We start from the raw sequence: 95632 nt of genomic DNA, 5'->3' as shown, positions 1-95632 counted from the left end.
AACGTCTGGGGCGACGCCGCGATCGGCTTCACCGGCATGGACTTCGAGACGGCGGTGCGCGAGCGACTCCCGATCCTTTCCATCCTCCTGAACAACTTCTCGATGGCGATCGAACGGCCGATCATGCCCGTGGCGACGGAGCGATACCGGGCCACCGACATCTCCGGAAACTATGCCGACTTCGCCAAGGCGATGGGCGGCTATGGCGAACGGATCGAGCGCGTCGAGGACATCGTGCCGGCGATCCGGCGCGGCATCGAACAGACTCGCAAGGGCGTGCCGGCCCTGCTCGAGTTCATCACCGCCAAGGAGACCAGAGCCTCTCGGCTCTAGCCCAACGAGCATGAAAGGCGCCTCACGTTGAAGCCCACCGAAGCAGCTTCCGGGGCGACCGGCCATCCGCAGCCGCGCGACTGGACCTGGTCCAGCATTTACGGTCTCGGCTTTCTCACCCTCATCTCCACATTCAACTATCTCGATCGGGCGATCCTCGGCCTGGCGCTGCCGGCGATCAAGCTGGAGATGGCGGTCTCCGACACCGTGCTCGGCCTCGTGTCCGGCCTCGCCTTCGTCCTCTTCTACTCGATACTGGGCATTCCCATCGCCTGGGCCGCCGATCGCTGGAACCGGCGCAACATCATCGCGCTCGGTTTCGGCTTCTGGAGCCTGATGACCGCGCTGACCGGCTTCATCTCCAGCATCTGGCAACTCGCCGCCGCGCGCTTCCTGATGGGTGCCGGCGAGGCCTGCGGGCTGGCGCCGTCCAACTCCATGCTGTCGGACATGTTTCGCCCGGAGCGCCGGGCACTGGTCCTCTCCATCTTCGGCACCGCCAGCTCCATCGCCTTCATCTTCTTCTTTCCGCTGGCAGGGTGGATCGCGGAGCATTGGGGCTGGAGGAGCATGTTCATGGCCGCCGGAGTGCCAGGCATCTTCCTTGCCCTTCTGTTCGCCTTCACGGTCAGGGAACCCGTTCGTGGCGCCCGCGAAAGCCAACCCCGCAGCCTGCTTCCGATCGGTTTCAGCGAGACGATCCGTTTCCTCGCCGGCTCGCGGGCCTATCTCGCCATGATTGCCGGCGCCATGCTGATGGGTGCCAACCTGTTCGCCGCCAGCACCTGGACGCCGACCTTCCTGGCCCGCGTCCACGACATGTCGATGGGGGAGGTCGCGAGCAGCATCGGCCCGATCCGGGGCCTGCTGGGCGCCGCGGGCATCGTCGCGGGCGGCCTGCTGCTCGACCGGTTCGGCCGCCACAATGACAAGCTGCGGGTGCGACTGCCCGCCGTGGCCTGCCTGTTGGCGGCCCCGGCCGAAATCCTGTTCCTGCTCGCAGACGGCTATGCCTGGTGGATGCTGGGCTTCGCGCTCAGCAGCTTCTTCACGCTCATCCATCAAGGGCCGATCTTTTCGGCCGCGATCCATGTTGCGAAGCTGCGCATGCGGGCCGTGGCGATCGCGATTCTTGTCTTTGCCGCGAGCCTGCTGGGGCAGGCCGTCGGCCCTCTGTTCGTCGGCGTCCTCACCGACCTGCTCGAGCCGCGCTTCGGCGATTTGGCCATCCGCTATTCGATGCTGATCATCGTCTTCACGGCCGTCGCCGCGGCCGCCATGTTCTGGATCGCCGGCAATTGGGTCGACCAGGACCATCGACGCGCCGCCGAGGAGTGACCCTGGCGCGAACGGACCGATCCGGCGGCAAGGGTCCCGCGGCTGACCAATCCGGACGAGCGCTATTTGTTGGTTCGGCCCAAAGGCTGCTCTTGGCACTGGAACCGAAAACCAAGGTTGCAACAGCCAACAAGGAAATCGCCCGGTCGCACCCGCTGCAATCCAAAGGGCGCTGTTCGGGCGAGCCGAAGCCGGGCGTTAGCGGCAGAACGGATTCAGAGCCCGATTTGCCGACTAATCGCCCTGACGCTGTCCCTCGCAGCGATTTCGGCCTCGTTCCTTTGAGCTCGATATGGCCATGATCATGAAGATGCCGATGCCGATGCCGGCAATGAGGCTGTTGATGACGATGCCAATCACGGCGCCAAGCACCACACCAATCGCGATGGCTTTGCCAGAAAGTCCGAACTTGCCTTCCATGACATCCTCCTGACGGGCGAGGGGAAGGCTCGTCAACATTTGGGCGTTGCGCCCAGGACTGTCCGGGGCGTGCCCGGGACAGGCGGCGGGAATCGGCGGCGTACCGGCAAGTGGAAAGTGGCCGGAAGCCGACGTTCCGCTTCCGGCTAGTGCGCAAGTGACGGACAGCCGCTTTCCACCGGAGCGCACCCTTGCTGCGCCACAATTTGACCAGCTTGGCTGACGTGCGCAGTTTGGCGGTTGTGGCAACATCCGATTTGTCAGCAAGGCTCGTCCGCCGTTTGCGCCGTTACTGGAAGGTGGAGGCGGCTAACGTAGCTTTGTTGCCGGCGGCGGCATTGTGGATCGCGTCGACCCGCAACGAGGCGCTCGGCCCGGCCTTTGTGATAGCCGCGGTGCCGATGGGGCTGCTGCTGGGTGTGGGGGCCGCCTACTGGCGGCGCAAGGCCGTCCAACTGGAGGGTAAGCCCATATCGGCTAGAACAATCATGCTTCTGGCGCGTGCGGAGCCGATGCTGCTCATGGCCGTTCTGGCGGGGCTAGCGGCTGCTCTTGCGGTATGGCTCGTGCCTGGTCTCGCGGTGAGCAGGTGGGATCGCTGGGCGACGACGCTCACAGCCGGACTGGCAGCGGCCGAATATGTCAACTATTTCCGGGTGCAGCTCCAGCATTTCGATCGCATGGCGGACCTGCGCCGACTGCTGCGAGGTCGCGGGTTCAGACGGGCGCACCTGCGCAGGGAGATTGATGCTCTTCCGCCGGGCTGGCGAACTGCGGACCGATAGGCCCTCGCGCATTCGCTGCAGCGCCTGAAAGTCCGTCGAAGCGGTCATTTGCCCCCCGGCGACGCGACCGAGTTGACGATTGGGACATATTCTTCACGTGCGCCTCGGGCTTCAGAAGCTGACGGACTGTCGTGCCGGCCCGTTAGCTGCCTTCCGCTAGCTCGGAGTGGCAACCATGATGGGAAAATGCGTCCAACCGACAGGCAAGCTGCGCCCTCTGCAACGCGAGCGCACCACGCCGGAGAGTAGCTGTCTAGCGGGCAGAAGGACACCGAAGGAAGTTCTGCCCAACGGCGTTATCCCAATGGTCCGGCGGACGCGCGAGCCTCAGTGCAGGTCCGTCTCAAGGGGCGGTCAGTGGCCGAGAGCCGACGCTCTGCTCCGGGGTTGGCCAAGTCTAAAGCGGACAGTCCGCTGGAGAAGTATGATCCCCCTCCTCCCGAACGCTAGGTGGAAAGGGAAGGTTAATCACTCGGTTGGTCCTTCGATATCTAACGCGCCTCGTTGAGGGACATACCCACGACTTCGCTCATGCGCATCCGCTCGTCCCGCGCCCGCCCGAAACGCCCGGCTGTGCGGGGAGTCCGAGTCCGGTCACATGGACTGCAATAGTGAACTGGCTCTCGTCACCCGCAGGCAGAATGGCAGATTTCGGGGTTTATGCCGATGGTGGGATCTGGCGACTAGCCTATCCTTGATCCATGGTGAGGCGCCTGTTCCTTGCGACTGCGCTCGGGCTCGCGAGCGGCTGCACGGCACTCCCCGCAGAGTCAAACGTCGCCTGCGTCGACGCAAGCCGGCCTGCGATCCGGTACTCCGTGGACGGTGCCACCGCTTTCACCGAGGTCGACGTGCTGACCTACAACATTGAGGGTTTACCGTTCCCCGCGCGAAACAACCGTGGGCCCGAACTACGCGAGATTTCCCGCCGCCTCGCCGAACTCCGCTCTTCGGGTGAAGGGCCTGATATTATCGTGTTTCAGGAAGTCTTCAGCAAGGATGCCGCGAAGGCAGTGACTGGCACGGGTTACCGAAGCGTCGTCACCGGCCCGCGCCGCCGATCGGAGCAGGCCCCCAACATCCAAGGTGCGCTGCCCGGCAGGCGGAACATCTTCCGCGGCGAAATCGGGCCCAACTTCACCTCCGCCGGGCTCGCAATAGCCACCGACTACCCGATCATGGGAGCCCGTTACGTTCCTTTCGCCCGCCGGAGCTGCGCGGGGTTCGATTGCCTGTCGAACAAAGGCGTCCTTTTCGCCGAGATCGCGATCCCCGGCGTTCCCGGCGTGGTGGACGTCTTCACCACGCACATGCAATCGCAACGCGCCTCGCGCGTAAGCGAGGACCGGCACGCCGAAGCGCACAGGCGACAAATGGTCGAACTCGCCGAGTTCATCCGCACGAGCAGCCCGCTAACCGACCCGGTCCTGATCGCCGGCGACTTCAACATGCGCAATTCCGACGTCCGCCACGACACGTTCGCCCGGGTGTCGCCCGACTCCGCCCGCGCCTCCGACCAGGCGTCGCCAGTCGGCAACGTGCACCGCTATTGCAGCGCGCACCGAGACACGTGCGACGTGCGCCAGGACTGGGAGCATGAGGACCAGTGGTTTCGCGTGCAGAACCTCCAACTGTTCCAGTCGGGCAACGTGGTGAAGGTCCGTCCGATCCGCGTCGAGGGGATGTTCGATGGTGGTCCGAGCGGACCGGTACTGTCCGACCACGACGGGTTCCGGGTGGTCTACGAATTCTTATGGCCCGCTGCGGATGCGGCCGTGCCGCCGACCTGCCCTTATACGCCGGGGAGCGTGTTGACGGGCTAACTCGAAGGGAAACCGCCATGATCCATTTCGAGACGCCGTCGCCCGTCAGCATGCCCGGTTCGGTCTCCGCTCTTGATCGGGCTGCGGCCGCCGCTCATCGGATCGCACTGCAAGAATTGCCGGGGCAGGACTGGCTGGCGAAAATCGGCGGCATGCTCGTCCTGCTGGCGGTCGCCGTTCTCCCGATTGGCTTCGCGCGTCCCGGCATCGCGCAAGAAACACTCGCGCCGGCGCCCGTAAAGACCCTGTTTCAGAATGTCCGCATCTTCGACGGTAAGAACGCCACGCTTTCATCGCCCTCCCATGTCCTGGTCAGCGGCAACACGATCGAGCGGGTTTCGTCGGATGCGATCGCGCCAGACGCGAGCACGCGCGTGATCGACGGCGGCGGACGCACGCTGATGCCCGGCCTGATCGATGCCCATTGGCATGCCATGCTAATCCGCGGAACTCCGGCCCAGATGATGGGCGACCACGTGGGTTACAGCAATCTGGTGGCTGCCGATGAAGCGACCGACACGCTGATGCGAGGGTTCACGACCGTGCGCGACGTCGGCGGGCCCACGTTTGCGCTTAAGCGCGCCATCGACGAAGGTGTCGTGGCCGGCCCGCGCATCTATCCCTCTGGGGCCATGATCACAGTCACCAGCGGCCATGGCGATTTTCGCCAGCTCTCCGATCTGCCGCGAGTGCCCGGGCAGCTTACGCGCATCGAGGAGATTGGCGGTGCGGCGATCGCCGACAGCCCCGATGAAATGCGCATGCGTGTGCGCGAGCAATTGATGCAGGGCGCGTCGCAGATCAAGCTTACGGCGGGCGGCGGCGTGTCGTCCCCGTTCAGTCCGGTTGACGTTTCGACCTTCAGCGAAGCGGAGCTTCGTGCCGCCACTGAGGCGGCCGACAACTGGGGCACTTACGTTACCGCTCACGCGTTCACCGACGCGGCGATCCGGCGCTCCATCGATGCGGGGGTCAAGGTTATCGAGCACGGCTTCCTGATGACCGATGCCACGGCGCGCCTGATTGCCGAGCAGGGCATTTGGCTGAGCCTGCAGCCACTCCCTGAAGCGCTTCGGGAGGGATTCCCGATAGGATCGGTCCAGCGGGAAGGGGCCGATGCGGTGTGGCCCGGTATCAGCAGAACGTACCAACTAGCCAGGAAGTACAACATCAAGACAGCGTGGGGGACCGATGTCCTCTTCTCGCAGGCTCTGGCGCAACAGCAAGGCGCAATCCTGGCTTCGCTGGTCCGCTGGTACACTCCCGCCGAGGCGCTCGTCATGGCGACGGGGACCAACGCCGAGCTGTTGGCCTTGTCGGGCAACCGCAATCCCTATCCCGGAAAGCTTGGCGTTATCGAGGAAGGTGCCCTTGCCGATCTGTTGCTGGTCGACGGCAATCCATTGCAGGACATCAACCTTGTCGCAGATCCGGGCCGCAACTTTCTGGTCATCATGAAGGACGGAAAGATTTACAAGGACATGCTGGACCCCTGACTCTCCGTATCGGCGCCTGCTCGCACGTCTCCGCGCCTCCATTGGCCGGACCCGACTGGCCGCTCTTGGTCCGAGGATCGCCATACCTGTCTTCACCGGAGCTGACGAAGGTGTTTTTCGGCCACCGCGTCCCTTGGGAGCCGTCCGATGTCGCGCATTGCTCGATCACGCCTTGCGCTAGGGCGCGCCACAGCTTGCGATCGGACGACGGCCCATCGCTTCGCTGCCGATGACGACGGTGCCGCGCCAGTGCGGCTGGGCGCGCAGCCAGTCCCAGGTGCGGACCCGCCCGCGAGTGTCGATGACAGCGTGGATAGAACCTTCGCCAGCGGATTGGCCGTCCCAGGGACGGTCCGGATCTTCATCTCCTCCGGTCGCGAGGATGGTGTCGGATCCCGACAAGGTCACGTCTTCAGGCGAGGCCATCACGAGATTGTAGAAGACTTCCTGGTCGGCCTCGAAGCCTTCCGTGAATCCGCGGCAAAGGCGACGAGGCGAGGGCGCGATGGGTGGGTCATGGCTGCTCCTTGCTCCGGCAAATGATGTCCAAGCCTCGGGCCGCGCTGCGATCCTCTTGTGCGGCTCACCTCGAATCGGACGTCTTGCGCGACATTCGTTCGTTCTCGGATAGGGCCGTCTGCGCAGCGCGGCGATATTCGGACGGGAGGATTCCGGTCAACCGCGTGAAGATACGGGTGAAATGCCCCAGGTTGGAGTATCCGACGCGAAGCGCCCCTTCCGTGACGGACATGGCTTGATCGCGTGAACGCGTCAGGGGAGACCGAGCCCGACGACCTCTCGATCTTCCTGTCGCGGCCACGCGGCGAAAGCTGAAGCTGCTGCGCGAATGTCTCGCTACTCGGCGTCCACGTCAGTCCCACTCGCCAGAGGTCCATCGCGCGGGACGTTCGGGTTCGGAAATGACGAGGTTGCGCGCCGTCCCGTCGCGCTGGACGTCAAGAAAAGGTACGATGGAGGATCGGTAGCGTGTCGCGTCTCGAAAGCGCCAGCGCGCAGCTGCCAATCACTTGTCAGATCCACCTGACCGATCAAGCCATAGTGGTGGGTGCACTGGAGCCGATCCACCCAGCTTTGCCCTTCGAATCGCTCGGCCTCACCATCACTCATCGGACCTTCGTGGTGTCGCTCCTAGCTTCACGGCCTAGCCATGGATCGGCCCGCCTTGATGCGCATGTCGATAGACCGGAGCGCGCCTATGTCACCCAATGGGTTTTCGCTCAGCACCAGGAAATCGGCTTCGCAGTCCCTCTCGAAGCAGCCAATCCGGCGCTCGGGGAACAGATGTGCCCCAGTACCCAATACAATGTTCAGAACTTCTACCGGCGTGAGCACATCGAGCGAAGCGAGATGCTCGGCTTCGGCGAATATCGCGATGCTATGATCGGTCCCGGTAAGAAGGGTGCCTCCGGCATTTGCCAGCAGCCACAGGTTGCGCGCCTGCACGCCCCGGGTCAGAGCACTAACTCCGTCTTCTCCAGCAGGTGTGTTGACCGCGGCAAAGCTATAGGTCGGCACCAGCAGCATCGATGTCGCGGCAATGCGGCACGCCTCGTCGACCGTCAATGAGCGGCGCGGACTGTCCTCGGCCAAGTCCCCCATCCAATATCCTGGCAGATGCGCCGCCATGGCGGCGCCGCTTTCGGCGGCTGTCACGAGATCGGCGGCCGTTTCGACATGGAAAGCGGCCTTGAAGCCGCGCCGCGCCGCCGCTTCGACCAGATAGCGAGCGTTGGCAGGATTGATCCCGGAGCCCGCATTGGCCGGGCTCCTCCCGAGATAGGGGTTCATCCCGCGCCGCGACTCATAATCTTCCGAGAAGAGCAGGTACGCCTTCACGAAATCCGCGCGCTGCGACACCAGCTCGTCGAGCGCTACGTCGATCTCATTGTGCGTGCGCCCATAGTGGAAGGCGTTGCCGAGAAAGTCCTCAAGCGTCCAATCCGGATGGGCGCGAGGGCCAACGACATTCAGGTACAGCCATTCGGGATGACCCCGCGGCTCCGTGATTCCGCCCTGCGCCACCGCGACATCATACGTATCGGGTCGCGCAAAGAACGCTTTCGTCGTCTCGCTCGTCACAACTGTATTGGGATTCCAGGCGTAGAATACGCCGCTCCCAAGGGCTCGTTCGCTTGCCTCTTCCGTGGCGGGCGTCTGATGCACATGCGCATTGGCATAGGCCGGAACGACATACCGCCCTCGCAAATCCACGATGTGGGCGCCCACCGTGGCCGAGCCCGGCTCGATGAATCGGCCGTCACGCACCGCCAGGTCACGAGACTCGAACCCCGACCCCGTCCAGACGAGACCGTCGCGATACAGGGTCATCTCACCGCGCGATCGTGCCTGGGGCCGCCCGGCGCAGAGGAGGCACACAAGCAACGCGACGATCACCACCGCGCGGCGCCGCAAAATCAGAAGCAACATTCCGGACTCCCGTTTCGAACGGGATTTCGCCTATCCGACGCCCCTCGGTCGGGAAAAAGAATCGGTCAATCGACATGTCGCGCCGGTCAACCGACACAGGCGGTGGGATTCAGATCACCCGTTCGCGCAGCAACCGCGTTCCGGAACGGCTCGCCGTAACCATTTCGCCATTCTCCATGTGGAGCAGCATGCGGCCGCCACCAGCGGGCTCAGCCCGTCCTATCCGATCGATATTGACAAGCAGGGAGCGGTGAACGCGGATGAAGCGCGCGCCCAGGCGTTCGCCAAGCGTTGCCAGGGTCATGCGCACCAGATGCGTACCCGAAGCGGTGACCAGCTCCGCATAGTCGTCGGCTCCGCGGATCAGGATGATTCGGCTTGGATCGAGCGGGCGAATATCCTCGCCCAGTCTCACGAAGAGACGCGCAGGGGCTACATCTGATTCGTCTGAGGCAATGTCGCGGGAGGTGGCGCGCATCTTCTCGGCAAGCGCTTCGGCATGGACCAGGACCGCGATCAGCGCGTATATGATCAGCCCTTGAAACAACTGCCAAACGGCGGCTGGACTTCGAAAGGGCGTGACGTTGAATTCCACCACGCTCCGGCCGCTCATGACGCCCAGCAACACCATCACCAGCCAATAGAGCAGCATCGTGAAGGATGTGGCGAACGCCGCATGTGCCACCGCCTGGATGATCACCGGCCGCGCGAGGACCAAACCGCGCAGGATCGGGCGCACGGCAGCTCCTAGAAGTGCGATCGGCATGATATTGGCCGCCGCGCTCCCCATCAGTTCCGCAAGGCCAAAGCCGAAGGTGATGGCGAGTATGCCGGCATAGGCCACGAAAAGTGCCAGCAGCGTGGCCGCATAGAATGCGCGGCCACCGAGCCGCATTTCGCGACTGATGATGGCGATGGGGACGGCAGGCATCTCCCTCGACTATGCGCTGTGGTGCGCAAACATCAAGCGCGGCGTTGCTCGATGGTCCTGTCATATCGGTGCGTGATGCAGGACGCCCTGGATCTCAGCGAAAGTCACCCGACCGTGAGCCTCGTCGTCAGCGATGCCGACGCGGTCGCTGCCTGTCTGAAGTTCGCGGACTTCACGCATGTGCTGGTCGAGCCAGTGCCTCTAGCCGGAAGCGGTCTGGACATGCACGGCGGCCGCCGGGCCGGCCTCGCTTGTGAAATCATCCTGAAGAGGGAACCCGAGGCCGGCGGCCGAGCTCATTGACGCACCAAGAAGTCTGGCGCTGCTCCCGTCGAGACGCCGGCCGGCCGTCGCGACGAGCGTCAGACACGCTCTTTCCGGCGGTGGCGACTAGGTTAGCGGCCGACCAGCCCTCGATCGGATATCCGGTCACTGCCTCCCAGCGCGAGATGCTCCTTCGAGATCGGTCCGCCCGACATCGCCCTTCTTGCGCAAGGGCCCCGCCATGGCTTCACTTCGTTCCGGTAGAGCCAGTGGGCGTGACGCCGAGCGACCGCAGCGCTTCCTGCAGCATTCCGCTCTTATAGGGTCGGCCAAGCACGGCGATGCAGCGATCGCCCGCAAACCGCTCGGCCAGGGATGCCGCGCGGGAACGCGACGTGATCAGGATCGGCAGGTCGCTATTCAGTGCGCGCAGCTCTCTCGCGAGTGCTTCCCCCGTCCGGTCGGGCAGCTCGTCGTCCATGATGATGACGTCATACCTCACATTCGCCGAGCGGACCTTGCCGAGGGCCTCGGCCGCAGTTCCGGCTTCCTCTGCCCCATAGCCCAGTGTCGTCAGGGCGTCGGCGGTCAGCGTGCGCACTGTGGGCTCCGCCACGACGACCAACACCCTGTCAGTCTGCCCCTCGTCCAGCATATCGCGAACCTTCTGGGCCAGCGCCTCGTAGGTGAAGGGTTTGATGATCATCTCAACGCCGGAATCCAGGCGTCCGGCATGGACGATCGCGTTGCGGGTGTAGCCTGACGTATAGAGCACCCTGAGGTCAGGCTGCAGCTTGCGCGCTTCGTCGGCGAGCTCTCGACCACTCATCCCCGGCATGACCACGTCGGTGAACAGCAGGTCGACCGGCCCGTCCTGCCTCTCGAGCAGGCGAAGTGCCGAAGCGCCGTCATGGGCCTCGATGACGCGGTAGCCCAATTCGCGAAGGCATTCGACGCTATAGGCCCTCACGTCGTCATCATCCTCGACCACGAGGATCGATTCCTGTCGCTGACTGGTCTCGAACCCGGCGGTGATCCGCGGCTCCTCCTGGTCTGGCGAGGGCTCGCTGAGCAGGCGCGGCAGATAGATCTTGACCGTGGTCCCTGAACCTTCCTCCGAGTAGATCTTCACGTGTCCGCCCGATTGCTTCACGAAGCCATAGATCATCGACAGGCCCAGCCCCGACCCCTTGCCCACCGGCTTGGTCGTGAAAAATGGTTCGAATGCGCGATCGATGACTTCCTTGGGCATTCCTGAGCCGGTGTCGGTCACGGCGATCATCACATATTGGCCGGGCGGCACCTCCGCGTGGTTGGCGGCATAGCTTTCGTCCAGTCGTGCATTGACCGTCTCAATCGTCAGCTCGCCACCAGACGGCATCGCGTCGCGGGCATTGAGCGCCAGGTTGAGAATGGCGCTCTCCAGTTGATTTGGGTCCGCCTCGATCCGCCATAGCCCGGGCGACGTCACGATCTCGAATCGCACCAGCTCACCGAGGGAGCGCTGCAGCAAGTCCGACATGCCCATGACCAGCTTGTCCAGGTCGAGCGGCTTGGGGGCCAGCGGCTGGCGCCGCGAGAAGGCGAGAAGGCGCTGAGTGAGAGCGGCTGCGCGCTCGGCGCCCTTGAGCGCGCTCTCGAGTGCGCGGCGAGCACGCACGTCCGTGACTTGGGCCGCATCGAGCGCCCGCTTGGCCATTCCCAGATTTCCGGTCACGACGGTCAGCAGATTATTGAAATCGTGGGCGATGCCGCCGGTGAGCTGCCCGACGGCCTCCATCTTCTGCGCCTGCCGCAGCTCTTCCTCGACCTTCGAGCGCTGAGCGACCTCCTCGGCAACTCGTTCCTCCAGCCGCTCGTTGAGCTCGCGCAACTCGGCTTCGGTGGCCTTGCGAGCCGTCATGTTGATGACGGTGCCGATGAACCGCACGGCCTTTCCGTCCTGGAACACCGCACGGCCCGTTGCCGCCACCCAGCGTTCTACCCCGTCGCCAAGGCCTATCGTTCGGTATTCGACGTCGTAGCTGCCCGGTCCTCCGGGAGCCAGTGCCGCCTCGACGGCCGCGTGCGTGCGTTCTCGGTCGTCCGGATGGAGCCCAGCCAGAAACGTGCCTTCATAGGTGACATCGGAATCTTCAGGCAGTCCGAACAGCGCCTTGCACCGGGCATCCCACCGAAGCACCCCGCTGACCGGATCATAGTCCCAGGTGCCGATGTCCGCCGCCTCGTTGGCGAGACGCAGCCGGTCTTCGCTCGCCGCGAGGTTCGCCTCGGCCGCACGTCGCTGCGCCAGCTCGCGCTCCAGTGCCTGGAACAACCGAACATTGTCGATGGCCACGGCGGCTTCGGCTGCAAGGCCGGAGAGGCCTCGCTCAGACTCCGCGCCGAACACGCCGGGGTCTGCGTGACCGAAGAACAGACCTCCAAGGACGGCGCCCGAGCGGGACATGACCGGAACGGCAAGATAGCTGCGCACCGGGAGATGTCCCTCCGGCATGCCGTGATAGGGTGAATTGTGGCCGTAGCGCGGATCGCGGGTGATATCGTCGGAACGAACGATCCCTTGGCCGTTGAAGGTAGGGGCGAACACTTCCGTGTTGCGGGGCATCGGATATCTGGAAAAGGCTTCCGCCGGCGCACCCGAAAGGGTGTAGAGCATGTAGCTCTCGCCGGCATCATTCTCGACATTGTAGAAGAAGGCGCCGAACTCCGCACCTGTGAGCTCGACACCGGCATCGGTCACGATCTGGACGAGTTTCTGAAGGTCGTTCTCCGCGGCGAGAGCAGAGCCGGCGCGATTGAGAATCTCGAGGGCCCGGCGTTCCTCTTGAGCCACTTCCTCGGCGTGGCGTTGGCGCGATCGGTCACGCAGGACCTTGGTATAGCCGACGACCGCCTGCTCCTGATCGCGGATCGGGCTCATCTCGCCCGTCGCCCAGAAGACACTGCCGTCCTTGCGGACACGCCACCCTTCTTCGCCTCCGCCGCGGCCGCGCGTTCGAGCATCGGCCATCTCGGTCTTGAGCGCACGGACGCCAGTCCCGTCCGGGAACAGACGCTCCAGCGTCTGGCCGAGCATCTCCTCCTCGGTCCACCCCAGAATATGGCGGGCGCCTTCGCTCCAGCTGGTTACCTGCCCGTCCAGATCAGTCGTGATTATGCCGGTGTCGATGGCGCTGTCGACGATCTGGCGCCATTCGTCTGCGGTGATGGAATGCCGTCCCGGCTTCCGATCCTTGCCAGGACCCATGCATCCTCCCGATCAAGTGCATCCGATCAGAAAACGAGATTGACCAGAGTTGGTTTCGCTCCCGCACCAAATAACCGTGAACGATCGCGCCCGATAGGCCAGTCTTCGCGCCTGGGATCGAGCGCCAGCACCTTGGTGCTCCGCCGATGATTCCGACGTCGTGGGCCGCGTCCGTCACCGCCGCTACGGCCAATGAAAACGGCAGTGCCGACAGTGCAAATCACGGATGGCAGCAGCGACAGACAGGCACCCGTCGGATTTTCCCGCCTCCGGCGTTCAATGCGCTGAAGCCACGAAAATGAGGTAGTCTCGTCACGGCGCTTCCCTGCTTTTAGGGCCCGCCCGCCTGCTTCAAACGGTGGTCCGAAGCGCGGGCTATCGGAAATTGAGGCCAAAGTGCCGGGTCAGCTCGCTCAACCCGAGTTTCCAAGGTTTACAGAAGATAGGGGATCATCATCTTGGTTAGCGCTTGGTAATGAGCATAACGCTCGCCAAACGTAGCGGCCAGCAGCTTTTCCTCCGCCCTTGCACGCCAAAGGAAGGTCGGCAAAATCGCGCAAAATACAGTTGCGACGGTGGCCCAGTTGCTGAAGGCGACGGCTACGCCCATCGCCCATAGCGACAGGCCGAGATAGATGGGGTGACGTACGAGGCGATACGGGCCTGTCGTGATGGGGCCTGTTCTTCGATCTGCCACGGGCACGAAGCTCCATGCCGCGCCGAGCGCCGCCCGGGACCTGAGAACGAAAGCCGCCCCTACTAATGCGAAAAGGCATCCGCACAGCGCCAGCGGCAAGGCCGCCGGATCCTCAGGGTCGCCGGTGAAGGTAGCCAGGAGAGCGAGGAACAGTCCGAAAGCCGCGAAGTTCGCGGTGACCGGAACTCGGTCGCCGCGACGCTGGTCACCGTCCCTGCTACGTTTACGATCACGCCCGCCGTCAGTCAGCAACATGGTTGCCGCAAAGGCTAACAGGGAGACGACGCGGAGAACGATGACCAGTGTCGACATTTCTACCTGGACCCCTGCCTGAGAACATAAAGCACCATGGGCAGCATCAGGACGGGGAGCACGTAGCTTACAACCAGCGCCACGATCGGCTGGGCCGCCCAACCATCGCCAATCGCCGCAAAAACGAATGCCGTGGGCACGCTGCCGATGGTCAGCGCTGCGACAAACTTCTTCATCGGCATGCGCGCAAGTCCGGCGAGAAAGACCATGATCTCGGCGCTGCTGTAGGGAAAACTGCGGGTGAGGATGATTGCCCAAGCACCGCTCCGATCGAACAGTCCCTCGGCCTTTTGCAGAGAGTGAGGCCCAGCAAGGCGAAGCACGACACGCCGCGCAGAAGTGAGCATCAGGCCATAGCCGAGAAGGCCGCCGGTGATTAGGGCGATGCTGCCCAACAATCCGCCGAGCAGCGTCCCATAGATGATGCCAAGTGCGGCGATCACAGCAGTCTGCGGCACCGGCAGCACCACATCAGCCCAGATGAGCACAATACCCGCGGCCCACGCCCAGCTTCTATATTGTCGGAGGGTCAGAACGGCGTCGTTGGCCTCTTCGGGAGTCGGGATCGTTGCGCAGGAGGCAAGCACAAGCGACAAAACGCCGATAACAACCAGGCGAGATATCACCCCGGGCGTCGAAACACGCATAGGATCTGCGTTCTTACACACGGGCAGGCTGGTTCGTGGGTAACGGAGTCGCAGCGCGGGAAAGGCTGCGGACGCCTGCGGCAAAGACCGAAATACCAATGAGTATCAGGAAACCGGCGATTGCGGCGCTTATCCAATGGGACATGCCGGTTCTCGAAACAGGGAACGGCAAGCGCAGCAGGTGATCCCAAGCGAAGCCGAGCAGAAGTGCTGCCGGAAACAGAAGGATGGGTCGCGCGGTGCCGCCAGCGACTCCAAGGCGGCTCTCGCTCTCCCCAGCCGTGTCCGCACCCATTCATTCTCCCACAAATGCTGGAGGTCTACAGAATCCAAAGCCGGCTCGGTATGACAACTAAGGTGTCATGCTGCAACTTGACAACCACGTTGTCAATTGGAACGACAGGTGCAGCAGAAGAGAACGGCGGGGATGGCGTCGGCAAAAGACAAGACCAGTGCGGCTCCAGCAAAGGGCGCGGCTTCAATCGTCGATAGCGAAGCCGAGTCGATCGCGGAGTTGATGCTCCAAGTGGCCCAGTGTTTCTTCAGGATACGGGCGCTCGGCCAGAAGACGGGGCTTATCACGAGCTGGGGCGGCGGCGCCTTCGGCTTCATGCGAAGCCTCGCGCTGCTTGGACCGCTCACTGTGCCGCAAATTGCCCAGATGCGGCCCACCAGTCGTCAGCGCATGCAGCGGCTGGCCGATGAGCTTGCGGCCGAGGGACTTGTGGAATTCATCGATAATCCGAAGCATCGGCGTTCGAAGCTCGTGCGGCTTACATGCAAAGGCGACGCGCGCTACCGCGAACTCAACGCCGAGTTCCTTCTGATCGCATCGGCTATGGGCCTTAATCTCAGCGAAGCTGAGATCCGCAAAGCCACAAATATCGTGCGGCAACTGAGCGATGGTGTGAAATCACAGTCGGAGCGACTGTCGTAGACGTGTCATTCGATATTCGCCGGCTTCGATACGCCGTTGCGGCGGCGGATCATGGCAGTTTCTACCGAGCCGCGCGCGCACTCGAAATTGAACAAGCAACGCTAAGTTGCGCCATCCTAAAATTGGGGCGTTCGATAGGAATGCCCATCTTGGAGCGATCGCGGGCGGGGTCAAAACGACGCTGGCCGGGAACGGGTTCATTCGCGGTGCGAGCCGGACGCGGCGGTGATCGCCTGGATGGGCGAGCAGCCGATTGCGGGGGTGTTCACGACTACGCTGACGCAGGCGGAAATCTTCTACGGTCTGGCGCTGCTGCCCGAAGGACGCCGCCGCGATGCGCTAATGGCAGCCGCGCAGCCGATGTTCGATGTCGATCTCGCCGGGCGCGAGCTGCCGTTCGATTCCGATGCAGCCAACGCCTATCCCGAGATCGCGGCCGAGCGGCGGAAGGGCGGTCAGCCGATCAGCCAGATCGACGCGCTGATCGCGGCCATCGTCCGTTCGCGAGGGGCGCGGCTGGCGACTCGCACGTCGCCGACTTCGCTGACTGCGGCATCACGGTGGTCAATCCGTGGGCGAGCCATGAACCGCGCCGCCGTCCGCCCCTATCTGCGCTACGCTGTGTCGGAGCCTTTGCGCGAGAGGAAGGCGGGCGCACGCTGTATGCATGGTCACGTCGATCTTTCGACCTGGACCGTCACCGACGATTGGCTCGACCGCGTGCCGGTCACGAGCGTCGAAGTGGGCGTGTTCGCTCGCAAGCCTCGTCGCCGAACGCCGCGCCGCCCTGCATACTGCCCGGACGACTTGCTCGATTATGCCCGATTTCCGATCGGCTCGGCTCGGCCCTGTGTGGGTCGGCCGCCCAGCGATCGATGAAGGCGCGGCAGGGCGTGACGGCGTGTGAAGGCAGGACCGTGGCGATGGAGTGGTTGGACGATCTTGTCGCCAATCATCTGGCGGAACGGCTGCTCGATCCAGACAGGCTTGAAGTCGTGTTGTCCGAGGTTCTGGATCGCGGAGCTGAACCGGCGCGCTGCGGGGACCGGGCTGCGTTTGAAGCGACTCTATGATGCAATCGAAAGCGGAGTCGCCGAACTCGGTCACCCGGCGCTCAAGGATCGCATGGACGGGTTGAAGGCGACCCGCGACCAGGCGGGGTCGATGCCGAGCGCGGGTCGGCGTTCCTGATAAGCTCGGCCCAGCAGGCGATTACGCCGACGATGCTGCGCGACTTCGCCACTACCGCGCGGCGACGTATCCGGCCGGAGGACGGCGGCTACCGGCGCGATCATCTGCGTGCGCCCGCGCAGCGGGTGGAAGTCGAATCGCGAGGAAGTCCGCATCATGGGCTCGAAGGGCACCCTGTTGCGCGTCCTCGCCGCGAACGGCGTAGCCCCGGCGGCGGGCGGAGTGCCCCTTGTTCCGAAGTGGCGGAGCGGGAGGGATTCGAACCCTCGATACGGTTTTGCCGTATACTCACTTTCCAGGCGAGCGCCTTCGACCACTCGGCCACCGCTCCGCATGCCCAGGAAGATCGTCCATCTAGTGAGGGCGCCGGCTTTGGGCAAGCCGCTGGGCGACGGGCGGGCCGACGGCTAGTTTCCGCCGCCGATCGCCTCGATCTTCCGCGCCAGCGCCATGTCCTTGTCGGTGAGCCCGCCGGCGCTGTGGGTGGTGAGGCGGATGTCGACCCGGTTCCAGACATTGGTCCATTCCGGGTGATGATCGGCCTTCTCCGCCTCCAGCGCGACCCGGGTCATGAAGGCGAAGGCTTCGCTGAAATCGGCGAAGCGGAAGCTTTTGGCGATCGCGTCCGGCCCGGCTTCATGGGTCCAGCCTGCCAGCGCCTCCAGCGCTTCCGCCCTGCGTGCATCGTCAAGCTTCGGCACCGCCTCTTCCTCCCTTGGCCTCGCCGCCCTATGTCGCTCTTCGATGGGGCAACGTCAAACCTACGCGCCGGATGCGGCCGAGATAGAGCGGCTCGCCGACGAGGCGATCGCGCGGCTTCCCGATCTGTTCCGCTCCCACCTGAAAGGCGTGGTGCTGCGCGTCGAGGAATTTCCCGACGAGGAGGTGCTGAAGGCCTTCGGCATCGACGACCCGTTCGAGATTTCGGGCCTCTATAGCGGCCGCTCGCTCGACAAGCAGAGCAGCTGGGCATCGGGCGAGCTGCCGCCGATGATCCACCTTTATCGCCGCCCCCTGCTCGACGAATGGGCGGAGACCGGAGTCAGCCTCGAGGCGCTCATCACCCATGTCATCGTGCACGAGGCCGGCCACCATTTCGGATTCTCCGACGCCGACATGCACGCCATCGAAGCGCAGGCTGGAGGCGAACCCTGAGCGCGCTTCTGCGGCTGGAAGGCGTCACCGGGCGGCGCGGCGGCCGGCTGCTGTTCGAAGGGCTTGGCCTGACCCTCGGCCCCGGCGAAGCGATGATGATCACCGGCCCCAACGGCGCCGGCAAGTCGAGCCTCCTGCGGATCTGCGCCGGGCTGTTGCGGCCGACGGCCGGGACGGTCGAGGCGGGTCGCTGCGCGCTCGCCGACGAGCATCCCGCGCTCGACGAGCGCCAGCGGCTCGGCGACGCGCTGGCCTTCTGGGCGCGCCTCGACGGCGCGGACCTGGCACCGGCCATCGGGGCGATGGGCCTCGCCTATCTGGCCGAGGTGCCGGTTCGAATGCTCTCCACCGGTCAGCGCAAGCGGGCCGTGCTGGCGCGGGTCGCGGCAAGCGGCGCGCCGCTCTGGCTGCTCGACGAGCCCGCCAACGGGCTCGACTCCGAAGGGCGCGATCGGCTCGCCGCCGCCGCGGCGGCGCACCGGGCGGCGGGCGGCGCGGTACTCGCCGCCTCGCACCAGCCGATCGGCCTCGACGGCGCGCAGAAGCTGGAGCTCGGGTGATCGGGCTCGTCCTTCGCGAGCTCAGGCAGAGCGCCGCCGGCGGCGCGTTCCTGCTGCCGCTCGTCTTCTTCCTGCTGGTCGCCACCCTCTTTCCGTTCGCCGTCGGGCCGGACGGGCCCTTGCTCGCGCGGACCGGCGGCGGCGCCTTGTGGATGGCCGCCTTGCTCGCCGCTTTGCTTCCGGTCGACCGGCTCGTCGAACCGGACCGCGCCGCCGGTATGCTCGATCAGCTCGCGATACGCGGAGTCTCCGAAGAAGCGGTGGCGCTCGCCAAGCTCGCCGGTCACTGGCTGAGCTTCGGCCCCCCGCTGATGGTCGCTGCTCTGCCCGCTGCCGCGCTGATGAAGCTGCCGCAGGATGTCCTCGTCCGGCTCGAGCTCGGCCTGCTGGTGGGAACGCCCGGCCTCGCCGCCTTGACCCTGGGGGTGGCCGCCCTCACGGCCGGCCTGCGCCGTGGCGGTGCCCTTGCCGGTCTCCTGATGCTGCCCCTTGCCGTGCCTCTTCTCATCTTCGGCGCCGGCCTCGTCGAGCGCGGCAATCAGGGTGGAGCGCTGCAATTGCTTGGCGCCGTCTCGCTGCTGCTGGTGGCCGGGGCGCCGTTCGTGGCCGGGGCAGCGATCCGGGCCGGGAGGGACTAGCCGGACGTACCTCGCCATCCCGAAGCTCGGGAAGGGCTTGATCGTCTCGGGGCGCCGCTCGGCGCGAAGGTCGCGCCATTCACGACGTCAACCGGTGACCGTGAAGGCCTCTCGAAACGTCAGCTTGAACAACGCCTCTCCGCGCTCGTCCGTCACCTCGATATAATGGTCGAGATTGACGTTGCCCTGTTCCTTGATGCTCACGCATGCCATGACGCGGGCATTCTCCAGCGCCTGCTCCCGCGCCGCCTCCAGGTCGGGAAGGCCCATACCTTCCTCGTCGCTCACATCCATGTCGTTGTGCAGGTGGAAATAGTAGCGCGGCATGGCGGCCAAACCGTGCGCGAAGGGAATCGGTTCCTTGCCCGCTATCCGGCGGAGCTGAGACGATCCCCCCTTGTCCTCCGACGCCCGGGAAAGGAACTAGAGGCTCCACCGTGCGAAGATCGCCGTCGGGAGCAGGAGCCCCCTCTTTTCCTCGCGCACGGCCATCTCGCCATAGTCTATCCGTCCGCCCAGGTTGCCGAGGGCCTGGCCCAGCAGCTCGCCGATCGCCAATGCCGACATGCGCACCGCATAGACGGTGAGAACGAGGAAGCGGCTGTCCGTGTCGAGCAGCCGCCGACAGTCGGCGATCAGGCCCGGAAGGTCTTCCTCCAGCCGCCACACCTCGCCTTCGGGGCCCCGGCCATATTTGGGCGGATCGAGAATGATCCCGTCATAGCGGCGGCCGCGGCGCACCTCGCGCGCGGTGAACTTGGCGGCATCGTCGACCAGCCAGCGGATCGGCCGGTCCGCCATGCCCGACAAGGCGGCATTGGCCTTGCCCGCCTCGACCGACTTCTTCGACGCATCGACATGGACCAGCCGCGCGCCGGCGGCCGCCATGGCCAGCGTCCCCACGCCGGTATAGCCGAACAGGTTCAGCGCCTCGGCCTGCCCCGACGGGCCTGCGCCGAGCCGCTCGCGCATCCATGCCCATTGCGGCGCCATGTCGGGAAAGAATGCGAGATGACGGAAAGGCGTGCACTGGGCCCGGAAGCGAACCTCCTCCCAGCCCAGATTCCAGCCTTCGCGAGGCACCGGGCGGGCGAACTGCCAGCGGCCGCCGCCTTCCTCGTCCGATCCCGGCACGAACTCGCCGTCGGCATCCCAGTCGTCCGCGGCGGGCGCCCACATCGCCTGCGGCTCGGGCCGGATGAATCGATAGGATCCGTAGCGCTCGAGCTTCCGGCCATGGCCGGAATCGACCAGGGCGTAGTCGGCCCAGGGCTCGGCGACCAATAAAGAGAAGGTCACGCGGCCCGGACCGCGGGCAGGCCGATCGTGGCGCTCGCACGCGGACCGGCGAGCATCCGCGCGCCCGCCGCCCGCACCTGGTCCAGCGTCACCCGCTCGAGGTCGCGAACCACCTCGGCGGGCTCGACCAGGCGACCGTGGACCGAGAGCTGCCGGGCGACATAGGCGGCCTGCCCCCAGCTGCTTTCCAGCGACATGAGCAGCCCTGCCTTGGCCTGCATGCGGGCGCGTTCGAGCTCGCGCGGCGTTGCGCCTTCGACCGCTTCGGCGACCACCTCCTCGATCAGGGCCGCGGCCGCGGCCGCCTCGCGCCGGGCCGTCGCGGCGTAGACATGGAAGATTCCGGTATCGCGATAGGGATGGAGCGACGCCCATACCGAATAAGCCATCCCGCGATCCTCACGGACCGCCTGGAACAGGCGCGACGAGGCTCCGCCGCCGACCAGGTCGGCAAACAGGCGCGCGGCATAATAATCCGGGTCGGTCTGCGCCGGACCCGCATAAGCCGATGCGAGGTGAGCCTGATCGGCACGCGTCCGGCCGGTGCGGCGGCCGCCGGCGAACCGCGCAGGTTCGGCCGCATCGATCACGCCTTCGGGAAGACCGGCGAAATGCTTTTCCGCAAGCCGGACCAGCGTATCATGATCGACCTTGCCCGCAGCCACGAGATAGAGGCTGCCGCTGCGATACAGGCCGCCGCGCCATTGGTGGAGGTCGTCGGCCGTGATCGCGGCGATGCTCGCTTCGTCGCCCAGAACCGACCGGCCGATCGGCTGATCGGGAAAGGCGGCGGCCCAGAGTTCGTCGAAGATGATGTCCGAGGGCGTGTCGCGGGCCTCGGCGAGCTCCTGCAGCACCACCTCCTTCTCGCGTTCCAGCTCCGTGGAATCGAAATGCGGGTGCAGCACCATGTCGGAAAGGAGCTCTATCCCCAGTGGGAGATGCTCGGCCAGCAGCGACGCGGTAAAGCTCGTTCCCTCACGGTCGGTCGCGGCGTTGAGGTCGCCGCCGACATCCTCGATCGCTTCGCTGATCTCCCGCGCCGATCGGCCGCCCGCGCCCTTGAACAGCATATGCTCGAAAAGATGGGCGACGCCATTGACCCGCGCCGGCTCGTGGCGCGATCCGGCATCGGCATAGAGGCCCACCGCGACGGTCTCCACGCTGGGCATGCGGCGGGACGCGACGCAAAGGCCGTTCGCCAGGACGGTAAGGTGCATCATGAGCGCTCCCACCTAGGATGCGGGAGGGAGGGCTGCAAGGATGCTAGCGTCTGCTTCGGCCGGAACCGCAGGGGACCGAGGACGGTCAGCCCCCCCGCCGCCGGAGCGCGAGCCAGTAGATCGCCGCCGCCGCCGCCGCGAAGAAGAACCATTGAGAGGCGTAGGCGAGGTGATTGTTGGGGATCTGCTCGATCGTGGGCGAAGCGCTCGGCACGAGCGGCGGCACGGCGGAGGCGCTGGTGAGCACGATCGGCCCCTCCGCCTCGGCCGAGCCCAGAGTCCCGGCCACGATTCCGTCCAGCGTGATCCTCCGGCGATCGTCGGGAAGCGGCGACCAGCCGGCGTTGACCACCAGGCGCCCGGCGAGACCCTGCGCTCCGGGGCGGCACGGCACGAAATAGCTGTAGCCGCCGGCACCCTGATCGTTTCGGCTGCGACCGCCGCGAAGGTCCGGCGCCGCATCCCGCGCCCGGCAGGTGACCAGAACCCGCCGGAAAGCGAGCGTCGGCAGGTCCGCGCTACCCCGCGCCAGCAACGGATCGAGGTCGAGGGCCGGAAGGGCCGCGGCGGCGGCATAATCGGCGAGCATTCGGTCCTTCCATTCGGCGCGCTGGAGCTGCCAGAAGCCAAGGCCGATCATGGTCGCCACCGCGGCGGCGACCAGGAGCGTCGCGACGATCGGGATTCGCTTCACGATTCCTCCCGCTTGATTCGTCCCTCGCGCGCGCGATGGCGATATTCGAGCGCGAGCAGGGCCGCCTTGGAAAGCCGCAGCAGACTCAGCGTCAGCACGATTGTGAGCGGCAGCCAGAGCAGGACATGGATCCACCAGGGCGGCGATGCGGAGAGCTCGGTCAGGATGGCGAGCGCGACGACTATGCCGCCGACGATGAAGATCAGGAAAGCAGCCGGGCCGTCGCCGACGTTGAAGGACTGGAAGTCCAGCCCGCAGGCACGGCATCGGGGCGCGAAGGTGACGAGGCCGGCGAACAGGCCGCTATTGCCGCAGCGCGGGCAGCCGCCCCGCAGCGCCGTTGCGAGCGGCCGGATGTCAGTATCCATGGGCTTGCATATGGGAAAAGGGGCCCCTGCTTCCCAGCAGGAGCCCCGGAATTTTCACCGGCCGAAGCCCGCGGCGAAGCTTAGTGATATTCGGCGCCCCAGCCGCCCCAGATATAGATGCACAGGAACAGGAACAGCCAGACGACGTCGACGAAATGCCAATACCAGGCGGCCGCCTCGAAGCCGAAATGCTGGGTCGGGGTGAAGTGTCCCTTGTAGGCGCGCGCCAGGCAGACGATCAGGAAGATCGTGCCGATGATGACATGGGCGCCGTGGAAGCCCGTCGCCATGTAGAAGGCCGACGTGTAGATGTTGTCGGTGAAGCCGAACGGCGCGTGCAGATACTCGTAGGCCTGAACGCCGGTGAAGATGACGCCGAGCCCGATCGTCGCCCACAGACCGTTGATGAGGCCGCGCCGGTCGCCGTGGATCAGCGAATGGTGCGCCCAGGTGACGGTCGTCCCCGAGCAGAGCAGGATCAGGGTGTTGAGCAGCGGCCAGCCGAACGGGTCCATGACATGCATGCCCTCGGGCGGCCAGACCCCGCCGACGGCATCGACCTCCGGCGGAAAGAGCGCTGCGTTGAAATAGGCCCAGAACCAGGCGACGAAGAACATCACTTCGGAAGCGATGAACAGGATCATGCCGTAGCGCAGGTGGAGCTGGACGATCGGCGTGTGATCGCCCGAATGCGCCTCCCGGATCACGTCGGCCCACCAGCTGAACATCGTGAAGATCACGCCGAGGACGCCGGCGAAGAACAGGTAGGTGCCGAACGGATTGTCGTGCATCCACATGACGAGCCCGCCGAACAACACCAGCGCCGACACGGAGCCGACCAGCGGCCACACGCTGGGCGGTAGGATGTGGTAGGGATGGTTCTTCGCTCCGGCCATTCTTACGTCCCTATTCTCTCTTTCAGCGGGTCGGCGGCCGCCGCCCGGCGGTGAAGGTCTCTAGCTGCCAGCCTCGGGCTGGTCCACGGGGTAAAAGGTGTAGGAAAGGGTGATCTCGCTGATGTCGCGCGCGTCCGGATCGTCCAGGATCGCCGGGTCGACGAAGAAGATCACCGGCATGCGCACTTCCTGGCCCGGCGACAGGGTCTGCTCGGTGAAGCAGAAGCACTGGATCTTCGAGAAATATTGCCCCGCCTGGGTCGGGGTCACGTTGAACGTCGCCGTGCCGGTGACCGGCCGGTCCGATTCGTTGCGCGCCGTGTAGAGCGCGATGTTGCGCGCCCCGATGGCGACGCGGCGGTGCGTGTCGACCGGTTCGAACGTCCAGGGCAAAGCCGACGAGGTATTGGCGTCGAAGCGCACGCTGATCATCCGCCCGACCGCGCCGGGCACGGCATCGGCCTCGGCGCGCTGGGTCGTCCCGGCGAAGCCGGTGACTTGGCAGAAGATCCGGTAGAGCGGCACGCTCGCGAAGGCGAGGCCGACCATGGCTATGGCGATGAGCGCCGCGATCGCGGCGGTCCGGCCGTTCCGATGCGCGACATCCGCCCTCATTGTGCGCCCATCCTCGCAATGGTGATGAAATAGAGCAGGATGACGAAGCCGCCCAGCGCCAGCCCCATCACGATCGCTCGGGCGCGCTGACGTCGGCGGATCTCGTCGGTGTCGGGGTCGGGCGCGCTCATGGCATCAGCAGCTTGTCGGCGACGAGCGCGCCGAACAGCACGAAGAGATACAGGATCGAGAAAGCGAAGAGCTGCTTCTCCGGCTTCATCTCCGCCGGCTCGGCGGAACGGTTGACGAGCACCCTGAACGCGAGCGCGAGGAAGATCAGGCTGAACGCCACGGCGGCGAGACCGTAGACCGCGCCGGCAAGGCCGAGCGGCCAGGGCGCCACCGCGGCCGCCGCCATCGGCAGGCTGTAGAGCACGATCTGCACGCGCGTCGCCCCCACGCCGGCGACCACCGGCAGCATCGGCACGCCCGCTTTCGCATAGTCAGAGCGGACGAACATCGACAGCGCCCAGAAATGCGGCGGCGTCCACAGGAAGACGATGGCGAACAGGAGCAAGGGGAGCAGGTCCGCCTGGCCGGTCGCCGCGGCCCAGCCCACCAGGGGTGGAAAGGCGCCGGCGGCGCCGCCGATGACGATGTTCTGCGGCGTGCGGCGCTTCAGCCACACCGTATAGACCAGGACATAGAACAGGATGGAGACGGCGAGCACGCCGGCGGCGAACCAGTTGGTCGCCAATCCCATCAGCAGGACCGAGAAGATCCCCAGCCCGACTCCGAAATGCAGAGCGGATTCGCGGTCCATTCGTCCTGCCGGCAACGGCCGCGACCGGGTGCGCTTCATCACCGCGTCGATGTCGGACTCGTACCATTGATTGAGCGCCCCCGCCGCGCCGGCGCCCAGGGCGATGCACAAGACGGCGGTGAAGGCGAGGACGGGGTGCATCGTCACCGGCGCGGCGAGCAGACCGCACAGGCCGGTGAACACCACCAGGCGCATCACCTTCGGCTTGGTCAATTCGACGAAGTCCCGCCATTCGGCAGGAAGCGTCCGGGGGGTTGCGGTCGTCGTCGTCATTCTTTGCTCTTTTCCTCCCCGCCCGCGAGCGGGAGGGGATGCAGGGGTGGGCATGCGTGCCGCCATGCCTTCTCAGCCCCCTTTCCCCTCCCGCGGACGGGAGGGCACACGCGATCAGTCGATCTTCGGCAGCGTCTCGAACTGGTGGAACGGCGGCGGGCTGGACAGGGTCCATTCCAGCGTCGTCGCCCCCTCGCCCCACGGATTGTCCGGCATCTTCTTGCCCGCGAACAGCGACCAGAAGATGTTGATGAAGAACACCGCCATGCCGGCGATCACCAGCAGGAAGCCGTAGAAGACGATCTCGTTCCAGGACGCGAACGCGTCGGTATAATCGGGCACGCGCCGCTGCATGCCGTCCATTCCGAGGAAGTGCATCGGGAAGAAGACGATGTTCACGCCGACGAAGAACAGCCAGAAATGGAGCTGACCGAGAAACTCGTTATACTGCCGGCCCCACATCTTGCCGAACCAGTAGTACCAGCCCGCGAACAGCGAGAAGACGGCTCCGAGCGACAGCACATAGTGGAAGTGGGCCACCACATAATAGGTGTCGTGCATGTAGGTGTCGATGCCGCCATTGGCGAGCACGACGCCGGTGACGCCGCCCACGGTGAACATGAAGATAAAGCCCAGCGCCCACAGCATCGGCGTCTGGAAGGTCAGCGAGCCGCCCCACATGGTGGCGATCCAGCTGAAGATCTTGATGCCGGTCGGCACCGCGATCACCATCGTGGCCGCCGTGAAGTACATCTTGGTGTTCACGTCCATGCCGACCGTGAACATGTGGTGCGCCCACACGACGAAGCCGATCACGCCGATCGCGACCATCGCATAGGCCATGCCGAGATAGCCGAACACCGGCTTGCGGCTGAACGTGGCGACGATGTGGCTGATCATGCCGAAGCCCGGCAGGATCATGATGTAGACCTCGGGATGGCCGAAGAACCAGAACAGGTGCTGGTAGAGGACCGGGTCGCCTCCGCCCGCCGCGTCGAAGAAGTGGGTGCCGAAGTTGCGGTCGGTCAGCAGCATGGTGATCGCGCCGGCCAGCACCGGCAGCGCCAGCAGCAGCAGGAAGGCGGTGACCAGCACCGACCAGACGAACAGCGGCATCTTGTGCAGGGTCATGCCCGGCGCCCGCATGTTGAAGATGGTGGTGATGAAGTTGATAGCGCCGAGGATCGACGAGGCGCCCGCAAGGTGGAGCGCGAAGATCGCCATGTCGACCGCGGGTCCGCTCGATCCGCTGGTCGACAGCGGCGCATAGACCGTCCAGCCGACGCCCGCGCCGAGGCCGTTGCCGCCGGGAACGAAGGCCGAGCCCAGGAGCATGATGAAGGCCGGCGGCAGCAGCCAGAAGGAGATGTTGTTCATCCGCGGGAAGGCCATGTCGGGCGCGCCGATCATGAGCGGGACGAACCAGTTGCCGAATCCGCCGATCATCGCCGGCATCACCATGAAGAACACCATGATGAGGCCATGCGCCGTGATCAGCACGTTCCACAGATGGAGGCCTTCGTCGAAGGTCGCGCCGGGACTCATGACACCCGCCCAGGCTTCGAGATACTGGATGCCGGGTTCGGCCAGCTCCCAGCGCATCAGGCCGGAAATGGTGCCGCCGATGATCCCCGCGATGATCGCGAAGATCAGGTAGAGCGTCCCGATATCCTTGTGGTTGGTCGACATGAACCAGCGAGCGAAGAAGCCCGGCTTGTGGTCCGCATCGTGATGCGCGTGGCTTGCGCTGGCCTCGAAATGGGCGGCGTTAGCGGTGGTGTCGGTCATATCTGTCTGGCCGCCTTATTCGGTCTGGGTGCTTTCGCGCGAGAGCACCGGCGCCTGCTGCGCCGGAGCTTCGACGGTATTGGAGGGAGCGGGCGTCGCCTCGGTGGCCTCACCGGCCGCGACCGCCGGCTGCGCCGCGGCTGCCGGTTGGGCGGGAGCCGCGCCGGGCATGGTACCGCCCTTGGAGGCGACCCAGGCCGCGAACTGCTCGGGCGGGACGACCTCGACGGCGATAGGCATATAGCCGTGACGCACGCCGCAAAGCTCGTAGCAGACGCCGTAATAGATGCCGGGCCGGTCCGTCTTGAACCAGGTCTCGTTCAGCCTTCCGGGAACCGCGTCGATCTTGGTCCAGAAGGCCGGGACTCCCCAGGCGTGGATGACGTCGTTCGACGTGACGATCACCTTCACCGTCGCTCCGGCCGGAACCACCATCCGCTCGTCGACCGCGAGCTGGCGCGGCTCGCCGCGGGCCTGGGCCTGCTCGTCCTCGAGCATGTTGGAGACGAGCTGGACGCCAAGATCGGGATATTCATACTCCCAATACCATTGGTTGCCGATCGCCTTGACCGTGATGTCCGCCTGGGGCGGCGAATACTGGTGGGCGAGCAGCCGGATCGAAGGCACCGCGATCACCACCAGGATGAGCACCGGCACCAGCGTCCACGCCACTTCGAGAAGCGTGTTGTGGGTGGTGCGCGACGGCGTCGGATTGGCGGCGCGGCGATAGCGGATGATCACCCAGGCGAGCAGGACCAGGACCAGCAGCGTGATGGCCGTGATGGCCGGCATCAGGATGACGTTGTGGAACCAGGCCGCTTCCTCGCCGATCGGCGTGAACTGGTCCTGGAGCGCCGCCCGGCCGTCGGGCTGGCCCACGCCGATCTCGGACCGGGCAGAGCTGGCGAAGGTGACCGACTCGGCCACCTGGGCGTCGCTCGGTTCCTCGGTCGAGATGGTCGGGGCCAAAGCGGGATCGCTCGACTGCTCCGGCTGCGCCGGCTGGGCCTGCGACTGGGCGCTGATCGAGTCGGTCGGCGTTGCGGCCGGCTGGAGGGCCGGCGGCGCCTGAGTCGGCGCGGCAGCCTGGCCTAGCGCCGCAGCCGGGGCGAGCCCCAGGGCAGCGGCAATGGCGAAGAGCTTGAAAAGCGTTCTCATCTAAACCCCTGTGAGCCGCAGGCGAATACGGCAGGTGGATTCGAGCGCCGGGCCGGCGCGACGGGGCGCCTTATAGGCAGGCTCCTCCCGTCCCTCAAGCATGTTGCGCCGCCTTATGCGGCAAGGGGGAAAAGCGCCCGGTTTCTAGCGGGATTCCCACTGCACATCCATGAAATCTTGGGGATTTTTTCGCGCAACGCCGATTCGCGCGGGCCGGGTCGGGCACGGATCCTGGACGCTTGATGCGCGGCGGTGGCTTCCCTATCAGGCGGTCGGCGGGCCATGATCCGGGAAGCGCAATGAACGAAGAGGAAGTCCTCGCGGAATTCCGCGCCGCCGGCGCGCTGCTCGAAGGGCATTTCATCCTGTCCTCGGGGCTGCACAGCAGCCGCTACCTGCAATGCGCTCGGGTCCTGATGGATCCGATGCGGGCTTCGCGGCTGGCGACGGCGCTGGCCGCTTCGATCCCGCGCGATCTGCGCAGCCAGATCGAGCTGGTCGTCTCTCCGGCGATGGGCGGCGTGATCATCGGTCACGAAATGGGACGGGCGCTCGGCGTGGAGGCGATCTTCGTCGAACGTCCCACCGGCCGCTTCGAGCTTCGGCGCGGCTTCGAGGTCCGGCCGGGCCAGAAGGTCCTGCTCGTCGAGGACGTCGTCACCACCGGCCTCTCGTCCCGCGAAGCGATCGAGGCGGTGGAGGCCGCGGGCGGCGAGGTCGTCGCGGCAGCGGCCCTGGTCGATCGGTCGGCCGGCGCGGCCGACCTCGGCCGTCCCTTCTTCACCCTGGCGACGGTCACGGTCCCGACCTATCCCGCAGACGCCCTGCCGCCGGAGCTGGCGGACATCCCGGCGGTGAAGCCGGGAAGCCGCAAGGCGGCCTGATCGAGAATGTCGGCCCACCTCCGCCTGGGGGTCAATATCGACCATGTCGCGACCATAAGGAACGCGCGCGGCGGCGATCATCCCGATCCGGTCCGCGCCGCCTTCGCCGCCGCGGCGGCCGGCGCCGACGGAATCACCGCTCATCTGCGCGAGGACCGGCGCCACATCACGGACGCGGATATCGACCGGCTGATGGCGAAGCTGCAAATACCGCTCAACCTCGAAATGGCGGCGACCGGGGAGATGCTCGACATCGCGCTGCGCCACCGCCCGCACGCCGCCTGCATCGTGCCCGAGAAGAGGGAAGAGCGGACCACGGAAGGCGGTCTCGACGCGGCGGGGCAGCACGACCAGCTCGCTTATTACGTGGATCGGCTCGGTGCCGCAGGCGTCCGCGTCAGCCTGTTCATAGAACCCGATCCGGCGCAGGTGGAGGCGGCGATGCGCCTCGGTGCGCCGGTCGTGGAATTCCACACCGGCCGCTATGCTCATGTCGACGGCGAAGCGCGCGCGGCGGAGCTGCGTCGTATCGCCGACGCCGCCGCGCTTGCGGTGAGGAACGGCATCGAGCCCCATGCCGGACACGGCCTCACCTTCGAGAATGTCGCGCCGGTCGCCGCCATCCCGCAGATCGCCGAGCTCAATATCGGACATTTCCTGATCGGCGAGGCGATCTTTACCGGCCTCGAGGCGAGCGTCGCGCAGATGCGTGCGCTGATGGACGAGGCACGGGGTTGAGGCGCCTCCTTTTCCGTCGTCCCAGCGAAAGCCGGGATCCATGCGCCCGCATCATCCCACACGGACTCAGCTTGGGCCCCAGCTTTCGCTGGGGTGACGGCCTGTCGGAGCCGTCATGATCATCGGCCTCGGCTCGGACCTGTGCAATATCGAGCGGATCCAGAAGTCGCTCGTACGGTTCGGAGATCGCTTCATCGCCCGCGTCTTCACCGACGCGGAACGCGCAAGGGCGGAGCGGCGGCCGTTCACCCGGGCGGGCACCTACGCCAAGCGCTTCGCGGCCAAGGAAGCATTCTCGAAGGCGGTCGGCACCGGCTTCAAGCGCGGCGTCTTCATGCGCGACATAGGGGTGGTCAACCTGCCTTCGGGCCAGCCGACGCTGGAGCTGACCGGCGGCGCGCGCGAGAGGCTTGACGCCATCACCCCGGCGGGCCACGTCGCTCGCATCCATCTCACGATGACCGACGACCACCCGTTCGCGCTGGCCGTCGTCGTCATCACCGCCGAGTCCGAGGAGCGTTTAACTTGACCGATCGCGACCGCATCGACGCGGCCGACACCGCCCCCGGGGATCCGCGCGAACCGAGCGAATCGCCGCCCGCCGACACGACAAGACCGGCGAGGAAGGGCACCGACTGGTGGGCGGAGATCAAGGCGATCTTCTGGCTCATCCTGGCCGTGCTCGCCTTCCACAGCTTCATCGCGAAGCCCTTCTACATCCCGTCGGAATCGATGATGCCGGTGCTGCTGAAGGGGGACCGGCTGGTGGTGAGCAAATATCCCTATGGCTGGTCCTGGGTTTCGCCTTCCTTCCACATCTTCCCGCCTACGGAGGGCCGGCTGTGGGGCCGGATGCCCGAGCGCGGCGACATCGTCATCGCCACGCCGCCGGGTCAGAATTCCGACTATATCAAGCGGGTGATCGGCCTGCCGGGCGACACGATCGAGCTGATCGAGGGCGACGTCTATCTGAACGGGCAGCAGCTGCGCCACGAGCCGCGGCCGCCCGCCATGTTCCCGGTCGACGCCAACCTGCCCTGCACACCGGACGGCTTCAGCAACCATCTCGTGCGCGGCGAGGACGGGCGCATGTATTGCCGGCTGCCGATCGTTCGCGAACATCTCCCCAATGGCCGCTTCTACGACACGATCGACGTCGGCTACTCCCCCGGGGACGATTTTCCCCGCACCACCATCCCGCCGGGTCACGTCTTCCTGATGGGCGACAATCGGGACCATAGCGCGGACAGCCGCTTTCCGACCCGCGAGCAGGGCCTGGGCGGGCCGGTTCCCTGGGAGAATGTCGGCGGCCGCGCCGAGTTCATCACCTTCTCGCTGGACGGCAGTTCGAGCTATTTCAATCCGATCAGCTGGTTCACGGCGCTCCGCGGCGGCCGCGCCGGCAGCTCGCTCCATCCCGATCGGATCGAGCCCGCAGCCGAGGCGCGGTGAAGGACGAGGCGTCTCCGGCCGGCTCGCAGCCGCTGGGGCCGTCGGAACTGCGCGATCCGCTGATCCGTCACGAGCTCAAGCGAGCTAGTGTCTGGTTCGCCATGGGCTTGGCGATCCTCGCCATCATCTTCCTCGCCCAGCCCCTGCTCCTCATCTTCGGCGGGATCGTTTTCGCGGCGATCCTCGACGGCGGTACGCGGCTGCTCGGGCGGGTGTTGCCGATCGCCCGCGGCTGGCGGCTGCTGATCGTCGCTCTGGCGGCGCTCGCCTTCCTCGCCGGCACGGTATGGCTGGCGGGCGTGCAGCTCGCCGCGCAGGCGGCCACCCTTCGCGACATCATCGCCGACCAGATCAGTCGCCTGCTGGAAATCGGCGCCACCTACGGTCTCGGCGTCCGGTCGATCGAGCCGCAGCAGCTGATGCAGCAGGCCCTGAGTTCGCTCGGACGGCTCACGTCGGCGGTCAGCACCGCCCTGGGCGGACTGACCAATCTGGTCATGATCGTCGTCATCGGCCTCTTCATCGCCGCCGAGCCCAACCTCTACGAACGGGGCATCGCGTGGATGCTGCCGAGCGAAACGCGCGAGCGCTTCTACCGCACGTCGGACCGGGTCGGCAGTACGCTGCGGCGGCTGATGGCGGGACGGCTGCTCGGCATGGCGGTCGAGGGAATCGGCACATGGGTCCTGCTGACCGTCGGCGGCGTACCGATGGCGGCGCTGCTCGGCCTGCTGACCGGGCTGCTCGCCTTCCTGCCCAATATCGGCGCGATCATCTCGGGCGTGCTGATCGTGCTGGTCGGCTTCAGCGCGGGCTTCCAGACCGGAATCTGGGCCATTGCCGTCTACGCCATCGTCCAGGTCGTCGATGGCTATCTGATCGTCCCCTACGTCGCCCGCAAGACGGTCGACCTCGCGCCCGCCCTCGTGCTCGGCGCCCAGCTCATCTTCGGCGCCCTGTTCGGCCTGCTCGGCCTCGCGCTCGCCGATCCCCTGGTCGCCATGCTCAAGGCGGCCCTCGAGCAGAAATCCGTCGACGATCATGAGGAAGCGGAGGGGCCGGAAGGGCCGAACGAACCGGCGGCCGCTATCTGAGCCATCCCTCCGGAGGGAAGGTCATTGGACGAGGGCGTGCGACGCACTTCGCATCGAGCCTTGCGGCGCGTTGAAGCGAGGCTTTCCGTTACCGCCGATCGGCCGTCCGCGCCTGGCGGGTTCCAGACTCAGGGAAAATGCAGGGTCGGCTCGCGCCTTTACGGGTTTGTCCCCGCCGGCCCTTCCGGGGTCCCGCCGGCACCGCCCGGCGGCGGCCCGGCGCCATCCGGCGCTCCGCCTTCCGGACCTGCGCCCGGCGGGCCCATCATCTGCTGCATCGCCGCCATGCCGGGGGCGATCTGGAGGACCTCGATCTCGAAAACCAACGTATCCTCGGGCGTGAAGGGCGCGCCCGGCGGCATCGCCTGCTGCACATGCTGCCCCGGCGGGAGCCACAATATGTAGCGGCCGCCCGCCTGCATCAGCTGCAGGCCTTCGGCGAAGCCGGGGAAGACGCCCTCCGTCCCGGTGACGAAGGGCTGGCCGGTGTCGTCGCTGTCCTGGATGAGCGTGCCGTCCTCCTTGCGCAGCTGATAGCGAAGGGCGACCAAGTCTGCCGGGGTGACGGTCGGGCCGGTTCCTTCCTCGACGACTCGATAGCGCAGGCCGGATTCGGTGGTGATCACCTGCTGGCCGCTGGTGCCGATCCACGCCATGGCCCCCGCGGCCAGCGCTAGGACCAGGAGCCCGATCCAGAGCTTGAGCACGGAGCCGCGGGCAAGCGGGCGAATCGGCACGGCGGTGACGGACATCGGGACCCCCAGAAAAAGAACGGGCGGCGATGATCTATCGCCGCCCGTACATTAAGCCAAGCAATGAAGCCGGGCGTCGCCTCAGCGGACGCCGTCGCGCTCCGCCCGCTTGCGCTCGAGCTTGCGGGCGCGCCGGATCGCAGCGGCGCGCTCGCGGGCGCGCTTCTCCGACGGCTTCTCGTAATGGCGCCTCAGCTTCATCTCGCGGTACACGCCCTCGCGCTGCAGCTTTTTCTTCAAGGCGCGCAGCGCCTGGTCGACATTGTTATCGCGAACGATGATCTGCATAAAGGGTGGCCACTCTTCCTTATCCAAATGAGTTGTCGCTGGGCACCAGCGTCCGGCGCCCGTGAAGATATAGTCTATCGTACAAAATATGGCTTCGCCGCGAAGCAGTTCCCCGCAGCGTAGGCGCGCCCGTTAGCAGGGAAGCGCCTGTCTGACAAGGGGAAGCGCCCCGCTGCGCGGTCAGCCGCGCGAGGCGCGCCTCCGGCCGCCGCCCGTCGGCTTCACCGCCGACGCATAGCGGCCGCGCTGTCCGTGCGGACGACGGGGACGTCGCTCGTCCTGTCGCGGCGACCGCTCCTCGCGCAGCGGCACGGCCGGCCGGATCGCCTTGATGCGGGCCGCCTCGGCAGCGAAATTCGCCGGCAGCGGAACCACCTCGATCTTCTGGCGCGTAAGCTTCTCGATGTCGCGCAGATAGGCGCGCTCATCCTCGGCGCAGAAGGCGACGGCGGCTCCGGTCGCGCCCGCCCGGGCGGTGCGACCGATCCGGTGGACATATTGCTCGGCGACGTTGGGCAGCTCGAAATTGATCACATGGCTGACCCCCGACACGTCGATGCCGCGCGCGGCGATGTCGGTCGCCACCAGGATCCGGATCTCGCCGGACTTGAATGCGGCCAGGGCACGCTCGCGCTGCGGCTGGCTCTTATTGCCGTGGATCGCGTTTGCGGCGATTCCGCTGGCGGCGAGCAGCTTCACGACGCGGTCGGCGCCATGCTTGGTGCGGGTGAAGACGAGCACGCGCTCCATCGACCCCTTCTCCGAAAAGCCGAGGCGGATCATCATCGTCAGCAGCGCCTGCTTCTCGGCCTGGGAGACGAAGCTCACATATTGGTTGACCCGCTCGGCGGTGGTGGCGGCGGGCGCCACCCGCACTTCGGCGGGATCGGTAAGAAAGCGGGATGCGAGCTCGCTGATCGCCTTCGGCATGGTAGCCGAGAAGAACAGCGTCTGGCGCTTGGCCGGAACCATTTTGACGATCTGCTTGAGCGCGTGGATGAAACCCAGGTCGAGCATCTGGTCGGCCTCGTCGAGGACGAGGATCTCCACCTCGCGGAGCGTCAGATAGCCCTGCTCCACCAGGTCGATCAGCCGGCCCGGCGTGGCGACGAGGACATCGACGCCGCGCGCGACGTCCTGGCGGTTCTTGCCGATCGAGGTGCCGCCGAAGACGGTCGCCACGCGCATCTGCGAGAACTGGCCGTAGGCCCTGGCGCTCTCGGCGATCTGGCTGGCGAGCTCACGGGTCGGGGCGAGGACGAGCATCCGGCAGGCCCGCGGTCCGGCGCGCTGGTTGGTGGCCCGCAGCCGGTCGATCGAAGGCAGCATGAAGGCCGCCGTCTTGCCGGTGCCGGTCTGGGCGATGCCGAGCAGGTCACGGCCCTTCAGGAGGGTCGGGATTGCCTGGATCTGGATCGGCGTCGCCTGCGAATAATTCTTCGCGGCAAGCGCCTGGAGGACGGGCTGCGACAGCCCGAGAGTCTGGAATGACATGGTCTGGTAACTCACTCATGTGCGGCATCCACGCAGCCGGAATGGCGCGCGGAACGCAGCGGGTTCTGCTGACCCGCGTGAAAAGGGAAAGCCGTTGGAATACGAAGCGGAGCCGGGGCGGTTGACCCCCGGAACGGATCCGGGGCAGGCCGCCTGTTCACGCTGCATGACGCCTCGCTGGAGGCCATGTGGGGGCGAAACGGTTAAAAGTCAATCAACGTGACGAGGCCTGGGCCGGGCTGGGCATATCGGTCCGGCCGGGCACCGGCTCTCCGCGGCCGCCGCCTTCGGCCGTCTCCTGTCCCAGCAGATGCTTCTGGATCTTGCCGGCGGATGTGCGCGGGAAATCCTCGACGAAGTCGAACCGGCGCGGGACCTTGTAGGGCGCCAGCCGCTCGCGGCAGAAGGCGGCGAGCTCGACCGCATCGGTCCGCCCGCCGCGCGCGAGCTGGACGAACGCGCGGCCGACCTCGCCCCATTTCGGGTCGGCCGCGGCGATCACGGCGGCGTCGGCCACCGCTGGATGGGCGGCGAGCACATTCTCCACCTCGATCGGATAGACGTTCTCGCCGCCGGAGATGAACATCTCCTTGCGGCGGCCGGCGACATGATAGAAGCCGTCGGCGTCGCGCCGGGCGAGATCGCCCGAGCGCAGCCAGCCGTCCGGGGTGAAGGCGGCGCGGGTCGCCGCTTCGTTGCGCCAATAGCCCGGGGTGACGCCGGGCCCCGAGAACAGGAGGTCGCCGACCTCGCCGTCCGGCACGTCATCTCCCTGCGCGTCGACGATGCGGACGCTGCACAGGAGTTGCGGCTTGCCCACTGACCCGATCCGGTCCCAGGCGTCGGCGGGGTCGAGCAGGAAGGCGGTGGGGCCTGTCTCGGTCATCCCCATGCCGTTGCATACCCTGATCCCCAGGTCGCGATAGCGCTCGACCAGGGCGTTCGGAAGCGGTGCGCCGCCGCAGCCCCAGTGCCGAACCGAGTCGAGCGGCGCAGCAGGGAAGCGGGGATGGTCGAGCAGCGCCGAATAGACGGTGGGCACGGCGAACAGGGCGTCGACCTCGCGCGCCTCGATCAGCGCCACCAGCGCTTCCGCGTCGAAGGTCTCGAGCAGGCGCACCTTCCCGCCGGCAATGAGCACCGGAAGCGCGTGCAGGTTGATTCCGGCGGTATGGAAGAGCGGCAGGAAGCAGACGGTGCGGTCCGTCGATCTGAGGTCGATGCACGATCCGATATTGACGTAATTGGCGAGAGCCATGCGGTAGGTGTAGATCACCCCCTTCGGCTTTCCGGTCGTTCCCGACGTGTAGATGAGATACCAGGTGGACCGCGCCGGCCAGCGCGTCCGGTGCCCGCCCGGCGATGCCGCCGCGATGAGCCGTTCGTAGTCCTCGTCCAGCCCGATCCGCGGCAGCGGATCGGAGAGCCGGGCCGCCGTCTGCGCGTCGCTCGCGCCATGGACCAGAATCCGGGGCTCGGCGTCGGCGATCAGGCCGTCGAGCTCCGCCGGGGGCATGCGCCAGTTCAGCGGAACCAGCACCGCTCCCAGCCGGGCACAGCCGAACAGCAGCTCGAAAAACTCGATCCGGTTTCGGCAGAGCAAAGCGACCCGGTCGCCCTTGCCGACGCCGCGGGCGGCCATCAGCGTTGCCACGCGCCCGGCCCGCTCGTCGAGCTCGGCATAGGTGCGCGACCGCCCCGACCCCAACTCCTCGAGCGCCACCTTGCCCGGGCTCAGTTCCGCCCGCTTGGCGAGCAGATCGGGAAGATCGTCGGTCATCCCGAGACGCCCGAGGCGACGGCGCGATCGGCCGCGAAGACGAGCGCCGCCCTCATCTCTTCCTCAGGCCCTCGGAAACGAGATCGATCGCCATGTCGGCGACCTGCTCGGGCGTATGGTCGGGCTTCCAGATTCCGTAGCGCATGCCCAGAAACACGCTCATGCCGATCAGCGCCCAGGCGCGAAGCTCGTCCGGGCCATCTGAAATCTCGCCTCGTTCGCGCGCAGCGGCCAGGTTGCGGCCATAGCCGTCGACGAAGGTCAGATAATGCTCGCGGTAGACGTCCTCGGCGACGAACTGCGCCTCCTCGATGATCCGGTACAGCTCGGGATGCCGCCGCACGAAGGAAATGAAGGCGGCGAGGCCGATCCGCTCCGCCGCCAGGCGGTCGGGCGCTCCGGCCACGGCTTCGGCGACATGGGCACGCACCGCGTCGCTCATGTCGCGGACCAAGGCCCGGAACAGTTCCTCCTTGCTCCCGAAATAGGTGTAGAAGGTGCCGAGCGCGACACCGGCGCGGGCGGTTATCCCGGTGATCGCCGCTTCGTGGAAACCCCGCTCGCCAAACTCCTGCGCAGCCGCCTCGAGCAGCTTGCGCACGGTCCGGCGCCCTCGCTCGGTGCGCGGCGCCTTTTCGGCCGAGACGGCCGCCTGGCCGAGATCGTTCATGCATTTCCTCCCGGCATAGAAACTGAACCGGCTTTCAGCTTTGCGCAAGCGTGCGCCGGTTCGGCTTGCGCAAGGCGAAGGCCAAGCGCCCGCCTGGCCATCCCCCTAGCTGCTGCAGGGCCGCAACACCGGCCGATCAATGTCGTCGGGCAATCAACATGAACATTGACTCAACTTTCATGTTAGGCAAGGGACGGCGGGTCGGCGCCCGAACCGAAAGGCGCGGCGGGGGAGAGGGTTTGAGGTCGTTCATCGCATCGGACGGGGCGCGTATCTGCTATCGCGACGAAGGCCGCGGCATCCCGCTCGTGCTGCTGCACGGGCTCATGGCCCATGGCGGCTTCTTTCGTGAACAGACCGCGCTCGCGGACCATTTCCGCCTGATCCGCATCGACCTTCGCGGCCATGGCGCCTCGGCGCGTCCCGGCGAGCGGCCAACCATCGAGCGGATCGCCGCCGATGTCTCCGGCCTGGTCGAGGCGCTCGATCTCCACGGAACGATCGGCCTCGGCTGGTCGCTCGGCGCCACCATACTCTGGCACGTCCTCGCCGGCGCCGCCGCCGGCCGCTTCGCCGGTGCGGTGGTGGTCGACATGACCGCGCGCGTGCTCAACGACGAGGAATGGGACCTCGGCCTCTCCGCCGAGGCGTGCGCCGCGCGCACGGCCGCGATCCGCGCCGACTTCGCCAGCTTCGCCGCCGCCGCGGGGCAGGCCATCTTCGCCGATCCGAGCGCCGAGGGAACCCGGGAGCTGGCCGCCTATGCGAGCGCCGAATTCGCGCGAAACGATCCGGCTACCATTGCCGCGCTCTGGGAGTCGCTGGTCGGTCAGGACGTCCGCGCGCTGCTGCGCGGGATCCGCCATCCCACACTGATCGCCCACGGTGCCCGCTCCAGCCTCTATGGAGAGGACACCGCGGACCATCTCGTCGCGGCTCTTCCGGAGGCCCGGGCCGTCCGCTTCGATCGCTCCGGCCATGCTCCGCATCTGGAGGAGCCGGACCTGTTCAACCGCACGCTGCGAGCCTTTGCGGAGAACCTCCGCACCACGCAAGCCACGAACATCTGAGGGAGGAAGCCATGTCCACATCGTCACGTCTGCTGAACGGCCTGAAGGTCGGGGGCGCTGTCGTCGCCTTCGCTGCCGCCGCTGCGCCGCTCCACGCCCAGGTGAGCGACGAGGAACAGGTCGCGGCCGCCAATGCCGCCGGAATCGAGGAGGGCGGCGGGGAGGAGATCCTCGTCACCGCCCGGCGTCGCGCAGAAAGCCTCCAGGACGTCCCGATCTCCGTCACTTCGCTGGACGGCGAGACGCTCGAGGATCAGGGCGCGGTCGACCTCACCGCGGTGATGCAGAGCACGCCAAACACCACGCTCCAGATCGCCCGCGGCTCCAACTCCACCCTGATCGGCTTCATCCGCGGCGTCGGCCAGCAGGACCCCCTCTGGGGCTTCGAGCCCGGCGTCGGCCTCTATCTCGACGACGTCTACGTTGCCCGTCCCCAGGCTGCCGTTCTCGACATTTTCGACGTCGAGCGGATCGAGGTGCTGCGCGGCCCGCAGGGTACGCTCTACGGCCGCAACACGATCGGCGGAGCGGTCAAATATGTCACCCGCCGCCTCGGCAACGAGTTCGGCGGACGCGTGCGCGCCGCTTACGGCACCTACGACCAGATCGACCTGGTAGGCTCGATCACCGCGCCGGTCAGCGATACGCTCAGCGTCGGCGGCGCCGTCGCCTGGCTGCAGCGCGACGGTTTCGGCGAAAACCTCAACACCGGCAACGAGCATTACGACAAGAACGTGCTTGCCGCCCGCGCTTCCATCGAGTTCGCGCCGACCTCCAACCTGTTCTTCCGGCTCGCCGGCGACTGGATCCGCGACAGGTCCAACGCCCGCCACGGCCATCGGGTCGTCGGCAATGCCGGGCTCCCCGATTTCGAGCCGCCGGCGGACGAATATGACACGCGCGCCGGCGCGGGCGATCCCAACGAGGTCGAGACCCGCGGCATCTCGCTCACGGCGGAATGGAACGTGACCGACCAGGTCACCTTGAAATCGATCAGCGCCTATCGCGACGGCGAGACGGAAGGGAATATCGATTTCGACGGCACGCCGCAGCCGATCCTCGACATTCCGGCCTTCTACGAGGACGACCAGGTCAGCCAGGAATTCCAGATCGTCTACGAAGGCGATCGGCTCCAGGGGGTCGCCGGCGTCTATTATCTGGACGGCCATGCCGCCGGCGCCTTCGATACGGTGCTCGGCAATGCCGGACTCACCATCTTCACGGCCGGCAGCGTCGATACCCGCAGCCTCGCCGCTTTCGCCGATTTCAGCTACAACCTTTCCGACCAGTGGCGGGTCTCTCTCGGCGGCCGCTACACCGACGATCGCCGTCGCGGGACCGTCCTGCGTCAGACCTTTGCCGGTCTGCGCAGCCCCTTCTTCGGAAACGAGGCAGCGGTGCCGGTGGTGCTCAACACCGACTATACCAACACCCGCAACGATGCCGAGTTCACGCCCCGCGCGAGCATCTCCTACCTGCCGACGCCCGACGTGACCGTCTACGCTTCTTACTCGCGCGGCTATAAATCCGGCGGATTCGACATGCGCGGCGACGCATCGCTCACACCCGAAACGGTGAACGGCTACGATCCGGAGACGGTCGACGCCTACGAAATCGGCCTGAAGGCCTATGCCCTGGACCGAGCCCTCTATTTCAGCCTGGCCGGCTTCTACTCCGACTATCGCGACCAGCAGGTCACCGTTCAGGTGCCGGTCGGCGCGAACGTGGCGAGCTTCGTCAACAATGCTGCCGATTCGCGGATCTTCGGCTTTGAGGCGGAGGCGCGGGCGAACGTCACCGACAATTTCTCGGTCTCGGCGATGCTGGGCTACATCAATGCGGACTTCAAGCGCGTGATCACCTTCGATCCGGTGACGCAGCAGGAGGTCGACGTCTCGGACATCTGGGACTTCCAGAACACGCCTGAATTCTCCTTCGCCGTCTCGCCGACCTGGCGCCACGACCTGGGCGGAGCGGGAACGATCAGCTTCACGCCGTCGGTCTCCTACCGGTCCGAATATCAGCAGTTCGAGGTCCCCAACGCCCTCCTCGACGAGGACGGCTACACGCTGGTCGACGCGGCCCTGGTTTGGACCTCGGCGAACGAGCGCTACCAGGTCTCGCTGGTCGGCCGGAACCTCGCCGACGAGCGCTATCGCATCGGCGGCTACAACTTTCCGGGCGCCCTGTTTGGCAACTCGATCGTCGCCTTCTATGGCCCGCCGCGAACGGTCACCCTGACCGGCGAAGTGAGGTTCTAGGGCGTGACGAACCAGGGGAGCGGGAACGTGACGGCGAACCCGGGCGGCGGGCGCGTCCTCCTCATCCTGCTCCTCGCCTACATCTTCAACTTCATCGACCGCCAGATCATCGGTGTCCTGGCGGTGCCGATCCAGGCCGAGCTGGGCCTCACCGACCGGCAGCTCGGCCTGATGGGCGGGATCGCCTTCGCGCTCTTCTACAGCGGCCTCGCCATCCCGATCGCCTGGCTGGCCGACCGCAGGAGCCGGGTCAAGATCATCGCTTTCTCGGTAGCGCTGTGGAGCCTGTTCACCGCGGCGTGCGGGCTCGCGCAGAATTTCTGGCAGCTTTTCCTCGCCCGAATGGGCGTCGGCGTCGGCGAGGCGGGGGGCGTGGCCCCCTCTTACGCCCTCATCTCGGACTATTTTCCGAAGGCGAAGCGGGGTCGGGCGCTGGCATTCTTCTCCCTTGGAATTCCGCTGGGTTCGGCGATGGGCGTCTTCTTCGGCGGCTGGATCGGCGATTATCTCGACTGGCGCTGGGCCTTCATCATCGTCGGACTGGCCGGCCTTCCGGCGGCGCTGCTGGTCAGGCTCGGGATCCGCGAGCCGGTGCGCGGAGGATTCGACACGGCCGACGGCAAAGCGAGCGAGGCCGCCCCGCCCTTCCCCGTCGTCGCGAAGCGGCTCGCGACCCTGCCGAGCTTCTGGCTGCTGTCGTTCGGCGCCGCCTCCGGCTCGATCATGGGCTATGGCCTGATCTTCTGGCTGCCTTCCTTCTTCAGCCGCAGCTTCGGGCTCGACCTGTCGGAGGTCGGCTGGTTCTACGGCTCGATCGTGCTGGTCGGCGGGATGGCGGGGACGTGGCTCGGCGGCTGGTTCGCCGACCGCACGGGGCCGGACCGCCCGGCGAGCTACGCCTTGATTCCGGCCGTCTCCTTCCTCGTCGCCGCGCCGGTCTTCGCCGTGGGCGTGCTGGCGCCGTCGCTCGGCGTCGCCTGGATCCTGTTTGCCGTCGGGCAGATGCTCGCTCTGGCCTGGCTCGGCCCCGTGATCGCCGCCGTTCAGCACATCGTCCCGCCGAACATGCGGGCGACCGCGAGCGCCAGCTTCCTCTTCATCAACAACCTGATCGGGATCGGCTTCGGAATCTACATCCTCGGCTTCATGTCGGACCGGATCGCCTCGACCTACGGCGCCGAATCGCTGCGCTACTCGATCCTCTACGGTCTCGCTTTCTACCTGCTCAGCGCCATCCTCTACTTCGCCGCCGCAACCCGCCTCTCGAAAGACTGGTATCGCGGCTAGCGGGCCGGCGTGCTCCCCCGCGGAAGCTCATCCATTCCTCGCGCCTTATGCGCAGTTCGCGCCGAGTAGGCCGCCCGCATCGCAATCAGGTCGCGAAGCTGGGATCGAGCCGATAGGCCTTGCGCAGCAGCGCGGGCCAGGCGAGCGCGCCGGCGGCGAGCTTCAGGCCCATCTTGCCCTGCTGGGCCGTGACTTCGGGCGACCCCTGCGGCGGATTGTTGAGATTGTCGCCGGCCGAAAGGGCGAGGATCTGCGCCTGGCAGGCGCGCTCCAGGAAGTAGATCCGCAGGAAGGCCTCGCCGACCGTCTCTCCCACCGCCAGAGTGCCGTGGTTACGCAGCAGCATCGCGCCCTTGTCGCCGAGATCGGCGATGATCCGCTCGCGTTCGTCCAGATCGACGGCGACGCCTTCATAGTCGTGATAGGCGACCTCGTCCCGGATCAGCATCGCTGTCTGGGTAAGCGGCATCAGGCCGTCGCCATGGGCGGACACGGCCTGGCCGTGCGGCGTATGGAGGTGGATCACCGCCTGCGCGTCCGGCCGCGCCATGTGTATCGCCGAATGGATGGTGAAGCCGGCCGGGTTGGTGATGAACGCGGTCGGTTCGACCGGAAGCCCGTCCATTCCGACCTTGACCAGGCTCGAGGCGGTTACCTCCTCGAACATCAAATTATAGGGATTGAGCAGGAAATGATGTTCGGGGCCCGGCACCCGAGCCGACAGATGGGTGAAGACGAGGTCGTCCCAGCCATAATGGGCAACGAGCCGGTAAGCGGCGGCGAGATCGACTCGGATCTTCCATTCCGACTCGCTCACCTTCCCCTCGAGTGAAGGAATCTCCACCGACGCCAGCGGACTGATCTCGTCCATGCCGCGGCTGATCGCTTCGACACGTCCCATGCTTCCTCTCCCGAGTCGATTTTCCCCTTTCTAGCGGCTCGCTGCCGCAGGCGCGACCCGGTCGGGATGGGCGGCCCGGAACGCCTCCAGCTTCGATGCCGAGGCTTCCGCTCGCAGCAGCGTCGGGTATTCGTCGAGCGGGACCTCGAAGCGGCGGGCATTGTAGAGCTGCGGCACCAGGCAGATGTCGGCCAACGTCGGATCGTCGCCGAACAGGAAGGCGCCCGCTTTCGGCGCCGCCATGGCCTCGAGCGCCGGAAGTCCTTCGCTGATCCAGTGCCGGTACCACTGGTCCCGGACCGTCTGCTCCTGGCCGAGCGGTCCCGCGAGATATTTGAGCACACGAAGATTGTTGAGCGGGTGGATGTCGCAAGCGACGGTCAGCGCCATGGCCAGGACATGGGCGCGATCGGCCGGATCGGCCGGCGCGAGCGGCGGATCGGGACGGGTCGATTCCAGCCAGTCGATGATGGCGAGGCTCTGGGTCAGCCGCAGCCCGTCGGACTCGAGCATCGGCACGAGGCCCTGCGGATTGCGCGCGCGATAGGCTTCGGACGTCTGCGCATTGTCGAGCAGGTTCACTGTCATCGCCTGGTATGGGACGCCTTTGAGATTGAGCGCGATACGCACCCGGTAGCAGGCCGAGGAGCGGTGATAGTCATAGAGCGTCGGCTGGATCATCGCTTCAGCATAGCGGCGCGGTCGACGCCCCGCTACGCTCGGGCGAGGGAGAAAGGCATGAGCGCTTTGTGGGCGAAGATCCATCGGTGGCTGGCGCTGCTGATGGCGATCCAGATCCTCTTCTGGTTCGTGAGCGGCCTGTTCTTCGCCGCCTTTCCGATCGAGCGGGTGCGCAGCGAGCATGCGATCGCCCCGGCACAAGCGGAGCCGGTGCCGTTCGGCACCGCCGCGGACGGCCTGCTCCGGCTCGGCTCGGCCGGCGTGACCGGAGAGCGGATCGAAATACGAAACTTGCTCGGCCGGCCCGTGGCGCTGATCGCCGCCGGAGAGAGCCGGCCCCGCCTCTACGATCTCGCCACCGGCCAACGCCTCTCGCCGCTGCCTATGGACGCCGCGGCCCGCATCGCCGAAGCGGACCATGCCGGCGAACTCCGCGCTTCCATGGTCGAGCGCGTAGCGGAGAACTCGACCGAGTATCGCGGGCCTCTGCCGGCCTGGCGGGTCGATTTTCAAGACCGCGCGGCGCGCTCGCTCTATGTCGCGGCCGATACCGGGGCGGTCACCGCCCGCCGCTCGACCCTATGGCGGGTCTACGACTTTCTCTGGGGCCTGCACGTCATGGACTGGCGTACCCATGAGGACTTCAACTCGCCCCTGCTGGTCGCGGCGACGCTGCTCGGCCTGGTCGTCGTGATCAGCGGCCTGGTCATGCTTCCCCGCCGCCTCGGCTACACCGCCTGGCGCCGGCGCCGGCGCGCCCGCGCCTCTTCCGGTTCGAGCATCGTCGGATCAGGCGGACAGGCCTGACGACCGGAAGAACGAAGTCGAAATCCTAGTGCCGCGCGAAGACCTCGCGCCGTCCGTTCCGGTCGAACAGGATAGTGGAATAAGGCTGCCGGGCGTCGCCCTGCTCCATCCCTGGCGAGCCGATCGGCATGCCCGGAACCGCGATCCCGGCGGCTTCGGGGCGCTCGGCGAGCAGCCGCCGGATGTCGGCGGCGGGGACATGACCTTCGATCGCATAGCCTTCGACGGACGCGGTATGGCACGAGCGAAGCTCGTCGGGCACGCCCAGCCGACGGGCGGCGGGCGTGACATCCTCGGCATCGGTCACCCGAACCTCGAAACCCTCATGCCGCAGATATTCGATCCACTGATTGCAGCAACCGCAATGCGGCGATTTGGTCACTTCGATCGTCGCCGCCGCGGCCGACTGGATGCAGGCGAGCAGCGCCAGCGGCGCCAGCACCGAAGCGGCTGTCTTGCGAATCCCCATGTCCCATCTCCCGGCCCAGGCGCGCCATCTAGCCCGTTTCTTCCCGTTCGGGAAAGCGCCGTGTCCCGGATGATCCGGCGGGAGGCGTTTCGCGTTCGGCCGGCATGGCCCGCCAGCCTCGGCCACGCACGGGCCGCACGCCTTTCTCGCTCGCACGAGACGGTCGGCGGGGCCGATGCGCCTCGCTCCATCCGACCGCAGACGGCCGGCCGGTCGCCTCAGCGGCCCTGCCCGGCGAAGACAGGGCCGTCAGGCATCAATAGTTCAGGCCGTAATAATCATGTACCCGGCGGCTATATTCGCGGCTGAATCGCGGCTCGCTTTCGCGGGTGAAGCTCGGCGCCCGCTCGAGGTCGCGATCGACCATGTCGATGCGGTAACCGCCTTCGCGCGTGTCATAGTCGAGCATCCGCCAGGGCAGCGGGAAATAGCGCTGCCCGAGCCCGAGAAAGCCCCCATAGCTCATCACCGCATATTCGACCTGGCCGGTGATCTTGTCGACCATGAAGTTGTAGATCGTACCGAGCCGCTCGCCTTCCCGGCCGTAGACCGGCGTGCCCTCGACCTTGTTCGACGCGATCAGCCGGCTTGTCTCGTCGATCGGAAGGCCCTGATGATAGTCGTCATAGCCGTAATAGCGCTCGTCCCGGTCCCAGCCGCGTCCGTAGCGGCTGTCGCGGTCCCAGGCCGAGCTTCGGCTGCCGCCGTAGCCGCGCCGCATCTCCTCTTCGCCATAGCCGCGTCGGGGTTCCTCCCGATAAGCGCGCTCGCTCGAGCCGCGGCCGCCGAACATGCTGGTCCGGCCGCGTCCCCGTTCCTCATCGCGTTCAAGTTCGCGTTCGCGGTTCGAATAGTCGATCTCGCCATATCTGCCATATTCGGCCATCTGATCCTCCTTCGTGACGATCGTCGCCGCGGCGTCAGCCGCGGGCGCGGCCCGAACGGCCGCTGGTCGACGGGGCGGCGTCGCTTTCGCCCGCCGCCGTCGTTCCGCCGCTGTCGCTGCTTCCCGTGCTCGCACGGTCCGCCGAGGCGCTTCCTCCGCCCGTGCTGATGGCAGCAGCGTCCGGAGTCGCCCCTGCGGACGGCATCCCGGATCCCGCAGCGCCGCGCTCTGTCACTCGGCTGCGACGCCAGCTGTCGAAGTCCTGGTCGAACTGCTGCTGGCGCTCGCGGCAATATTCCGCATATTCGCGGTCGAGCTGCTCGATCTGCTGATCCCGCCAGCGCCGGTACGTGTCGTCCCAGTGAGAGCGTCCGGTGAAGCCGCTGCGTCCGCCAGGGTCGCGCCGACCGTAATCGCCTTGATCCCGATCGAAATCTCCACCGCCGGTATAGTCGGAAGTGCCGAAGCCGCCGTAGGGCGTACGGATCGAAGGGGCGCCGCTGCGCCAGCCGTTGTCGCGCCCCCCGAAGGCCGACTGGCTTTCGTCGCGTCGCATGTCCCGTTCTCGGCGGCGCTCCGCTTCCCCGTCGCCGAACCAGCTACGCACCTCGTCGCCGGCACGCTCGAAAAATCCACGCTCTTCGCCGCGTCGGCCGCTCCCGGCGCGGTCGCGGCGCGGCCGGTCGTCATGGTCGTCCGAGAAGATCGAGCTTCCGCGTTGGCGCCAGTCGTCGCGACGGCCGCCATAGCGATTCTCAGCCATTGAGTCCTCCTTGAGTCCTGCACAAACCGGGGAGACATCCCTGGCGATTCAACCGGCGATGCGACGGCGCCGTTCCGTTGGTGCGCCACCGTGTGGGATATGCCGTGTGGATAGCGGGGCCGGGCTCCGGCGGCCGAGGAGCAGTACATTGGATCCTCGCGCCGCCCGGTACCGCAGCGGCGGCCCGGCAGGGAGACGGAGCCGTCGGATGCCAGCGCGGCGGCCCTCAGGGTCCGACGTCGCCGATATGCTCGGCGGGCTGCGGCCGCGGCCGCGCCGGCAGCCCGAGCGCCTCCGCAACATCCTCGTCGAACCCGTACGGGTCGGGGCGGAAGCGGATCCGGCCGCCTTCCACGAACGCGCTGTGATAGAGCAGCCGCACCGGAATCTCGCGCGGCAGCGGCACGAAGGTCTCCTCGCCGGTGGCCACCGCCTTGCGCCAGTCGGCGCTCACACCCTCCTGTTCGGCGAGCATCGCCGCGAAGCCGAGCGCGTCGTGTACGCGCACGCAGCCATGGCTCAACTGCCGGCGATCCTGTTCGAACAGCGTCTTGGCCGGCGTGTCATGGAGATAGATGGCCAGGTCGTTGCGCATGTCGAATTTGACCTCGCCAAGCGAATTGGTTGGCCCGGGCTCCTGGACGATCATCCCGTCGCGCATCGTCATGTTGTTGCGCCTGAGATAGGACGCACCCTTGGGCAATATCTCTTCCTCGGCGATCGATTCCGGCACGGTCCAGGTCGGATTGGCCACCAGGCGGAAAATCGGGGAGGCGAGCTGGGGGGTCTCGTTGCCCGGTTGGCCGACGATCACCCGACGTTGGTCGACGAGCTGTCCGTCGCGCCAATATTGGAGCGTGGCGGCAGGAATGTTGACGTCGATCCGCAAGGCCGAGGCTTGGCGCGGTAGCCAGCGCCGACGCTCTAGATTGACCGCCAGAATTCGCGCTCGGTCGAACGCGCTGCGATTGAGCGCCTCGAGCGTGGCCTCGTCGATCTCGCCGGAGGGTTCGAGGCCGTGATCGTCCTGCAGCCGGCGCACGGCTTCGACCAGCTCGCCGCCATATTCCGGCCCGGGTTGTGCCTGTCCCTCGGGCTGAGCGGGCAGGTAGCCGCCCCGCCGCAAGGCCGTGGCGATCGCCGGCACACGCGGATCGGAACCGCCGGCGCTGATCGTGTCCCCGGCCGGGATCTGTTCGAGCCCCTCCCCCGCCGCCTGGCGCGCCGCCGCGACATAGGTTTCGGAGAGCAAGCGATATTCCTCGTCCTGGGGTGCGAGGCCTTCCAGCCACTCGCCGACATTGCCCTGCTCCAGCGCCTGGTTGAGCCCGGCGGCAAGGTCGGGATCCGGTCGATCCATGGTATAATCGGGACGAAGCCGTTTCGGGTCGGTCCGTCCGCGCGCCAACGCCTCGGCATAGGTCAGGGCGGCGAGGCTCAACCCCGCCTCGCGCGCCGCCGGCGCCTCGGACCGAGCCGCCGACGCGAGAAATTGGTTCGGATCGAGGGCGTGGCGGCCCGCCGCGCCGATCGCATCGACGAGCGCGGCCGCGCTTTGCTGGTTCCAGGCCGGTTGCCACGCGCGCGCCTCGTAAAATCGGGTCAGGCGTGGATCGGAAATCGCGGCGCGAAGATCCGACTCGGTCACCCGGCTCGGCTGCACTGCGGCCACGCCCTCGCCGCCATCGCCGCCGCCACCGACACTGCCGCACGCGGCAACGGAAAGCAGCAGCGCTGCCAATACTGATACTCTCACAAATACTCCGAACTACAGGATGTTACGCAGGCCCAACGCTCGGACAGGAAGGAGGGTTTCGTTTAAGCCTTGTTTAGAGGTTCGCTGGCTAGAGCGGCAGCGGCGGCGCCGCACCGACGCGCCGAGAGGAGCATGCACGTGACCAAGGGACAGCTGGCAATCCTTCCCACTCCCGAAGGACGCAAGGCCGAACGACGCGTCGTGAATCTCGCCGCACGCCTGCGCGATCCGGGCGCGCGTCTCACGGAAATCGACGTGCTCAACCTCTCCACCGGCGGGTTCATGGCTCAGGGCGAACTCGGACTCGAGCCGGGCAGCCACGCGTGGCTCAAGCTTCCCGGCCTCGAGCCGCAAAATTGCAAACTGGTGTGGATCAAGGACGGGAAGGCCGGCTTCGAGTTCGCCAACCCGCTTCATCCCGCGACGCTCGAGATGCTGACGGCGGCCGGCCGAAAGCCGATACCGCGCGGGCATTTCGGGCCCCAGGGCGGCCGCTGACCGGCCCTTCGCAGATAAAGTTCCGACCGGCTGCAGTCCCTGCAGCTTTCAGGTGCTCGCAGGTCGCTGATTTCCACCCGTATTTCCGCTTGGGCTTGCGCAACAGCGGGAGAAGGCGCTGAGGTCGCGCGCGTGCTGAACCTCGGCCGTAACGTCCTCGTCTGGATCGTCAGACACCTGCTGGCGCTAGCCCTGATCGTCCTCGTGCTGATCGCCGGGCGATATGCGCTGCCGCCGGCGAAAGCCTGGCTTGAAACCCAATATGCGGCGGCGCGAGCGCTGCCCGAGCAGCAGGCGGCCTATGCAGACGCCCGGGCCGCGTTCGAGGCCTATGCGCGCGATCGAGCCGCGGAGGCCGAAAAGGCGACGGCCGCGCTCGCGGACCAGCCGGAGGCGCGGCTGCGCGCCCGGCGCGCCGCGATCGGCCCGGCCATCTCCGCCCGACAGGCCGAGAAGCTGAGCGGCCGCGCGCTCGCCTTGGCCGCCGCGTCCGGCGATTCCGACCGGATATTCGCCCATTTCAGGGCGGGTGCCGAGATCGCCCTGCTCGAGCGCGAGCGGCGCTATATCGACGGCCTCCTTGCCGCCGGCTCGGCCCGCCAACGGCGCCAGGACCTGGCGACGCGACGGGCAGAGGCGGAGCAACGCCTTCATGCCAGCTATGCGCGCTGGTCCGCGGCGCGGGAGCGGGCGGAGGCGTTCGACCGCCGTGCCCTCGCCGGCCCGCGCAATTTCATCTGCCGCAATGCCGCGCCCACCTTCGGCTGCCGCAACTATCGAGCGTTGCAGGCTGCGCGCGCGCAACGCGGCGCGGCGCTGGCCGAAAATCGGCGGGCACGAGCGGAGATAGCGGCGATCGATCAGGCGAGGCGCGCGATCCGCGCCGCCGATGCCGTGGCCGAGGACGCCGCCGCCGCCTTCGAGACTCAACAGGCGGCGCTCGCCGCCCGAGCCGAGGCGGTCGAAAGGGCGGCGCGCGGCAATTGGGTCGCTTGGATCCGGCGGCCGATCGTCGAGACGCTGCCGACCGCGCTCGTCATCCTCGCGGCGGCGATCTTCGGCCCGATCCTGATCAAGGCTTTCCTCTACTTCGTCGTCGCCCCGCTCGCCGCCCGCCGCCCCCCCATCCGCCTGGTTCCGGACGAGCGCGGCGACGTGTCCGCGCGATCCTCCGCCCCTTCCGTCTCCCAGCACATCCCGATCGACGGGGCATGCGAGCTCCTGGTGGCGCCGGAGGCGGTGCAGAGCACCCCCCACCATGCGGCGAAGGCAACCCAATGGCTGCTCAGCTGGTCGATGCCGCTGAGCAGCCTGGCCTCCGGATTGGTCGCCCTGGTCCGGATCCGCTCGCGCGACCCGGATTTCGTTCTCGCGTCGGCGACGGGCGATCCGCTCGCCGAGATCGGCCTGGTCGCGATCGCAGACGGGTCCGCAATGGTGCTGCGTCCGCGGGCGCTGCGCGGGATCGTCCAGCCGCTGGGCCGTCCCGTGCGCATCACCCGCCACTGGCGGCTCGCTTACCTCTCGGCCTGGCTGACCCTGCAATTCCGCTATCTCGTGTTCCACGGCCCCTGCACATTGATCGTCCAGGGCACGCGGGGGGTGCGGCTCGAGCCCGCTCGCGCCGGCCGCGGCATCAACCAGGCGGCGACGATCGGCTTCAGCGCCGGCTTGCTCTATTCGGTGCGACGCAGCGAAGCGTTCGGCGCCTATCTGCTCGGCAGGCAGGAGTTGTTCAACGACAGCTTCGATGGCGGCCCCGGCTTCTACCTCTATGAGGAGATGCCGCGCGAAGGCCACAAGGGCAGCATCTGGGGCCGCGGCCTCAGGGGCCTCGGCGACGCGGCGCTCAAGGTGTTCGGCCTTTGACCCGGGGCGGGCCTTCCCCGCTCAGCACGGCCCCGCGCGATAGACCTGGTCCTTTTCGACATGCTCCCCCTCGACGCTGCAGAAGCGGGGATTCCGCTCGCGCCGACCGTCGCGATTGTCGTTGAGGAAGCCCCCGGCGTCGATCGGCGACGACGGATCCGGAACGGCGACCTCGAAATGGACATGGTCGAGCATTGCGCAGCCGACCGCACCTTCATCCCCCAGATAGGCGCCCGCCTCCACCAGATCGCCCACCTTGCGCCCTGCCCGGCCGGTGACCGATCCATGAGCGAGATGCGAATAGGTGGTCCACTCCCCGTTCGGGTGGGCGATCCAGACATAGTTGTTGCGGCATTCCGACGCCGCCCGTCCTGATTGCTGCTCGCTATGGCCGTCCTGGATCGCCATGATCCGGCCGGCGGCGGCGGCCACGACGCGGTACGGGGCTTCGCCCTCGACGGCATAGAAATCGATTCGGCCGACCGGGCGATGCGAGACGAAATCGTCGAATATCTTGACCGTGGTGCCATCGGCATAAGGCAGTCGGTAAATACCGGCGCTGGCATTGGACCCGCCGGGCTGCTGCTGCGCCAGGGCCGGCGCGGCGGCGAGCCAGGCTGCCGCGGTCGCCCAGCGCAACAAATGGGCAGCCGCGCCGCTGCGTGGTCCCTTACCGAATAATCCTGCTGTCATCGTCGCTCCTTGCCTGCACACGGTTCATCCACCCGTCGCCGCCCGCCAGGCTATCCCGCCGGCGGCGCAGCCGGCAAGCACCCAGCCCGTGCCGATCCTGAACTTGAACACCGCCAGCAGCGCGGCAAGTGTCAGCACCGCCGAGGCCACGTCGATCGAGGCGGGCACGGGCAGGTCGAAATCGAACGGTCCGCGTTCCACCGCTCGTACCTCGCGAAACAGGCTGTGCAGCGCGAACCAGAGGCCCAGGTTGAGGATCACGCCCACGACGGCCGCAGTCACCGTCGCCAGCGCCGCCGCCAGCGCGCGATTGCCGCGCAGCCGCTCGACAAAGGGCGCGCCGAGAAAGATCCAGAGAAAGCAGGGCACGAACGTGACCCAGGTCGTCAGCAGGCCGCCCAGCGTCCCCGCGACCATCGGCGAAAGGCCGGTCGCGCCACGATACGCCCCCATGAAGCCGACGAACTGGGTGACCATGATCAGGGGCCCCGGCGTCGTCTCCGCCATGCCGAGGCCGTCGAGCATCTCGCCCGGCTCCAGCCATCCGAACGTCTCGACCGCCTGCTGCGCCACATAAGCGAGCACCGCATAGGCGCCGCCGAAGGTCACGACCGCCATCTGGGAGAAGAAGATCGAGATGCGGGCGAAGACATGGTCCGGCCCCAGCCAGGCGGCAAGGAGCACGACCGGCCCCAGCCATAGCGCCAGCAGGATGCCGGCAACCCGGAGCGACCAGCCGAACGTGGGTCGCGCATGATCGGGTATATCCTCCCCCAGCACCGTCTCCCGGTCGAGCACGCCGCCTCCCGTCTCGCCGCCATGACCAGCGCCGCCGGCCGCGAAGGCTCGGGCGCCGGAACGGCCGCCGGCATAGCCGATCGCCGCGGCGGCGAGGACGATGAGCGGGAAGGGCACGCCGAGGAAGAAGATCGCCGCGAAGGCGGCCGCGGCGATGCTCCACATGACCTTGTTGGCCAGGGCACGGCGCCCGATCCGCCGGACCGCCTCGAGCACGATCGCGATCACCGCCGCCTTGAGGCCGAAGAAGAAGGCCTCGACCGCACCGACATCGCCATAAGCGGCGTAGAGCCAGGACAGGGCCATGATCGCGAGCAGCCCCGGCAGCACGAACAGGGTGCCGGCGATGAGGCCGCCGCGCGTCCGGTGCAGCAACCAGCCGACATAGGTGGCGAGCTGCTGCGCTTCCGGCCCCGGCAGCAGCATGCAGAAGTTGAGCGCGTGCAGGAAGCGCGCCTCGCCGATCCATTTTTTCTCCTCGACCAGGATCCGGTGCATCACCGCGATCTGCCCGGCCGGCCCGCCGAAGCTCAGCGCCGCGACCCGCGCCCACACGCGGACCGCCTCGGACAAGGGAATGGCCGAACCGGGGTCGGAGTCGGCGGCGGAGCGCTCGGGCGATTCCGGTGCGGTCATCCCTGGCCGCCTACCATCGCGCAACCAGCGCGTCTAAGCGGTTTCTCCCGCCCGCCTGCGCGTGCGTGATCAGATCTCCCGGCTGGGTTCCGCTCTCAGGTCGATGGCGGCCTGGTCGGCCCGCCCGCTGAACAGGCCGCGCGCGGCGAGATGTCCGCCCTCCAGCTCCACCGCGGTCCGCTGCCGGTCGCGCGCGCGGATGCGTTCGCCATAAGCGGCGATCTCCTCCGGCTTGGCCCCCAGCATCTCGATCGCCTTCTCGCCCAGGCGCAGCGCCGATTCGAACGTCTCGCGGATATGGAAGTCGGCCTCGGCACGGATGAGGTCGAGCGCGTGGCGGCGGTCGTTGGCGCGCACCAGGACGGGGACCTGGGGAAACTCGTCCTTGATCAGGCGCACGATCCGCGTCGTCGCCTCGACGTCGTCGACGCACACGAGCGCGATCGCGCAATGGCCGACACCGGCCGCCTCCAGGATGTCGAGCCGGGTGCCGTCGCCATAATAGACCTTGAAGTCGAACTCCCGGGCGACGTCGATCACCTCGATGTCGGTGTCGATGATCGAGACTTCGTGGCCGCGGGCGAGGAGGAACTGGCTCGCAATCTGGCCGACGCGGCCGAAGCCGATCACCAGCGCGCTGGGGTGCAGGCCGGGCGGAATCTCGCCGGCCGGTGCCTGCTCCGGTCCGGACCGCTGAACACGCTTGAGGATAGCCATGGCGAGCGGGGTCAGGACCATCGAGACGATGATGATCGCGGTCAGTATCGCATTCTCCTCGCCGCTGATGATCCCGGCCGCGAGCGCCGCCGAATAGAGGACGAAGGCGAACTCTCCGCCCTGCGCCATGACGACGGCGCGATAGAGGGCCTCGTCGTGCGGCGAGCGGAACAGGCGGGCGATCGCGTAGATGGCGAGCGCCTTGAGGATCATGTAGGCCGCCACGTAGAACAGGATCATCGCCCAGTTGCCGGCGACCACGCCGAGGTCGAGCGACATTCCGACGGCCAGGAAGAACAGGCCGAGCAATATTCCCCGGAACGGCTCGACGTCCGCCTCGAGCTGGTGGCGGAAGATCGATTCCGACAGCAGCACGCCGGCGAGAAAGGCGCCCATCGCCATCGACAGGCCGCCGAGCTGCATCGCCCAGGCCGAGCCCAGGACGACGAGCAGGGCGGCCGCGGTCATGACCTCCCGCGCCGGCACGTTGGCGAGCAGCCGGAACAGCGGGTTGAGCAGATATCGGCCGGCAATCACGAGCCCGACGATCGCCAGCGTCCCGATTCCGATCGCGTGCAGGTCCAGGTCGCCTTGCGCCTCGTTGCCGGACGCGATTGGCGCGAGGAAGGCGGTGACGGCGAGCAGGGGCACGATGGCCAGGTCCTCGAGCAGCAGGATCGAGACGATGCGCTGTCCTGCCGGGGTCGCCAGCTCGCGCCTTTCCTCGAGCAGGCGCATCACGATCGCCGTCGAGGTGAGGACGAAGCCGGCGCCGGCGACGAACGAGGACGCGACCGGAAAACCGGTTGCGACGCCGACTCCGGTCAGCAGCAGTCCGCACAGGACGACCTGCGCGAGACCGAGGCCGAATATCTCGCTGCGCAGGCTCCACAGTCGCGAGGGGCGCATTTCGAGGCCGATCAGGAAGAGGAACATCACCACGCCGAGCTCGGCGATCTGCAGCAATTGCGCGGGCTCGGTGACGAGCCCGATTCCGAACGGGCCGATGACGACGCCCGCCGCGAGGTAGCCTAGCACCGAGCCGAGCCCCAGACGCTGGAACAAGGGTGCGGCGACGATCGCCGCCCCGAGAAGCGCGATGATCGGCACAAGATCGATGCCATGGGCTTCAACGGCCATCTCGCCCTCACCTCCCGGCTATTGCCTGGCCATGGTTGTCCAGCCTGGAGCTTCGACGCAAGGCGTAACCCGCGCAGGCGCCCGCTCGGGGCGCGCAATCATCCGCTTCTGCCCCGCGCCGCTGGCTTCATCTCGACTCTGCGGACAGGCGGAAGCCCGCCAGGGCGGAGGGAACGACGCGCCCGCGCATCGGTTCGCTCGGTCGTGGGGCGAGATGAGGAGGATGAGCCGATGACCGACGCAACACCCGTCGCCGGCCTGGACGCCGAGACGACCCTGACCACATGGAAGGACTTCAGCTTCCGGGTGCGGCCGGCGCGTCCGGACGACGAGCCGCTCCTGGCCGACCTTTTCAAGCAGGTATCGCCGGAAGACCGCCGCTTCCGCTTTCTCACCGGCGTCGGAGAAGTCGGCCATGCCCTGCTCGAACGCCTCGTGGCGGTCGATCACGACCGAAGCGAGAATTTCCTCGCCTTCGACGGGGACAAGCCGATCGGAACCGCGATGCTGGCGGCCGATCCCGGCCTGCAGCGGGCGGAAGTCGCCATCTCGCTCGATGCCGGCTACAAGAATCGCGGCATCGGCTGGGCCCTGCTCGATCATCTCGCCCGCTATGCCGCGAGGCGCGGCATCAAGCGCATCGAATCGGTCGAAAGCCGTGAGAATCGGCAGGCGCTGGCGGTCGAGGCGGACATGGGCTTCCGGGTAGAGCCTTATCCTGGCGATCCCGGCCTCGTCCTCGTCAGCAAGGATCTGGGCGAGCCGGCACGCTGAGGCATGATGCCCTGCCTGGTGGATCGAACGCAGGCGGGAATCGGCGTCCGCTTGCTGCCGCGGAGCTGAGCCTCAGCCGGCCGCATCTCCCCGAATGACCTTCACGGCATCCTCGAACGGGAGACGGTGGACGACATTTCCGAACGCGTCCTCGACGTCGAGATGGTAGCTGAGGTTCACATTTCCTTCGAGCGCATCGTTGCTGATGATCGAGCGCGCCTCCTTCAGCGTCTCGCGTTGGAGCGCCTCCCGCGAGTCGAACTCCCGTCCTTCGGATCGAGGAGGATGTCGTCGCCGTCCCGAAGATGAAAATAGTAGATGGTCATGGTCGCTCCGGCGGATGGGCGGGAGCGCGCAGGTCTCTCAGCCGTCGACGCCCTCACGGTGAGATCGACGATCCGGGTCACATAGTCCCGTCGAGCAGCTAAAGCCATGATATTCAGGGATAACCTGTCACATGTTATGTTAATCCGACACCGAGATGTTAGGATGACCCTATCGCTGATGGGTTAACCGGGCTTTGGCGACTGAGAGATGAGCGTGCTCCCGCCCTTGCTTCGGGAGCTATCGTGACCAACGCCAAAAACCCCCTCGCACCCCTGCTTGCAAACCTGGAAGTTCGCACGCCCCTCGGCGAGGAGGATCGCCAGGCCATCCTGGCGCTTCCCTATACCCTGAAGACTCTCGAGCCTTCGACCTACACCGTCCGGGAAGGCGACCCGCCGGACCGGTGCGGCGTGCTCGTGTCCGGATTTGCTTACCGCCAGAAGCTCACCGGCGACGGCGACAGGCAGATCATCGCGATCCACATTCCGGGCGACGCGACGGATTTCCAGAATTCGTTTCTCGAGGTCGCCGATCACAGCGTCCAGATGCTGACGCGCGGCGACGTCGCCTTCATCCCCCGCGGCGCCATTCAGGAGATCGTGCGCTCCCGGGCGGCCATTGCCCATGCGATTCTGATCAAGATTCTGGTGGAAGCCTCCATCTTCCGCGAATGGGTGTTGAACGTGGGTCGCCGGAATGCACGGACCAGGATGGCCCATGTCCTGTGCGAATTTGCCCTGCGGCTGGAAGCCGAGGGCGTGGCCGGTCGGAACGGCTACGAGCTGCCGATGACTCAGGAGCAGCTCGCCGACGCGCTCGGGCTCACGCCGGTCCATGTGAACCGCGTCCTCAAGGGCCTCGAGGCCGACGGACTGATCAAGCGCAGCAAGCGCAACGTCAGCTTTCCCGATTGGGAGCGCCTTCGCCAGGTCGGCGACTTCAATCAGCGTTATCTCCATCTCGAACGCCAGAGCTCCGGTCAGGAAATGCGCATCCCCCAGCGTTGAGAAGCATCGCGCTTCGATGACGCGGATCTGAGTTCCTCGCGAGCTCGCCTTCCCGTGGCCCGCCTCGAGTTGCGAGCCGACTCGTTCCTTCTCTGCTCATCCCGCATCCCGGCAGAGCAGCCGTTTCGGCTGCACTGCGGATGGGCGTCGTGCCAGCAGCACCGCGGCCAGGCCGAGCATCGACGTGGCGGCGCCCGCCAGAGCGACGGCAGGATAGCCCAGCCCCGCGGCTATCACTCCGCCGCCCAGCGCCGCGCCAAGCGCGTTGCCGAGGTTGAATGCGCCGATGTTCACCGACGAGGCCAAGTTCGGCGCGTCGGCAGCCGCGGTCATCACGCGCAGCTGGAGCGGCGGCACCAGCGCGAAGCTCGCCACGCCCCACAGGAAGACGATGATCGCGGTCGGTGTCGCATGCGGCATCAGCGCCGCGAAAGCGAGCAGGACGGCGGAGAGGGACGCCAGTGTGACGATCAGGGTCCGGTCGATCGAACGATCGGCAAACCGGCCGCCGAGCCAATTGCCCGCCGTGAGGCCGATTCCGAAGGTTACCAGCATCGCGGTGACGAAACCCAGAGATGCGTGGGTCACCTCCCGCAGGATCGGCGTGACGTAGGTGAACACGGTGAACATGGCGCTCGATCCGACCACCGTCAGGGCCAGGGCAGCCACGACCGGCCCGCGTCGCAGCACGCGCAACTCCGCCATCGCATTGGCACCCGGCGGAGCTGGAAGGTCCGGCAGCGTCAGCCGAAGCGCGGCCATCGTCGCCAGCCCGAGCGCGGCGATGCCCCAGAAAGCGGCGCGCCAGCCGAGATGCTCCCCGGCCCAGGTCGCCAGCGGGACGCCGACGACGTTGGCGATCGTCAGCCCCATGAACATCGCCGCGACTGCGCCCGCTCGGCGGTGCGGCGGGACGAGGCTCGCCGCCACGATCGAGCCGACGCCGAAAAAGGCGCCATGGTTGAATGAGGTGACGATCCGCGCCGCGAGCAGCATGCCATAGCCGGTCGACACCGCCGATAGCAGATTGCCCAGCGTGAAGATGCCGGCCAGCCCGATCAGCAAGGTTCGGCGCGGCACCCGGCCGGTGGTCAGCGTCATCAGCGGCGCGCCGATCACCACGCCGAGCGCATAGGCGCTGACGAGCAGCCCGGCCGCCGGGATCGACACATCCAGGTCGCTGGCGATCACCGGAACCAGTCCCATCGGCGCGAACTCCGTCACCCCGATTCCGAACGCGCCGACGGCCAAGGCGACGAGCGCAGGATTGATCTTCATGATGAAGCCCCGGATCAGACCAGCGCCGGGTTCAGGCGGGCGAAGCCCTCCTGCTGGCGGTAGGGCGTGTGGGGATAAGGCGGCAGCGTGTCGCTCGCCGCGTCGAGGGCAGCCATCTGTTCCGCCGTCAGCGTCCAGCCGACCGCACCGAGATTCTCCCGCAGCTGTTCCTCGTTTCGGGCGCCGATGATGACCGATGACACGGTCGGACGCTGCAGGAGCCAGTTGATCGCGACCTGCGGCACTCGCCTGCCCGTCTCCGCCGCCACGGTCTCGAGCGCGTCGATTACGCGATAGAGTCGCTCCTCCTCAACCGGTGGCGCGAACGCCTCGGTCTCGTGGAGGCGGCTTCCTTCGGGTATCGGGCGTCCCCGACCGATCCTGCCCGTAAGCCGCCCCCAGCCGAGCGGGCTCCAGACCAGCGCGCCGATGCCCTGGTCGGCGGCAAGCGGCATCAGCTCGGTCTCGTAGGCGCGCCCGATCAGCGAATAATAGACTTGATGCGCGACGAAGCGCGGCCAGCCGTGGCGATCGGCGGCGGCCTGCGCCTTCATCAGCTGCCAGCCGGGATAATTGGACACGCCGGCGTGGCGGACCTTGCCGCTCGAGATCAGCGCGTCCAGCGTCGCCAGCAGTTCCTCGACCGGGGTCGAGGCGTCGAAGGCGTGAAGCTGGAGCAGGTCGATATGGCCGGTGCCCAGCCGCCGGAGCGAATCGTCGACGGCACGGATCAGGCGAGATCGCGAAACGCCCCAGTCCTGCGGACCGTCGCCCATCGGCAGGCCGGTCTTGGTGGAGATGAGCACCGCGTCGCGCCGCCCTTCGAGGGCCGCACCCAGCACCTCTTCCGACGCCCCGTTGGAATAGACGTCGGCCGTGTCGAACAGGGTGATGCCGGCATCGAGACAGATGTCGATCAGCCGCCGCGCCTCGCGTGCATCGCTCTGACCCCAGGCGCTGAACAGCGGCCCCTTTCCGCCGAACGTGCCGGTGCCGAAGCTGAGCGCCGGAACTCGCAGCCCCGACGATCCCAATTGCCGATATTCCATGACGCGCCTTTCGATTTCTATCCCGGCGCACAGATGGACGTCGAAGCTGCTGCCGTGTAGCGGCTGCTCAGGCGAAGTATCTTTGAATCGAGAGCAAAGACAATGAATGGAGCTGATCGCGCGCGGGCGCTGGAGGTGTTTGCGGCGGTGGTCATGCATGGCAGCTTCTCCGCCGCCGGGCGCGCGCTCGATCTCACCCCGTCGGCGGTCAGCCGCACTATCGATCGGATCGAGGCGCGACTGGGCGTGCGGCTGCTGCTGCGCACGACGCGGGCGCTGACCCTGACGGCGGAGGGCCAGGCCTATCTCGGCATGGCCCGCCGGATCCTCGCAGATCTCGACGATGCCGAGCAGGCGATTGCGGACCAGGGTGCTCCCCGCGGCCGTCTGCGGGTAAGCGCCGCCCAGGCGCACGGACGGCTATGCGTGGTGCCGCTGCTCGGCGCATTCGTCCGCCGCCATCCGCATATCCTCGTCGATATCGGCCTCAGCGATGCGCTGGTCGACATCGCCGCCGGACAGGCGGACGTCGCGATCCGGTTCGGCCCCTTGGCCGACAGCCCATTGACCGCGCGCAAGCTGGGCGAGAGCCGCCGCGTCATCGTCGCCTCCCCCGATTATCTGGCGCGGCACGGCGAGCCGCGGGTGCCGGAGGATCTGCACCGGCACAATTGCCTGAACTTCAACTTCCGTCGCGCCGAGCCGACCTGGCCGTTCCGCAAGGACGGGCAGGACTTCTCGCTGTCGGTGAAGGGCAGCATCGAGGCGAATAACGGCGAGACGCTGGGTCAGCTTGCGGCCGCAGGCGTCGGCGTCACTCGGGTCGGCGTCTTCAGCGTGGCCGATGAAATCGCGGCCGGCCGGCTCGTTCCGCTTCTGGAGGCGTACAATCCCGGCGACGTTGAATCCATTCACGCGGTGTTCGTCGGCGGCGCCAACACGCCGGCGCGCGTTCGCGTCTTCGTCGACTTCCTCGCGGAACGGCTCAGATAAATAGCGGGCTGCGGGGCGCCGCTTATGGCCACGGGTGCTGGCGGAAAACAATCTCCGCCAGCACCCGCTCGAGTCCGCTGCCTGGTTAGAGGCCCTGGCCGCCGGAAACCTCGATCCGCTGCGCATTCACCCAGCGATTGTCTTCCGACAGCAGGCCCGCGATCATCGGCCCGATATCGTCCGGCAGGCCGACGCGGCCGAGCGCCGTGAGCGCGGCAAACTGCTCGTTGAGCTCCGGATTGTCGCGCACCACGCCGCCGCCGAAATCCGTCTCGATCGCGCCCGGCGCCACCGTATTGACGGCAATTCCGCGCGCCCCCAGCTCCTTCGCCATATAGCGGGTGAGCACTTCGACCGCCCCCTTCACGGCCGAGTAAGCGGCATAGCCGGGATAGGTGATGCGGGTGAGGCCGGTCGACAGGTTCACGATCCGGCCGCCGTCCGCGATCAGCGGCAGCAGCGCCTGCGTCAGAAAGAACACCCCTTTGAAGTGGACGTCGACCAGCCGGTCGAACTGCGCCTCGCTGGTCTCAGCGATCAAGGCATAGTCGCCATGTCCGGCATTGTTGACGAGGTGATCGAAGCTGTCGCGCTGCCACATCTCGGAGAGTGCGCCGCGCAGCCGGTCGGCGAAGGCCGCGAAGGCGCCGACATCGCCGGTGTCGAGCTGCAGGGCGACCGCCTTGCGGCCCATGGCCTGAACTTCCGCGACCACCGCATCGGCCTCGTCCGAGCGGCTGTGATAGGTGATGATCACGTCGCCGCCGCGGCGGGCGATGCTGAGCGCGGTGTTGCGGCCGAGGCCGCGGCTGGCACCGGTGACGAGAGCAATCTTGGTCATGTTCAGCCTCCTCTTGGGTTGATGCCCACGATATGCCGCAGCGACGCCGGCCGGTGTTGCCGGGTCCTGTCCGTTTTTTGCCTGATCCTACGAAGGGGCTGGGCGCCGCCGCCGCGAAGGCGTAGATACGGAGCCATGACCGGCCTGCTCACCGCCGTCAGCCGCTATGCTGACGCCCATGCCGACTCGAACGGCATCGCGCCCACGCCGATCCCGGGCCTGTTCACCGTGCGCGCGAGCCTGCCGAGCGGGCTCCTGCACGACGTCTTCCGGCCGCTGGTCTGCCTGGTCGTGCAGGGCAGCAAGCATGTCACGATGGGAACGCGGGAATTTGCCTTTTCCGCCGGCGATTCGCTGCTGGTCACCGCGGATGTGCCGACGGTGAGCCGGATCACGCGGGCGAGCCCCGCCGCGCCTTATTACTCGCTGGTCCTGGAGCTCGATCCGGCGGTTCTCGCCGAGCTGGCGGCGGAGATGAAGCCCGAATTCGTGGCGGACCATGCACCGGTGCGGGTCGATCCTACCGACAGCGAGGTCGCCGATGCGGCGCTGCGGCTGATGCGGCTGCTCGACCGCCCGGCGTCGGTGCCGGTGCTCCAGACCCAGCTCGTCCGGGAAATGCACTACTGGCTGCTGACGGGTCGGCATGGGACGGCGATCCGTCATCTCGGCTGGCCGGACGGCCATGTGCGTCGCGTGGCGCGCGCCGTCGCCATCCTGCGCGCCGAATATGCGAAGCCGCTCCGGGTCGAGCGGCTGGCAGGGGCGGCCGGAATGAGCCCCTCTTCATTCCACCAGCACTTCCGCGCCGTGACCTCGCTCTCGCCGCTGCAGTTTCAGAAGCATCTGCGCCTGATCGAGGCGCGGCGGCTGATGCTGTCGGAAGGGAGGAGCGCGAGCAGCGCGGCGTTCGCCGTCGGCTATGAGAGCGTTTCGCAATTCACCCGCGAATATGGCCGGATGTTCGGACTGCCGCCGGTCCGCGACATCAGGACCGTTCGGGAAAATGCCTTGGTGGCCGCCTAGAGCGCTTCCAGTCTATGGTCGCGCCTGGCGACCGAACGAGCTTTAGTTCGACGACTTCCGACTTTCACGCCCATTCCGCCGTGATGCACGAAAGCCGCATCACGCCCGGCGCATCCCTTCGGCCGCGCTCGAGGCGTTCAACCGCTCCGCTCGCCGACACGGCGCAGCATCGGTTACCCGGAGCGGGGCAAGCCGCCCGTGGTGAGCTCTAGACGCGGCGGAGCAGCAGGTTGCGCCATGTCGGGACGGGGGAGCGGAAGTCGACGGCTTCACCATCGCTCGTGAAGAACAGTCCCGGCTCCGGCTCGACGATGAGGCGGATAGCATTGAGGTAGAGATAGCCGCGACGCCGTTCGATCGTGATCTCCATGGCAGGCTTGCCCCACTGATCGACCCGGTACCGTCCGACGTGGCGGTCCCATTCGGGACGGTCGGGCCCAGGCGGGTCGTTCGGCCCGTCATTATAGTCGAGGCTCGCTTCCCCTTCGGAACATTCGAGATGCGCGGGGAGCGCCGCGGTGGAGGGATGATAGCGGTAGGTGACGGTCTCGCCATCCTCCTTGACGGTGAACAACGCGTCGGGCGCGGTCACGCCCAGCGGGTTGGGCGTCCCGGCTTCATCCTGGCTGAAGCGCAGCTGGCCGCCGGACTCGCTGATCTGCGCACGCACGTTCCGCCCGACATAGGTTCCGACCAGCGCCTGCGCCTGGGCGGCGAGAGGCCGGATCGGGGCGAGGGCCGCGGCCGGCAGCCGGGCTATGCGTTCCCCGAAGCGGGCGGCGAGCAGCCGCTCGATGAGCCGGGTGCCGAAGCGATAGCCCGCCGATGCGGGGCGGTTGAAGAGGGCGGCCCAGCCGAGCTCGGCCTCGGGGCAGTAGACGAAGTTGCAGCCGAAACCGAAGCCGCCGCCGCGGTGGTGCAGGACCCGGACCGGCGTCGAGCCGTAGCGCAGCTCGCTGCGCATGACGCCGAGGCCATAGTCGCCGCCGAGGCCGAAGCCGTGCATCTCGGCCCAAAGCTCGGGCGCGAGGATTTGCCGCCCCTGCCACTCTCCTCCCCCGAGATGGAAGGCCGCGTAGGCGGCCATGTCGCGGGCGCTGGTGTAGACGCCGCCCGAGGCGACGAGCGGCGTCACCAGCGGCACCTGCGCATGCCCGCCTTGGGTGCCGACGGCGCGGTTCGCGACCTTGGAATAGACCGCCGGATCGGCGGTGCTGTCGCGCATGCCGAGCGGCTGGAACAGCTTGCGGCGAAGCCACTCGGCATAAGCCAGGCCCGCCTTCCGCTCAAGGATATGGCCGGCCAGATCGTAGCCCAGGTTGGAATAGCGATAGCGCTCGCCCACCGGGAAGCGCAGCCAGGTCTGGGAGATGCTGCGGATGTGCGCCTCGAAGCTGGGTGCCGCCGGCTCGTAATTGTTGCCTACCGGCGCCTCGTGGGTGAACCCGGCGCGGTTGCTCAGCAGCAGGCGTAAGGTGATCCGGTCCTGCGGCGCCGGCTCGAAGCGGCTGTTCACCGAGAAATCGGGCAGATAGCGGGTGATCGGCGCGTCGAGGTCGAGCAGGCCCTCCTGCACGGCCAGCAGCACCGCCACCGCGGTGAAATTCTTCGACGTCGATTGGATGCTGAAGATCGTGTCGGGCCCGACGGGCCCTCCCGGCGTGCGGCCGAAGCCTTCCATCCAGAGGGTCCTGCCCTGATGGACGAGGCAGATGGCGGCGGCGCCGATCCCCCCTTCGGCCATTCCTTCCCGCACGGCGGCCCGCTCGGCATCGATCAGTTCGGCCAACCCCGGAACCAGGCGGGCCTGGACGGCGCCGCTCCCGACAAGACCGGCCGCTGTCCCGGCGGCATGCGCCAGAAAGGATCGGCGGTTGAGCGGATAGGTCATCGTCGGCTCCCCGGGCTGGCCTGGACGGCGGATTTCAATGCGGCGTGGCGGCGAGCGGGGCCAGGATACGGGAAAGCCCGTCCTCCGTCCCCGGTGCACGCCGCAGATGCGGTATCTGCAGCCCGCCACGATAGAGAATATCGACGACGCGTTCGAGGGGCCCCGATCGGACGCGCAGCCGCAGCGGCCGCGTGCCGGTGCGCCCGGCAAGGATTCGTTCGCGCGCGGCATCGATCGACCATCGCTGCCCGTCTATCTCCAGGATCCTTGCTCCGGGCGCGATGGCGGCCTCGAATGCGGGGGAGCCGGGCACCACGTCCCGAACCTCCCCGTCGGCGGATATCCAGATGCCGAGCGAGGTGGAAAGGTCGTAGTTACCCGATCCGTTCTCGACGTCGTCCAGGAACGGGTTGGCCGAATCGTCATAATCGAGCGTCCAGCCTGCGGCCGCCAGGCCGGCGAGCGGCACGGGCGGAGCCACCGCATCGACCCGCGCCCTGAAGAAGGCGTCCCAGTCCAGCGCCTCCACCGAGCGCAGGGCGCGTACGACGTCGGCGCGCGTATAAGGCGCCACCGCCGGGTCGCCGGCCTGCCGGGCGAGAAAGCGGCGGCAGAAATCGTCGAGCGAGCGACGGCCCCGGCTGCGCGTGCGGATGAGCATGTCGGCTTCGAGCCAGACCAGCAGCATTTCGTTGTAATAATCGGCGCCGCGCCGCGTGGCCGTGCCCTCGAACGGTGCGTCCGCGAAAGCCGGGACCGCCGCCGCCGTGTCCGCGAGGCTGCGCCAGGCGCGCCCGGGCCTGCCGCGCTCCACCTGCGCACCGACATAAGCGAGATAGTCGATTGTCTGCGCACGCGAGACCAGGCCGCTGCGCGTCGGCAGGACGATGTCGCCATAATAGCGGGTCAGCCCTTCATAGACCCAGAGCAATTCGTCGGACGTGGCCTCCTGGAAGTTGGCCGTCGTCATCCCGCTTGGACGCCGGAACTTTCCGTTCCAGGCGTGGAACAGCTCATGCGGCAGGACGGTCCACCGGTAGCGCTGGCGCGGATCGCGAAGGAAGCCGGGTGCGGCGCGGATATCGGCGGATTGGCGATGCTCCAGCCCGTCATGGCTGAGCGAATCGCTCATCGCGACGAGCCAGACATAATCTTCCGCCGTCACGCCGCCCACCAGCCGCCGAGCCTCGTCCACCAGCCTGCCGAGCGCCTGCGGCGCCTCCCGGCCGGGCTCGAGATCGTCGGGCGATTCGGCGGCGAGGGTCAGGCGCGCGGCGAAACTGTGGTTCGGCAGGGGAATCTTGCGCAGGAGCGCCCCTGCGAGGACGGGTGAATCGACCAGGGTCGAAAGGCTGGTCTCCGGAAGCTCCAACGCGCCGTCACCCGTTCGCGCCAGGGGCAAGGCGCCGTCGGCTTCCCACCCGTCGGGAATACGCAAGCGCGCCTCGACCCGCACCTCGTCCGCACGCGCACCGGCGGGATAGAGCAGCAGGTGGTTGAACAGCACGAAGGCAAGGCTCGGCGTGACGTTGGGAGTCTTGCCGAAGCCGGCGCCGAACCGCTTCGCCGGGGAGAGATAGTCGAAGCGGATCTCGACTTCCGTCGCCCCCTGCGGCACATCGACATGGAAGGCGAAGGGCTCGCGCGGATCGCGCCGCCAGGCCAGCGCCCGATCCGCCGCCATGATCCGCAGGTTCACGAGCTGGGTGATCGGGCCGTTCGGCCTGTGCTCGCCCGGGACCCATTTCGGGTAAGCGAGCCGTAAGGGACCGGGACGTACCGGCATCACGATCCGCGCATGCTGGATACCGCGCAGCACGTCGCGGGCATCGACCTCGAGCGTCATCTGCACGGGCTCGCCCGCCGCCGGCACGGCCGCGGCCGGCGCAGCCGCGGCAAGGAAGAGCGCGATCGCCAAAGCGCGCGCAAGCAGCAGGCGGACGACGGCTTGGGAAGGAATCGGAAGGGGCATCACGGATCGGTCAAGTCATGCTCGCAAAGTCGTGCGCCCGCTTAGCCGTCCGCCGGGCGGCCGTCTTGAACGCACTTGACCTCGCGCACGGGCGGCAGAAGGGTGCGGCGATGACATGCGAATGGGTTGCTCGCACGGAAATCGGCCGATTGCGCCACCAGGCCTGCGAGCAACTGGGACGCCACAGGCACGACGTTGCCTTCGCGGCGGTCGTGCTCGCCGGAAACTATCTGGAGGCCGGTGATCGCGGCCGCATGCATGTTCGCCCCGGCGACGTCATCCTGCACGGCGCCTATGAATCGCACCTCGATCAGGTGAACAGGATCGGCGCCGAGGTCCTGGTGCTGCCCTGGCGGGCCCCCGTCTCGATGCCGCTCGGCAGCGTGCGCGATCCCGACGCGATTGCCCGGCTTGCGGAGCGCGACGTCTGCGCCGCGGCCGCGCGGCTCGAATCCGAGCTCGAGTTGCGGCCCGCGCAGACGCTCGACTGGCCCGACCGGCTGGCCGAGGATCTCCGGCGCGACCCCGGTTTGGCTCTGGACCGATGGGCGATCGGCGCGGGACTGCGCCCGGAAAGTGTCAGCCGCGGCTTTCGCCGCGCTTATGGCATCACGCCGGCGGCATTTCGCGCGCGCATCCGGACCCTCCATGCCCTCGCACAGGTCACCTCGGGCCGCCCGCTGGCCCAGGTCGCGATCGATTGCGGCTTCGCCGACCAGGCGCATTTCACCCGCAGCTTCCGCTCCCTCACGGGCACCAGCCCCAGCCGCTGGGCCAGGCCGAGCGACTGAACACTCTCTCTCGCGGCATCGAGCAGGCGGTTCGTCCTGGAGTCACCGTTGCGGCTATCCGGCGAGGACCAGGTCGAAAATCGTTCCCTTATCGCTGGCGGGCCGGGCCGTCAGCCGGCCGCCATGGGCCAGGGCGATCTGGCGGGAAAGCGTGAGGCCGATGCCGGCCCCTTCATTCTTGGTGGTGTAGAAGGGGACGAATATTTCCTCGAGCTGGTCCTGCGGCACCCCGATGCCATTGTCGCTGACCGATAGGATGACCAGACCGCCGGCGCGGGTGCATCCCAGTCGAATTCTCGCCTCCGGGGTTGCAGCGACGGCATCCGCGGCATTCTTGATCAGGTTCAGCACGGCTTGCTCGATCATCCCGGGATCGGCGCGGACGTGCCAGCCGGGTTCGGCCGGCTCTACGGCAAAGTCGATTCCGCGCTGTCGCAGCTCCCCGCCGACCAGGCGCTCGATATCGGCCAGGAAGGCGGCGAGGCCGATCTCTGCCAGCTCCGGTTGGGGCAGGTCGACGACCGCGCGATAGCGCTCCACGAAGCGCATGAGATGCTGGCCCCGCCGCGCGATCGTCGCGACGCCGCTCGCAATTTCCGGTCGCACATCGGCCTCCTTCGCCCAACGCGAGAGACTTTCCGAAATCGAGGCGATCGGAGTCAGCGAATTCATCATCTCATGAGCCAGCACGCGCGTCATTCTGTGCCAGGCGCCCACCTGCACGGCGTCGAGCTCGCCGGCGACCGCCTGCATCGACACCAGGCGCTGCGGGCCTTCTCCGGGCGCCGAAACAGTGCCGACCCAGACGAGCATGGATCGACCGTCGACGAGCGAGATGAGCTGGCGTCCTCCTGGCGGCAAAGAGAGGATGCGGCTCGCTCCGGAAGCGCCCAGGAGGGGGATGTCCTGCAATCGCGCGACCTCGAAGCCGGCAAGCGCGCGCGCCGCGCGGTTGGCGAAACGGACTCGCCCGTCGGGGTCGAGCGCGAACAAGGCGACGGTCACCGCGTCGAGCAGCGCGAGCGCCCGGTCGAGCCGCCGCGCCGTATCGATCCCCCCGGTCGGACCGTCGGCGCGTGCATTGGCGCGGCGTCCCGCCAGTCGCCACGCATCGAAGAGGGTCAGCCCCAAAGCGGCGCCGAACACCAGCGCCGTGGCGTAATGCCGCCCCGCGATCATCTGGACGAGCGCGGCCACCAGGCATGCCGCGACGAGAAAGCGCCATCCGGCGGCGGAGAGGAGGTCGGGAAACGCCAGCGGCCTAGAGGCCATGCTTGGCCATCCGGCGATAGAGCGCCGGCCGGCTGAGGCCCAGCGCGCTCGCCGCCTGGGCGATATTGCCCTCGTGGCGGCCGAGCGCGCGCGCGATCGCGGAGCGTTCGAGGTCGTCCAGGGTCGCAAGTTCGCGTGCGGATCGCGTCCGCTCGGCCGCCCGGCGCACCGAATCCACCAGGCTCTTGTTGCGCCACGGCTTCAGCAGGAAATCGTCGGCGCCGAGCTTGAGACCCTCGACGGCCAGCGAGATGGCGCCATAGGCCGTCATCAGGACCACGCCCAGCGTCGGATCGGCCGCCTTTAGCTGACCGAGCACCGTCATGCCTTCGGCCCCGCCTCTCCGGCCCGCGCCATAGTTCATGTCGAGCAGGACGCAGTCATATTCCGTCGATGCAAGCAGGCCGGCGACCCCGTCGGGGGACAGGCTGGTGTCGATGCGGGCGCTATAGGGAGACAAAGCGAGCTGAGCCGCCTCCAGCACGTCGCGATCGTCGTCGATGACCAATATGGCGTTCAGCTGCTCCACGACTCGATCGTAGCCGCGTCGCGCGCTGCCGTTCAATATGTCCGTATCCGGACATCGACTGGTGCAACGCTTCCGACGACCGGGTTTAAGCTCATGAATCAACACGTTTTTTCTGCAGACCGATTGCCGCTACAATCGCTCCGCCCCGTCAATGAGCGGTAAGGTGACGATGATCGAAGTGAGAGATGTGGCGAAGGTCTACCGGACCGCGGAAGTGGAGACGCAGGCGCTCGCGGGCGTGTCGTTCGACGTGGCGGCCGGTGAGTTCGTTGCGATCATGGGCCCTTCGGGATGCGGCAAATCGAGCCTCCTCAACATCCTGGGCTTTCTCGATTCGCCCAGCACGGGCGCCTACCGGCTGTTGGGCAAGGATGTGGCCACCCGTTCCGAAGCGGCGCTGGCGCGGCTCAGGCGCGAACATGTCGGCTTCGTATTCCAGAGCTTCAACCTCGTCGACGATCTGACGGTCGCGGAAAATGTCGAAGTTTCGCTGCTCTATCGGGAGAACCAAGACGTGCGGCGTGGTAGGGTCATGGAGGTCTTGGAACGGACCGGCATGGCGCATCGCGCCGACCATCGGCCCCAGCAACTCTCCGGCGGTCAGCAGCAGCGCGTCGCGATCGCCCGAGCGCTCGCTTCCAATCCCAGGATCCTCCTGGCGGACGAGCCGACGGGCAATCTCGACAGCACCAACGGCCAGGCCGTGATCGACCTCCTGAATGCCTCCTCGCAATCGGGAACCACCATCATCATGGTGACCCACTCTCCGCTTCACGCGGCATCGGCCGGACGGATCTTCCAGATGCTCGACGGCCGGATCGTCGGGGAGACGCGGCTGTGACCGGCCGCGGCAGGGCCTTTGCGGCGACCCGGCATTATGCCGTCGCCTTTGTCCGCAACCTGAAGGCCACGCGCTTGCTCTCGGCCATCTCGATCCTCGGACTGGCCATCGGCCTGACGGGAGCGATCCTGATGGCGCTCGTCGCGCGCGACGCATTCGGCTTCAACGATTTCGTCCCGGGGAACGACCGCATCTACCTGGGCGCGTCGGTGCTGAGCGCGCCCGGTATGCCGCCGAACTACGATCAAAGCAGCAATGAAGGCGCGGCGCTGCTCGCCAACGCCAACCCCGACGTCGCGGCGGCGACGCGCCTTGCCCCGGAGGAAGTGGAGCTTCGGCGTGAGGGGAACGCGACCAGGGCGCCGATCTACTGGGCCGATCCGAACGTCTTCGACGTGCTGCGCCTTCCCGTGCTCCACGGAAATCTCGCCACGGCCCTCGGCCGCCCCGACGGAATCGTCATGACGCGAAGCGAGGCGCTACGGCATTTCGGCCGAGACGATCCCGTGGGTGAGGCCATCCAGGTCGCGGGCAGTCCGATGGTGCTGCGGGCGGTCCTCGCCGACCTTCCGGCCAACGCGACCGATCTCGAAAGCGGCATCTTCGCCTCCGCTCTCGCGGCGCGCTCGCCGCTCACCCGCGAGGTCGCCGCAAGTGCGGACGCATTCTCGATCGGCGTCCGCACTTATCTGGCGTTGCGGCCCGGGGCGTCGCCCGACCAGGTCGAGGCGCGGCTGAACGCCCTCGTCATGGGCCTGCTTCCGCCATTCATGCGCGAGGCATATGCGATGGAGCTGGTCCGGATCGACCGGATCGCGCTCCACGAGGGCTTTCATCCGGACGCGCGTGAACGGGTCGAGATCGGCAGTCTGGTTGCCGCCCTGATCCTCTTCATCGCGGTGGCCAACTTCATCAATCTCAGCGTCGCCCTTTCGATGCGCCGCAGGCGTGAGATAGGCATTCGCAAGGCGTGCGGGGCCAGCCGCGGCCAGATCGCCGTGCAGTTCGTGGGCGAGGCGGTCGCGACCGTCTCCATCGCCGCGTGCCTGGCTGCCGCCGCGGTCGAGTTGCTGCTCCCCGCGGTCAACGCGTTCCTCGATTCCCATGCGAGGTTCGACTATGTGGAAGAGCCGGCATTGATCCTCTGGCTGCTGCTGGCCGTGCTGCTGCTTGGGCTGCTCGCCGGCTTCTATCCTGCCCTGTTGCTGTCCTCGCTCCCGCCCATTGCGGTTCTGAAGAACGAGATCGTGCCCGAGCGGGGCCGTGGACTGGTTCGAAATGCCCTCGTGACCGCGCAGTTCGCGATCCTCATTGCCCTGATCATCGCCATGGCCGTCGTCTATCAGCAGCGCCTCTACGCCATGGACGAGGCGCTGCGCGCGGATGTCGACCAGGTGCTGACCGTGACGGCGCCGTGCCCGGTCGGCTTTCGTCAGGAGGTGGCCAGGTTGCCCGGCGTCGAGGCCGTGTCCTGCAGCGGGAGGGAATTGCTGACCGGAGCCATATTCGGCTTCGTCGAGGTCCGCGGCCAGCGCGTGGCCGCCGACATGGTGTCGATGCTTCCCTCGAACTTCGCGCTCCTGCACATAGCGCCCGTGGCCGGTTCGCTGGCCGCGCTGCCGGCGGACGGCGAGGAAATTGTCTCGAGGATCGTCATCAACGAAGCCGCGGCCGGGCGGTTCGGCTATGCCTCGCCTCGCGAGGCGATCGGCCAGGTGCTGCCCGTCCCGCGGGACCGTGCGGGCCCGGACATCCGCGCCGAAATCGTCGCCGTCGTGCCGGATTTCGCCTTTTACTCGGTCGAATCCCCGATCAAGCCGACCCTCTACCTCGCCCGCCCGTTCCACCCCGGCACCGAGGGACTGGTCACGATCAGGCTCGCGGGCCGCGAAATCCCCGAGACGCTCGCCGCTGTCGACCGGCTCTGGCGGGCGACGGGGAACCCTGAGCCGATCGATCGGGCGTTCGTCGACGAGCATCTCGAAAATCTCTACCGGGAGCTCGTGCGAAGCACCCGGCTGTTCGCGATCTTTGCGGGCGTGGCGGCCTTTCTCGCCTGCCTCGGCCTGGTGGCGCTCTCGATCTCCGCGGCCGAGCGTCGGACGAAGGAGATAGGCATTCGAAAGGCGCTCGGCGCGCGAACCGATCAGGTGCTCATGCTGCTGCTATGGCAGCTCGGCCGGCCGGTGCTCTGGGCCAATCTGCTGGCCTGGCCGGTTGCCTGGTGGGCCATGCGGGAATGGCTGAACGGTTTCGCCTACCATGTGCCGCTGCGCGCCTGGATCTTTCCGGCGGCAGGCCTCGTCGCGCTCGGCATCGCTCTGGTCTGCGTCGGAGGCCAGACCTGGCTGGTGGCCCGGCAAAAGCCGGCCCGCGCCCTTCGCTATGAATGACGCGGCGGACGAGGCCTCCTTCGCTCCTTCGTCTCAAGCCGCGAGCGTCGCACTGTCGATCACGAAGCGATATCTCACGTCGCTGCGCTGCATCCGCTCATAGGCTTCCTCGATCTTCTGGATCGGGATCATCTCGACGTCGGCGACGATCCCGTGCTGCGCGCAGAAATCGAGCATCTCCTGCGTCTCGGCGATGCCGCCGATCGTGGAGCCGGCAATCGCCTTTCGCCCCATGATGAGACCGAAGACGCCGGGTGAGGGATGCGGATGCTCCGGCGCTCCGACGAGGCAGAGGGTTCCGTCGCGCTTCAGCAGATCCAGATAGGGGTCGAGATCGTGGCTGGCGCCGACCGTATCGAGGATGAAGTCGAAGGAGGCGGCGTGCTCGGCCATCTCATTCGCGTTCCTCGAGACGATCACGTCGTTCGCGCCCAGGTCCAGCGCATCCCGGCGCTTGCTCTCGGACGTGGTGAAGGCGACGACATGGGCGCCCATGGCGCGGGCAAGCTTGACGCCCATATGGCCGAGGCCGCCGATCCCGACGATGCCCACCTTCTTGCCGGGCCCCGCCTCCCAGTGGCGCAGCGGCGACCAGGTGGTGATTCCGGCACACAGCAGGGGAGCCGCGGCGGCGAGCTGTGCCTCGGAATGGGTGATTCTCAGCACGAACTTCTCGTCGACGACGATCCGTTGCGAATAGCCGCCGAGCGTGTGCCCCGGCGCGTCCGGCGAGGGCGAGTTGTAGGTCAGCGTGTTCCCCGTCTCGCAATATTGCTCCAGCCCCTCGGCGCAGGACGCGCAATGCTGGCAGCTGTCGACCATGCAGCCGACGCCGACCGTGTCGCCCGCCTTGAAGGCCGTGACCGCGCGGCCGACCGCGCTCACGTGGCCGACGATCTCATGGCCCGGGACGCACGGGTAAAGCGTGCCCGCCCATTCGGAACGTACCTGGTGCAGGTCCGAATGGCAGACGCCGCAATATAGGATATCGATCTGGACGTCCCGCGGGCCGGGCTCGCGGCGGACGACGTCCATCGGCTCCAGCCGCTTGTCGGCCGCCTGCGCGCCATAGGCTTTCGTGACCATGGATATTTCCTTCAGCACCGGATGCGGCCTGCAATTTAGGCGCGCGCGGGGCTTGGATTAGGCGCTAGAATGCGCATGAAGTATTGAGCAGGATTCAGCAATGCCGCGTGCAACCATGGACCACCTCGTGGCATTCCTGGCCGTTGCACGGGAACGGAGCTTCACCCGGGCGGCGGCGCAGCTCGGCGTATCGCCGTCGGCACTCAGTCACGCCATCCGCAAGCTCGAGGAGCGGCTCGGCGTACGGCTGTTGACCCGCACGACGCGCAGCGTCTCCCCGACCGAAGCCGGCGAGCGGCTGGTGCGGAACATCGGCCCGCACTTCGACGAGATTCGGGCGGAGGTGGAGGGCTTGAGCGAATTCAGGGACAGGCCGTCGGGAACGGTCCGGATCACGGCGGGCGATCATGTCTCGGAAAGCATCCTGCTCCCCCGGATCGCCCAACTCTTGCCGAACTACCCGGACCTGCGGGTCGAGATCAGCGTCGATATCGGCTTCGTCGATATCGCGGCCGAAGGCTTCGATGCCGGCATTCGCCTCGGCGAGACGGTGGCGCAGGACATGATCGCGGTCCGGATCGGCCCCGATTTGTGCATGGCGGCGGTTTCCGCGCCATCCTATTTCGTCGATCGGCCGCGGCCCCGCACGCCCCATGACCTTGCGGGCCACAACTGCATCAATCTCAGGTTTCCGACCCATGGCGGGGTCTATGTGTGGGAGTTCGAGAAGGACGGGCGGCCCTTGAATGTTCGTGTCGAGGGGCAGCTGGTCGTCAACGACATAGCCCTGGCCCGCATCGCGGCCTTGAAGGGTACGGGCATCGCCTACCTCCCAGACGACTATGTCCGGCCCCAGCTCGACTCGGGAGAGCTGGTTCGCGTGCTCGACGACTGGTGCCCGCCCTTTCCGGGCTATCACCTCTATTATCCCGGCCGGCGTCAGCTCTCGCCGGCGCTGGCGGTGATCGTGGAAGCGCTGCGCCATCGCGGATGATCCGAGCGCGTGAAATTGTCCGCTCAACGGCGGAGGCGAGGATGCAAGCCCTTGGGCGACCGCCCAGCGCCATCTCGACGGAATCGATCAACCGCTCCGCTTCTCCGCTGAGCCAAGATCGGCTGTCGGGTACTTGGCCGCCGATCGCCCGGCCGCACTCCGCGATCGGGGCTTGGCGCTTGCCTTGGACGGATTGGTCCGGCACTCGGCTGCACATAACGCACGATCTTGCCGCGACCTGGCCAAGTGGAAGGATTGATGAACCCTATGTCTCTGCTGGCGGCATTCTTTGTCATGGGCTCCCAGGCTGCCGCAACGCCGCAGCCTGTCTTCGACGTCCATGTCCATCTGCATCGCGGCGAGACATCGGCGCGCGAATATTCGGCACGGCTGGAGGCTACGGGCCAGCGGGTGTCCGGCTACGGCGCCATGTGGTTCGGCGGCCCGAACCATGCATTGCAGGGGAAGCCCGATGAGATTCGCGCGAACAACGACGCCCTGATTGCGCTCGCGCGCGAGCACCCGGGCATGCTGCCGGTGGCCACGGTCCATCCCTATGACGGGGAGGCGGCGCTGACGGAGCTCGAGCGTGTGGCCGCGGCCGGCGTGAAGGTTCTGAAGATCCATCCGCATACCCAGCGGTTCGATCCCGACGACGCCCGCGTCCTCGCCTTGGTCAGGCGGGCCGGAGACGTCGGCATCGTCGTCCTGATGGACAATGCCAACGTTCTGCCGGGCGACAGCCAGAAGCTGTTCAATCTCGCCCTTGCGGCACCGCGCACGCAGTTCATCTTCGCGCATCTGGGTGGATTCGACTTCCGCTTCTGGAATATCCTCAAGGCTGCCCGCACCGCCGAAGGCCTGTTCGGGGACAATATCTATTTCGACATCTCCGCGATCGTCGCGCTGGTGGCCGACTCGCCCCTCGAGGAGGAGTTCGTGTGGACGATCCGCAACGTCGGCGTGGACCATGTGCTGCTGGGCTCCGATTATCCGCAATATTCGCTGGAGCAGAATGTCGACGCCTTGGATCGCCTGGGCCTGGAAGATGCCGAGAAGGCGATGATCAGCCACGAAAATGCCCGCAAGCTGTTCCGGCTGGACGATCCTTCCTGAGGGTAGCCCGCGTCGCGGATCCGGGAGGCTTGGCCCTTGGGGCAGCCTCGACGGATTGATTTCACGGTCCTTGAGGATGGCGCGCCCGCCGGCTTTTGCCGCCCGGATTAGAAGGTCCTGACTTTAGTCGCCGATCCTGGACGCGAGCCATTCCTCGACGGCGCGATAGGCCGATCGGCCGCGTGGCGGATCCGCCGGGTTGTTGGCGGCGAAATAGGCGATGCCGACTTTGCGCTCAGGGTCGATCCACAGTCCCGACCTCAGATTATAGGCGTCGCCGGCATGACCGACGGCTGGCCGGGCGTCGCCGAACAGGTCGTCGTCGCAGCCCGCCACCCTGACCGGCAGGCTTTGCGTCGCTAGGCCGTAGGCGCAGTAGAATCCCTCGCTCGTGTCGCCGTTCGCGCCGTCATAGGTCCAGAGCGGGCCCAGGATCGCCGCGATGTTCTGCTCGCTCAGGAAAGGCCGGCCCCGGTGCCGCCCGCGGTTGAGCAGGAGCTGCCCGATCACCGCCAGGTCGAGCACCGAGGCGCGAAACCCTCCCTGAGGCGAGAACAGAGCGCCATTGGCGCCGAGCGCGTAGCCGTCGAGATCGCAGCCGGCGCCGTCGCGAAAGACCGGGCAATCGGGCCGCCGTCCCCGGAGCCCGTCCAGGGCAACCGATCCGTCGGGGCGGTAGAGGGTCACGGCGCGCGCGATCTTGCCGTCGCTGCACATGGTCCAGTTGAAGCAGGCGTCGAGTCCCAGCGGGTCCATGACCAGCCGGTGCATCAGTCGATCGAACCGCTCGCCCGTCACTTTCTCCAGCACCGAGGCGATGACCGGGAAGTTGAGGTTGGCGTAACGGAAATGACTTCCCGGCGGATGGGCGCGGTCGAAGGCGGCGGGATCGGAAACCGCGCCGCGCACCGTCCGGCCGAGCGGGATAACATAAGCATCGCCGTCATCCTGCAGGCTGGAACGATGCGAAAGCAGCATTCGCAGCGTTATCGGCACGTCGGGATAGGCCGGGTTGCGGAGCGTCCAGCCGAGCGAGGGCGACACGTCGGCGTCGAGATCGATACGGCCCTGCTCCACCAGCCGCATCACGCCGAGCGCCACGACCAGCTTCGATATGGAGGCCACCCGCACCGGATCCTCGACGCGAACCTGCCGCCCGCTGGCGCGGTCGGCCAGGCCCGCCGCCTCGCCGTCCCCCAGTCGGGCGGCATCGAAGGTGACCCAGGCATAAGTGGCACCGGCGGGCAGCGGCGGGCGGGCGACCCCGATCGGCGACGCCTGGCAAGCCGCCAGGACGAGGATCGCGAGGGGAAGAACGCGCCGCATGGCGATCGATAACCTCTGCCGGCGCGTGGGGGAACAACCCTTTGTTCGGTGTGCGCGCGCTGGAAGGGTTTCACCACCGCCATCCGCACGATGCACTGCCGTCACAGCCGGGATGAACTCGGAACGGCTTGCGCTCGAAAGCCGGGGTGATGACCCGCCTCAATCGCCCGATGTGGTGATCACGATGGCGGCGGCCAGCGCGATGTCGAGCACGAAGCAGAATTCGGACATCGAGCGTATCACGGCCCTGTTCGCGCGGAAATGGTAGGCGTCCCAGGCGGCGTGGAGCAAGAGACCGGCTGCGACCAGATAGGCCCCCGTCACGTGGTCGAGGACCAAGACGGTGGCAGCCAGCGTGCCGAAGACGGCCATTCCGATCGCCTGGGCCGAGAAGCTGGAGCGACGCACATCGTGCAGGAGGCCCCACGCGAAGAACAACCCGGCCAGCCCCAGGAGAATCCAGGTCGCGCCGGCACCGATCCGGGCAGTCTTCGCCGCCGCGATGACGAGAACCGACAGGAAGAAGACGGGCCAGGCGGTCCACCGTCTGTGGAGGGCCGCGGCGCCGAGATAGACAAGCCCCGATGCGGCGACGATGGCGCCCAGGTCGGCTCCGCTTTCAGTGCCGTCGAACAGGTCTCGCGCGACGAACAGGCCGAAGGCAAGTCCCGCCAAGGCCGGCCACCAACGGATCGCTGCCGAGATATTGCCCTTTGCATCGTTGGGCGCCGTCGGACCCGCGGACGGCGGTTGGGGCGTCAGCCCCTGGCGTGACGAATTCATGGCGAGCACTCCTGCCTGGCAGAGCTTTGGCCTGCTTGCGGCTGAATTCTGAAGGTGTAATCGCAAGCCGATGTGGCAGAAATGCCAAAAAGCTGCGAGATCCTGCCAATGACGCACACGGTTGCTTTGTTGGTCTATCCTGGCTTCGAGTTGCTCGACGCCACCGGCCCGATTGCCGTGTTCGATGCTGCCAATCACGTTCTTGGCCAAGCCGGCAGCAAACCCTTTTACGCTCTGAATGTGCTCTCTGTGAGCGGAGGGCCGATCGGCAGCTCCAGTGGGGTGGCTCTGCATAGCATCGCCTTGGAGGCAGCCCCGGCCCGGATCGGTACGCTTCTGATCGCAGGCGCCGAGGCCGGGAACGTACGGGCTGCGATGGACGAGCCTCGGCTGAGTCGCTGGATCCTCGACTGCGCGCGCTCGACCGAGCGGGTCGGGTCGGTTTGCTCCGGCGCATTTCTGCTGGCGGCGCTCGGACTTCTGGACGGAAAGCGTGCTGCGACGCACTGGGCCGCATGCGCCCGGCTCGCGAGGCTCTACCCGTCGGTACAGGTCGATTCCGAAGCGCTTTATGTGAATGATGGAAAGCTATGGACGTCGGCTGGCGTAACGGCCGGAATCGACATGGCCTTGGCGATGGCGTGCGAGGATGTCGGACCCGCAATCGTGAGCCAGGCCGCCAAGCGATTGGTCCTTTATGCCCGGCGGCCCGGCTACCAGTCGCAGTTCAGCTCCCTGCTGACGGCCCAGTCGCGAGGAGACAGCCCGTTCGCCGAATTGATCGATTGGGCCCACGAGAACTTGAGCGCGGCTTTGGATGTCCCCAGCCTCGCGGCGCGGGCCGGCCTCAGCGAGCGAAGCTTCTATCGTAAGTTCGTCGACGCGACCGGGGTGACACCCGCCCGATTCGTTGAGACGCTCCGGCTCGATGCCGCTCGGCTGCTACTTTCGCAGGGTTTGTCGCTCAAGGCGATCGCCCTTCAGGTCGGCCTGTCCCCTGCGCGGCTCTCGAAAGCTTTCGAGCGCCGATTTGGTGTCTCCCCGATATTGTTCCGCGAGCTGCATCACGCAGCGCCTGCATGATGCAGCGCCTGCATGATGATGCAAATGTCCCTGCCGGCGGTCGCCCCGACCTTCGTTCATGCAGTTGCCCAAGCGCGTTCAAGCTCCGCGCCTGGGCCCGCGCTCGTGACGGCCTTGCCGCCCCGCACGGCGCACGAGCGGCACGTCGGGCGCTCGACGGACCGTATCGACCATTGCGCGCGGCCGTCGCTTCCCCTGGCCGAACGCAGTGCGTCGGAAACGGTCTGCGCAGGTGCCGGAAATTGGCTTCTCAATGCGAGTCCTGGCAGTGGTGCCCCACAGGCGACAAATGGACACTCAGATCATTGGGAAATCTCGTTGCCGCGGCTCTGACGGCAGAATTTCGCCTGTCTTGGATGTCTGGCAGTGGTCGGTAGCCGACGGTCTGCTTCCAGGCTGGGGATGAGAAGCGGATGCGCAGACAGCCCTTTATGAGCGTCCACTACCGACCCACTGTGCCCATGAGGCGCAGCAGCCCAGCTACCGGGATCTTGCGCCGCAACGGCCAAGCGCCGATCTTGGCCGATCAATCGGAGTAGCCATGGGCATTAGAAACTATTTGATCGAGGGCGTTTCAGGCGCCGGCAAGACGGCAGTCGCCACGGAATTGCAGCGGCGCGGCTACCAGGCCATTCATGGCGACCGGGAATTAGCCTATCGAGGCGATCCGGAGACGGGACTACCGGTAGCTCCGGAGGCCGGTACACCGACGGCTGTCTGGATATCCAAACACCACATCTGGGATGTAGAGAAAGTAAAAGCCTACATCGCCAACCAGGATGAAGCCGTCACCTTTTTCTGCGGCAGTTCCAGGAATTCTTCAAAATTCATCGACTTGCTTGACGGAGTATTTGTCTTGGAAGTCGACTTTGACACAATGAATCGGCGGATCGAAGAGCGGGTGGCACTGGACCCGACTGACTTCGGCGGAAAACCAGAGGAACGGGAACTCATTGCTCGTTTGTACGCGACGAAAGAGGATGTTCCGAAAAATGCGATCAGCATTGACACTACTCCGCCGATCGCCCGTGTCGTCGACGATATTCTCTCGAAATGCAGAGAGGCAGACCAGGGGCCCGCCTAGCAAAGCTCAGCGCCAACGGCCTGGATATCCCGACGATTCAACGAGTGTCTGCTTTTCAGGGCCCGTGTCGTACGTCTTCCCTACGGCAGCCCCATGACAACCCAGAATGACCGCAAACGGGGCGCAAACCCTTTATGATCGCGGAGGTCCGCGGTCGGCCAGGAGATCCCTATCCAACCGAATCACGCTCATGGAAGCGCAGCGATTCTGGGGGGCTAAAGCGGGGGACGTCGGAAGGCCACTCCATCCCGTACCCGGCGGCTGTGCCGCAGACCCGTTGAACTAGTTCGTCGCGGCCGAGGGTTCCAGGCCAAAGCGGGTGCGCCAAGCGTTGTCGAGCAGATCATGCTCCTCCGAATGCTTTTGCATGTAGGCCGCGAAGAATGGGCAGATCGGGATGACCTTCAGGCCGCGCTCGCGCGCGGCGCTGAGTCCGGCACGAATCAGCGCGCTGCCGAGGCCTTCCCCTTCGTGACCTTCCGGGACTTCCGTGTGAGTGAACATGATCTTGCCGGTCAGAAGGTTGTAATCGGCAATGGCGAACGCGCCGTCACCGAGGTCGATCTCGAACCTGTTGCGGCTCGGATTGTCACGAACTTCGCTCATTTCTTCTTCCCTTCCAACGTATGCAGCCGCGGCAATAGCATAATCGAGCGAGCCCCCCGGTGGCCTCTGCGCCGGTCATCTCAGCGCCGCTCGGCAATCGGTTGCAAAAGCATATGGTCGAGACCCGACATTGCATCGCCCTGGACCTGCTCAGCCAGACGCTCGGCATCCCGGCGGCGGATGTCCGCTACCGCATCTGCTATGTCGGCTTCGGCGAAGCCAAGGGCCCGCAGGCCTTCCGCGCCCATCAGATAAGCTGACTCGACCGTTTCCCGGATCTGATAGTCGACGCCGGCGCGTATCAACTCCACGGCGTGGTCCCGATCGTAGCTCCGAACCACAAGCCGCGCCTGGGGGAATTCGTGGTGGACGAGCCCGACGATCTGCATCGCCGACTTCGGATCATCGATGCAGACCATGATCGCGTCTGCGTCGAGAGCGCCCGAATGGCGTAAGGTGTCGAGCCGGGCACCGTCGCCGAAGAAGACCTTGAACCCGTATCGCGCGGCCTCGCGAATCCGATCTGGATTGTTATCGATAACGCTGAGGTGCACGCCTTTTGCCAGAAGCGCCTGCGACGCGATCTGCCCGAAGCGGCCGAATCCGATGACAAGAATGCGACCCGCAAGATTTTGTGCGGCATCTATGCCGGCCATCGATGCCTCCGTCCGGATCGAGCGATCGGCGATAATCATGAGGAGCGGGGTTAGCACCATCGATAGGATGACGACCGTGGCGAACAGCGCGTTCTCCCGTTCGCCGATCACACCGGCGGAGGTCGCGGCGGCGTACAGGACGAAGGCGAATTCGCCACCCTGCAGGAACATCGACGTGCGATGCAGCGCCTGGGGGCTGGAACTCCTGAACAGCCGGGCGACAGCATAGACCACGGTGCCCTTGGCAATCGTGAATGCGGCCAGCAGCGCCATGAGAAGCTGCCATTCAGCTGCGACGACGGAAAGATCGAGGGACATGCCGACAGCCAGAAAGAACAGGCCCATCAACAGCCCGCGGAATGGCTCGACGTCGCTTTCGATCTGATGTCGATAGCTCGAACTGGAAAGCATCACCCCGGCGAGAAACGCGCCCATCGCCATCGAGAGGCCGACGGCGTCCATCAGCAGCGCCGCGCCCAGGACCACGAGCAGGGCGCCGGCCGTCAAAACCTCGCGAGCCCGCGCCCGCGCCAGCAGGGCGAAGAATGGATTGAGACCCCAGCGCGACACCCCCAGCAGGAGAAGAAGCGCTGCAAGCGCCACGAGGCCGTCCTTCCAGACCATCTGCCCGTGCGACAGCGGCGACATGAAGGCCACGACCGCCAGGAGTGGTACGATCATCAGGTCCTCGAACAGGAGGATGGCGATCGATTTCCGGCCTTCGCCGCTGGAAGCCTCTCCTCTATCCTGCAGCACCGACATGATAACGGCCGTCGATGAGAGGACGAAGCCCGCACCGGCGACGAAGGCTGTCGGCGGCGACAGGCCGAAGATCAGCGCACCGGTCAGCGACAAGGCGAGGGTCGCCAGCGCAACCTGAGCGAGGCCGAGGCCGAAGATCTCGCCGCGCATCGCCCACAGCTTATAGGGGCGCAGCTCCAGTCCGATCACGAACAGGAACATCACCACCCCGAGCTCGGAGAAATGAAGGATGGACTGCGCATCGGCGAAGAGTCCGAGCACCGAGGGGCCAACCAATAGGCCGGCGGCGAAATAGCCGAGCACCGAGCTGAGACCGAACCGCCGGAACAAGGGCACCGCAACCACTGCAGCGCCCATGAGCGCCACAGCCGGTCCGATCATCTGTCCCAGGCTGGCCTCTGCCAAGTTACAGACCTCCCGATCCCAAAAACTCTCAAGACCGGGTGGCCACGAGGATGTGCGCTGCTGTTGGGAGCGGCCAAAATAAGGCCGCACCGACGGCTATGGCGGTTGCCCAAGACTGCCATTCCCGCACGGGCTGGGGTAGCGCCAGATCATGAGACGCTGTGTCGTCGGATCAGGAACGCTGCTTTTGCAGCACCGCGCGGCCTCTACCCTTTGGCGGCCTGCCCGCCGAAGCATTCGATAAGCATCTCGGTGAGCACCCGGATTTTGCGAGCCGGATGCTGACCCGGCGGCCGCACCACATAGATGCCGATCTCGGGGATAGGATAGCGAGGCATCACGGGAACGAGCGCGCCCGAGTCCAGGTGCTCGGAGATCAGGTCGACAGGCAGGGCGGCAATGCCAAGTCCCGCCAACGCCGCCGCGACCAGAGCAACGCCGTTATCGCCTTTGAACCGGCCCTGCGGCTTCACCATGACGACCTTGCCATCGACCGTCAAAGGCCAGCTTTCGGTGCCCTGCATGACGGCTTGGTGGGTGACGAGCTCTTCCGGCGTCCCCGGCGCTCCATGTTCGGCGATATAGTCCGGACTTGCCACGAGCAGGGCCTGGATCGGCCCGATGCGCCGCGCGACCAGGTTGGAGTCTGCGAGGAAGCCGACGCGAATGGCGCAATCGAACCCTTCCGCAATCAGGTCCACGAAGCGGTCGGTGTAGCAGGCGTGGACGTGCAGTTCCGGATGCCGCTTCGCAAGTTCCGCGAGCACCACCGCGAAGTGGGTCGGGCCGAAGGAGAGCGGCGCAGCGACGCGCAGGCGACCGCGCAGCTCGCCGGCCGGCATGATGGCCTCCTTCGCAATGTCGATTTCGACGCACACCTTGGCAGCATGGTCCCGGAACGTGACCCCCGCCTCTGTCAGCGCAGCCCCCCTTGTCGTCCGGGATAGAAGCTGCACTCCGAGCTCCGTTTCAAGGCGCAGCAGCCGGCGGCTGACCATCGACTTGGATATGCCGAGCCGCCGCGCGGCGGGTGTGACGCCGCCCGCATCGGCGACCTCAACGAAGGTCCGCAAGGCCTCGATATCCATCCGGCGTTCCCCATCGTGCGACACAGCACATCGGGAACGGCTGCTACCCCGGCGAAAGTGGGAATGGCAATGATGGCCGAGACGACGCCGAAAACGACCTGTGTCTCCCGCAAACCGGTTCAACCTACGTCAGCAGAGGAACTTTCATGACCTTCCGCAACGGGCTCGATTCACTTCTCCGTCCTGAGGATTCGGTCCTCGTTCTGATCGATCACCAGGCTTTTCAGCTTGCGGGACTGGGCAGCCATGATCCTCAGACCGTAGTCAACAACACGGCCGCGCTAGCGAAACTGGCAAAAGCTTTCAATGTCCCCACGATCCTCACCAGCGTGCTGGCGGCGCGTGGCGGTCTTCTCTTCAAGCAGATCACCGACGTTTTCCCGGATCAGGAAGTGATCGACCACACCTGGGTGAACACCTGGGAGGACCGCAAGGTGGTGGACCTGGTCAAGGCGACCGGCCGCAAGCAGCTGATCATCGCCGGCCTGTGGACCGAGGTCTGCGTGGCGATGCCAGCAATCCAGGCCGCCGGCGAAGGCTGGGACGTAACCGTGATCACCGACGCGTCGGGCGGGGTTACGGTCGAGTCTCACGAGGTCGCCATCCAGCGCATGATTGCGGCTGGCGTGAACATGATGACCTGGATGGCTTTGGCCGGCGAATGGCAGCGTGACTGGGCGCGCACCGAGCATGTCGAAGAGCTGACCGAGATCATGATTTCGCACCTCGGCGGCAGCGGCATTGCTTATCTGTGGGAGCAGCAGTTGCTCAACACGCCGGTGCCGGACACGCCGACTGCGGGCGCCTGATCGAGCCGGGTGACTCGAGGAGAACGAACATGATCGAGATGGTCATTGATCAGCGGCGCCGCGACCTCGGCGGCGGTTTCGAGGTTGGGCGGGTGCTGCCGTACGCCAAGCGGCGCATGGTCGGCCCCTTCATCTTCTTCGATCACATGGGCCCGGTGGACATCGCAGCCGGCGCGGACCGCAGTCTCGACGTCCGCCCGCACCCGCACATCGGCCTGTCGACGGTGAGCTACCTGTTCTCCGGCGAGATCATGCACCGCGACAGTTTGGGATACCAACAAGCCATCAGGCCGGCAGAAGTCAACTGGATGGTCGCCGGTCGCGGCATCACGCACAGCGAGCGGCTGGAGCGCGCGCGGGCAAGCGGCGATCGCATCCACGGCATCCAGGCCTGGGTCGCACTGCCGACCGAACTCGAGGAAATCGCGCCATCCTTTTCGCACCATTCCGGCGATGATCTGCCGCAGTGGGTCGAAGGCGGGGTGAAGGGCCACCTCATCGCCGGCAGCGCCTATGGCCTGACCGCAGGCGCCAGGACGCACTCGCCCCTGTTCTACGCGCATCTCGATATGGCCCCGGGCGCGACCGCCGAGATCCCCTCGGGTCACAACGAACGCGCGCTCTACGTTGCGGCGGGCGAGGTGGAGATGGACGGCGGGCTTTATGGTGCAGGCAGGATGCTGGTGGTCAGCGGCAGCGCCTCGCGCGTTCGGGCAACCGCGCCGGCCACGGTGATGGTGCTTGGCGGCGAGCCAGTGGGTGAGCGTTTCATCTTCTGGAATTTCGTCGCGTCGTCCAAGGATCGCTTGGAGCAGGCCGCGTCGGACTGGAAGGCGGGACGCATGAAGCTGCCCGACGCCGACGACGGCGAATTCATCCCGCTGCCGGACGGACCTTCTCCATCCGCACCGGCGATGTCCTGACCGGCGGAGGTAGGAGCATGACTGGCACCATGAAGGCGATCATCCTCAGCAAATTCGGTGGCTTCGACGCTTTCGAGATGCGCGATGTTACCGTACCGATCGTCGGACCTCGGCAGGTCCGGGTGCGCGTTCACGCCACCGCCCTCAATCCTCTGGACTACCAGATCCGGCGGGGTGATTACGCCGACTATGTGCCGCTCCCCGCCATCATTGGTCACGATGTTTCGGGCGTCGTGGAGGAGAAGGGGGCCTCTGTAAGCGAGTTCGAACTAGGCGACGAGGTTTACTACACGCCGAAGATCTTCGGCGGCCCTGGTTCGTATGCGGAACAGCACGTCGTCGATGTCGATCTGGTCGCCCGCAAGCCGCACAACATCAACCATCTGGAGGCTGCCAGCCTGACGCTGGTTGGGGGCACGGTCTGGGAAGCCTTGGTGACGCGCGCCCAGCTTGCCGTCCACGAGACCATTCTGATCCACGGTGGTGCCGGCGGTGTGGGTACGGTGGCGATCCAGCTTGCCAAGGCGATGGGTGCGCGGGTCATCACGACGGCGCGCCGTAGCAACCATGCGTTCGTGCGTTCGCTCGGCGCGGACGAGGTCATCGACCACACCTCCGATGACTACGTCTCGGCCGTGGCTGAATTGACGAATGGGCAAGGGGTGAACGTCATATTCGATACCGTCGGGGGGGACACCCTGACGAGAAGCGCGCTCGCCCTCACGGATGCTGGACGAGTGGTCAGCATCGTCGACATTGCGCAGCCGCAGAACCTGATCGAGGCTTGGGGAAAGAACGCCGCCTACCATTTCGTCTTCACCCGACAGAACCGAGGCAAACTCGACGCGCTGACAAATCTCATTGAACGCGGCCTGATCCAACCTGTCGTTGGCGCGGTGCTTCCGCTGGCCCGGATCGGCGAAGCCCATGAACTGCTCGAAGGTGGAGGCTCCCGTGGGCTTCGAGGTAAGCTGGCGATCGATGTTGTGGGCGAGACGGTCAGGCTTCCCACGCCGGAATAGATAGGACGAGGCAGCGATCCTCCCAACAGCTTCCTTTTTCCACACAGCCGTCGTCCTGGCGAGCGGCAGCAATCCGCTTCAAAGCTCCGCATGGCTGCCGCGCGGAAAGTGCCGGGGCCCGGCCATTCGCAGGACGCGCCTGAGCACCTGAACGGATGGCAGCTATCAGGATCAGAAACTTGGGCGCCTAATGGCGACAATTGGCGCATAGCTGACGTTGAGAGACAGAGGCTTCGCCGCGGCGCCAGCCGGACGCAGCCATTTCTCAGGAGCCCTCTACGGGGACCCCACCAAATCGCGGGTTTCCGCGATTGGTAAAAGTGGTGCCGCTTGGGGGACTCGAACCCACGACCCCATCATTACGAATGATGTGCTCTACCAGCTGAGCTAAAGCGGCATTCCCGAGGAGAGGGCGGGCCTTATCAGCGGGTGCCGCCGAAAACAAGCGGTCCGCACGGGCCCAGGCTTAACCATATCTCAACCACGAAGGGTGCAACTTTCCCCGACCGCGACAAGCCGCGGCAGGGACGCCGATATATGGATAGCATGCGGGGATTTGAAGACGAAGCGGTCGTGGCTCAGGCGCATGACGACGAGCCGGCCATCGAGCGGCCCCCGGAGATCGGCATAGACGAACGCCGGATGCACGTGCGCGCCTACAATTATTGGGTGTCGCTGCTGAACGGCCGTCCCTATCCGTCAATCAACGATGTCGATCCGCACACCATCGAGGATTTCGGCGGGCACAGCGTCCTGCTCGATTTCTCGAGCGACCCGCAGGACCCTGAAATCGCCTTCCTCGGCCGCGCGCTCCGCGCCGAATGCGAGCTCGACCAGACGATCCGCCACATCAGCCAGGTCCCGGCGCGCTCGCTGCTGTCGCGCCTGACCGACCATTATATGCAGATCATCGCCAACCGCGCCCCGATCGGCTTCGAGGCCGAATTCCTCGGCCAGCGCGGCCACAATATGCTCTATCGCGGCATCTTGATGCCGCTTTCCTCCGACGGCGAGTCGATCGACTTCATCTACGGGGTCATCAACTGGAAGGAGCTCGCCGACAACGGCACCGCGCACGCGCTGGAAACCGAGGTCGACCGCGCGATCGCCGCGACCCCGTCGGTCGGCGAATGCCCGGTCTGGGCCGACGGCCCCAATGCCGAGCTGGCAGAGCCGCAGCCCGCAGGGGGGCCGATCGGGCGCGACGCCGCGCCGACGCTCGGCCTGTGGGAAGAGGAAGATGAGGATCCGCAGCTGCCGCTGCCCGCCGACGCCGCTCTCGCCGATCGCCTCCACGCCGCGCGCGTCTCCGCCGAGCGCGCCGCCGGGTCCGAGCAGCGCGGCCGCGCCGCCCTCTACCGGGCATTGGGTCTCGCTTACGATTTCGCACTGGCCGCCGATCGCGACGTCGACACCTATGCCGACCTGCTCGCGGATGCCGGCCTGAAGGTCCAGGCCCGGGCGCCGATGACCCCGATCGTGAAGCTCGTCTTCGGCGCCGGCTACGACAAGACCCGACTCACCGAATTCGCCGCCGCCTTGTGCTGGGCGCAGCGTGAGGGCCTGCCTCAGGGCGCGCTCGCCGAATATCTCGCCGCCTTCGAAGGCGGCCTCAAGGGCATCGTTCAGGCCGAGCGCCGCGCCCGCCGTCCGGCGTCCCGACCGGATCCTTGGCAGGAAGTGCGTGAGCGCCTTCGCACCGCGCCGGTGCTGGCGCAGGTCGACGTGCCGGTCGATGCGAGCAGTGGCGACTTCGTCCTGCTGATCGCGCGCCGAGACCAGGATCGGCTCGCTATCCTGGCCCCGGTCAGCGACGAGAAGCTGGTCGAGCAGGCCATCCGCAAGAGCGCGGCCTGATCTCGAACCCGGTCCGGAGCTTCGCCGGGCCTGCCGACGTTTTTCAGGAGGATGTGGCGCTTCGCTCCCTGCGCAGCAGCGCTCCGCAATTTCCTCCCTTGACTTTTCGTTCTGTTTATGTTCTCTTGACTGTCGGAACCGCGGCGGCAGCGAAATCACTCTTCGCCCAGTCGGCGCGATCCCCGCGGCCCAGGAACGAAGCGAATCCAGCCGTCGCTTGTCATGACATCGGAATGATGAAGCCCTTCGCGCACCCGGTGGCGGAGGGACCGGCTCTTTGATCCGTGAAAAGGACTTGTCCGGTCGTCTGCGAAGGAGTGCCGGCCATCGGGGGTCGCGCGGGCGCAGGCGCGCGCGCGTAACGACCGTCAATTTCGTCAATTTCACTCGCCAGGCGGTGCGCAACTGGCGGTCCGATGAGCGGTGTACGGCGCGCGCCCTCTTCTGCCGGCACCGGCACCTGACCGGCCGACACGATCGTCCTCGCCGGAATGACGGAGGCCCGGGCGCCCGCACGCGCCACGGCACGTGCGGAATGCGCGGCAGGATCGCCGAATCGCGTTGGCTGGGGCGGGCGCAGCCTTGCCGCGCTACTGGAGGCGGGTCTATAGGCCCGGCCCATGCGGGCCCCCTTGTGCCGGCCCTGCCAGTCCCGGGAGCCGACCTTATGAAAGCGGATAGCATGGTTGCGGGGGAAGCCGCGCGCCAACGGCTGTGCGACAGCCTGGCTCATGCCTTGCTCCAGGATGCCCTCCCCGGCGAACTGGACGGATTTGGCGAGGAGGATTGCCGCGACGCGGCCGCGTTCATCATAGCCTGCGCCGCGCGACGCCCCTCCGGAACGGCTATCGTCCGGCTCGAATCGGCCGGCACCCAGCTCGGGCGACGGCGGATGCGGATCTGCATCGTCAATGACGACATGCCCTTCCTGGTGGATTCGGTCGCGGCAGCGATCGCCGCGCGCGGCCTCATCATCCATCGCCTGCTTCACCCGGTGGTATGCGTCCAACGTGACTCGCACGGCAGCCTCGAGTCGGTCGAGCCGCTCTGCGCCGATCTCGAGCGGCGCGAATCGATCATGTATATCGAGGTCGACCGCGCCGATGCCCGCACCCGCGCCGAGCTTCTGTCGGAGCTGCACCGAGTCCTTGCCGACGTGCGGGCCGCGGTGAGCGACTGGCGGGCGATGCAGCAGCGCATGCGCGACGACGCCGATCTGGTTCGGGACGACGAGGAAGGCGCCGCCTTGCTGCGCTGGTTCGCCGACGGCGCGATGACCCTGCTCGGCTACCATGTCGAGCGCCCGACCGGCGCGCCCGATTCGGCGCTGGGCCTGTTCCGGCTGCCCGGCGAGCCGACCGACGAAGGCGGCTGCATGGGCGCGATCCGCTATTTCGAGCAGGGCGGCGCCGTCCCGCTCATCGCCAAGGCCGACCGGCGCTCCACCGTGCATCGGCGCGTTCCGCTCGACCTCGTCGTCGTGCCGCTCCGGGACGGCGACAGGATCGTCGGCATCGGCGTCCATGCCGGTCTGTGGACCAGCCAGGCCCTCACCGCCCAGGTCGAGGACGTTCCGGTGCTTCGCCGCCTTCTGGCCGATCTGGAGCGCGAGTTCGGATTCGATCCGAACGGGCATAGCGGCAAGGGGCTGCGGCACGCGGTTACCTCGCTTCCGCACGACCTGCTGATCAACTTGCCGCACGAATCGGTGAAGGAACTGGTCGTCACCGCCATGTCGCTGGCCGACCGGCCCCGCCCGACATTGATGCTGGTCCGGTCGATCCTCAAGGGCCACCTGTTCGCCTTCGTCTGGCTGCCGCGCGACGAGCTCACCACGCGCCGACGGATCGCGATCGGCGACATGATCGCGGCCGCATCGGGCGGGCGCATCAACAATTGGTCGGTCGATCTCGGCGACGGCGATCTCGCCCTCGTGCGCTTCACCCTCTCGGTCGATCCGGGGACTCCGGATCCCGACGTGGCCGACCTGGACCGCCGCCTGGACGCCATGGTGCTCGGCTGGGAGCCGCGGGTCGAGGAGGCCCTGGGCGCGCTGGTCGGCAGCGGGCGCGCCACCCGGCTCGCCATCACCTATCTCTCCCGCTTTCCCGAAGGCTATCGCATCCGCACCGCCGTGGACGAAGCAGCCCAGGACGTGGTTCGGGTCCATCGCCTGGCAGGCGCTGCGGCACGGGACGTGCGCCTGTTCGGCCGCGAGGGCGACTCCCCGGATCGCCTGCACCTCAAGACCTATCGCTGCGCCGCGATGATCCCGCTTTCCGAGGCGGTTCCGGTGCTCGAGAATTTCGGCTTCCGTGTGCTCGAGGAAATCCCGACATCGCTGGTCGCCGACTATGCGCACATTTCGGATTTCACCCTGGAAGTACCCGGCGGAGGCCAGGCGTCGGCCGTGCTCGGCCGCGCCGCCTTGGTCGAGCGTGCCGTCGCTGCCGTGCTCGAGGGGCGCGCCGAGAATGATCCCTTCAATCAGCTGATCGTCTCCGCGGGGCTGGGGCCGCGCGACGTCGTGCTGTTCCGCGCCTGGTTCCGCTATCTGCGCCAGACCGGCCTCTCTTATTCGATGATCACCGTCGTCGACGCGCTGCGCCGCGCGCCGGACGTGACAAAGGGCCTCATCGCCTTGTTCGACGCGATGCACGATCCTGCCGCCGAGGGCGATCGCGACGCCGCGGTTCGCGCGGCCGAGCAGCGGATCAACCAGGGCCTCGCCGCGGTTGCCGCGATCGACGAAGATCGCATCCTTCGCCTGTTCCGCGGCGTCATCACGGCCGTCCTGCGGACCAACGCCTTCGCTCCGGCCGGCGCCGAGGCGATGGCCTTCAAGCTCGATTCGGCCAAGGTTCCCGGCCTGCCGGCGCCTTTGCCGTGGCGCGAGATCTGGGTGTACAGCCCGCGGCTGGAGGGCATCCACCTGCGCGGCGGCCCGATCGCACGCGGCGGCTTGCGCTGGTCCGACCGGCGCGACGACTTCCGCACCGAGATCCTCGGCCTGATGAAGGCGCAGCTCGTCAAGAATGCGGTCATTGTCCCGACGGGCGCGAAGGGCGGCTTCTATCCCAAGCAGCTTCCGGCCGCGGCCGATCGCGACGCCTGGCTGGCGGAAGGCACCGAATCCTACCGCATCTTCATCCGCGCCCTGCTGTCGGTCACCGACAATATCGTCGACGACAAGATCGTTCACCCGCCCCAGGTCGTGGTGCGCGATGGCGACGATCCCTATTTCGTCGTCGCCGCCGACAAGGGAACCGCGACCTTCTCCGACGTCGCCAACGATATTGCCGTATCGCAGGGCTTTTGGCTCGGCGACGCCTTCGCATCGGGCGGGAGCCAGGGCTACGACCACAAGGCGATGGGCATCACCGCCCGCGGCGGCTGGATCTCGGTGCAGCGCCACTTCCTGGAAATGGGGATCGACGTCCAGGCGGATCCGGTCACCGTCGCCGGCGTCGGTGACATGTCCGGCGACGTCTTCGGCAACGGCATGCTGCTCTCGAAGGCGATCAGGCTGGTCGCCGCGTTCGATCATCGGCACATCTTCCTCGATCCCAATCCCGACCCCGAAGCAAGCTGGAAGGAACGCCAGCGCCTGTTCGAACTGCCGCGATCTTCCTGGAGCGACTATGACAAGGCTTTGATCTCGACAGGCGGCGGCGTCTTCCCGCGCAGCCAGAAATCGATTCCGCTGAGTCCCGAAGTGCGAGCGCTGCTCCAGATCGAAGCGGAAGAGATCGAGCCCAGCGCCCTGATCACCGCCATCCTCAGGAGCCCTGTCGACCTGCTCTGGTTCGGCGGCATCGGCACCTACATCAAGGCGAAGGGCGAAGGCCATGCCGAAGTCGGCGATCCGGGCAACGATTCGGTCCGGATCAATGCGGCCGAGCTCCGCGCCAAGGTGATCGGCGAGGGCGCAAACCTCGCCGTCACCCAGGCCGGCCGGATCGAATTCTCGCGCCATGGCGGACGGATCAACACCGACTTCATCGACAATTCCGCCGGCGTCGACTGCTCGGACAATGAGGTCAACATCAAGATCCCGCTCAATCGGGAGATGGCGGAGGGCCGGCTCGAGTTCGAGGAGCGCAACCTCCTGCTCGCCGAGATGACCGACGAGGTCGCGGCGCTGGTGCTCGAGGACAACCGCCTGCAGACGCTCGCGCTTTCGATCGCCGAGCGAGGCGGTGCGCGCGCGCTTCCGCAATATGTCCGGGTGATCGAGATCCTCGAGGAAAGCGGCCGGCTGAACCGGGCGGTCGAGGGACTCGAGAGCAATGAGGAACTGCTGCGGCGCGCCCAGCAGAATCAGGGCCTGACCCGGCCCGAGCTGGCGGTCCTCCTGTCGACCTCGAAGATGCGGCTCCAGTCGGCGATCGAAGCCGCCGCCTTCACCGACGATCCGACGCTGGAGCCGGAGCTGCTCGCCGCCTTCCCGCCTCAGATGCAGGAGCGTCAGCGCGACGCCATCCTTCGTCACCGGCTGCGTCGGGAGATCATTGCGACCAAGATCGCCAACCGTTTCGTCAACCGGCTCGGGATCATCGCGCCCTTCTCGCTGACGGAGGAGGAAGGCGCCGCGTTCGGCCAGGCGGCTGCCGCTTTCGTTGCCGCCGAGCGCCTGTTCGGGATGCAGCAGCTATGGACCGACCTCGACCGGGCCGACGTGCCGGAGCAGGTCAGGCTCGCCTTGTTCGACCAGGCGGCCGCCGGCCTTCAGTTCCACGTCGCCGACCTGCTGCGCAGCACGTCGCCCGACCTAAAGCCGGGCGAAATCGTCGAGCGGCTGCGGCCCGGTCTCGACAAGCTCACCGGCGCCCTCGGCGACCTGCTTCGTCCCGAGCCCCGCGCTGAGGCGAGCGGCATGCGCGCCCAGCTAGAGCAGCTGGGCGGTCCGCCCGACCTGGTCGATCCCATCGTCCGGCTGTTCGAGCTCAACGGCGGCATCGGCCTCGCCGGCCTCGGCCGCAAGACCGGGGTGGACGAGATCGAGCTCACCAAGGCCTATACCCGTCTGGGGGAGGCGCTCGGTCTCGACTGGGCACAGCATGCGGCCAACCAGTTCGAGGCGCGCGACCAGTGGGAGCGGCTCCTGACCGCCGGCCTCGCCCGCGACTTCGAGCAGCTCCGGCTGGAATTCCTCGACCGCCGCGAGGCGGCCGATCCGGAGGCGACGGTGAACAAATGGGTCGCGGAACAGGGCCCGCGCATCCAGCAGTTCCGCCACACTATCCAGCGCGCTCGCACCGCCTCGACGATCACCGCACCGATGCTCGCCCAGATCGCGACGCAGGCACGAGTGCTCCTGGCGCGGTAGAGAGCGCGCCCCGGGCTCTCGTGCGACGTGTGCAATGGCGAGGCGCGGCGGCTTCGCGGCCGTGGGCCTTGGCGCCGGCGCTGTTCAGTGCGCCCTGGCAAAATGCCGCCATCTGGTCTGCATGCGCCTTCACGAACGACGGGCGGCCGGCGGAGCGGCCGAATGGCAACCGGTCTCGAGTCAGGCCGGCGAGGCGGCATCCAGCTCGGCATATTCGCCGTCGGTGAGGGTCACGGCGGCGGCGGCGACATTCTCCTCGAGATGGGCGACCCGGCCGGTGCCGGGGATCGGCAGCATGACGGGACTGCGCCTCAGCATCCAGGCAAGCGCGATCTGGCCGGGCGTGGCCCCCTTGGCCTTCGCAAGCGTGTCGACCGGGCCCCCGGGCCGGGCGAGGTCGCCCGCCGCGAGCGGATACCAGGGGATGAACCCGATCCCGTTCGCTTCGCAATATTCGAGGACGTCCTCGTCGGCGCGATCGACCAGGTTGTAGCGATTCTGCACGGTCGCCACCGGGAAGACCCTGCTCGCCGCCTCGATCTCCTCGATCGTGACCTGGCTCAGGCCGGCATGCCGGATGAAGCCCTGGTCGATGAATTCGCGAATGGCGCCGAACTGCTCGTCGCGAGGCACCTTCGGATCGATACGATGGAGCTGCCAAAGGTCGATGCGGTCGACCTTCAGGCGCCTCAGGCTCATGCGCACGCATTGGCCGAGATAGTTCGGATCGCCCACCGCGGGCCAGGGGCCGTCGGTGAGGCCCGGCCGCACCAGGCCGCCTTTCGTGGCGATCGCCAGGCCCTCATAGGGGTGGAGCGCGTCGGCGATGAGCTCTTCGCTGACGAAGGGGCCGTAGCTATCGGCCGTGTCGATGAAGTTGACGCCGAGCCCGGGCAGGCGCGCGAGCACCCGAAGGGCCTCGGCCCGGTCTTCGGGCTCTCCCCAGATCCCGGGACCGGTGATCCGCATCGCCCCGAAGCCGAGCCGATTGACCGTGAGATCGCCGCCGATCGCGAACTGGCCGGAGAGAGCGGCGTCGATCTGGGACATGTCAGAGCTTCCTTCGTCATGATGGGCCGGAGCCGGCTCCCGGCCGAACGGAAGCTCGCGCCGCCGGTTCCCTGCCGAGCAACCGTCGCGAGGTTCGGCGGACAGGCTCCGTCAGCCCTTTCCCGACCGGCACCGTTCGAACAGCCAGACCCGGATGGCGCTGGCCAGGTTGGGCGGATCGGCCGCGCGGATGCGATCGGCATCGATCCGAGCCACCAACGCGTTGAGCGGCACGCCTTCCTCCGCGGCGGCCTCGCCCAAAGCGTCCCAGAAGGCCGGCTCCAGGCTGACCGACGTGGCATGGCCGGCAATCATGATCGATCGCTTTACCGGTCCCACCGGGACTCACCTTCCGCTACGATGAATCGGGCCGACGGGTCGGCTCAATACATATGCTGGCCGCCGTTGATCGAAAGCGTCGATCCGGTGATGAAGCCGGCATCCTCCGAGCAGAGGAAGGCGACGCCGCGGGCAATCTCCTCCGCGTGGCCGAGCCGGCCGACCGGGATGCGCGCGACGATCTTCTCCAGGACGTCGGGCGGCACCGCCGCCACCATCTCCGTGTCGATATAGCCGGGCGCGATGGCGTTGACCGTGATGCCGGCGCGCGCGCCTTCCTGCGCGAGCGCCTTGGTGAAGCCGTGAATGCCCGATTTGGCGGCGGCATAGTTGACCTGGCCATATTGCCCGGCCTGTCCGTTGATCGAGCCGATATTGACGATGCGGCCATGCTTGCGCTCGTTCATGCCGTTCCAGACCGCCTTGGCCATGTTGAAGCAGCCGCCCAGATTGACGCCGATCACCTCGTTCCACATCGCCGGCGTCATCCGTTTCATCGTGCCGTCGCGGGTGATTCCGGCATTGTTGACCAACACGTCGACCGGCCCGAGCTCGCCTTCAATCTCCCTGACGCCGTTCTGGCAGGCGTCGAAGTCCGACACGTCCCATCTGTAGGCCTTGATACCGGTTCGCGCGGTGAACTCGCGCGCTTTCTCGTCATTGCCCGCATAATTGGCAGCGACGGTCACGCCCGCATCCCTGAGCGCGACGCTGATCGCCTCCCCGATGCCGCGGGTGCCCCCGGTGACGACTGCAACTCGTGCCATCTTCCTCTCCTTTTCTGATTATCTATGGCGAGGCGCCTTATTGCGGCGTCACCCATCCTTCAAGCTCGCGCCCGATCAGACGGCGCAGCATGGCCAGGCCCGGCGCCCCGTCGTTCAGGCAGGGAAGATAGGCGAAGGCCTCGCCGCCGGCGTCCATGAAGGTCGCGCGGCCGCGGATCGCCAGCTCCTCCAGCGTCTCGAGGCAATCGGCGGCGAAGCCCGGCGCGAGAATGGCGACCTTGCGCACGCCCTTCGCCGGCAGCTCGGCGAGCACCTTGTCGGTGGCCGGCTCCAGCCATTTGGCGCGGCCGAATCGGGACTGGAAGGCGACGAGGAGTTCGCGGCCCAGCACCTCGGACAGGAGGCGCGCCGTCTTGCGGCAATGGCAATGATAGGGGTCGCCGAGATGGAGCGTGCGCTCGGGCATGCCGTGAAAGCTCGCAATCACCGCTTCCGGCTGGAAGTCGAGCGCTGCGAGCGCTTCTTCCGTCGCGACTTTCAGCGCCCCGATATAATCGTCGTCGTCATGATAAGGCGGCAACGTCCGGACGGCGGGCTGCCAGCGCAGCCGGCGCAGGTGGGCGAAGGCGGCGTCGTTGGCGGTCGCGGTCGTGGCGGCGCAATATTGCGGGTAGAGCGGCGCCAGCAGGATTCGCGTGCAGCCGGCCTCGCGAAGCGCGTCGATCCGTTCGGAAATGGCGGGCCGGCCGTAGCGCATCGCATGATCGACGATCACCTTGGGGCCGAAGGCGCCGGCAAGGGCGCGGGCCTGGCGCGCGGTGATCGCCGCGAGCGGCGATCCTTCCTCGGTCCAGACCTGCTTGTAGGCATGGGCCGACTTGCGCGGCCTGGTCCTGAGGATGACGCCCTTGAGGAT

Annotated in this window: 91 protein-coding genes, 2 tRNA genes and 1 pseudogene (1 of these 94 running past the window's edge); 40 read left to right on the top strand and 54 right to left on the bottom strand. The window is 66.8% G+C overall.

The genetic code is table 11. The features are described 5' to 3' along the window. Together EKM57_RS10205 and EKM57_RS10200 are read left to right on the top strand one after the other, a co-directional pair. Positions 1 to 333 (top strand): thiamine pyrophosphate-dependent enzyme (locus EKM57_RS10205; RefSeq protein ID WP_243450976.1); only part of this gene is annotated, 333 nt, incomplete at its 5' end. Between the two features lie 27 nt (positions 334 to 360). Then, positions 361 to 1671: an MFS transporter gene (locus tag EKM57_RS10200; protein ID WP_129792380.1), complete on the top strand. Its 1311-nt coding sequence runs from the start codon at positions 361 to 363 to the stop codon at positions 1669 to 1671. A 234-nt stretch (positions 1672 to 1905) separates the two neighbouring features. On the opposite strand, the gene EKM57_RS10195 is transcribed toward EKM57_RS10200, so the two are convergent. After that, a complete protein-coding gene (locus EKM57_RS10195; RefSeq protein WP_129792379.1) occupies positions 1906 to 2091 on the bottom strand; it encodes a hypothetical protein in 186 nt (61 codons plus the stop codon). A gap of 191 nt (positions 2092 to 2282) precedes the next feature. Between EKM57_RS10195 and EKM57_RS10190 the strand changes: the two genes are divergently transcribed. The 3 genes from EKM57_RS10190 (at position 2283) to EKM57_RS10180 (ending at position 6195) form a co-directional block, all read left to right on the top strand. Beyond that, a complete protein-coding gene (locus tag EKM57_RS10190; protein ID WP_129792378.1) occupies positions 2283 to 2876 on the top strand; it encodes a hypothetical protein in 594 nt (197 codons plus the stop codon). 704 nt (positions 2877 to 3580) lie between these two features. Beyond that, the gene (locus tag EKM57_RS10185; RefSeq protein ID WP_206185381.1) at positions 3581 to 4699 is read left to right on the top strand and encodes an endonuclease/exonuclease/phosphatase family protein; all 1119 of its coding nucleotides are present in this window, start codon (positions 3581 to 3583) and stop codon (positions 4697 to 4699) included. Positions 4700 to 4716: 17 nt separating this feature from the next. Then, entirely contained in the window at positions 4717 to 6195 is a 1479-nt protein-coding gene (locus tag EKM57_RS10180; protein WP_206185380.1) for an amidohydrolase family protein, read from the top strand. A gap of 177 nt (positions 6196 to 6372) precedes the next feature. On the opposite strand, the gene EKM57_RS10175 is transcribed toward EKM57_RS10180, so the two are convergent. The 4 genes from EKM57_RS10175 to EKM57_RS10160 all read right to left on the bottom strand — a co-directional run bounded on the left by EKM57_RS10175 (position 6373) and on the right by EKM57_RS10160 (position 9574). Beyond that, entirely contained in the window at positions 6373 to 6621 is a 249-nt protein-coding gene (locus EKM57_RS10175; RefSeq protein ID WP_129792376.1) for a hypothetical protein, read from the bottom strand. 157 nt (positions 6622 to 6778) lie between these two features. After that, the gene (locus tag EKM57_RS10170; RefSeq protein ID WP_129792375.1) at positions 6779 to 7015 is read right to left on the bottom strand and encodes a helix-turn-helix domain-containing protein; all 237 of its coding nucleotides are present in this window, start codon (positions 7013 to 7015) and stop codon (positions 6779 to 6781) included. Positions 7016 to 7350: 335 nt separating this feature from the next. Continuing rightward, complete coding sequence (locus EKM57_RS10165; RefSeq protein ID WP_129792374.1) at positions 7351 to 8643, bottom strand: hypothetical protein; 1293 nt, start codon at positions 8641 to 8643, stop codon at positions 7351 to 7353. 109 nt (positions 8644 to 8752) lie between these two features. Further along, positions 8753 to 9574: a LytTR family DNA-binding domain-containing protein gene (locus EKM57_RS10160; RefSeq protein ID WP_206185379.1), complete on the bottom strand. Its 822-nt coding sequence runs from the start codon at positions 9572 to 9574 to the stop codon at positions 8753 to 8755. A gap of 75 nt (positions 9575 to 9649) precedes the next feature. On the opposite strand from EKM57_RS10160, the gene EKM57_RS22245 reads away from it, so the two are divergent. Then, entirely contained in the window at positions 9650 to 9877 is a 228-nt protein-coding gene (locus EKM57_RS22245; RefSeq protein ID WP_206185378.1) for a hypothetical protein, read from the top strand. Between the two features lie 208 nt (positions 9878 to 10085). Here the strand turns inward: EKM57_RS22245 and EKM57_RS10150 are convergent, their stop codons facing one another. From EKM57_RS10150 to EKM57_RS10140, 3 genes are all read right to left on the bottom strand, one after another. Beyond that, positions 10086 to 13088 (bottom strand): response regulator, encoded by a 3003-nt coding sequence (locus tag EKM57_RS10150; protein WP_129792373.1) that lies wholly within the window; start codon positions 13086 to 13088, stop codon positions 10086 to 10088. Between the two features lie 433 nt (positions 13089 to 13521). Beyond that, a complete protein-coding gene (locus EKM57_RS10145; RefSeq protein WP_129792372.1) occupies positions 13522 to 14097 on the bottom strand; it encodes an isoprenylcysteine carboxylmethyltransferase family protein in 576 nt (191 codons plus the stop codon). A 2-nt stretch (positions 14098 to 14099) separates the two neighbouring features. Beyond that, positions 14100 to 14744, bottom strand: coding sequence for a TVP38/TMEM64 family protein (locus tag EKM57_RS10140; protein ID WP_129792371.1), 645 nt, complete (start codon positions 14742 to 14744; stop codon positions 14100 to 14102). A gap of 403 nt (positions 14745 to 15147) precedes the next feature. Here EKM57_RS10140 and EKM57_RS10135 point away from each other — a divergent pair, with 403 nt between their 5' ends. The 4 genes and pseudogenes from EKM57_RS10135 to EKM57_RS22235 all read left to right on the top strand — a co-directional run bounded on the left by EKM57_RS10135 (position 15148) and on the right by EKM57_RS22235 (position 16754). Further along, positions 15148 to 15681, top strand: coding sequence for a MarR family winged helix-turn-helix transcriptional regulator (locus EKM57_RS10135; RefSeq protein ID WP_129792370.1), 534 nt, complete (start codon positions 15148 to 15150; stop codon positions 15679 to 15681). 2 nt (positions 15682 to 15683) lie between these two features. Then, positions 15684 to 15833, top strand: a pseudogene (locus EKM57_RS22785) (LysR family transcriptional regulator); the annotation flags it as partial. A gap of 73 nt (positions 15834 to 15906) precedes the next feature. Continuing rightward, the gene (locus tag EKM57_RS22240; protein WP_206185377.1) at positions 15907 to 16560 is read left to right on the top strand and encodes a PIN domain-containing protein; all 654 of its coding nucleotides are present in this window, start codon (positions 15907 to 15909) and stop codon (positions 16558 to 16560) included. After that, complete coding sequence (locus EKM57_RS22235; protein ID WP_206185390.1) at positions 16557 to 16754, top strand: hypothetical protein; 198 nt, start codon at positions 16557 to 16559, stop codon at positions 16752 to 16754. The genes EKM57_RS22240 and EKM57_RS22235 overlap by 4 nt, the downstream gene beginning before the upstream one ends. A 358-nt stretch (positions 16755 to 17112) precedes the next feature. Here EKM57_RS22235 and EKM57_RS10120 read toward each other — a convergent pair. Both EKM57_RS10120 and EKM57_RS10115 read right to left on the bottom strand, forming a co-directional pair. Further along, a tRNA-Ser gene (locus EKM57_RS10120) sits at positions 17113 to 17203 on the bottom strand. A gap of 76 nt (positions 17204 to 17279) precedes the next feature. Further along, entirely contained in the window at positions 17280 to 17573 is a 294-nt protein-coding gene (locus tag EKM57_RS10115; RefSeq protein WP_129792369.1) for a 4a-hydroxytetrahydrobiopterin dehydratase, read from the bottom strand. Between the two features lie 43 nt (positions 17574 to 17616). Here EKM57_RS10115 and EKM57_RS10110 point away from each other — a divergent pair, with 43 nt between their 5' ends. Genes EKM57_RS10110 through EKM57_RS10100 form a run of 3 tightly spaced genes read left to right on the top strand, consistent with a single transcriptional unit; the run spans position 17617 to position 19225 of the window. Continuing rightward, positions 17617 to 18027, top strand: coding sequence for a metallopeptidase family protein (locus tag EKM57_RS10110; RefSeq protein WP_129792368.1), 411 nt, complete (start codon positions 17617 to 17619; stop codon positions 18025 to 18027). Then, positions 18024 to 18587 (top strand): heme ABC exporter ATP-binding protein CcmA, encoded by a 564-nt coding sequence (gene ccmA, locus EKM57_RS10105; RefSeq protein ID WP_243450984.1) that lies wholly within the window; start codon positions 18024 to 18026, stop codon positions 18585 to 18587. Before EKM57_RS10110 ends, ccmA begins: the two co-directional genes overlap by 4 nt. Beyond that, on the top strand, positions 18584 to 19225 hold the full coding sequence (locus tag EKM57_RS10100; RefSeq protein ID WP_129792366.1) for a heme exporter protein CcmB: 642 nt from the start codon (positions 18584 to 18586) through the stop codon (positions 19223 to 19225). Before ccmA ends, EKM57_RS10100 begins: the two co-directional genes overlap by 4 nt. 87 nt (positions 19226 to 19312) lie before the next feature. Here the strand turns inward: EKM57_RS10100 and EKM57_RS10095 are convergent, their stop codons facing one another. From EKM57_RS10095 to coxB, 11 genes are all read right to left on the bottom strand, one after another. Beyond that, positions 19313 to 19552, bottom strand: coding sequence for a hypothetical protein (locus EKM57_RS10095; protein ID WP_129792365.1), 240 nt, complete (start codon positions 19550 to 19552; stop codon positions 19313 to 19315). Positions 19553 to 19648: 96 nt separating this feature from the next. After that, positions 19649 to 20524, bottom strand: a complete 876-nt coding sequence (locus EKM57_RS10090) for a class I SAM-dependent methyltransferase (RefSeq protein ID WP_129792364.1) — start codon at positions 20522 to 20524, stop codon at positions 19649 to 19651. Continuing rightward, the gene (locus EKM57_RS10085; RefSeq protein ID WP_129792363.1) at positions 20521 to 21747 is read right to left on the bottom strand and encodes a pitrilysin family protein; all 1227 of its coding nucleotides are present in this window, start codon (positions 21745 to 21747) and stop codon (positions 20521 to 20523) included. Before EKM57_RS10085 ends, EKM57_RS10090 begins: the two co-directional genes overlap by 4 nt. A gap of 85 nt (positions 21748 to 21832) precedes the next feature. Then, complete coding sequence (locus EKM57_RS10080) at positions 21833 to 22441, bottom strand: SURF1 family cytochrome oxidase biogenesis protein (protein ID WP_129792362.1); 609 nt, start codon at positions 22439 to 22441, stop codon at positions 21833 to 21835. After that, complete coding sequence (locus EKM57_RS10075; protein ID WP_129792361.1) at positions 22438 to 22809, bottom strand: DUF983 domain-containing protein; 372 nt, start codon at positions 22807 to 22809, stop codon at positions 22438 to 22440. The genes EKM57_RS10080 and EKM57_RS10075 overlap by 4 nt, the downstream gene beginning before the upstream one ends. Positions 22810 to 22889: 80 nt before the next feature. Next, positions 22890 to 23705 carry a cytochrome c oxidase subunit 3 gene (locus EKM57_RS10070; protein ID WP_129792360.1) on the bottom strand — a complete coding sequence of 272 codons (816 nt, stop codon included), beginning with the start codon at positions 23703 to 23705 and terminating at the stop codon, positions 22890 to 22892. A gap of 60 nt (positions 23706 to 23765) precedes the next feature. Next, positions 23766 to 24320: a cytochrome c oxidase assembly protein gene (locus EKM57_RS10065; RefSeq protein WP_129792359.1), complete on the bottom strand. Its 555-nt coding sequence runs from the start codon at positions 24318 to 24320 to the stop codon at positions 23766 to 23768. Beyond that, entirely contained in the window at positions 24317 to 24451 is a 135-nt protein-coding gene (locus tag EKM57_RS22665; protein ID WP_256386879.1) for a hypothetical protein, read from the bottom strand. The genes EKM57_RS10065 and EKM57_RS22665 overlap by 4 nt, the downstream gene beginning before the upstream one ends. Beyond that, positions 24448 to 25356: a heme o synthase gene (locus tag EKM57_RS10060; RefSeq protein ID WP_129792358.1), complete on the bottom strand. Its 909-nt coding sequence runs from the start codon at positions 25354 to 25356 to the stop codon at positions 24448 to 24450. Before EKM57_RS10060 ends, EKM57_RS22665 begins: the two co-directional genes overlap by 4 nt. 114 nt (positions 25357 to 25470) lie before the next feature. Then, on the bottom strand, positions 25471 to 27144 hold the full coding sequence (ctaD, locus tag EKM57_RS10055) for a cytochrome c oxidase subunit I (protein WP_129792357.1): 1674 nt from the start codon (positions 27142 to 27144) through the stop codon (positions 25471 to 25473). A gap of 15 nt (positions 27145 to 27159) precedes the next feature. After that, the gene (gene coxB / locus EKM57_RS10050; protein WP_129792356.1) at positions 27160 to 28302 is read right to left on the bottom strand and encodes a cytochrome c oxidase subunit II; all 1143 of its coding nucleotides are present in this window, start codon (positions 28300 to 28302) and stop codon (positions 27160 to 27162) included. A gap of 299 nt (positions 28303 to 28601) precedes the next feature. Here coxB and pyrE point away from each other — a divergent pair, with 299 nt between their 5' ends. The 5 genes from pyrE to EKM57_RS10025 all read left to right on the top strand — a co-directional run bounded on the left by pyrE (position 28602) and on the right by EKM57_RS10025 (position 32470). Further along, on the top strand, positions 28602 to 29186 hold the full coding sequence (pyrE, locus tag EKM57_RS10045; RefSeq protein ID WP_129792355.1) for an orotate phosphoribosyltransferase: 585 nt from the start codon (positions 28602 to 28604) through the stop codon (positions 29184 to 29186). 6 nt (positions 29187 to 29192) lie between these two features. Beyond that, a complete protein-coding gene (locus tag EKM57_RS10040) occupies positions 29193 to 29924 on the top strand; it encodes a pyridoxine 5'-phosphate synthase (RefSeq protein WP_129792354.1) in 732 nt (243 codons plus the stop codon). A gap of 115 nt (positions 29925 to 30039) precedes the next feature. Next, the gene (gene acpS / locus EKM57_RS10035) at positions 30040 to 30453 is read left to right on the top strand and encodes a holo-ACP synthase (RefSeq protein ID WP_129792353.1); all 414 of its coding nucleotides are present in this window, start codon (positions 30040 to 30042) and stop codon (positions 30451 to 30453) included. A 14-nt stretch (positions 30454 to 30467) separates the two neighbouring features. Next, a complete protein-coding gene (lepB, locus tag EKM57_RS10030; protein WP_129792406.1) occupies positions 30468 to 31376 on the top strand; it encodes a signal peptidase I in 909 nt (302 codons plus the stop codon). Beyond that, positions 31373 to 32470 carry an AI-2E family transporter gene (locus EKM57_RS10025; protein WP_243450973.1) on the top strand — a complete coding sequence of 366 codons (1098 nt, stop codon included), beginning with the start codon at positions 31373 to 31375 and terminating at the stop codon, positions 32468 to 32470. The genes lepB and EKM57_RS10025 overlap by 4 nt, the downstream gene beginning before the upstream one ends. A 158-nt stretch (positions 32471 to 32628) precedes the next feature. Here the strand turns inward: EKM57_RS10025 and EKM57_RS10020 are convergent, their stop codons facing one another. From EKM57_RS10020 to EKM57_RS10000, 5 genes are all read right to left on the bottom strand, one after another. Continuing rightward, positions 32629 to 33222, bottom strand: coding sequence for an FKBP-type peptidyl-prolyl cis-trans isomerase (locus EKM57_RS10020; protein WP_129792352.1), 594 nt, complete (start codon positions 33220 to 33222; stop codon positions 32629 to 32631). An 81-nt stretch (positions 33223 to 33303) separates the two neighbouring features. Next, positions 33304 to 33510, bottom strand: a complete 207-nt coding sequence (rpsU, locus tag EKM57_RS10015; protein ID WP_010126124.1) for a 30S ribosomal protein S21 — start codon at positions 33508 to 33510, stop codon at positions 33304 to 33306. Between the two features lie 180 nt (positions 33511 to 33690). Further along, the gene (locus EKM57_RS10010; protein WP_129792351.1) at positions 33691 to 35004 is read right to left on the bottom strand and encodes a DEAD/DEAH box helicase; all 1314 of its coding nucleotides are present in this window, start codon (positions 35002 to 35004) and stop codon (positions 33691 to 33693) included. 214 nt (positions 35005 to 35218) lie between these two features. Beyond that, a complete protein-coding gene (locus EKM57_RS10005) occupies positions 35219 to 36784 on the bottom strand; it encodes a class I adenylate-forming enzyme family protein (RefSeq protein WP_129792350.1) in 1566 nt (521 codons plus the stop codon). Between the two features lie 52 nt (positions 36785 to 36836). Continuing rightward, positions 36837 to 37454, bottom strand: coding sequence for a TetR/AcrR family transcriptional regulator (locus tag EKM57_RS10000; protein ID WP_129792349.1), 618 nt, complete (start codon positions 37452 to 37454; stop codon positions 36837 to 36839). A gap of 239 nt (positions 37455 to 37693) precedes the next feature. Here EKM57_RS10000 and EKM57_RS09995 point away from each other — a divergent pair, with 239 nt between their 5' ends. From EKM57_RS09995 to EKM57_RS09985, 3 genes are read left to right on the top strand one after another with little or no spacing between them, the layout of a single operon-like run. Beyond that, positions 37694 to 38524 carry an alpha/beta fold hydrolase gene (locus EKM57_RS09995; RefSeq protein ID WP_165357323.1) on the top strand — a complete coding sequence of 277 codons (831 nt, stop codon included), beginning with the start codon at positions 37694 to 37696 and terminating at the stop codon, positions 38522 to 38524. An 11-nt stretch (positions 38525 to 38535) separates the two neighbouring features. Further along, positions 38536 to 40785 (top strand): TonB-dependent receptor, encoded by a 2250-nt coding sequence (locus EKM57_RS09990; RefSeq protein WP_129792347.1) that lies wholly within the window; start codon positions 38536 to 38538, stop codon positions 40783 to 40785. Between the two features lie 27 nt (positions 40786 to 40812). Beyond that, a complete protein-coding gene (locus tag EKM57_RS09985) occupies positions 40813 to 42072 on the top strand; it encodes an MFS transporter (RefSeq protein ID WP_129792346.1) in 1260 nt (419 codons plus the stop codon). A gap of 85 nt (positions 42073 to 42157) precedes the next feature. Here the strand turns inward: EKM57_RS09985 and EKM57_RS09980 are convergent, their stop codons facing one another. Then, complete coding sequence (locus EKM57_RS09980; protein ID WP_129792404.1) at positions 42158 to 42943, bottom strand: class II aldolase/adducin family protein; 786 nt, start codon at positions 42941 to 42943, stop codon at positions 42158 to 42160. A 60-nt stretch (positions 42944 to 43003) separates the two neighbouring features. Then, a complete protein-coding gene (maiA, locus tag EKM57_RS09975) occupies positions 43004 to 43654 on the bottom strand; it encodes a maleylacetoacetate isomerase (protein WP_206185376.1) in 651 nt (216 codons plus the stop codon). Between the two features lie 57 nt (positions 43655 to 43711). On the opposite strand from maiA, the gene EKM57_RS09970 reads away from it, so the two are divergent. Then, a complete protein-coding gene (locus EKM57_RS09970) occupies positions 43712 to 44461 on the top strand; it encodes a PepSY domain-containing protein (protein WP_129792345.1) in 750 nt (249 codons plus the stop codon). A 25-nt stretch (positions 44462 to 44486) separates the two neighbouring features. On the opposite strand, the gene EKM57_RS09965 is transcribed toward EKM57_RS09970, so the two are convergent. From EKM57_RS09965 to EKM57_RS09950, 4 genes are all read right to left on the bottom strand, one after another. Next, a complete protein-coding gene (locus EKM57_RS09965; RefSeq protein ID WP_129792344.1) occupies positions 44487 to 44930 on the bottom strand; it encodes a DUF411 domain-containing protein in 444 nt (147 codons plus the stop codon). A 256-nt stretch (positions 44931 to 45186) separates the two neighbouring features. Next, complete coding sequence (locus tag EKM57_RS22780; protein WP_371414130.1) at positions 45187 to 45816, bottom strand: PRC-barrel domain-containing protein; 630 nt, start codon at positions 45814 to 45816, stop codon at positions 45187 to 45189. A 34-nt stretch (positions 45817 to 45850) separates the two neighbouring features. Further along, the gene (locus EKM57_RS09955) at positions 45851 to 46579 is read right to left on the bottom strand and encodes an SWFGD domain-containing protein (RefSeq protein ID WP_129792343.1); all 729 of its coding nucleotides are present in this window, start codon (positions 46577 to 46579) and stop codon (positions 45851 to 45853) included. Positions 46580 to 46805: 226 nt separating this feature from the next. Next, on the bottom strand, positions 46806 to 48320 hold the full coding sequence (locus tag EKM57_RS09950; protein ID WP_243450971.1) for a murein L,D-transpeptidase: 1515 nt from the start codon (positions 48318 to 48320) through the stop codon (positions 46806 to 46808). Between the two features lie 153 nt (positions 48321 to 48473). Between EKM57_RS09950 and EKM57_RS09945 the strand changes: the two genes are divergently transcribed. After that, positions 48474 to 48833 (top strand): PilZ domain-containing protein, encoded by a 360-nt coding sequence (locus tag EKM57_RS09945; protein WP_129792342.1) that lies wholly within the window; start codon positions 48474 to 48476, stop codon positions 48831 to 48833. 132 nt (positions 48834 to 48965) lie between these two features. Continuing rightward, complete coding sequence (locus tag EKM57_RS09940) at positions 48966 to 50702, top strand: hypothetical protein (RefSeq protein ID WP_129792341.1); 1737 nt, start codon at positions 48966 to 48968, stop codon at positions 50700 to 50702. Between the two features lie 21 nt (positions 50703 to 50723). On the opposite strand, the gene EKM57_RS09935 is transcribed toward EKM57_RS09940, so the two are convergent. From EKM57_RS09935 to EKM57_RS09925, 3 genes are all read right to left on the bottom strand, one after another. Beyond that, positions 50724 to 51395 (bottom strand): M23 family metallopeptidase, encoded by a 672-nt coding sequence (locus EKM57_RS09935; RefSeq protein WP_129792340.1) that lies wholly within the window; start codon positions 51393 to 51395, stop codon positions 50724 to 50726. 24 nt (positions 51396 to 51419) lie between these two features. Then, positions 51420 to 52829 (bottom strand): chromate efflux transporter, encoded by a 1410-nt coding sequence (chrA, locus tag EKM57_RS09930; protein ID WP_129792339.1) that lies wholly within the window; start codon positions 52827 to 52829, stop codon positions 51420 to 51422. A gap of 69 nt (positions 52830 to 52898) precedes the next feature. Continuing rightward, on the bottom strand, positions 52899 to 54686 hold the full coding sequence (locus tag EKM57_RS09925) for a monovalent cation:proton antiporter-2 (CPA2) family protein (RefSeq protein WP_129792338.1): 1788 nt from the start codon (positions 54684 to 54686) through the stop codon (positions 52899 to 52901). 231 nt (positions 54687 to 54917) lie between these two features. Here EKM57_RS09925 and EKM57_RS09920 point away from each other — a divergent pair, with 231 nt between their 5' ends. Next, positions 54918 to 55460: a GNAT family N-acetyltransferase gene (locus EKM57_RS09920; RefSeq protein WP_129792337.1), complete on the top strand. Its 543-nt coding sequence runs from the start codon at positions 54918 to 54920 to the stop codon at positions 55458 to 55460. Positions 55461 to 55532: 72 nt separating this feature from the next. Here EKM57_RS09920 and EKM57_RS22775 read toward each other — a convergent pair whose 3' ends face one another. Beyond that, positions 55533 to 55802 carry a hypothetical protein gene (locus EKM57_RS22775; RefSeq protein WP_371414131.1) on the bottom strand — a complete coding sequence of 90 codons (270 nt, stop codon included), beginning with the start codon at positions 55800 to 55802 and terminating at the stop codon, positions 55533 to 55535. A gap of 227 nt (positions 55803 to 56029) precedes the next feature. Here EKM57_RS22775 and EKM57_RS09915 point away from each other — a divergent pair, with 227 nt between their 5' ends. Beyond that, complete coding sequence (locus EKM57_RS09915) at positions 56030 to 56794, top strand: Crp/Fnr family transcriptional regulator (RefSeq protein ID WP_206185375.1); 765 nt, start codon at positions 56030 to 56032, stop codon at positions 56792 to 56794. A gap of 96 nt (positions 56795 to 56890) precedes the next feature. On the opposite strand, the gene EKM57_RS09910 is transcribed toward EKM57_RS09915, so the two are convergent. Next, complete coding sequence (locus EKM57_RS09910) at positions 56891 to 58072, bottom strand: MFS transporter (protein ID WP_129792336.1); 1182 nt, start codon at positions 58070 to 58072, stop codon at positions 56891 to 56893. Positions 58073 to 58086: 14 nt separating this feature from the next. Continuing rightward, complete coding sequence (locus EKM57_RS09905) at positions 58087 to 59121, bottom strand: aldo/keto reductase (protein ID WP_129792335.1); 1035 nt, start codon at positions 59119 to 59121, stop codon at positions 58087 to 58089. Positions 59122 to 59223: 102 nt separating this feature from the next. On the opposite strand from EKM57_RS09905, the gene EKM57_RS09900 reads away from it, so the two are divergent. After that, on the top strand, positions 59224 to 60114 hold the full coding sequence (locus EKM57_RS09900) for a LysR family transcriptional regulator (RefSeq protein WP_129792334.1): 891 nt from the start codon (positions 59224 to 59226) through the stop codon (positions 60112 to 60114). Between the two features lie 85 nt (positions 60115 to 60199). Here EKM57_RS09900 and EKM57_RS09895 read toward each other — a convergent pair whose 3' ends face one another. After that, a complete protein-coding gene (locus EKM57_RS09895) occupies positions 60200 to 60955 on the bottom strand; it encodes an SDR family oxidoreductase (RefSeq protein WP_129792333.1) in 756 nt (251 codons plus the stop codon). Between the two features lie 135 nt (positions 60956 to 61090). Here EKM57_RS09895 and EKM57_RS09890 point away from each other — a divergent pair, with 135 nt between their 5' ends. Continuing rightward, complete coding sequence (locus EKM57_RS09890) at positions 61091 to 61981, top strand: AraC family transcriptional regulator (RefSeq protein WP_129792332.1); 891 nt, start codon at positions 61091 to 61093, stop codon at positions 61979 to 61981. Between the two features lie 208 nt (positions 61982 to 62189). Here the strand turns inward: EKM57_RS09890 and EKM57_RS09885 are convergent, their stop codons facing one another. Together EKM57_RS09885 and EKM57_RS09880 are read right to left on the bottom strand one after the other, a co-directional pair. Continuing rightward, positions 62190 to 63872, bottom strand: a complete 1683-nt coding sequence (locus EKM57_RS09885; RefSeq protein ID WP_129792331.1) for a serine hydrolase — start codon at positions 63870 to 63872, stop codon at positions 62190 to 62192. A gap of 34 nt (positions 63873 to 63906) precedes the next feature. Next, positions 63907 to 65844: a M61 family peptidase gene (locus EKM57_RS09880; protein ID WP_129792330.1), complete on the bottom strand. Its 1938-nt coding sequence runs from the start codon at positions 65842 to 65844 to the stop codon at positions 63907 to 63909. 65 nt (positions 65845 to 65909) lie between these two features. Between EKM57_RS09880 and EKM57_RS09875 the strand changes: the two genes are divergently transcribed. Continuing rightward, complete coding sequence (locus EKM57_RS09875; RefSeq protein ID WP_129792329.1) at positions 65910 to 66635, top strand: AraC family transcriptional regulator; 726 nt, start codon at positions 65910 to 65912, stop codon at positions 66633 to 66635. Positions 66636 to 66689: 54 nt separating this feature from the next. Here EKM57_RS09875 and EKM57_RS09870 read toward each other — a convergent pair whose 3' ends face one another. Further along, positions 66690 to 67907, bottom strand: a complete 1218-nt coding sequence (locus EKM57_RS09870; RefSeq protein ID WP_129792328.1) for a PAS domain-containing sensor histidine kinase — start codon at positions 67905 to 67907, stop codon at positions 66690 to 66692. Then, entirely contained in the window at positions 67897 to 68436 is a 540-nt protein-coding gene (locus EKM57_RS09865; RefSeq protein ID WP_165357321.1) for a response regulator, read from the bottom strand. Before EKM57_RS09865 ends, EKM57_RS09870 begins: the two co-directional genes overlap by 11 nt. 169 nt (positions 68437 to 68605) lie before the next feature. On the opposite strand from EKM57_RS09865, the gene EKM57_RS09860 reads away from it, so the two are divergent. Next, complete coding sequence (locus EKM57_RS09860) at positions 68606 to 69277, top strand: ABC transporter ATP-binding protein (RefSeq protein ID WP_129792326.1); 672 nt, start codon at positions 68606 to 68608, stop codon at positions 69275 to 69277. Continuing rightward, positions 69274 to 71670 (top strand): FtsX-like permease family protein, encoded by a 2397-nt coding sequence (locus EKM57_RS09855; protein WP_129792325.1) that lies wholly within the window; start codon positions 69274 to 69276, stop codon positions 71668 to 71670. The genes EKM57_RS09860 and EKM57_RS09855 overlap by 4 nt, the downstream gene beginning before the upstream one ends. Before the next feature lie 33 nt (positions 71671 to 71703). On the opposite strand, the gene EKM57_RS09850 is transcribed toward EKM57_RS09855, so the two are convergent. Next, on the bottom strand, positions 71704 to 72756 hold the full coding sequence (locus EKM57_RS09850; protein WP_129792324.1) for an NAD(P)-dependent alcohol dehydrogenase: 1053 nt from the start codon (positions 72754 to 72756) through the stop codon (positions 71704 to 71706). A 100-nt stretch (positions 72757 to 72856) separates the two neighbouring features. On the opposite strand from EKM57_RS09850, the gene EKM57_RS09845 reads away from it, so the two are divergent. After that, positions 72857 to 73750 carry a LysR family transcriptional regulator gene (locus tag EKM57_RS09845; RefSeq protein ID WP_129792323.1) on the top strand — a complete coding sequence of 298 codons (894 nt, stop codon included), beginning with the start codon at positions 72857 to 72859 and terminating at the stop codon, positions 73748 to 73750. Positions 73751 to 74008: 258 nt separating this feature from the next. Further along, a complete protein-coding gene (locus tag EKM57_RS09840; RefSeq protein WP_243450970.1) occupies positions 74009 to 74866 on the top strand; it encodes an amidohydrolase family protein in 858 nt (285 codons plus the stop codon). Between the two features lie 123 nt (positions 74867 to 74989). Here EKM57_RS09840 and EKM57_RS09835 read toward each other — a convergent pair whose 3' ends face one another. Both EKM57_RS09835 and EKM57_RS09830 read right to left on the bottom strand, forming a co-directional pair. Next, positions 74990 to 76192, bottom strand: coding sequence for a serine hydrolase (locus tag EKM57_RS09835; protein WP_129792322.1), 1203 nt, complete (start codon positions 76190 to 76192; stop codon positions 74990 to 74992). Between the two features lie 159 nt (positions 76193 to 76351). Then, positions 76352 to 76975: a hypothetical protein gene (locus EKM57_RS09830; RefSeq protein ID WP_206185374.1), complete on the bottom strand. Its 624-nt coding sequence runs from the start codon at positions 76973 to 76975 to the stop codon at positions 76352 to 76354. Positions 76976 to 77083: 108 nt separating this feature from the next. Here EKM57_RS09830 and EKM57_RS09825 point away from each other — a divergent pair, with 108 nt between their 5' ends. Beyond that, the gene (locus EKM57_RS09825; RefSeq protein WP_129792321.1) at positions 77084 to 78058 is read left to right on the top strand and encodes a GlxA family transcriptional regulator; all 975 of its coding nucleotides are present in this window, start codon (positions 77084 to 77086) and stop codon (positions 78056 to 78058) included. Positions 78059 to 78599: 541 nt separating this feature from the next. After that, positions 78600 to 79142: a nucleoside kinase gene (locus tag EKM57_RS09820; RefSeq protein ID WP_129792320.1), complete on the top strand. Its 543-nt coding sequence runs from the start codon at positions 78600 to 78602 to the stop codon at positions 79140 to 79142. 282 nt (positions 79143 to 79424) lie between these two features. Here the strand turns inward: EKM57_RS09820 and EKM57_RS09815 are convergent, their stop codons facing one another. From EKM57_RS09815 to EKM57_RS09805, 3 genes are all read right to left on the bottom strand, one after another. After that, positions 79425 to 79748, bottom strand: a complete 324-nt coding sequence (locus EKM57_RS09815) for a GNAT family N-acetyltransferase (protein WP_129792319.1) — start codon at positions 79746 to 79748, stop codon at positions 79425 to 79427. A gap of 80 nt (positions 79749 to 79828) precedes the next feature. Then, the gene (locus EKM57_RS09810; protein WP_243450982.1) at positions 79829 to 81523 is read right to left on the bottom strand and encodes a monovalent cation:proton antiporter-2 (CPA2) family protein; all 1695 of its coding nucleotides are present in this window, start codon (positions 81521 to 81523) and stop codon (positions 79829 to 79831) included. Between the two features lie 254 nt (positions 81524 to 81777). Continuing rightward, positions 81778 to 82659 carry a LysR family transcriptional regulator gene (locus EKM57_RS09805; protein ID WP_129792317.1) on the bottom strand — a complete coding sequence of 294 codons (882 nt, stop codon included), beginning with the start codon at positions 82657 to 82659 and terminating at the stop codon, positions 81778 to 81780. 146 nt (positions 82660 to 82805) lie between these two features. On the opposite strand from EKM57_RS09805, the gene EKM57_RS09800 reads away from it, so the two are divergent. The 3 genes from EKM57_RS09800 to EKM57_RS09790 are packed head-to-tail and all read left to right on the top strand — an operon-like array spanning position 82806 to position 85413. Continuing rightward, on the top strand, positions 82806 to 83468 hold the full coding sequence (locus EKM57_RS09800; protein ID WP_129792316.1) for an isochorismatase family protein: 663 nt from the start codon (positions 82806 to 82808) through the stop codon (positions 83466 to 83468). 29 nt (positions 83469 to 83497) lie between these two features. Further along, complete coding sequence (locus EKM57_RS09795; protein WP_129792315.1) at positions 83498 to 84391, top strand: pirin family protein; 894 nt, start codon at positions 83498 to 83500, stop codon at positions 84389 to 84391. Between the two features lie 29 nt (positions 84392 to 84420). Beyond that, positions 84421 to 85413, top strand: a complete 993-nt coding sequence (locus tag EKM57_RS09790) for a zinc-dependent alcohol dehydrogenase family protein (protein WP_206185372.1) — start codon at positions 84421 to 84423, stop codon at positions 85411 to 85413. Between the two features lie 321 nt (positions 85414 to 85734). Here EKM57_RS09790 and EKM57_RS09785 read toward each other — a convergent pair. Beyond that, positions 85735 to 85810 (bottom strand) — tRNA-Thr (locus EKM57_RS09785). Between the two features lie 149 nt (positions 85811 to 85959). Between EKM57_RS09785 and EKM57_RS09780 the strand changes: the two genes are divergently transcribed. Both EKM57_RS09780 and EKM57_RS09775 read left to right on the top strand, forming a co-directional pair. Further along, positions 85960 to 87270, top strand: coding sequence for a hypothetical protein (locus EKM57_RS09780; RefSeq protein ID WP_243450969.1), 1311 nt, complete (start codon positions 85960 to 85962; stop codon positions 87268 to 87270). Between the two features lie 667 nt (positions 87271 to 87937). Then, positions 87938 to 92599, top strand: a complete 4662-nt coding sequence (locus EKM57_RS09775) for an NAD-glutamate dehydrogenase domain-containing protein (protein ID WP_206185371.1) — start codon at positions 87938 to 87940, stop codon at positions 92597 to 92599. Positions 92600 to 92779: 180 nt separating this feature from the next. Here EKM57_RS09775 and EKM57_RS09770 read toward each other — a convergent pair whose 3' ends face one another. The 4 genes from EKM57_RS09770 to hemH all read right to left on the bottom strand — a co-directional run. Continuing rightward, positions 92780 to 93649: an aldo/keto reductase gene (locus EKM57_RS09770; RefSeq protein WP_129792312.1), complete on the bottom strand. Its 870-nt coding sequence runs from the start codon at positions 93647 to 93649 to the stop codon at positions 92780 to 92782. A 111-nt stretch (positions 93650 to 93760) separates the two neighbouring features. Then, positions 93761 to 93988, bottom strand: a complete 228-nt coding sequence (locus EKM57_RS09765) for a ribbon-helix-helix domain-containing protein (protein ID WP_256386877.1) — start codon at positions 93986 to 93988, stop codon at positions 93761 to 93763. Positions 93989 to 94032: 44 nt separating this feature from the next. Next, positions 94033 to 94755, bottom strand: coding sequence for an acetoacetyl-CoA reductase (gene phbB, locus EKM57_RS09760; RefSeq protein ID WP_129792311.1), 723 nt, complete (start codon positions 94753 to 94755; stop codon positions 94033 to 94035). Between the two features lie 37 nt (positions 94756 to 94792). Further along, positions 94793 to 95632: the 3' portion of a ferrochelatase gene (gene hemH, locus EKM57_RS09755; RefSeq protein WP_129792310.1), read on the bottom strand. It continues 168 nt past the right edge of the window; the window shows 840 of its 1008 coding nt (coding positions 169–1008); its start codon lies off the right edge, out of view; the stop codon is at positions 94793 to 94795.

Origin of the sequence: Sphingosinicella sp. CPCC 101087 (assembly GCF_004151485.1) — a bacterium.
Classification (GTDB): domain Bacteria; phylum Pseudomonadota; class Alphaproteobacteria; order Sphingomonadales; family Sphingomonadaceae; genus Allosphingosinicella.
The sequence above is the reverse complement of the archived record's forward strand: the minus strand, read 5'-3'. Positions and strand labels throughout refer to the sequence as shown.

What these genes read in the sequence shown, in the direction of transcription:
- EKM57_RS09920 (WP_129792337.1), top strand. Translation starts at nt 54,918, where the DNA reads ATGACCGACGCAACACCCGTCGCCGGCCTGGACGCCGAGACGACCCTG.
- EKM57_RS09890 (WP_129792332.1), top strand. Translation starts at nt 61,091, where the DNA reads ATGACCGGCCTGCTCACCGCCGTCAGCCGCTATGCTGACGCCCATGCC.
- EKM57_RS22665 (WP_256386879.1), bottom strand. Translation starts at nt 24,451, where the DNA reads ATGAGCGCGCCCGACCCCGACACCGACGAGATCCGCCGACGTCAGCGC.
- EKM57_RS09885 (WP_129792331.1), bottom strand. Translation starts at nt 63,872, where the DNA reads ATGACCTATCCGCTCAACCGCCGATCCTTTCTGGCGCATGCCGCCGGG.
- EKM57_RS09990 (WP_129792347.1), top strand. Translation starts at nt 38,536, where the DNA reads ATGTCCACATCGTCACGTCTGCTGAACGGCCTGAAGGTCGGGGGCGCT.
- EKM57_RS09800 (WP_129792316.1), top strand. Translation starts at nt 82,806, where the DNA reads ATGACCTTCCGCAACGGGCTCGATTCACTTCTCCGTCCTGAGGATTCG.
- EKM57_RS09775 (WP_206185371.1), top strand. Translation starts at nt 87,938, where the DNA reads ATGAAAGCGGATAGCATGGTTGCGGGGGAAGCCGCGCGCCAACGGCTG.
- EKM57_RS10145 (WP_129792372.1), bottom strand. Translation starts at nt 14,097, where the DNA reads ATGTCGACACTGGTCATCGTTCTCCGCGTCGTCTCCCTGTTAGCCTTT.
- EKM57_RS22235 (WP_206185390.1), top strand. Translation starts at nt 16,557, where the DNA reads ATGAAGGCGCGGCAGGGCGTGACGGCGTGTGAAGGCAGGACCGTGGCG.
- EKM57_RS10070 (WP_129792360.1), bottom strand. Translation starts at nt 23,705, where the DNA reads ATGGCCGGAGCGAAGAACCATCCCTACCACATCCTACCGCCCAGCGTG.
- EKM57_RS09810 (WP_243450982.1), bottom strand. Translation starts at nt 81,523, where the DNA reads ATGGGCGCTGCAGTGGTTGCGGTGCCCTTGTTCCGGCGGTTCGGTCTC.
- EKM57_RS10095 (WP_129792365.1), bottom strand. Translation starts at nt 19,552, where the DNA reads ATGCCGCGCTACTATTTCCACCTGCACAACGACATGGATGTGAGCGAC.
- phbB (WP_129792311.1), bottom strand. Translation starts at nt 94,755, where the DNA reads ATGGCACGAGTTGCAGTCGTCACCGGGGGCACCCGCGGCATCGGGGAG.
- EKM57_RS10195 (WP_129792379.1), bottom strand. Translation starts at nt 2,091, where the DNA reads ATGGAAGGCAAGTTCGGACTTTCTGGCAAAGCCATCGCGATTGGTGTG.
- EKM57_RS09830 (WP_206185374.1), bottom strand. Translation starts at nt 76,975, where the DNA reads ATGAATTCGTCACGCCAGGGGCTGACGCCCCAACCGCCGTCCGCGGGT.
- EKM57_RS09910 (WP_129792336.1), bottom strand. Translation starts at nt 58,072, where the DNA reads ATGAAGATCAATCCTGCGCTCGTCGCCTTGGCCGTCGGCGCGTTCGGA.
- EKM57_RS09880 (WP_129792330.1), bottom strand. Translation starts at nt 65,844, where the DNA reads ATGCCCCTTCCGATTCCTTCCCAAGCCGTCGTCCGCCTGCTGCTTGCG.
- chrA (WP_129792339.1), bottom strand. Translation starts at nt 52,829, where the DNA reads ATGACCGCACCGGAATCGCCCGAGCGCTCCGCCGCCGACTCCGACCCC.
- EKM57_RS09820 (WP_129792320.1), top strand. Translation starts at nt 78,600, where the DNA reads ATGGGCATTAGAAACTATTTGATCGAGGGCGTTTCAGGCGCCGGCAAG.
- EKM57_RS09805 (WP_129792317.1), bottom strand. Translation starts at nt 82,659, where the DNA reads ATGGATATCGAGGCCTTGCGGACCTTCGTTGAGGTCGCCGATGCGGGC.
- EKM57_RS09970 (WP_129792345.1), top strand. Translation starts at nt 43,712, where the DNA reads ATGAGCGCTTTGTGGGCGAAGATCCATCGGTGGCTGGCGCTGCTGATG.
- EKM57_RS09835 (WP_129792322.1), bottom strand. Translation starts at nt 76,192, where the DNA reads ATGCGGCGCGTTCTTCCCCTCGCGATCCTCGTCCTGGCGGCTTGCCAG.
- EKM57_RS10165 (WP_129792374.1), bottom strand. Translation starts at nt 8,643, where the DNA reads ATGTTGCTTCTGATTTTGCGGCGCCGCGCGGTGGTGATCGTCGCGTTG.
- EKM57_RS09955 (WP_129792343.1), bottom strand. Translation starts at nt 46,579, where the DNA reads ATGGCTGAGAATCGCTATGGCGGCCGTCGCGACGACTGGCGCCAACGC.
- EKM57_RS09845 (WP_129792323.1), top strand. Translation starts at nt 72,857, where the DNA reads ATGCCGCGTGCAACCATGGACCACCTCGTGGCATTCCTGGCCGTTGCA.
- EKM57_RS10020 (WP_129792352.1), bottom strand. Translation starts at nt 33,222, where the DNA reads ATGTCCGTCACCGCCGTGCCGATTCGCCCGCTTGCCCGCGGCTCCGTG.
- EKM57_RS09770 (WP_129792312.1), bottom strand. Translation starts at nt 93,649, where the DNA reads ATGTCCCAGATCGACGCCGCTCTCTCCGGCCAGTTCGCGATCGGCGGC.
- EKM57_RS09965 (WP_129792344.1), bottom strand. Translation starts at nt 44,930, where the DNA reads ATGGGGATTCGCAAGACAGCCGCTTCGGTGCTGGCGCCGCTGGCGCTG.
- EKM57_RS10150 (WP_129792373.1), bottom strand. Translation starts at nt 13,088, where the DNA reads ATGGGTCCTGGCAAGGATCGGAAGCCGGGACGGCATTCCATCACCGCA.
- EKM57_RS10175 (WP_129792376.1), bottom strand. Translation starts at nt 6,621, where the DNA reads ATGGCCTCGCCTGAAGACGTGACCTTGTCGGGATCCGACACCATCCTC.
- EKM57_RS09790 (WP_206185372.1), top strand. Translation starts at nt 84,421, where the DNA reads ATGAAGGCGATCATCCTCAGCAAATTCGGTGGCTTCGACGCTTTCGAG.
- EKM57_RS09980 (WP_129792404.1), bottom strand. Translation starts at nt 42,943, where the DNA reads ATGGACGAGATCAGTCCGCTGGCGTCGGTGGAGATTCCTTCACTCGAG.
- EKM57_RS10180 (WP_206185380.1), top strand. Translation starts at nt 4,717, where the DNA reads ATGATCCATTTCGAGACGCCGTCGCCCGTCAGCATGCCCGGTTCGGTC.
- EKM57_RS10075 (WP_129792361.1), bottom strand. Translation starts at nt 22,809, where the DNA reads ATGGATACTGACATCCGGCCGCTCGCAACGGCGCTGCGGGGCGGCTGC.
- EKM57_RS10040 (WP_129792354.1), top strand. Translation starts at nt 29,193, where the DNA reads ATGTCGGCCCACCTCCGCCTGGGGGTCAATATCGACCATGTCGCGACC.
- EKM57_RS10160 (WP_206185379.1), bottom strand. Translation starts at nt 9,574, where the DNA reads ATGCCTGCCGTCCCCATCGCCATCATCAGTCGCGAAATGCGGCTCGGT.
- EKM57_RS10065 (WP_129792359.1), bottom strand. Translation starts at nt 24,320, where the DNA reads ATGAGGGCGGATGTCGCGCATCGGAACGGCCGGACCGCCGCGATCGCG.
- EKM57_RS09850 (WP_129792324.1), bottom strand. Translation starts at nt 72,756, where the DNA reads ATGGTCACGAAAGCCTATGGCGCGCAGGCGGCCGACAAGCGGCTGGAG.
- pyrE (WP_129792355.1), top strand. Translation starts at nt 28,602, where the DNA reads ATGAACGAAGAGGAAGTCCTCGCGGAATTCCGCGCCGCCGGCGCGCTG.
- acpS (WP_129792353.1), top strand. Translation starts at nt 30,040, where the DNA reads ATGATCATCGGCCTCGGCTCGGACCTGTGCAATATCGAGCGGATCCAG.
- EKM57_RS10010 (WP_129792351.1), bottom strand. Translation starts at nt 35,004, where the DNA reads ATGTCATTCCAGACTCTCGGGCTGTCGCAGCCCGTCCTCCAGGCGCTT.
- coxB (WP_129792356.1), bottom strand. Translation starts at nt 28,302, where the DNA reads ATGAGAACGCTTTTCAAGCTCTTCGCCATTGCCGCTGCCCTGGGGCTC.
- EKM57_RS09815 (WP_129792319.1), bottom strand. Translation starts at nt 79,748, where the DNA reads ATGAGCGAAGTTCGTGACAATCCGAGCCGCAACAGGTTCGAGATCGAC.
- EKM57_RS09840 (WP_243450970.1), top strand. Translation starts at nt 74,009, where the DNA reads ATGAACCCTATGTCTCTGCTGGCGGCATTCTTTGTCATGGGCTCCCAG.
- rpsU (WP_010126124.1), bottom strand. Translation starts at nt 33,510, where the DNA reads ATGCAGATCATCGTTCGCGATAACAATGTCGACCAGGCGCTGCGCGCC.
- EKM57_RS09925 (WP_129792338.1), bottom strand. Translation starts at nt 54,686, where the DNA reads ATGGCCGTTGAAGCCCATGGCATCGATCTTGTGCCGATCATCGCGCTT.
- EKM57_RS09870 (WP_129792328.1), bottom strand. Translation starts at nt 67,907, where the DNA reads ATGGCCTCTAGGCCGCTGGCGTTTCCCGACCTCCTCTCCGCCGCCGGA.
- EKM57_RS09860 (WP_129792326.1), top strand. Translation starts at nt 68,606, where the DNA reads ATGATCGAAGTGAGAGATGTGGCGAAGGTCTACCGGACCGCGGAAGTG.
- EKM57_RS09905 (WP_129792335.1), bottom strand. Translation starts at nt 59,121, where the DNA reads ATGGAATATCGGCAATTGGGATCGTCGGGGCTGCGAGTTCCGGCGCTC.
- EKM57_RS10060 (WP_129792358.1), bottom strand. Translation starts at nt 25,356, where the DNA reads ATGACGACGACGACCGCAACCCCCCGGACGCTTCCTGCCGAATGGCGG.
- maiA (WP_206185376.1), bottom strand. Translation starts at nt 43,654, where the DNA reads ATGATCCAGCCGACGCTCTATGACTATCACCGCTCCTCGGCCTGCTAC.
- ctaD (WP_129792357.1), bottom strand. Translation starts at nt 27,144, where the DNA reads ATGACCGACACCACCGCTAACGCCGCCCATTTCGAGGCCAGCGCAAGC.
- EKM57_RS10110 (WP_129792368.1), top strand. Translation starts at nt 17,617, where the DNA reads ATGGGGCAACGTCAAACCTACGCGCCGGATGCGGCCGAGATAGAGCGG.
- EKM57_RS10140 (WP_129792371.1), bottom strand. Translation starts at nt 14,744, where the DNA reads ATGCGTGTTTCGACGCCCGGGGTGATATCTCGCCTGGTTGTTATCGGC.
- EKM57_RS22245 (WP_206185378.1), top strand. Translation starts at nt 9,650, where the DNA reads ATGCAGGACGCCCTGGATCTCAGCGAAAGTCACCCGACCGTGAGCCTC.
- EKM57_RS09795 (WP_129792315.1), top strand. Translation starts at nt 83,498, where the DNA reads ATGATCGAGATGGTCATTGATCAGCGGCGCCGCGACCTCGGCGGCGGT.
- EKM57_RS09935 (WP_129792340.1), bottom strand. Translation starts at nt 51,395, where the DNA reads ATGACAGCAGGATTATTCGGTAAGGGACCACGCAGCGGCGCGGCTGCC.
- EKM57_RS10085 (WP_129792363.1), bottom strand. Translation starts at nt 21,747, where the DNA reads ATGATGCACCTTACCGTCCTGGCGAACGGCCTTTGCGTCGCGTCCCGC.
- EKM57_RS10000 (WP_129792349.1), bottom strand. Translation starts at nt 37,454, where the DNA reads ATGAACGATCTCGGCCAGGCGGCCGTCTCGGCCGAAAAGGCGCCGCGC.
- EKM57_RS09895 (WP_129792333.1), bottom strand. Translation starts at nt 60,955, where the DNA reads ATGACCAAGATTGCTCTCGTCACCGGTGCCAGCCGCGGCCTCGGCCGC.
- EKM57_RS09780 (WP_243450969.1), top strand. Translation starts at nt 85,960, where the DNA reads ATGCGGGGATTTGAAGACGAAGCGGTCGTGGCTCAGGCGCATGACGAC.
- EKM57_RS22780 (WP_371414130.1), bottom strand. Translation starts at nt 45,816, where the DNA reads ATGGCCGAATATGGCAGATATGGCGAGATCGACTATTCGAACCGCGAA.
- EKM57_RS09825 (WP_129792321.1), top strand. Translation starts at nt 77,084, where the DNA reads ATGACGCACACGGTTGCTTTGTTGGTCTATCCTGGCTTCGAGTTGCTC.
- EKM57_RS10005 (WP_129792350.1), bottom strand. Translation starts at nt 36,784, where the DNA reads ATGACCGACGATCTTCCCGATCTGCTCGCCAAGCGGGCGGAACTGAGC.
- EKM57_RS09900 (WP_129792334.1), top strand. Translation starts at nt 59,224, where the DNA reads ATGAATGGAGCTGATCGCGCGCGGGCGCTGGAGGTGTTTGCGGCGGTG.